This window comes from Spiroplasma endosymbiont of Halictus nicosiae (genome assembly GCF_978018445.1).
Genome location: NZ_OZ389573.1, coordinates 2,306,859 through 2,422,201, shown reverse-complemented (window position 1 = coordinate 2,422,201; position 115,343 = coordinate 2,306,859). Strand labels below are relative to the sequence as shown.

Annotated in this window: 159 protein-coding genes, 3 tRNA genes and 13 pseudogenes (1 of these 175 only partly in view); 86 read left to right on the top strand and 89 right to left on the bottom strand. The window is 24.5% G+C overall.

Annotated features, from left to right (window positions below; translation table 4 throughout):
• Positions 1-21: 21 nt before the first annotated feature.
• The 5 genes from ACZ91P_RS16410 (at position 22) to ACZ91P_RS16390 (ending at position 2,876) form a co-directional block, all read left to right on the top strand.
• Positions 22-234, top strand: coding sequence for a hypothetical protein (locus ACZ91P_RS16410; protein ID WP_465157360.1), 213 nt, complete (start codon positions 22-24; stop codon positions 232-234).
• Positions 234-371 (top strand): hypothetical protein, encoded by a 138-nt coding sequence (locus ACZ91P_RS16405; RefSeq protein ID WP_465157359.1) that lies wholly within the window; start codon positions 234-236, stop codon positions 369-371. The genes ACZ91P_RS16410 and ACZ91P_RS16405 overlap by 1 nt, the downstream gene beginning before the upstream one ends.
• Positions 372-897: 526 nt before the next feature.
• A complete protein-coding gene (locus tag ACZ91P_RS16400) occupies positions 898-1,065 on the top strand; it encodes a hypothetical protein (protein ID WP_465157358.1) in 168 nt (55 codons plus the stop codon).
• Between the two features lie 613 nt (positions 1,066-1,678).
• A complete protein-coding gene (locus ACZ91P_RS16395) occupies positions 1,679-2,341 on the top strand; it encodes a hypothetical protein (protein WP_465157357.1) in 663 nt (220 codons plus the stop codon).
• A 208-nt stretch (positions 2,342-2,549) separates the two neighbouring features.
• Entirely contained in the window at positions 2,550-2,876 is a 327-nt protein-coding gene (locus ACZ91P_RS16390; RefSeq protein ID WP_465157356.1) for a S1 RNA-binding domain-containing protein, read from the top strand.
• Between the two features lie 38 nt (positions 2,877-2,914).
• Here the strand turns inward: ACZ91P_RS16390 and ACZ91P_RS16385 are convergent, their stop codons facing one another.
• Positions 2,915-3,094, bottom strand: coding sequence for a hypothetical protein (locus ACZ91P_RS16385; protein WP_465157355.1), 180 nt, complete (start codon positions 3,092-3,094; stop codon positions 2,915-2,917).
• Between the two features lie 9 nt (positions 3,095-3,103).
• The gene (locus ACZ91P_RS16380) at positions 3,104-4,651 is read right to left on the bottom strand and encodes a hypothetical protein (RefSeq protein ID WP_465157354.1); all 1,548 of its coding nucleotides are present in this window, start codon (positions 4,649-4,651) and stop codon (positions 3,104-3,106) included.
• Between the two features lie 91 nt (positions 4,652-4,742).
• Between ACZ91P_RS16380 and ACZ91P_RS16375 the strand changes: the two genes are divergently transcribed.
• Both ACZ91P_RS16375 and ACZ91P_RS16370 read left to right on the top strand, forming a co-directional pair.
• Entirely contained in the window at positions 4,743-5,933 is a 1,191-nt protein-coding gene (locus tag ACZ91P_RS16375; RefSeq protein ID WP_465157353.1) for an Mbov_0401 family ICE element transposase-like protein, read from the top strand.
• Between the two features lie 8 nt (positions 5,934-5,941).
• Positions 5,942-6,067: a hypothetical protein gene (locus ACZ91P_RS16370; RefSeq protein WP_465157352.1), complete on the top strand. Its 126-nt coding sequence runs from the start codon at positions 5,942-5,944 to the stop codon at positions 6,065-6,067.
• A gap of 412 nt (positions 6,068-6,479) precedes the next feature.
• Here the strand turns inward: ACZ91P_RS16370 and ACZ91P_RS16365 are convergent, their stop codons facing one another.
• From ACZ91P_RS16365 to ACZ91P_RS16325, 9 genes are all read right to left on the bottom strand, one after another.
• Positions 6,480-7,088, bottom strand: coding sequence for an aldo/keto reductase family protein (locus tag ACZ91P_RS16365; protein WP_465159031.1), 609 nt, complete (start codon positions 7,086-7,088; stop codon positions 6,480-6,482).
• A 274-nt stretch (positions 7,089-7,362) separates the two neighbouring features.
• Positions 7,363-7,863, bottom strand: a complete 501-nt coding sequence (locus ACZ91P_RS16360; protein WP_465157351.1) for a fructose-bisphosphatase class II — start codon at positions 7,861-7,863, stop codon at positions 7,363-7,365.
• Complete coding sequence (locus tag ACZ91P_RS16355) at positions 7,848-8,069, bottom strand: fructose-bisphosphatase class II (protein WP_465157350.1); 222 nt, start codon at positions 8,067-8,069, stop codon at positions 7,848-7,850. The genes ACZ91P_RS16360 and ACZ91P_RS16355 overlap by 16 nt, the downstream gene beginning before the upstream one ends.
• A 71-nt stretch (positions 8,070-8,140) precedes the next feature.
• Positions 8,141-9,304, bottom strand: a complete 1,164-nt coding sequence (locus tag ACZ91P_RS16350; protein WP_465157349.1) for a hypothetical protein — start codon at positions 9,302-9,304, stop codon at positions 8,141-8,143.
• A gap of 266 nt (positions 9,305-9,570) precedes the next feature.
• Positions 9,571-9,738 (bottom strand): hypothetical protein, encoded by a 168-nt coding sequence (locus ACZ91P_RS16345; protein ID WP_465157348.1) that lies wholly within the window; start codon positions 9,736-9,738, stop codon positions 9,571-9,573.
• A 67-nt stretch (positions 9,739-9,805) separates the two neighbouring features.
• Entirely contained in the window at positions 9,806-10,051 is a 246-nt protein-coding gene (locus ACZ91P_RS16340) for a hypothetical protein (RefSeq protein WP_465157347.1), read from the bottom strand.
• 39 nt (positions 10,052-10,090) lie between these two features.
• On the bottom strand, positions 10,091-10,363 hold the full coding sequence (locus ACZ91P_RS16335) for a hypothetical protein (protein WP_465157346.1): 273 nt from the start codon (positions 10,361-10,363) through the stop codon (positions 10,091-10,093).
• The gene (locus tag ACZ91P_RS16330) at positions 10,342-11,130 is read right to left on the bottom strand and encodes a hypothetical protein (protein ID WP_465157345.1); all 789 of its coding nucleotides are present in this window, start codon (positions 11,128-11,130) and stop codon (positions 10,342-10,344) included. The genes ACZ91P_RS16335 and ACZ91P_RS16330 overlap by 22 nt, the downstream gene beginning before the upstream one ends.
• 49 nt (positions 11,131-11,179) lie before the next feature.
• Positions 11,180-11,518 (bottom strand): hypothetical protein, encoded by a 339-nt coding sequence (locus tag ACZ91P_RS16325; RefSeq protein ID WP_465157344.1) that lies wholly within the window; start codon positions 11,516-11,518, stop codon positions 11,180-11,182.
• A 207-nt stretch (positions 11,519-11,725) separates the two neighbouring features.
• Here ACZ91P_RS16325 and ACZ91P_RS16320 point away from each other — a divergent pair, with 207 nt between their 5' ends.
• Positions 11,726-11,986: a hypothetical protein gene (locus tag ACZ91P_RS16320; RefSeq protein ID WP_465157343.1), complete on the top strand. Its 261-nt coding sequence runs from the start codon at positions 11,726-11,728 to the stop codon at positions 11,984-11,986.
• Here ACZ91P_RS16320 and ACZ91P_RS16315 read toward each other — a convergent pair whose 3' ends face one another.
• The 11 genes and pseudogenes from ACZ91P_RS16315 to ACZ91P_RS16265 form a co-directional block, all read right to left on the bottom strand.
• On the bottom strand, positions 11,987-12,268 hold the full coding sequence (locus ACZ91P_RS16315) for a hypothetical protein (protein WP_465157342.1): 282 nt from the start codon (positions 12,266-12,268) through the stop codon (positions 11,987-11,989).
• Between the two features lie 101 nt (positions 12,269-12,369).
• Positions 12,370-14,007, bottom strand: coding sequence for a lipoprotein (locus ACZ91P_RS16310; RefSeq protein ID WP_465157341.1), 1,638 nt, complete (start codon positions 14,005-14,007; stop codon positions 12,370-12,372).
• A 657-nt stretch (positions 14,008-14,664) separates the two neighbouring features.
• Positions 14,665-14,865 carry a hypothetical protein gene (locus tag ACZ91P_RS16305; RefSeq protein ID WP_465157340.1) on the bottom strand — a complete coding sequence of 67 codons (201 nt, stop codon included), beginning with the start codon at positions 14,863-14,865 and terminating at the stop codon, positions 14,665-14,667.
• A gap of 73 nt (positions 14,866-14,938) precedes the next feature.
• Positions 14,939-15,337 (bottom strand): annotated as a pseudogene (locus ACZ91P_RS16300) (hypothetical protein).
• Positions 15,330-16,340, bottom strand: a pseudogene (locus ACZ91P_RS16295) (hypothetical protein). Before ACZ91P_RS16295 ends, ACZ91P_RS16300 begins: the two co-directional pseudogenes overlap by 8 nt.
• Complete coding sequence (locus tag ACZ91P_RS16290; protein ID WP_465157339.1) at positions 16,340-16,543, bottom strand: DUF2649 family protein; 204 nt, start codon at positions 16,541-16,543, stop codon at positions 16,340-16,342. The pseudogene ACZ91P_RS16295 and the gene ACZ91P_RS16290 overlap by 1 nt, the downstream one beginning before the upstream one ends.
• A 152-nt stretch (positions 16,544-16,695) precedes the next feature.
• Positions 16,696-17,131 (bottom strand): annotated as a pseudogene (locus ACZ91P_RS16285) (DUF3627 domain-containing protein).
• Between the two features lie 157 nt (positions 17,132-17,288).
• On the bottom strand, positions 17,289-18,074 hold the full coding sequence (locus ACZ91P_RS16280) for a DNA adenine methylase (RefSeq protein WP_465157338.1): 786 nt from the start codon (positions 18,072-18,074) through the stop codon (positions 17,289-17,291).
• A gap of 219 nt (positions 18,075-18,293) precedes the next feature.
• A complete protein-coding gene (locus ACZ91P_RS16275; protein WP_465157337.1) occupies positions 18,294-18,464 on the bottom strand; it encodes a hypothetical protein in 171 nt (56 codons plus the stop codon).
• 48 nt (positions 18,465-18,512) lie between these two features.
• Entirely contained in the window at positions 18,513-18,692 is a 180-nt protein-coding gene (locus tag ACZ91P_RS16270; RefSeq protein WP_465157336.1) for a hypothetical protein, read from the bottom strand.
• Between the two features lie 534 nt (positions 18,693-19,226).
• A complete protein-coding gene (locus tag ACZ91P_RS16265; RefSeq protein ID WP_465157335.1) occupies positions 19,227-20,867 on the bottom strand; it encodes a lipoprotein in 1,641 nt (546 codons plus the stop codon).
• A gap of 224 nt (positions 20,868-21,091) precedes the next feature.
• On the opposite strand from ACZ91P_RS16265, the pseudogene ACZ91P_RS16260 reads away from it, so the two are divergent.
• Positions 21,092-21,642, top strand: a pseudogene (locus tag ACZ91P_RS16260) (cob(I)yrinic acid a,c-diamide adenosyltransferase).
• A gap of 10 nt (positions 21,643-21,652) precedes the next feature.
• On the opposite strand, the gene ACZ91P_RS16255 reads toward ACZ91P_RS16260, so the two are convergent.
• From ACZ91P_RS16255 to ACZ91P_RS16245, 3 genes are all read right to left on the bottom strand, one after another.
• Positions 21,653-21,955: a hypothetical protein gene (locus ACZ91P_RS16255; protein ID WP_465157334.1), complete on the bottom strand. Its 303-nt coding sequence runs from the start codon at positions 21,953-21,955 to the stop codon at positions 21,653-21,655.
• A gap of 844 nt (positions 21,956-22,799) precedes the next feature.
• Complete coding sequence (locus ACZ91P_RS16250; protein WP_465157333.1) at positions 22,800-23,288, bottom strand: DUF2278 family protein; 489 nt, start codon at positions 23,286-23,288, stop codon at positions 22,800-22,802.
• Positions 23,289-23,305: 17 nt separating this feature from the next.
• On the bottom strand, positions 23,306-23,611 hold the full coding sequence (locus ACZ91P_RS16245) for a hypothetical protein (protein ID WP_465157332.1): 306 nt from the start codon (positions 23,609-23,611) through the stop codon (positions 23,306-23,308).
• Between the two features lie 319 nt (positions 23,612-23,930).
• Between ACZ91P_RS16245 and ACZ91P_RS16240 the strand changes: the two genes are divergently transcribed.
• Positions 23,931-24,071, top strand: coding sequence for a hypothetical protein (locus tag ACZ91P_RS16240; protein WP_465157331.1), 141 nt, complete (start codon positions 23,931-23,933; stop codon positions 24,069-24,071).
• Positions 24,072-24,269: 198 nt separating this feature from the next.
• Here the strand turns inward: ACZ91P_RS16240 and ACZ91P_RS16235 are convergent, their stop codons facing one another.
• From ACZ91P_RS16235 to pepF, 17 genes are all read right to left on the bottom strand, one after another.
• Complete coding sequence (locus ACZ91P_RS16235) at positions 24,270-24,476, bottom strand: hypothetical protein (protein ID WP_465157301.1); 207 nt, start codon at positions 24,474-24,476, stop codon at positions 24,270-24,272.
• Between the two features lie 461 nt (positions 24,477-24,937).
• Positions 24,938-26,122, bottom strand: a complete 1,185-nt coding sequence (locus tag ACZ91P_RS16230; protein WP_465157330.1) for a hypothetical protein — start codon at positions 26,120-26,122, stop codon at positions 24,938-24,940.
• 143 nt (positions 26,123-26,265) lie between these two features.
• On the bottom strand, positions 26,266-26,478 hold the full coding sequence (locus tag ACZ91P_RS16225; RefSeq protein ID WP_465157329.1) for a hypothetical protein: 213 nt from the start codon (positions 26,476-26,478) through the stop codon (positions 26,266-26,268).
• Positions 26,478-27,731: a hypothetical protein gene (locus ACZ91P_RS16220; RefSeq protein WP_465157328.1), complete on the bottom strand. Its 1,254-nt coding sequence runs from the start codon at positions 27,729-27,731 to the stop codon at positions 26,478-26,480. Before ACZ91P_RS16220 ends, ACZ91P_RS16225 begins: the two co-directional genes overlap by 1 nt.
• The gene (locus tag ACZ91P_RS16215; protein ID WP_465157327.1) at positions 27,732-28,013 is read right to left on the bottom strand and encodes a hypothetical protein; all 282 of its coding nucleotides are present in this window, start codon (positions 28,011-28,013) and stop codon (positions 27,732-27,734) included.
• A 437-nt stretch (positions 28,014-28,450) separates the two neighbouring features.
• A complete protein-coding gene (locus ACZ91P_RS16210; protein ID WP_465157326.1) occupies positions 28,451-29,113 on the bottom strand; it encodes a hypothetical protein in 663 nt (220 codons plus the stop codon).
• Positions 29,114-29,339: 226 nt separating this feature from the next.
• Positions 29,340-29,735, bottom strand: a complete 396-nt coding sequence (locus tag ACZ91P_RS16205; protein WP_465157325.1) for a hypothetical protein — start codon at positions 29,733-29,735, stop codon at positions 29,340-29,342.
• A gap of 26 nt (positions 29,736-29,761) precedes the next feature.
• A complete protein-coding gene (locus tag ACZ91P_RS16200; RefSeq protein ID WP_465157324.1) occupies positions 29,762-30,040 on the bottom strand; it encodes a hypothetical protein in 279 nt (92 codons plus the stop codon).
• Between the two features lie 17 nt (positions 30,041-30,057).
• Positions 30,058-30,570 (bottom strand): hypothetical protein, encoded by a 513-nt coding sequence (locus ACZ91P_RS16195; RefSeq protein ID WP_465157323.1) that lies wholly within the window; start codon positions 30,568-30,570, stop codon positions 30,058-30,060.
• 317 nt (positions 30,571-30,887) lie between these two features.
• Positions 30,888-31,271 (bottom strand): hypothetical protein, encoded by a 384-nt coding sequence (locus ACZ91P_RS16190; RefSeq protein ID WP_465157322.1) that lies wholly within the window; start codon positions 31,269-31,271, stop codon positions 30,888-30,890.
• A 17-nt stretch (positions 31,272-31,288) separates the two neighbouring features.
• Positions 31,289-32,104: a hypothetical protein gene (locus ACZ91P_RS16185; protein ID WP_465157321.1), complete on the bottom strand. Its 816-nt coding sequence runs from the start codon at positions 32,102-32,104 to the stop codon at positions 31,289-31,291.
• Positions 32,105-32,121: 17 nt separating this feature from the next.
• Complete coding sequence (locus ACZ91P_RS16180; protein WP_465157320.1) at positions 32,122-32,580, bottom strand: hypothetical protein; 459 nt, start codon at positions 32,578-32,580, stop codon at positions 32,122-32,124.
• A gap of 11 nt (positions 32,581-32,591) precedes the next feature.
• A complete protein-coding gene (locus tag ACZ91P_RS16175; protein ID WP_338989005.1) occupies positions 32,592-32,750 on the bottom strand; it encodes a hypothetical protein in 159 nt (52 codons plus the stop codon).
• A 3-nt stretch (positions 32,751-32,753) separates the two neighbouring features.
• On the bottom strand, positions 32,754-32,990 hold the full coding sequence (locus ACZ91P_RS16170; RefSeq protein ID WP_465157319.1) for a hypothetical protein: 237 nt from the start codon (positions 32,988-32,990) through the stop codon (positions 32,754-32,756).
• Between the two features lie 18 nt (positions 32,991-33,008).
• A complete protein-coding gene (locus tag ACZ91P_RS16165; protein ID WP_465157318.1) occupies positions 33,009-33,461 on the bottom strand; it encodes a hypothetical protein in 453 nt (150 codons plus the stop codon).
• Positions 33,416-33,700, bottom strand: coding sequence for a hypothetical protein (locus ACZ91P_RS16160; protein ID WP_465157317.1), 285 nt, complete (start codon positions 33,698-33,700; stop codon positions 33,416-33,418). The genes ACZ91P_RS16165 and ACZ91P_RS16160 overlap by 46 nt, the downstream gene beginning before the upstream one ends.
• A gap of 1,047 nt (positions 33,701-34,747) precedes the next feature.
• Positions 34,748-36,544: an oligoendopeptidase F gene (gene pepF / locus ACZ91P_RS16155; RefSeq protein WP_465157316.1), complete on the bottom strand. Its 1,797-nt coding sequence runs from the start codon at positions 36,542-36,544 to the stop codon at positions 34,748-34,750.
• A gap of 130 nt (positions 36,545-36,674) precedes the next feature.
• Here pepF and ACZ91P_RS16150 point away from each other — a divergent pair, with 130 nt between their 5' ends.
• Complete coding sequence (locus ACZ91P_RS16150; protein WP_465157315.1) at positions 36,675-38,027, top strand: M17 family metallopeptidase; 1,353 nt, start codon at positions 36,675-36,677, stop codon at positions 38,025-38,027.
• 91 nt (positions 38,028-38,118) lie between these two features.
• Here ACZ91P_RS16150 and ACZ91P_RS16145 read toward each other — a convergent pair whose 3' ends face one another.
• From ACZ91P_RS16145 to ACZ91P_RS16130, 4 genes are read right to left on the bottom strand one after another with little or no spacing between them, the layout of a single operon-like run.
• A complete protein-coding gene (locus ACZ91P_RS16145; protein ID WP_465157314.1) occupies positions 38,119-39,810 on the bottom strand; it encodes an HAD-IC family P-type ATPase in 1,692 nt (563 codons plus the stop codon).
• Positions 39,693-40,112 (bottom strand): P-type ATPase actuator domain-containing protein, encoded by a 420-nt coding sequence (locus tag ACZ91P_RS16140; RefSeq protein ID WP_465159030.1) that lies wholly within the window; start codon positions 40,110-40,112, stop codon positions 39,693-39,695. Before ACZ91P_RS16140 ends, ACZ91P_RS16145 begins: the two co-directional genes overlap by 118 nt.
• Positions 40,113-40,168: 56 nt before the next feature.
• Positions 40,169-40,444 carry a hypothetical protein gene (locus ACZ91P_RS16135; RefSeq protein ID WP_465157313.1) on the bottom strand — a complete coding sequence of 92 codons (276 nt, stop codon included), beginning with the start codon at positions 40,442-40,444 and terminating at the stop codon, positions 40,169-40,171.
• Positions 40,445-40,449: 5 nt separating this feature from the next.
• A complete protein-coding gene (locus ACZ91P_RS16130; protein WP_465157312.1) occupies positions 40,450-40,788 on the bottom strand; it encodes a hypothetical protein in 339 nt (112 codons plus the stop codon).
• Positions 40,789-41,561: 773 nt separating this feature from the next.
• Between ACZ91P_RS16130 and ACZ91P_RS16125 the strand changes: the two genes are divergently transcribed.
• The 15 genes from ACZ91P_RS16125 (at position 41,562) to ACZ91P_RS16055 (ending at position 51,123) form a co-directional block, all read left to right on the top strand.
• Positions 41,562-41,846: a hypothetical protein gene (locus tag ACZ91P_RS16125; RefSeq protein WP_338988664.1), complete on the top strand. Its 285-nt coding sequence runs from the start codon at positions 41,562-41,564 to the stop codon at positions 41,844-41,846.
• A gap of 61 nt (positions 41,847-41,907) precedes the next feature.
• A complete protein-coding gene (locus tag ACZ91P_RS16120; RefSeq protein WP_465156547.1) occupies positions 41,908-42,291 on the top strand; it encodes a hypothetical protein in 384 nt (127 codons plus the stop codon).
• A complete protein-coding gene (locus tag ACZ91P_RS16115) occupies positions 42,272-42,670 on the top strand; it encodes a hypothetical protein (protein ID WP_465156549.1) in 399 nt (132 codons plus the stop codon). The genes ACZ91P_RS16120 and ACZ91P_RS16115 overlap by 20 nt, the downstream gene beginning before the upstream one ends.
• A 487-nt stretch (positions 42,671-43,157) precedes the next feature.
• Positions 43,158-44,384 (top strand): hypothetical protein, encoded by a 1,227-nt coding sequence (locus ACZ91P_RS16110; RefSeq protein ID WP_465157311.1) that lies wholly within the window; start codon positions 43,158-43,160, stop codon positions 44,382-44,384.
• Between the two features lie 98 nt (positions 44,385-44,482).
• Positions 44,483-45,217 (top strand): hypothetical protein, encoded by a 735-nt coding sequence (locus ACZ91P_RS16105; RefSeq protein WP_465157310.1) that lies wholly within the window; start codon positions 44,483-44,485, stop codon positions 45,215-45,217.
• Between the two features lie 322 nt (positions 45,218-45,539).
• Positions 45,540-46,016: a hypothetical protein gene (locus tag ACZ91P_RS16100; protein WP_465157309.1), complete on the top strand. Its 477-nt coding sequence runs from the start codon at positions 45,540-45,542 to the stop codon at positions 46,014-46,016.
• Positions 46,017-46,028: 12 nt separating this feature from the next.
• Complete coding sequence (locus tag ACZ91P_RS16095) at positions 46,029-46,160, top strand: hypothetical protein (protein WP_465157308.1); 132 nt, start codon at positions 46,029-46,031, stop codon at positions 46,158-46,160.
• The gene (locus ACZ91P_RS16090; protein WP_465157307.1) at positions 46,138-47,352 is read left to right on the top strand and encodes a hypothetical protein; all 1,215 of its coding nucleotides are present in this window, start codon (positions 46,138-46,140) and stop codon (positions 47,350-47,352) included. The genes ACZ91P_RS16095 and ACZ91P_RS16090 overlap by 23 nt, the downstream gene beginning before the upstream one ends.
• A gap of 20 nt (positions 47,353-47,372) precedes the next feature.
• Entirely contained in the window at positions 47,373-47,642 is a 270-nt protein-coding gene (locus tag ACZ91P_RS16085) for a hypothetical protein (protein WP_338992729.1), read from the top strand.
• A 13-nt stretch (positions 47,643-47,655) separates the two neighbouring features.
• Positions 47,656-48,348, top strand: a complete 693-nt coding sequence (locus tag ACZ91P_RS16080; protein WP_465157306.1) for a hypothetical protein — start codon at positions 47,656-47,658, stop codon at positions 48,346-48,348.
• 20 nt (positions 48,349-48,368) lie between these two features.
• Positions 48,369-48,524: a hypothetical protein gene (locus ACZ91P_RS16075; RefSeq protein WP_465157305.1), complete on the top strand. Its 156-nt coding sequence runs from the start codon at positions 48,369-48,371 to the stop codon at positions 48,522-48,524.
• Between the two features lie 173 nt (positions 48,525-48,697).
• Positions 48,698-48,910, top strand: coding sequence for a hypothetical protein (locus ACZ91P_RS16070; protein WP_465157304.1), 213 nt, complete (start codon positions 48,698-48,700; stop codon positions 48,908-48,910).
• 360 nt (positions 48,911-49,270) lie between these two features.
• The gene (locus ACZ91P_RS16065) at positions 49,271-49,723 is read left to right on the top strand and encodes a hypothetical protein (protein WP_465157303.1); all 453 of its coding nucleotides are present in this window, start codon (positions 49,271-49,273) and stop codon (positions 49,721-49,723) included.
• A gap of 318 nt (positions 49,724-50,041) precedes the next feature.
• On the top strand, positions 50,042-50,455 hold the full coding sequence (locus tag ACZ91P_RS16060; RefSeq protein ID WP_465157302.1) for a hypothetical protein: 414 nt from the start codon (positions 50,042-50,044) through the stop codon (positions 50,453-50,455).
• 461 nt (positions 50,456-50,916) lie between these two features.
• The gene (locus ACZ91P_RS16055; protein ID WP_465157301.1) at positions 50,917-51,123 is read left to right on the top strand and encodes a hypothetical protein; all 207 of its coding nucleotides are present in this window, start codon (positions 50,917-50,919) and stop codon (positions 51,121-51,123) included.
• A 28-nt stretch (positions 51,124-51,151) separates the two neighbouring features.
• Here ACZ91P_RS16055 and ACZ91P_RS16050 read toward each other — a convergent pair whose 3' ends face one another.
• Both ACZ91P_RS16050 and ACZ91P_RS16045 read right to left on the bottom strand, forming a co-directional pair.
• Entirely contained in the window at positions 51,152-51,664 is a 513-nt protein-coding gene (locus tag ACZ91P_RS16050) for a lipoprotein (RefSeq protein WP_465157300.1), read from the bottom strand.
• Between the two features lie 660 nt (positions 51,665-52,324).
• A complete protein-coding gene (locus ACZ91P_RS16045; protein WP_465157299.1) occupies positions 52,325-52,456 on the bottom strand; it encodes a hypothetical protein in 132 nt (43 codons plus the stop codon).
• Between the two features lie 400 nt (positions 52,457-52,856).
• Between ACZ91P_RS16045 and ACZ91P_RS16040 the strand changes: the two genes are divergently transcribed.
• Entirely contained in the window at positions 52,857-53,834 is a 978-nt protein-coding gene (locus ACZ91P_RS16040; protein ID WP_465157298.1) for an IS30 family transposase, read from the top strand.
• An 805-nt stretch (positions 53,835-54,639) separates the two neighbouring features.
• On the opposite strand, the gene ACZ91P_RS16035 is transcribed toward ACZ91P_RS16040, so the two are convergent.
• From ACZ91P_RS16035 to ACZ91P_RS16010, 6 genes are all read right to left on the bottom strand, one after another.
• The gene (locus ACZ91P_RS16035) at positions 54,640-56,205 is read right to left on the bottom strand and encodes an APC family permease (RefSeq protein ID WP_465157297.1); all 1,566 of its coding nucleotides are present in this window, start codon (positions 56,203-56,205) and stop codon (positions 54,640-54,642) included.
• Positions 56,206-56,394: 189 nt separating this feature from the next.
• Positions 56,395-59,109, bottom strand: coding sequence for a magnesium-translocating P-type ATPase (mgtA, locus tag ACZ91P_RS16030; protein WP_465157296.1), 2,715 nt, complete (start codon positions 59,107-59,109; stop codon positions 56,395-56,397).
• A gap of 347 nt (positions 59,110-59,456) precedes the next feature.
• Positions 59,457-59,741 (bottom strand): PTS sugar transporter subunit IIB, encoded by a 285-nt coding sequence (locus ACZ91P_RS16025; RefSeq protein WP_465157295.1) that lies wholly within the window; start codon positions 59,739-59,741, stop codon positions 59,457-59,459.
• A gap of 487 nt (positions 59,742-60,228) precedes the next feature.
• Complete coding sequence (locus ACZ91P_RS16020; RefSeq protein WP_465157294.1) at positions 60,229-60,528, bottom strand: hypothetical protein; 300 nt, start codon at positions 60,526-60,528, stop codon at positions 60,229-60,231.
• Between the two features lie 28 nt (positions 60,529-60,556).
• The gene (locus ACZ91P_RS16015; protein WP_465157293.1) at positions 60,557-60,943 is read right to left on the bottom strand and encodes a hypothetical protein; all 387 of its coding nucleotides are present in this window, start codon (positions 60,941-60,943) and stop codon (positions 60,557-60,559) included.
• Between the two features lie 132 nt (positions 60,944-61,075).
• Complete coding sequence (locus ACZ91P_RS16010; protein ID WP_465157292.1) at positions 61,076-61,507, bottom strand: hypothetical protein; 432 nt, start codon at positions 61,505-61,507, stop codon at positions 61,076-61,078.
• A gap of 545 nt (positions 61,508-62,052) precedes the next feature.
• Here ACZ91P_RS16010 and ACZ91P_RS16005 point away from each other — a divergent pair.
• Positions 62,053-62,277, top strand: coding sequence for a hypothetical protein (locus ACZ91P_RS16005; protein WP_465157291.1), 225 nt, complete (start codon positions 62,053-62,055; stop codon positions 62,275-62,277).
• A 173-nt stretch (positions 62,278-62,450) separates the two neighbouring features.
• Here ACZ91P_RS16005 and ACZ91P_RS16000 read toward each other — a convergent pair whose 3' ends face one another.
• Entirely contained in the window at positions 62,451-62,792 is a 342-nt protein-coding gene (locus tag ACZ91P_RS16000) for a hypothetical protein (RefSeq protein ID WP_465157290.1), read from the bottom strand.
• Positions 62,793-63,155: 363 nt separating this feature from the next.
• Between ACZ91P_RS16000 and ACZ91P_RS15995 the strand changes: the two genes are divergently transcribed.
• The gene (locus ACZ91P_RS15995; RefSeq protein WP_465157289.1) at positions 63,156-63,296 is read left to right on the top strand and encodes a hypothetical protein; all 141 of its coding nucleotides are present in this window, start codon (positions 63,156-63,158) and stop codon (positions 63,294-63,296) included.
• A gap of 7 nt (positions 63,297-63,303) precedes the next feature.
• Here ACZ91P_RS15995 and ACZ91P_RS15990 read toward each other — a convergent pair whose 3' ends face one another.
• A complete protein-coding gene (locus ACZ91P_RS15990; protein WP_465157288.1) occupies positions 63,304-63,522 on the bottom strand; it encodes a hypothetical protein in 219 nt (72 codons plus the stop codon).
• Positions 63,523-63,885: 363 nt separating this feature from the next.
• On the opposite strand from ACZ91P_RS15990, the pseudogene ACZ91P_RS15985 reads away from it, so the two are divergent.
• The 3 genes and pseudogenes from ACZ91P_RS15985 to ACZ91P_RS15975 form a co-directional block, all read left to right on the top strand.
• Positions 63,886-64,140 (top strand): annotated as a pseudogene (locus ACZ91P_RS15985) (hypothetical protein); the annotation flags it as partial.
• Positions 64,141-64,250: 110 nt separating this feature from the next.
• The gene (locus ACZ91P_RS15980) at positions 64,251-64,577 is read left to right on the top strand and encodes a hypothetical protein (RefSeq protein ID WP_465157287.1); all 327 of its coding nucleotides are present in this window, start codon (positions 64,251-64,253) and stop codon (positions 64,575-64,577) included.
• A gap of 231 nt (positions 64,578-64,808) precedes the next feature.
• Positions 64,809-65,000, top strand: coding sequence for a hypothetical protein (locus ACZ91P_RS15975; protein WP_465157286.1), 192 nt, complete (start codon positions 64,809-64,811; stop codon positions 64,998-65,000).
• Positions 65,001-65,002: 2 nt separating this feature from the next.
• Here the strand turns inward: ACZ91P_RS15975 and tyrS are convergent, their stop codons facing one another.
• The 4 genes from tyrS to ACZ91P_RS15955 all read right to left on the bottom strand — a co-directional run bounded on the left by tyrS (position 65,003) and on the right by ACZ91P_RS15955 (position 67,201).
• Complete coding sequence (tyrS, locus tag ACZ91P_RS15970) at positions 65,003-66,295, bottom strand: tyrosine--tRNA ligase (RefSeq protein ID WP_465157285.1); 1,293 nt, start codon at positions 66,293-66,295, stop codon at positions 65,003-65,005.
• 43 nt (positions 66,296-66,338) lie between these two features.
• Positions 66,339-66,716 (bottom strand): hypothetical protein, encoded by a 378-nt coding sequence (locus ACZ91P_RS15965; protein WP_465157284.1) that lies wholly within the window; start codon positions 66,714-66,716, stop codon positions 66,339-66,341.
• 130 nt (positions 66,717-66,846) lie between these two features.
• On the bottom strand, positions 66,847-67,008 hold the full coding sequence (locus ACZ91P_RS15960; protein ID WP_465157283.1) for a hypothetical protein: 162 nt from the start codon (positions 67,006-67,008) through the stop codon (positions 66,847-66,849).
• The gene (locus ACZ91P_RS15955) at positions 66,992-67,201 is read right to left on the bottom strand and encodes a hypothetical protein (protein ID WP_465157282.1); all 210 of its coding nucleotides are present in this window, start codon (positions 67,199-67,201) and stop codon (positions 66,992-66,994) included. Before ACZ91P_RS15955 ends, ACZ91P_RS15960 begins: the two co-directional genes overlap by 17 nt.
• Positions 67,202-67,771: 570 nt before the next feature.
• Here ACZ91P_RS15955 and ACZ91P_RS15950 point away from each other — a divergent pair.
• Both ACZ91P_RS15950 and ACZ91P_RS15945 read left to right on the top strand, forming a co-directional pair.
• Positions 67,772-68,017 carry a C39 family peptidase gene (locus ACZ91P_RS15950; protein WP_465157281.1) on the top strand — a complete coding sequence of 82 codons (246 nt, stop codon included), beginning with the start codon at positions 67,772-67,774 and terminating at the stop codon, positions 68,015-68,017.
• Between the two features lie 63 nt (positions 68,018-68,080).
• Positions 68,081-68,278: a hypothetical protein gene (locus ACZ91P_RS15945; RefSeq protein WP_465157280.1), complete on the top strand. Its 198-nt coding sequence runs from the start codon at positions 68,081-68,083 to the stop codon at positions 68,276-68,278.
• Positions 68,279-68,581: 303 nt separating this feature from the next.
• On the opposite strand, the gene ACZ91P_RS15940 is transcribed toward ACZ91P_RS15945, so the two are convergent.
• Both ACZ91P_RS15940 and ACZ91P_RS15935 read right to left on the bottom strand, forming a co-directional pair.
• A complete protein-coding gene (locus tag ACZ91P_RS15940) occupies positions 68,582-68,806 on the bottom strand; it encodes a hypothetical protein (RefSeq protein WP_465157279.1) in 225 nt (74 codons plus the stop codon).
• Positions 68,776-69,054, bottom strand: a complete 279-nt coding sequence (locus ACZ91P_RS15935) for a hypothetical protein (RefSeq protein ID WP_465157278.1) — start codon at positions 69,052-69,054, stop codon at positions 68,776-68,778. Before ACZ91P_RS15935 ends, ACZ91P_RS15940 begins: the two co-directional genes overlap by 31 nt.
• 465 nt (positions 69,055-69,519) lie before the next feature.
• On the opposite strand from ACZ91P_RS15935, the pseudogene ACZ91P_RS15930 reads away from it, so the two are divergent.
• The 15 genes and pseudogenes from ACZ91P_RS15930 (at position 69,520) to ACZ91P_RS15860 (ending at position 79,209) form a co-directional block, all read left to right on the top strand.
• Positions 69,520-69,667 (top strand): annotated as a pseudogene (locus tag ACZ91P_RS15930) (hypothetical protein).
• Complete coding sequence (locus ACZ91P_RS15925; protein ID WP_465157277.1) at positions 69,667-69,876, top strand: hypothetical protein; 210 nt, start codon at positions 69,667-69,669, stop codon at positions 69,874-69,876. Before ACZ91P_RS15930 ends, ACZ91P_RS15925 begins: the two are co-directional and overlap by 1 nt.
• A 258-nt stretch (positions 69,877-70,134) precedes the next feature.
• Positions 70,135-70,761: a DNA adenine methylase gene (locus tag ACZ91P_RS15920; protein WP_465157276.1), complete on the top strand. Its 627-nt coding sequence runs from the start codon at positions 70,135-70,137 to the stop codon at positions 70,759-70,761.
• Positions 70,762-71,468: 707 nt separating this feature from the next.
• Positions 71,469-71,753 (top strand): hypothetical protein, encoded by a 285-nt coding sequence (locus ACZ91P_RS15915; RefSeq protein ID WP_465157161.1) that lies wholly within the window; start codon positions 71,469-71,471, stop codon positions 71,751-71,753.
• Complete coding sequence (locus ACZ91P_RS15910) at positions 71,708-72,205, top strand: hypothetical protein (RefSeq protein ID WP_465157160.1); 498 nt, start codon at positions 71,708-71,710, stop codon at positions 72,203-72,205. The genes ACZ91P_RS15915 and ACZ91P_RS15910 overlap by 46 nt, the downstream gene beginning before the upstream one ends.
• The gene (locus ACZ91P_RS15905; RefSeq protein WP_465157159.1) at positions 72,183-72,341 is read left to right on the top strand and encodes a hypothetical protein; all 159 of its coding nucleotides are present in this window, start codon (positions 72,183-72,185) and stop codon (positions 72,339-72,341) included. The genes ACZ91P_RS15910 and ACZ91P_RS15905 overlap by 23 nt, the downstream gene beginning before the upstream one ends.
• Positions 72,342-72,440: 99 nt before the next feature.
• On the top strand, positions 72,441-72,893 hold the full coding sequence (locus ACZ91P_RS15900; protein WP_465157158.1) for a hypothetical protein: 453 nt from the start codon (positions 72,441-72,443) through the stop codon (positions 72,891-72,893).
• A gap of 451 nt (positions 72,894-73,344) precedes the next feature.
• Entirely contained in the window at positions 73,345-73,806 is a 462-nt protein-coding gene (locus tag ACZ91P_RS15895) for a hypothetical protein (RefSeq protein WP_465157275.1), read from the top strand.
• 10 nt (positions 73,807-73,816) lie between these two features.
• Positions 73,817-74,128 carry a hypothetical protein gene (locus ACZ91P_RS15890; RefSeq protein WP_465157156.1) on the top strand — a complete coding sequence of 104 codons (312 nt, stop codon included), beginning with the start codon at positions 73,817-73,819 and terminating at the stop codon, positions 74,126-74,128.
• A gap of 12 nt (positions 74,129-74,140) precedes the next feature.
• Entirely contained in the window at positions 74,141-75,163 is a 1,023-nt protein-coding gene (locus ACZ91P_RS15885; protein ID WP_465157274.1) for a hypothetical protein, read from the top strand.
• 183 nt (positions 75,164-75,346) lie between these two features.
• Positions 75,347-75,616, top strand: coding sequence for a hypothetical protein (locus ACZ91P_RS15880; protein ID WP_465157154.1), 270 nt, complete (start codon positions 75,347-75,349; stop codon positions 75,614-75,616).
• Between the two features lie 13 nt (positions 75,617-75,629).
• The gene (locus ACZ91P_RS15875; protein ID WP_465157153.1) at positions 75,630-76,883 is read left to right on the top strand and encodes a hypothetical protein; all 1,254 of its coding nucleotides are present in this window, start codon (positions 75,630-75,632) and stop codon (positions 76,881-76,883) included.
• Positions 76,883-77,566: a hypothetical protein gene (locus tag ACZ91P_RS15870; RefSeq protein WP_465157273.1), complete on the top strand. Its 684-nt coding sequence runs from the start codon at positions 76,883-76,885 to the stop codon at positions 77,564-77,566. Before ACZ91P_RS15875 ends, ACZ91P_RS15870 begins: the two co-directional genes overlap by 1 nt.
• On the top strand, positions 77,548-78,771 hold the full coding sequence (locus ACZ91P_RS15865) for a hypothetical protein (protein WP_465157272.1): 1,224 nt from the start codon (positions 77,548-77,550) through the stop codon (positions 78,769-78,771). The genes ACZ91P_RS15870 and ACZ91P_RS15865 overlap by 19 nt, the downstream gene beginning before the upstream one ends.
• 81 nt (positions 78,772-78,852) lie before the next feature.
• Positions 78,853-79,209 carry a hypothetical protein gene (locus tag ACZ91P_RS15860; RefSeq protein WP_465157271.1) on the top strand — a complete coding sequence of 119 codons (357 nt, stop codon included), beginning with the start codon at positions 78,853-78,855 and terminating at the stop codon, positions 79,207-79,209.
• Between the two features lie 150 nt (positions 79,210-79,359).
• Here ACZ91P_RS15860 and ACZ91P_RS15855 read toward each other — a convergent pair whose 3' ends face one another.
• The 5 genes from ACZ91P_RS15855 to ACZ91P_RS15835 form a co-directional block, all read right to left on the bottom strand.
• Positions 79,360-79,656 carry a hypothetical protein gene (locus tag ACZ91P_RS15855; RefSeq protein ID WP_465157270.1) on the bottom strand — a complete coding sequence of 99 codons (297 nt, stop codon included), beginning with the start codon at positions 79,654-79,656 and terminating at the stop codon, positions 79,360-79,362.
• A 116-nt stretch (positions 79,657-79,772) separates the two neighbouring features.
• Positions 79,773-79,868: a lipoprotein gene (locus ACZ91P_RS15850; protein WP_465157269.1), complete on the bottom strand. Its 96-nt coding sequence runs from the start codon at positions 79,866-79,868 to the stop codon at positions 79,773-79,775.
• 9 nt (positions 79,869-79,877) lie between these two features.
• Positions 79,878-80,873, bottom strand: a complete 996-nt coding sequence (locus ACZ91P_RS15845; protein WP_465157268.1) for an ETX/MTX2 family pore-forming toxin — start codon at positions 80,871-80,873, stop codon at positions 79,878-79,880.
• Positions 80,867-81,343, bottom strand: a complete 477-nt coding sequence (locus ACZ91P_RS15840; protein ID WP_465157267.1) for a hypothetical protein — start codon at positions 81,341-81,343, stop codon at positions 80,867-80,869. Before ACZ91P_RS15840 ends, ACZ91P_RS15845 begins: the two co-directional genes overlap by 7 nt.
• 302 nt (positions 81,344-81,645) lie before the next feature.
• The gene (locus ACZ91P_RS15835) at positions 81,646-82,656 is read right to left on the bottom strand and encodes a hypothetical protein (RefSeq protein ID WP_465157266.1); all 1,011 of its coding nucleotides are present in this window, start codon (positions 82,654-82,656) and stop codon (positions 81,646-81,648) included.
• 45 nt (positions 82,657-82,701) lie between these two features.
• Here ACZ91P_RS15835 and ACZ91P_RS15830 point away from each other — a divergent pair.
• From ACZ91P_RS15830 to ACZ91P_RS15795, 8 genes and pseudogenes are all read left to right on the top strand, one after another.
• Positions 82,702-83,703, top strand: a pseudogene (locus ACZ91P_RS15830) (IS30 family transposase).
• Between the two features lie 191 nt (positions 83,704-83,894).
• Entirely contained in the window at positions 83,895-84,176 is a 282-nt protein-coding gene (locus tag ACZ91P_RS15825; RefSeq protein WP_465157265.1) for a DNA adenine methylase, read from the top strand.
• Positions 84,177-84,324: 148 nt separating this feature from the next.
• On the top strand, positions 84,325-84,759 hold the full coding sequence (locus ACZ91P_RS15820) for a DUF3627 domain-containing protein (protein ID WP_465157264.1): 435 nt from the start codon (positions 84,325-84,327) through the stop codon (positions 84,757-84,759).
• A gap of 152 nt (positions 84,760-84,911) precedes the next feature.
• A complete protein-coding gene (locus tag ACZ91P_RS15815) occupies positions 84,912-85,082 on the top strand; it encodes a DUF2649 family protein (RefSeq protein WP_465157263.1) in 171 nt (56 codons plus the stop codon).
• A gap of 32 nt (positions 85,083-85,114) precedes the next feature.
• Positions 85,115-86,125 (top strand): annotated as a pseudogene (locus tag ACZ91P_RS15810) (hypothetical protein).
• Positions 86,118-86,333, top strand: a pseudogene (locus tag ACZ91P_RS15805) (hypothetical protein); the annotation flags it as partial. The pseudogenes ACZ91P_RS15810 and ACZ91P_RS15805, both read left to right, overlap by 8 nt.
• Before the next feature lie 24 nt (positions 86,334-86,357).
• Positions 86,358-87,530, top strand: a pseudogene (locus ACZ91P_RS15800) (spiroplasma phage ORF1-like family protein); the annotation flags it as partial.
• A gap of 29 nt (positions 87,531-87,559) precedes the next feature.
• Complete coding sequence (locus tag ACZ91P_RS15795; RefSeq protein WP_465157262.1) at positions 87,560-87,859, top strand: hypothetical protein; 300 nt, start codon at positions 87,560-87,562, stop codon at positions 87,857-87,859.
• 803 nt (positions 87,860-88,662) lie between these two features.
• Here the strand turns inward: ACZ91P_RS15795 and ACZ91P_RS15790 are convergent.
• The 6 genes from ACZ91P_RS15790 to ACZ91P_RS15765 form a co-directional block, all read right to left on the bottom strand.
• Positions 88,663-88,848 carry a hypothetical protein gene (locus ACZ91P_RS15790; protein ID WP_465157261.1) on the bottom strand — a complete coding sequence of 62 codons (186 nt, stop codon included), beginning with the start codon at positions 88,846-88,848 and terminating at the stop codon, positions 88,663-88,665.
• 346 nt (positions 88,849-89,194) lie between these two features.
• Positions 89,195-90,259, bottom strand: a complete 1,065-nt coding sequence (locus tag ACZ91P_RS15785; RefSeq protein ID WP_465157260.1) for a hypothetical protein — start codon at positions 90,257-90,259, stop codon at positions 89,195-89,197.
• Between the two features lie 41 nt (positions 90,260-90,300).
• Positions 90,301-91,323 (bottom strand): nicotinate phosphoribosyltransferase, encoded by a 1,023-nt coding sequence (locus ACZ91P_RS15780; RefSeq protein WP_465157259.1) that lies wholly within the window; start codon positions 91,321-91,323, stop codon positions 90,301-90,303.
• The gene (gene ytpR / locus ACZ91P_RS15775) at positions 91,310-91,936 is read right to left on the bottom strand and encodes a YtpR family tRNA-binding protein (RefSeq protein ID WP_465157258.1); all 627 of its coding nucleotides are present in this window, start codon (positions 91,934-91,936) and stop codon (positions 91,310-91,312) included. The genes ACZ91P_RS15780 and ytpR overlap by 14 nt, the downstream gene beginning before the upstream one ends.
• Positions 91,937-91,938: 2 nt before the next feature.
• Positions 91,939-92,727: a M20/M25/M40 family metallo-hydrolase gene (locus ACZ91P_RS15770; RefSeq protein WP_465159028.1), complete on the bottom strand. Its 789-nt coding sequence runs from the start codon at positions 92,725-92,727 to the stop codon at positions 91,939-91,941.
• A gap of 60 nt (positions 92,728-92,787) precedes the next feature.
• On the bottom strand, positions 92,788-93,003 hold the full coding sequence (locus tag ACZ91P_RS15765; RefSeq protein ID WP_465157257.1) for a hypothetical protein: 216 nt from the start codon (positions 93,001-93,003) through the stop codon (positions 92,788-92,790).
• A gap of 153 nt (positions 93,004-93,156) precedes the next feature.
• Between ACZ91P_RS15765 and ACZ91P_RS15760 the strand changes: the two genes are divergently transcribed.
• Entirely contained in the window at positions 93,157-93,999 is an 843-nt protein-coding gene (locus ACZ91P_RS15760) for a DegV family protein (protein ID WP_465157256.1), read from the top strand.
• Between the two features lie 15 nt (positions 94,000-94,014).
• Entirely contained in the window at positions 94,015-94,872 is an 858-nt protein-coding gene (locus tag ACZ91P_RS15755) for a DegV family protein (protein ID WP_465157255.1), read from the top strand.
• A 55-nt stretch (positions 94,873-94,927) separates the two neighbouring features.
• Here ACZ91P_RS15755 and ACZ91P_RS15750 read toward each other — a convergent pair.
• The 5 genes from ACZ91P_RS15750 to ACZ91P_RS15730 form a co-directional block, all read right to left on the bottom strand.
• Positions 94,928-95,020 (bottom strand) — tRNA-Ser (locus tag ACZ91P_RS15750).
• Positions 95,021-95,031: 11 nt separating this feature from the next.
• Positions 95,032-95,106 (bottom strand) — tRNA-Trp (locus ACZ91P_RS15745).
• An 81-nt stretch (positions 95,107-95,187) separates the two neighbouring features.
• Positions 95,188-95,263, bottom strand: a tRNA-Trp gene (locus ACZ91P_RS15740).
• A 71-nt stretch (positions 95,264-95,334) separates the two neighbouring features.
• A complete protein-coding gene (locus tag ACZ91P_RS15735; protein ID WP_465157254.1) occupies positions 95,335-95,820 on the bottom strand; it encodes a Fur family transcriptional regulator in 486 nt (161 codons plus the stop codon).
• A gap of 14 nt (positions 95,821-95,834) precedes the next feature.
• The gene (locus tag ACZ91P_RS15730) at positions 95,835-96,059 is read right to left on the bottom strand and encodes an acyl carrier protein (protein WP_465157253.1); all 225 of its coding nucleotides are present in this window, start codon (positions 96,057-96,059) and stop codon (positions 95,835-95,837) included.
• A 602-nt stretch (positions 96,060-96,661) separates the two neighbouring features.
• Here ACZ91P_RS15730 and ACZ91P_RS15725 point away from each other — a divergent pair.
• From ACZ91P_RS15725 to ACZ91P_RS15655, 15 genes are all read left to right on the top strand, one after another.
• The gene (locus tag ACZ91P_RS15725) at positions 96,662-96,727 is read left to right on the top strand and encodes a hypothetical protein (RefSeq protein ID WP_465159026.1); all 66 of its coding nucleotides are present in this window, start codon (positions 96,662-96,664) and stop codon (positions 96,725-96,727) included.
• Positions 96,727-96,975: a hypothetical protein gene (locus ACZ91P_RS15720; protein WP_465157252.1), complete on the top strand. Its 249-nt coding sequence runs from the start codon at positions 96,727-96,729 to the stop codon at positions 96,973-96,975. The genes ACZ91P_RS15725 and ACZ91P_RS15720 overlap by 1 nt, the downstream gene beginning before the upstream one ends.
• Positions 96,976-97,194: 219 nt before the next feature.
• A complete protein-coding gene (locus ACZ91P_RS15715; RefSeq protein ID WP_465157251.1) occupies positions 97,195-97,434 on the top strand; it encodes a DNA adenine methylase in 240 nt (79 codons plus the stop codon).
• Between the two features lie 36 nt (positions 97,435-97,470).
• A complete protein-coding gene (locus ACZ91P_RS15710; protein WP_465157250.1) occupies positions 97,471-97,986 on the top strand; it encodes a DNA adenine methylase in 516 nt (171 codons plus the stop codon).
• Positions 97,892-98,167, top strand: a complete 276-nt coding sequence (locus ACZ91P_RS15705; protein ID WP_465157249.1) for a hypothetical protein — start codon at positions 97,892-97,894, stop codon at positions 98,165-98,167. The genes ACZ91P_RS15710 and ACZ91P_RS15705 overlap by 95 nt, the downstream gene beginning before the upstream one ends.
• A gap of 115 nt (positions 98,168-98,282) precedes the next feature.
• A complete protein-coding gene (locus ACZ91P_RS15700; RefSeq protein WP_465157248.1) occupies positions 98,283-98,930 on the top strand; it encodes a hypothetical protein in 648 nt (215 codons plus the stop codon).
• Positions 98,912-99,496 (top strand): hypothetical protein, encoded by a 585-nt coding sequence (locus ACZ91P_RS15695; protein ID WP_465157247.1) that lies wholly within the window; start codon positions 98,912-98,914, stop codon positions 99,494-99,496. The genes ACZ91P_RS15700 and ACZ91P_RS15695 overlap by 19 nt, the downstream gene beginning before the upstream one ends.
• Before the next feature lie 10 nt (positions 99,497-99,506).
• Positions 99,507-99,818: a hypothetical protein gene (locus tag ACZ91P_RS15690; RefSeq protein ID WP_465157246.1), complete on the top strand. Its 312-nt coding sequence runs from the start codon at positions 99,507-99,509 to the stop codon at positions 99,816-99,818.
• 12 nt (positions 99,819-99,830) lie between these two features.
• A complete protein-coding gene (locus tag ACZ91P_RS15685; protein WP_465157245.1) occupies positions 99,831-100,238 on the top strand; it encodes a hypothetical protein in 408 nt (135 codons plus the stop codon).
• Positions 100,184-100,591 (top strand): hypothetical protein, encoded by a 408-nt coding sequence (locus ACZ91P_RS15680; protein ID WP_465157244.1) that lies wholly within the window; start codon positions 100,184-100,186, stop codon positions 100,589-100,591. The genes ACZ91P_RS15685 and ACZ91P_RS15680 overlap by 55 nt, the downstream gene beginning before the upstream one ends.
• 49 nt (positions 100,592-100,640) lie before the next feature.
• A complete protein-coding gene (locus ACZ91P_RS15675) occupies positions 100,641-100,766 on the top strand; it encodes a hypothetical protein (protein ID WP_465157243.1) in 126 nt (41 codons plus the stop codon).
• Between the two features lie 15 nt (positions 100,767-100,781).
• On the top strand, positions 100,782-101,051 hold the full coding sequence (locus tag ACZ91P_RS15670) for a hypothetical protein (RefSeq protein WP_465157242.1): 270 nt from the start codon (positions 100,782-100,784) through the stop codon (positions 101,049-101,051).
• Positions 101,052-101,064: 13 nt separating this feature from the next.
• A complete protein-coding gene (locus ACZ91P_RS15665) occupies positions 101,065-102,318 on the top strand; it encodes a hypothetical protein (protein WP_465157241.1) in 1,254 nt (417 codons plus the stop codon).
• Between the two features lie 45 nt (positions 102,319-102,363).
• Positions 102,364-102,606: a hypothetical protein gene (locus ACZ91P_RS15660; protein WP_465157240.1), complete on the top strand. Its 243-nt coding sequence runs from the start codon at positions 102,364-102,366 to the stop codon at positions 102,604-102,606.
• Between the two features lie 6 nt (positions 102,607-102,612).
• Positions 102,613-103,020: a hypothetical protein gene (locus ACZ91P_RS15655; RefSeq protein WP_465157239.1), complete on the top strand. Its 408-nt coding sequence runs from the start codon at positions 102,613-102,615 to the stop codon at positions 103,018-103,020.
• Here ACZ91P_RS15655 and ACZ91P_RS15650 read toward each other — a convergent pair.
• A complete protein-coding gene (locus ACZ91P_RS15650) occupies positions 102,916-103,407 on the bottom strand; it encodes a hypothetical protein (RefSeq protein WP_465157238.1) in 492 nt (163 codons plus the stop codon). The genes ACZ91P_RS15655 and ACZ91P_RS15650 overlap by 105 nt on opposite strands.
• Before the next feature lie 219 nt (positions 103,408-103,626).
• A complete protein-coding gene (locus ACZ91P_RS15645; protein ID WP_465157237.1) occupies positions 103,627-104,340 on the bottom strand; it encodes a hypothetical protein in 714 nt (237 codons plus the stop codon).
• Between the two features lie 90 nt (positions 104,341-104,430).
• Between ACZ91P_RS15645 and ACZ91P_RS15640 the strand changes: the two genes are divergently transcribed.
• The 9 genes and pseudogenes from ACZ91P_RS15640 (at position 104,431) to rpsR (ACZ91P_RS15600) (ending at position 108,165) form a co-directional block, all read left to right on the top strand.
• Positions 104,431-104,583 carry a hypothetical protein gene (locus ACZ91P_RS15640; RefSeq protein WP_465157236.1) on the top strand — a complete coding sequence of 51 codons (153 nt, stop codon included), beginning with the start codon at positions 104,431-104,433 and terminating at the stop codon, positions 104,581-104,583.
• 201 nt (positions 104,584-104,784) lie between these two features.
• Positions 104,785-105,204 (top strand): annotated as a pseudogene (locus ACZ91P_RS15635) (amino acid--tRNA ligase-related protein); the annotation flags it as partial.
• A gap of 8 nt (positions 105,205-105,212) precedes the next feature.
• On the top strand, positions 105,213-105,362 hold the full coding sequence (locus ACZ91P_RS15630; protein ID WP_465157235.1) for a hypothetical protein: 150 nt from the start codon (positions 105,213-105,215) through the stop codon (positions 105,360-105,362).
• A gap of 15 nt (positions 105,363-105,377) precedes the next feature.
• Positions 105,378-106,217: pseudogene (locus ACZ91P_RS15625) on the top strand (class-II aminoacyl-tRNA synthetase family protein); the annotation flags it as partial.
• A complete protein-coding gene (locus tag ACZ91P_RS15620; protein ID WP_465157225.1) occupies positions 106,218-106,457 on the top strand; it encodes a 2-C-methyl-D-erythritol 4-phosphate cytidylyltransferase in 240 nt (79 codons plus the stop codon).
• Positions 106,445-106,894: pseudogene (locus ACZ91P_RS15615) on the top strand (2-C-methyl-D-erythritol 4-phosphate cytidylyltransferase). The gene ACZ91P_RS15620 and the pseudogene ACZ91P_RS15615 overlap by 13 nt, the downstream one beginning before the upstream one ends.
• Positions 106,895-107,007: 113 nt before the next feature.
• Complete coding sequence (gene rpsF, locus ACZ91P_RS15610) at positions 107,008-107,466, top strand: 30S ribosomal protein S6 (RefSeq protein ID WP_465157234.1); 459 nt, start codon at positions 107,008-107,010, stop codon at positions 107,464-107,466.
• Between the two features lie 15 nt (positions 107,467-107,481).
• A complete protein-coding gene (locus tag ACZ91P_RS15605; RefSeq protein WP_465157228.1) occupies positions 107,482-107,922 on the top strand; it encodes a single-stranded DNA-binding protein in 441 nt (146 codons plus the stop codon).
• An 18-nt stretch (positions 107,923-107,940) separates the two neighbouring features.
• Positions 107,941-108,165: a 30S ribosomal protein S18 gene (rpsR, locus tag ACZ91P_RS15600; protein WP_114564870.1), complete on the top strand. Its 225-nt coding sequence runs from the start codon at positions 107,941-107,943 to the stop codon at positions 108,163-108,165.
• Between the two features lie 1,180 nt (positions 108,166-109,345).
• Here the strand turns inward: rpsR (ACZ91P_RS15600) and ACZ91P_RS15595 are convergent.
• Positions 109,346-109,726: a hypothetical protein gene (locus ACZ91P_RS15595; RefSeq protein ID WP_465157233.1), complete on the bottom strand. Its 381-nt coding sequence runs from the start codon at positions 109,724-109,726 to the stop codon at positions 109,346-109,348.
• A gap of 204 nt (positions 109,727-109,930) precedes the next feature.
• Between ACZ91P_RS15595 and ACZ91P_RS15590 the strand changes: the two genes are divergently transcribed.
• The 3 genes from ACZ91P_RS15590 (at position 109,931) to ACZ91P_RS15580 (ending at position 110,860) form a co-directional block, all read left to right on the top strand.
• On the top strand, positions 109,931-110,173 hold the full coding sequence (locus ACZ91P_RS15590; protein WP_465157232.1) for a hypothetical protein: 243 nt from the start codon (positions 109,931-109,933) through the stop codon (positions 110,171-110,173).
• Between the two features lie 15 nt (positions 110,174-110,188).
• The gene (locus tag ACZ91P_RS15585) at positions 110,189-110,320 is read left to right on the top strand and encodes a hypothetical protein (protein ID WP_465157231.1); all 132 of its coding nucleotides are present in this window, start codon (positions 110,189-110,191) and stop codon (positions 110,318-110,320) included.
• 114 nt (positions 110,321-110,434) lie between these two features.
• Entirely contained in the window at positions 110,435-110,860 is a 426-nt protein-coding gene (locus ACZ91P_RS15580) for a hypothetical protein (RefSeq protein ID WP_465157230.1), read from the top strand.
• On the opposite strand, the gene rpsR (ACZ91P_RS15575) is transcribed toward ACZ91P_RS15580, so the two are convergent.
• The 8 genes from rpsR (ACZ91P_RS15575) to ACZ91P_RS15540 form a co-directional block, all read right to left on the bottom strand.
• Entirely contained in the window at positions 110,841-111,074 is a 234-nt protein-coding gene (rpsR, locus tag ACZ91P_RS15575) for a 30S ribosomal protein S18 (protein ID WP_465157229.1), read from the bottom strand. The two genes, ACZ91P_RS15580 and rpsR (ACZ91P_RS15575), sit on opposite strands and share 20 nt — an antisense overlap.
• Before the next feature lie 18 nt (positions 111,075-111,092).
• Positions 111,093-111,533, bottom strand: a complete 441-nt coding sequence (locus ACZ91P_RS15570; protein ID WP_465157228.1) for a single-stranded DNA-binding protein — start codon at positions 111,531-111,533, stop codon at positions 111,093-111,095.
• A 230-nt stretch (positions 111,534-111,763) separates the two neighbouring features.
• Entirely contained in the window at positions 111,764-112,006 is a 243-nt protein-coding gene (gene rpsF / locus ACZ91P_RS15565; protein ID WP_465157227.1) for a 30S ribosomal protein S6, read from the bottom strand.
• Positions 112,007-112,119: 113 nt separating this feature from the next.
• The gene (locus ACZ91P_RS15560) at positions 112,120-112,515 is read right to left on the bottom strand and encodes a 2-C-methyl-D-erythritol 4-phosphate cytidylyltransferase (protein WP_465157226.1); all 396 of its coding nucleotides are present in this window, start codon (positions 112,513-112,515) and stop codon (positions 112,120-112,122) included.
• Positions 112,503-112,742, bottom strand: coding sequence for a 2-C-methyl-D-erythritol 4-phosphate cytidylyltransferase (locus tag ACZ91P_RS15555; protein WP_465157225.1), 240 nt, complete (start codon positions 112,740-112,742; stop codon positions 112,503-112,505). The genes ACZ91P_RS15560 and ACZ91P_RS15555 overlap by 13 nt, the downstream gene beginning before the upstream one ends.
• Positions 112,743-113,747 (bottom strand): asparagine synthetase AsnA, encoded by a 1,005-nt coding sequence (locus tag ACZ91P_RS15550; RefSeq protein ID WP_465157224.1) that lies wholly within the window; start codon positions 113,745-113,747, stop codon positions 112,743-112,745. It lies immediately after the preceding gene.
• Between the two features lie 8 nt (positions 113,748-113,755).
• Complete coding sequence (lysS, locus tag ACZ91P_RS15545) at positions 113,756-115,273, bottom strand: lysine--tRNA ligase (protein ID WP_465157223.1); 1,518 nt, start codon at positions 115,271-115,273, stop codon at positions 113,756-113,758.
• A gap of 17 nt (positions 115,274-115,290) precedes the next feature.
• Positions 115,291-115,343, bottom strand: the final stretch of a protein-coding gene (locus tag ACZ91P_RS15540) for a hypothetical protein (protein WP_465157222.1). The gene runs 100 nt beyond the window's last position; only the last 53 of its 153 coding nucleotides appear in the window; its start codon lies off the right edge, out of view; its stop codon occupies positions 115,291-115,293.

Genomic DNA, 115,343 nt, shown 5'->3' with positions numbered 1-115,343 from the left:
ACAAATGCATCATACGAACAAATGATATACATTAGAGAGATTAAATTAACTGAATTTATTATTAAGTTAATTAAATATAATAATGCTGTTTTAAATAGTAGAAGATTCAATATTAAAAATATTGATGAGTTAATTGTTGATGTTCGCTTACCAGTTAATGCTACTTTAAACAGACAATTAAAAAACAACGAAACTATTATCAATATTCCTAATGAAGAAGGAGAACAAGAATAATGTTAAAACCATCTGAAAAAATGTTAGCAAAATTAGCAGAAAATGATGAACCAATTGATTATTCAATTGATAGTATTCCGTTAGATTTTGCTATTCAATCACAGTATAGCGACCCCCGATTTAGAACAATTATTTAGTGAAGACCGTGCTAGAACCCTTTTATTTATAAAATTAATAAAATCTTGTTAAGACAAAGCAAAAACCAATCTTAAACTACTCTCAAAATAGCGTTAAAATAGGTTTTATTGACAAAGATGAATATATTAAAATAACTGGTTATGAAATTAGTGATTTTAATTTTAAATTACAAATTCAACAAAATACCACATTCCAAGATAATAGCACAAGTTATGTAATGATTGATGAAAAAGATATTTTAATTAATGATATTTCAAAAAAGACAAAAAATTTTTAGAATCCTATGACTTAAAAATAGTATCTATTAATGAACCAATTACCGAAGACAACAAAAATGAATGTTATATCATTGAAGAATACAAACGCCCTTATTCACCTGATGGTGTTGATATTATTAAATCTACTCATTTAGTTAAAATAACTGACTTTAAATGAAAAAATCAAAATAGTATTCATTTAGTATTACATAAATCATTACCCGAAGATACTGTCTTTACTGGAATTGAAATTAAATATCCTAAATCAATGTTATTTGGAAATATTAAATGCTGAGGCAATGTGAATGGTGTTTATTCTTATCCACAATCAATTATTCAAAATGCTAACTTAGTACCCTTACTATCAATGCCAATTAAAACAAAACCTAATGTACGAATATTTCAATATTGATTAGGATATAGTTTTTTATCATAAGTAATTGCATTAAATTATATTAAGGAAAAGGATTGTTTAATTTTAACTAGTATAGATGATTTACCATCTAATAAACAAAAAAAGTATTTAATAATGTTAGAATTGCTAGTGGAAAAATAAATTTTGCTAAAATTAGTGCAACATTTCCTTCAGAAGCCCCAAAACCAAACTGACCAGAAGGTAATCAAATAACTATAAAAGATAATGATTATGTTCAAGTAGCAAATTATTCATTAGGTTTGGTATTGGTACTCGTGATGTTGCAAAATGCGTATCAACAATTGGAAATAATAATGATAATAATTATGGTAATGTTGTTTTAGAATTTAAACAAGCACCTGTAAAAGGTAATTTAGCAGATGTATTGAAAAAAATGCTAACTTATAGATATAATTATGATAGAAAATTTGAAGGTGCTAAATATGATGAAAAAGGAAATCCTATAAATAAAATTGCTGAATTACGCCAAAAATTTTAAGGACAAAAACCAGAAAATGTTATTGATGGTTTATTTGAAAATTGAAAATTTAGAAACCCATCTTATCTTAATGATAGGGCAGTAAAAAGATTTAAACAAATTGTATACATGTTGTCAAATTATGTATATAGTAATATGGCAGTAAATAAAGGTTATAATGATGATATTAAATTAATTGTTCCGTATTATTTTGAACTAGTTTCAATACCAAATGAATCAGAAAAAGATTACTGAATATTTGAAGATTGCAGAGTTAAATTAAAATCATCATATTTTAATTTTTCTGATTTAAAAAATATTAATATAGAAAATATAAAATTAAATAATTTAAAAAATATAAATAATAATATTTCAGAAAATAAAGTTTATCAATTAGAAACAAATTTTTTTAATTGATTATCAATAACAAACGAATTAGAAACAAATAATATACCTTCACTTATTCCGGCAGAAATTAAACTATCAGATGGAGAATATGGCAAATACTTAACTAATTTAATTATTTCTAATAATAAATTAGAAATATGTTTAGAAAAACTATTTGATTTTCATAAAGAAAGCATTATATATTCAAAATCAGAATGATTAAATTTAATTAATAATTTTGTTGAAAATAATATTAAAATACTTTTTTCACAAAATATTAATTTTTTAAGCAAAATTGAAATATCAGGAATATGAGGTTATGGAAATTATGATATTACAATTTTTACTGAAAAAGAACAAATTAATATTAATAATTTAGAATTATTTAATAAAAACAATGAAAAATTATCATTAGTTACAATAGAAATGTAAAAAAAGTCATTTATTAAAATGACTTTTTTAATTTATGAAATAATCATGAGGATATTTTCTTTCTCATTCTTTTGAATAAAGATCTGAATTTCATGTATCTATAACAAAAATTTAAGAAAATCAACCGCTCGCCCAATTCCTGCAAATGATTTTTATAGTCTTAATGATATAATTAAAGCATTTAAAGAAAGGAAGTATATTTAATTTTATGTATAAAAAAGGAAATAAAGTTAATGTTAAAATAACAAACATTACACCTTATGGTGCTTTTTGTAGAGCAGAAAAGGCTGATGGTTTAATTCATATTAGTGAGATTTCAGATTACTTTGTTAGAGATATTAGAGATTTTTTTGATGTTGGTGATGAAATTGAAGTTGAGATACTAAATTTTAATTCAGTTAGAAAACATCTTAAATTAAGTTATAAAAATTGTCATCCTGAACTATTGAAAAATGATGATGGTAATAAAATACAAGAAAAATGACCTAGTTTAGAAAAATCATTAAATACTAATTATTTAATAAATAAAAAGTAAATAAAATTTATAAATTTTAGAAGGTTTTTAAAACCTTTTTATATTCCCATTTTAAAACGATATGGATAAGAACCATAAAACAAAGCATCATATGGGTCATGGTACATTTTACTATCGGGTGTGTTTGTTTTGGTATCACTAAATCTTAGTTCACTAATGCACTTATCTAAAAATGGAAAATTATTTAAAATGCCATATATTTTGCCTTGGACAAACATTTTTCTTATTTATGTTACACGATTGATTATACCCGCTTCTTTATTCAACGAAGTTTGATGTTTTTTAGCTTTAAACATTTTAATTTTATAACCCAAATAAGGGTAAATATCTTCTTGCAATTTTTGCATAAAATCGTGGGCATTAATATCATAATGAAATCTAGCATATTCAAAATCATAAAATTTATCAAAAGTATTGATTATTCATTGTCCGTAATGTTCAACTATTTCATTTAAATTCATTGCGTTTTTTGGGGTAACAACATTTTCTTTAATTAAATATTTATCATATTCATTATTTTCATTAATTTTATAACCACTAAATAAAAACACCGTGTGGTCTTCACTACCATTAGCATAATCCACACCAATTGAATAACTATCAAATTGATACTGTTTTGTATTGGAATTATAAAAATCTTGTAAATTATACTCTTTAATATATTTACGATAATTTCGTAAAACATAAATACTGGGGTCATTATCGTTATATTCAAAACCGTAGTATTCAAGTTCAAATAAATCAGGTCGTTCTTGTTTGTTTGTTAAAACAAGTTTTTTAGTAATATTAGGTATTTTATTTCAAACAGCATCCATTGTTAATCGTAAATTAAAAATACACAAACCATTAAATGCTTTTTTGTTTTCTGAATATACTTGATTGTGTTCTTTTAAAATATTTTTAATTCTTTCATTTAAGGGTAAATATGGGGTTACAAATTTTTCATAAAAGACATGGTATTTATCAAAAGGATTAAAAGTAAATTGATTAGAATATATTTTATGAAAATATGTTGTTACTGTTATGTATTGTTTTGCTATGTTGTCTCATTCTTGAAATGTCCAATATAATTCTGTTACTGGAATAGGATTATCTAAATTATATTGTTCATTATCATTTTCGTCTATATATTTTTCATAAGATACTTTTAAACTTTTTGAACGAAACATTGAAACTCTTAAATTATTATATCTTTTATCTAGTTCTTTGTCCGTTAAAATTTCTTTTTCTTCAGCATGTATCATTTCATCTGTTCACGCCGATATAATACCACTACCTTTACCAACTTTTCCCATAATTTTATTACCATTAGCATAACCTGCAAAAGCAATGCGAACACCACTAGGAAAAACAATTTCTCCACCTTCTTTAACATTTTTAGGTCAAACAATGCCATTTTCATTGTCGGGTCCTATATCAATCCCATATTTATCATATAAATAGTTACAGACATTAATTGTATCGCCAAATGTAGTATCTTCATGGGTATTGGCATATCTTTGTAAAATGTTAGATGAAGCATCGGTAAAATTACAAGCAAAAAATAATTTTTCTGCTAAATGATTTGATGTTTTATTAGTACCACGCCCCGCTGAAACAAACTTAAAAAAAGTTGGCGAAGTAAAATATCAGGCATAACTATCACCAACAAAATCTTTAAATACTTTTCAATCAAAGCCAAAATTATAGTCGCTGAAATTTAAATCATATTTTTTATTTAAATGTTCATAACTAGTAATTCGTTTTTTGTTATTAATTTTAGTAAAATCTTGCATTTTTAATTAGCCTCCTTTTTTTGATAAAATTATTTGAAGTATTAAATATAATAATTTAAAAAATTGTTTAATTACGAAAGGAAATTATAAAATGGAATTAAAACAAAATTTATTAGAAAATTATAAAGAAAATAAAAGAATAGAAACAAAAAATGAAACTAAAAATTTCTTGATTGAAAGAGATAATGAGATATTTAAATTATATCAACAAGGACAAATATTACAAGGATATAAGGTTATATCAAAAATACCAAAAACAATTAGAACAGAAGATGGAGATATACCTTTAAAAAGAAGAAGATATGTTAAATATGATGAAGAAAAAAATGAATATATAAATCGCTATCCTTTGGATCAAGAATTAGGTTTAAAAAAATACCAAAGAAATGAACAAAATTTAATAAATAAAATTACTTCATTTATGGGTGATGGAAAAAGATATAAAGATATTTTAGATACTGTTGAAAACGCTAATCTTAGTGAAAGAACAATATCTAATATTTTTAAAAATGCAGATTTAGAAGAAACCGATTACATTAGTAATAAAAATAACAATAAAATTAAAATTCCAAATAATGTTTTATATATTCAAGTTGACGGGGCTTTTGAACCTATGTTAGAAAATAAAAAAAGAGTTGAAAATAAAATATTTCTTTCAACTATGCATGTTGGTGTTGATGAAGAAAAGTCAACAAAAACCAGAAAAAAAATGAAAAAGAAAAAAGGTGTTTTTCAAATGATGAATAAAAATCATAAGAATAAAAATGATAAATCTAATATTGATAATTTTATTGATAAAATTTTTAAATCAATGGATACTTATGATATTAATGAAAATACTAAAATATTAATATTAAGTGATTGTGAAAAACAAATTAAAAAAATTTATAGAGCAGTAAAAGCAAAATATAAAAATAACACTGTATCATATAGTTTAGATAAATTTCATTTATCAAATAGATTTAAACAATTATTCCCAAATCGAAATAGAATCAAAATTCATAGAATAAAATATAAATTATCAAAAATATATTTCTTTACTGGAAATTATAAATTATTATTAGATTTTTTAATATGTCATTTACCATATGTTATTGATAATAAAAAGAAATTTTTATTAGAGACTATTGAATTAATTAAAAATAATAAAGAAGGAATTGAAAATCAAGCGTTAGAATATAATATTGGTTGTCATGTTGAAGGTGATGTATCACATTATATTAAGGCTGTTAAAGGGCGTGGCGCAAAATATATTGTAAAGAAACATTTATCAATATTTTAATTGCTTCTATGTTAAAACTTAATAATCAAATTAATGATGAGAAAGTTGATAAAACTAATAAAAATAATAAAGAAAAAATTGAATTTAATATATTTAATTTAAATCAATCTCAAAATCAATTTTTATCTTTATAAAAAATAAAAAACCTGTTAAAATTACAATTAAACCAAGATAAAAAAGAAAAAAGTGGAGTAGGCTGTAAACCACTGAGCCTATTACTTTTAAAATAAATACCAACTCCACTTTGATTAATTATAATTATAATATTTTTATTTAATTGGTCAATAAATCATATTAATTGTTTTTTCTGTACTATTTTCAAAAGTATTTTTTAGTGTGTCAAAATTTATAATTTTATAAATTATTTCTTCAAATAAAAATTATGTTTTTAAAAAAAGTTGAATTTTTTATAAATTTTGTTATCATTTAGTCATAAGTGAAACTTAATTTGTTTCTAATTACTTAATTTTATTAAAAACCTCAAAATAATGTATACTACCAAAAATTCTTTCATTTTTTTTGAATAAAAATAATAATATTTTTTCATTAAAGCCTATCAAATGTTTCGGGATAAATATTATCATACTGCTTGTTTTCTTGGATATGACGTAATAGTTCTGCTTTAACAATTGGTTGAATACTAAAATATTGGATTCAAACTAAAACTAATTGAGCAACAGTACAATTATATTTTTTAGTTTCGGCAACTAGAATTTGATTTTCCATTGTATTAGCAATTGGTGAATATGCTTGTACCAAAATGTTTTTATTTTGACAATATTGTACACGATCTCATCTTTGGTTAAAAGGATTAAATTCAATTTGATTTAAATTTGGATAAATATTGGTTTCTTCAAACAAAATTTTAATCATATCCTTATCAAAATTACTTACACCAACAACATTAATTAACCCTTTCGCTTTGCATTGTAGCAATTCGGTATAGGCTTTGATAGTTTTGTAAAAATTTAAATTTGGGCGATGAATTAAAACAATATCTAAATAAGTAACATTTAATCGTTTTAACGACTCTAGCACAGCATTGCTATTATTCTCTGCCTCAATATCATCACATCAAATTTTTGTTTCAATAGTAATATCTTCTCGCCTTTGGTTATTAGAATTTAAATATTTTTTAATTGCTCGTCCAACAATTTCTTCATTTTAATAAACTTTAGCAGTATCAATAATTTTAAAACCATTTTGTAAAGCATTAATAATCGCCTCTTCTTTTTTTAAAAATAAAGTTCCAAATGCAATTTTTTCTAAGCGAAATGGCATTGTTCTAACCTCCTCTAAAATTATTTACTATATTGTTTTAATAACTCTTCAACATTATCTGTTATTGGATATTTTGATATAATTTGATGATAAATATTATTATAACCAATCTCAATAATTTGTAATGGTTTTAAAACTGTTCCGCCTGTTAAACTAGCGGCAAAAAAATTGCTTGTTTATCAGCAACTAAATCTTGTTCAGAAAAAATTGTGTTGTAACTAATTTTTTGTTCTAAACCTTGCTGTTCAATTTTCATTCGTAATGCTGTTTCTTTTTCATTTGATCAAATTTGCTCATACCGAATTAAACGTGCAAACATTTTATAATTAGTTGCAATTGCTAATGCACTCATTAGAACTCCTTCTGGTGCACCACCAATTTCATACAAAAAATCAGCCTTCTTTAAAACAACATCAATTGCTCCTAATACATCTCCTTCATTAATTAATTCAACCTTAATGCCTAATTGACGCATTGTTTTTATTATTTTTTGATGACGCCGTTTATTTAAAATAATACATGATAAATTTTGCTTAATTTTTAATAAAGTCAATAAAATTGCTTCAATTGGTTGATTAAAATCAACTATTACAGCTAAGTCCTGTGATAAAAACAATTTTTCCATATACATTTCTAGGATTTGTAACATTGTATTATTTTAGCAACAGCAATACATGAAATTGAACCCGGTTCATTTTTACTAGCCGGTATTGTCCCTTCAATGGGGTCAACTGCAATATCAATCGTAATTGCTTGTTGATGAGAAAAAGTTTGCCCTTGATATAACATTGGTGCTGCATCAAGTTCACCTTCGCAAATTGCAATTTTTGCTTTAACATCATTACTTGTTAACAATTTAAATATTTAATCATATAATTTCCAAAATAAAAATGTAAAATACCTTACATTTTTATTTTTTATTAACCTTAGTTTGTATTTTGTTTTGGAATCTTACCAAATAATTCATGAAAGACCCGCTTTCATCCAACTTTACTAGCATGAACTAAAAATTCATTGCTAGAAATAATAAAAGTACAAAAGACAATTGGAATAACATACACTCAATAATATCATGTTGGTTCTGAAATTTTATTTGGAACATTTACTGCAATAAAAATATATTGAAAAATTGGGGTTCAAAAAAACATTAATAATTGGGTTGAAGTTGTATAGGTGGGTCCAGACATTGCTAAACATGCATAATATAGCATTCGAGAACTACCCATAATAATTCCTCCAGCAAGAACAATTAATGCATAATCATAATATTGAAAATTAGCAAAAATTTTATAACCATCTAAGAAACTTTGATAAGAAAAAACTGCAGCAATTGGTGTCCCTAATAATAACATTAATATCGCTGAAGAACTAGTTTTAATTGATACTGTTTCATGATTTGTAAATTTAATTTTTGAAGAACTCATTAAATGGAACATTCCTAATGCTTCCATTGCATAAAATCCAGCGGTCACTAAAGCTAAACACATCCCTCCAATCGATGATCAAGCTAATCCTTCTTTAATTGCAAAATGAATTGACATTCCTAAAATTAAACATGTAGAAATTGCTAAAGCAGTTCAGGTATATTTGCTTTGACGAGCACGAAAGAAAATAACACTTCCAATTGACGCTAAAATAACATTTAAATTTAACAATAATCCTGGAACAGTTCCATCTATACCACCTTGATGATTAATTGTTAATAAAACTGATAACTGAAAAAATACCATTGCAACCGGACCACCTAAAAAACCATATAATACAATTAGTCAAGCTTCTTTGTGACGAAGTAATTTTAAAAAATTAATAAATTTTTTTGGCTTATAAAAAATAAACATCACAAAAGTTGCCATTATTTCTTGAATTGTCACATAAAAAGTGGCATTAATTGGCGCTGCTAAATTACCATATGGTCCTTGTTCTGGAATAATATATAGCATTAATAGGACAATAGAATACCCAACTGCAGAAATTAATCCATACATAATTCCCATAATAATGCGGCGTTTTGTACGAATAGTATCTAATTCATTTTTTACATTTTTTTCTTTTTGTAATAACTGTTGATCTGTGGTAACCTGATCTGCCATATTTATACTTCCCTAATCCATTCTTTTTTACTATAATATTATTTTTATTTAAAAACTATTAGTTATATCTTACACTAAACATAAAAAAAGTTAAACTTTTTTAACTTTTTTTATATAAATTTAATAAGTAACATTAATATAATCAAATTATTATTATAATTAATTTTCTCCAAATAAAAATGCATCTCTTTTAAAAAGTTCGTAAAATTTTTTAAGGATACTGGCTTCTTTAGATGCATATTCTATTAATTATTTTAAATTATTTTTTAAATCAAATTTAAATCTTTTAATACTCTGACACCTAATATATCACCAATGATAGCTAATATTATAAATTTTAAAATAAAATTATTTTTTACTGGTAACAATGGCGTTATGTCATCTATAATTTCAATCTCTTCATGTTGACGAAAATATTCTTGACTGCAACTCATTGATTCATATTCTTGATTTGTTCTTGAAATTAACTATTTTATAGTTTTAAATGGTTTTTTCATATTTTTATAAATTTTTTCAAATACTTTTACTTTGGATTTCCTTATCACTAAAATATTGATTAATTTTATCTAGTAGTGAAGCTAAAACACTCCCTCTATTGCGAAAGTAATTATCAATTTTATTTTTTAAGCCTGCCTCAATCCTTTCTCTTCTATCAAAATTTTTATTAATTTCATTTTTAAATAATACCAACTCACCTTCAGAACTTTCAAAATATTTATCAATTTCACTTATTATTAAAGGAAGCATAGAATCTTCTAATTCATTTGAGCCTTTATCCTCTTGTGTTTATGTCTCATCTAAATAATTATCAATTTTATTTAAAATTGAAGAAGTTCCACTTGTTGAAGGTCTTTGCTCTGCACCTAATGACTTATTTATTGTCATTGTTAACACTTTTGCTAATTTTTCATCTAAGTTTGACTGTGTCATCCCACTAGTTGAAGGAGTAGTCATATCAGGGTGCTCTGTTGTTTGTCTTTTTTTCCGAAATTCATCATGTATTTTCGCTATTATTTTAACTTGACTATTTTGGATTTTTATTCCATTATTTTTTTTCATTCAACAATATCATTATTGCTATCAACAATTTCATTATAATATTCAAAATAATCATGTTGTCAAAAATCACCTTTATATCCAATATATGAAGTTATTTGAATTGACTCATTATTTTTTAATTTTAAAGAACTATTATAATAATAACTAAAATTTTCTCATATTAAAACAGCAAAAGAATTTAACTCTTTTAAATTAAGTTTATATTTAGTATCATTATATGCAGAAGGAAAGACTGATAATAAAATTGTTAATTTACTAATAAAATCATATTTACCATTGGAAAAGAAAAGTGTATTTATTTTCTCTCAAATAATTTTGTTAATTTTAATTTTAATTTTTGTTCTTGTTGATCATTCAACAACATTATTTTTTCCAATACATTGGTCATTATCATATCTATATCTTTCTTGAACAGCTGTATTCAATTCCTGCTGGAAGGTAAGGTCGTCTTGATTATTTTTTAGTTCTGTTCTTTTACCAAGAATATCGTTATATTTTCAAGGATTTTGTTGATCTCAATAATAATATGTATATCCAGAATAAAAAGTAATTTTTACAGTTTGATAATCAAGGTCTAAATTAAGAAATAAATCATAATAGTAAGGAAAATTTTCTCAAATTAAATAAGCAAAAGAATTTATATCATTGTCTGTAATTGAATTTCATCATGCACTATGATCTTCTCTATGAAAATTAGCAATTCCATTTTTCAATTTAATTATAAAATCTTCTTTTAAATTTAACATAAATAAAACAACTATTTCCATTCAAGTCTTAGCTGTTATTGTTAATTTTAATAAGTCCGATGACAAAAATTTATAATATTTTTCAAGAGCATTTTTGAAAAGAATACTGGTTAGCAGTTAATAATTTTGGCATTACTTTTGGCACTAACCTTGCTAATTGTTTATCTAATTCTAATTCTACAATAGGACGTGCCGAAGATGAAACTATTTCAAATTTTTCTAGTGTTTTTCTTTCTGACCTGCTTAATTTTTGATCATCATATTTAGTTAAATTAATAATTTGGTTTGGTTTTAATTTTTCTAATTGTTTGTTAGTAGTTATATGTTCATATGAATTATTAGCAACTGTAAAAGACATCCCATTAATTCCAATTTCTGTTGCACTTATTAAACATAATATTTTTTTCATTTATGTTTTCCTTTCTTTTTTTTATTACAAATTTAATATTTTCATAGTTAATTCTTTTGCCATAATATCATATACTAAGAAAAAACTAAACTTTAAAATGCTTAGTTTTTATTTTGATTTATTAACACATTGTAATTAAGTTAATAATTTGCTTTTAAATAATGTAATTAAGAAATTATAATTTCAAAGTAAAATTTTGTCTGCGTCTTGGTTCAACCCAAGAAGGTCGGATTAGCAGCAGTTGCTTTAGCTGTTAATTTAACATTAATAGTATTATTAACATATTCAAAATCTAAAAATAATTCGCCATATGCGATAGCATATGTATCTTTATCAGCTGTATATCAAATATTACCAATATTTTTTCTTTTTAATTTTATTTCGTCAGAAGAGTCAAATGAAAATAAATTCACCAAACGATTGCTAGTTTGTGAGTCAAAACTAGTTCCTTCTGATCATCCTTCATAACTATTTGATTAATCCTTTTATTTGAAATAATGAGTATTTATTTTTAGGGAATAATTCTTTAGTTCAAAAAAATACATTTTCACTAGAATTTATTCTTGCAAAACCATCAACTTTAGTTACAGGTGTTTTTAATTCAATTTTTTCACAAATAATATTTTTTTTACTTATATTATTTTTTCTTTTTATTAAATTTATTTTTTTTCTATTTTTTCTTATTTTATAAAATGAATTAGTATTTAACAAAAAAAATCTAGGTAATAATAATTCTAAGTTCTTTTTCATAATTTATTGTCTTCTCTGAATTAAAAGATCAATTAAAAGATTAAGTTTTTAAATTTATCTATCTTTAACAATAAATTATTCTTAAAATATTTTTTAATTATTTATTTTACTATTGGATATATTAGAAATAAAACACAATTACTTGGTAATTTATTTTCCCCAATCCCAGCAAAAGAATAATATAAACCACTATTTAAATTTTTACCAAAAGTAAATAAAGTAGATCAACTTTCGTTTTCAGAATATTTTCATGCTAAAACTGATCCTTCTCGTTTATTAATATCAACTATTTTTTCTCCTTTTGCTCTCTCAAATAATGGATGTGATATTAAATTAAATAATTCAATGTCTTCTAAATCCGTTGCTGCCTCAGAACTTTTAAAATCATCCAATAAAATTTTTGTTACTCCTTTTAATCCATCTCTTTGATTTTTATCTAATAACTTTTTAAATAGTAAATTAGAAACTTTAAGTTCAACTGCCTGAGTTGTAATTTTTAAACTATTTATATATTTTCAAAAAGCAATAATAATTTTCCCTCAATTATTTAATTTTTTATCAATTGCTGCTTTTGATAATTGCAAAGTTATCATCAAATCTTCATTTTCACTACCTTTAACATTTCCTGACAAACCCATACCATAAAGATTAATATAAGTTAAATTAATTTTAAAAGTTCCTAAATCCAAATAATCTGCTTCATTAATATTTAAACCATGACCAATTTTATTCTTATAAAAATTAACAAAATCACCTTCTGTAACATTTTCAATAGTCTTTGATCCTTCATCGCCTTTAAATCAATTAGCTAAAGTTAAATTATTAATATTTCGATTATCTTTCAAACTATCAAAGCCTTTATTTTTAGCAGATAAATCTCCCTTCATAACTTGTTTTATTAATTCAACAGCATTATAAGTTATTTCAATATTTTTAAACTCTTTTTTACTATTAATATATTCTTTAAATGAAAACTTTAATCTTTCATCTAAAGCTGTAATTTTTTCCGAAAAATCTCATTGAACATTATCATATAAAGGCTTAAAAATATCATTTGTACTAAAATCAGCGTTTTCTAAGTTATTAAAATATTCTTGAATATTTTTAATTAAAAAAGTTGTTGCTTTGTCAGAAAGAACTTTTAATGCGGTTGTATTCTCACTAACATTATAGATTGTAGAAATCTCAAAACTTGAAAATAATGTTTTAAAATTAATACTTACCACAGCTTTAAAATCAATTCGAACAGCACTAAATGGTTCTGGATTAATATCAGCAGGAAATTTCTTTTTTATCGCTTCAACATTTACAAAATTAACATTAATAACACTACGCTCTTCATCAAAATTTAATGGCATACTATTAGGAAAATAATTTGAATATTCATTCTGTAAATTATAATTTACTGTTTCAAAAATCTTCGTAAAATCATTAACAAAATAATTTGCTAATTTCTTATCTTCAGCATTGTTTAAATTCAATTGATACATTGAATTATCATTATTAACTTTTGAATAAATTTTTGCTAAATTATTTTTGCCACTATCGACATACATCTTTTCTTTTATTTTCTCAGTAATTGCAGTAACTGCTTTATTCTGAATTTCAGATAATACTTGAAGATCACGCGCAGTTGTATCTTTTTTTTTCGTCTTAGTCTTTGTATGACATGCTGCAATATTTGACACACCAGTGCCGACTAAAGTTACAGCACCTAAAACACTTAATAATTTTTTCATTTTTTTCTCCTATTTCTTGCACTTTAATTTTTTTATTTTAGAATAAAATTAAAATAGTGCCGGAGGAGGATTATTTTGTTTAATAAATAGATAAATTCATTTTGTAGTAAAAAAATTAATAACTATATCATATAAGTATCTAAAAATATAAGCAGTAAACATTAGTAATTCCTTCTCTTTCTTTTGAATAACATTATTGATACTTATTTAAGTAAGACTATATTTATAATTTTTCAAAATTAATTTATCGCCTTATTCTCCAATAAAAAAGGGAGTGTTGCATATAAACGGATATTACTTAATTTATTTAAAAACAAGAAACTTTTTTCTTTTATAAAAACATAATAACACAAAAAAATAAAAATACAAAAAATAATTTCATATTTTAACATACTAAAAAATAGTTTAAAAAATAAAATTAAATTATTTTAAATTAACCAAAATTAAATCTCATAATTTTTAAATCCAAAATATTTTTAAATGTTGAAAATGAAAATGTTTTATTCCCATATCCCAAACAAGATTTTACAACTCTTGAAACATCACTTTCAGCAGATACGCCAATATTTCACTCTTTATTTTGATTTAAAATACCATTTTTTAAATTAATAAAATACCTTAATTTAATTCTTTCATTCTGTAATGATTTTAAAAAAGTTATAAATTCGTCGTATTTTCCTTGTAAAAATAATTCCTTTGCGTGTAAATAATTTTTAAAGGATTCTTTACTACTATATATAAACTTGATATCGTTAACATTAGTGGATTACTAAATAAAATTGCCATTTTCTCAAACAAAGAAAGTAAAAAAGTATCAGAATTATATAAATCCATAATAATATTTTTTGCTGATGTCAACTGATTAATAATAACCGTAATAAATTCGGTTCCAAATATAACGATTGCCGCTACTAAAAAACTAATCTAATCATTATTTATTCACCCTTTGATATCCTTGTTCTCTTGTTTTTGTTTGCCTAGCTAAACTTGATAATTGTTGTTTATTACAATTAATTTTAAATTGTTTATGTTCTTCAAAATGTTTTTGTATACCTTGTTTGGTCTCTAAAACTCCACGAGCTGTTGAAGAATATAATTTTGATGTACTATTTTAAACAGTTGAACCTAATTCATTATATTGTGTTGATGTACCATGAATAGCATAAATTGATAATTTAATAACCATAAAAAAGATCACAAAATAAGCAATCGTTGTTTTTGTCATTGGCAATTTAGTATTTCAAATCACATCAAAAATAAACAAAAATACATCAAAAATAAAACTAAAAATTTTGTTTCAATTACTACTTTCTGATAATAAATTAATCATCTTTACCACTTCCTTTTTCTTTTTTAGGTTTTAAATTCTTTTTCAAAATATCAATATCAAACAATTCTAAGCGTTGTTTATTATTTAATTTTGATATATCTTTTCAAAAGTATTCTTTTTAATTAACAACCTCATCATTTTTAAAATCACGAACAAAACTTAATCAATAACTATCGTATTTATTAGCAAATTCAAGCGGAATAATTATCTTAAAAAACCGAATTCCTAATTCGACATCAGATCTATGTTTTGCACGTTTACCTTCGGCTGTTCTTTTAACAGACTCAGTTTTTCAAATTTCATAATCAGTAATATCTTGAAAAATACCAATTCGCATAATAAAGAAACGATTAAAAAAATTAAATCCTTTTTTAACAATTGGTTTTTTAATGAAATAGGAATAATAATTCCACTAGCTAATTGACGAATATTATTTTAAAGCATACCTTCACGTTGAGCAGAAAAAAAGCACGGTGTCCAAAATGTCTTGCTAAAACAATTCACGGTATCTTGCCACTATGAACTTTTTTCTCATCGTGCGAACTAGTTCCATCAATATATAAATAACTTTCATCAAATAAAATAACACTATCATCTGGAGAAATTGGTTTTGTTTGATCAGTAAAATCCAAATTTTTAAATGTTAAAACTTTAACCTTGTCATCTTCTAATGGATAATTACTATAAATTTCATCTGTTAATAATTTCATAGACTGAGACAAATAAGTTAAAAGTAATGTTTTACCTGTTCCTAACTTACCAATGATAACTGACAAAGGGTTATCTCAAACAAAATCAACTAACCTAAATGCATTTAACTGATAAAAAATATTTTTTCATAATCACCAAAAAAATATACACATTATAGAACAAATAATAGTCAAAATACTAAACCATTATAATTTAATGAAATTATTCAAAGTAACAAATCAATTAAACTAAACAAAACCATTGAACCGCTAATATAACAATAATTTTTTAAAAAAAATACAAACTTTTTCATTATTTAAAATACCCAACTATTTTAAAAATAATTCACAACAAAAACCAAGTTAAAAACAAAATTACAATTCAAACAGCAACCATCAAAATTAAATATTCATTTTGTGTTAAATTTAAAGTTGTAATATTTTCAACATTTGTTTTATCTATAAACAAAAATACATGAATAAAAAACTCTTTTAATTTTTCTCAATCATTTTGCATTTTTAAAAACTCCACATTTTTTGAATAAGTTTAAAAAACATTCCAAAAAATAAAACGATAAATAATACAAACGATATAACATACACAAATTCGGGAGCATTTGAACCAATAATATAACTAATAAATTGAACTCAATAATCATATAAACTCATTTAATTTAAATCTTTCAAATCATTAATTAATTCTTGGTCTTTTTCAACAGTTCAATTTGTTAAATTATTATTGTTATTTGTTTTTACTTTTTTGAGGTTCATTAGGGAATAATGCTTTTTTCATTTGTACAAAATAATTTTGTTTATATTGATTATACAAATTAATTATTTGTGTTCCAGTTAAATATTTCCAAACATGTCGTTTTAAATTTTCATCATATTTCACAATAGGATAAGAATTATCATAAATCAAACCAATAGCTACTTGATCAGAATGTTTTTTACTAAAATAAATAAACTTATTATTTAATCAAAAACCAATATGTTTATTGTGGTTAGGTAAATTTATAAACGAAGCTTTGTCAGTTTGAAAAACTATAAATTCTGTTCGAATAAAATAATTTTGTACGTTAATATTCTTTTTATAAAAACTCATAAAAACATCTTACTTTCCATATTATATTTACACAATGCTGTATTAAAACCACTTTTATAACTTGGTTTATGATACATTACTCAAAACAAACTACCAACAAATTTTTTATTCAAAATAGAATGACAAATTTGACATTTACGTTTAATAATTAATCAAACTACTTAAAATTTGTAATAATTAATTCTTGGCCAAGTTTTGGCTTTTTATTATAGCAATTAGTAGAACTATAAACTCATTTAAATTCATTAATATTAAATTCTTTAAACAAGTCTTTAATAAATTCAGAATTATCAATACTTAAAATTCATTTACCTTTAATGTTTAAAATATTATCTTTTAGTTCATAAAAGTTCATTTTTGAATGTTTATAAACTCTTCCTTTATTATAAAAATATGGTCAATCTAAATATCAAACAATATTTTTATCCATATAATATTTATTAATAATATTTTTATAGTCCAAATTATAGAACTCAATATTATTTTTAGGATCAACTAATAGTCTTCTAACATTTTGAATTCTCAATAATTTATTAAAATTAAAATTTTGTTGTAATCTTTTATCTGTTCAAGTTTCTCACTGTCCACCATTAAACGTTAATGCGTTCTTAATTAAAAATTCTTCACCAAAATTTAAACAATAATCATCAAACATTTTTTGTTTTAATTCGTTAATAGTTTTTGAATTAGGATATGCTAATTTTTTCAAATAATCCAATTCAATTGAATGAATACCATATTGTCAAAATTCAATTAAACTAGTATTCAAATCATTAAAAACTACTTTATTGGATAATTGTTGATCTAAAATATTTAATCCTACGGAAGCACCGCCACAAAATAAATCTATAAATTTATCAAATTTAGACGGTAATAATGTTTTACTTTTATCAAAGTGTTTAGCTTTTCCGCCTGGCCAAGACAACGGACTAATAAATTTCATTCTAATCCTCCTTTACTATAAAATGTTTAAATAATGTATATGTATTGTAATAAACATTGTTAAATATATAAAATTAAAAATTAAGGCACACTGAAAATAACTACTTAGTTTTAACTAATAGCTATTAAAATATAAAATTATACATTTATAATTAGTCAACTCACATAAAAACTAGTGTTCCATAGCTAAAATATATGAATGGATCAGTTATAATAAATATTAAAAGCCTTTAACCATGAGACGGAAAAAGTTTAATATTTTAATAATTACTCAAATTCCAAATGGAATTAAAATAATTCAAGCATCACCTAAAAAGGTCATTAATTGTGGTAACACAGCATAAACAGCATCTTTAACTCTTTCATCATTGCTTGTCCCAAACCGCTTCAAATAGAATCCATTCTGCCTGAAATAGTAGGAGTATCTGTAGCTAGAAAATTAACAGCTGTTGTTAAATACATACCTAACATTATTCTTTTTCCTCCTTGTTTTCAATTTCTTTTTTATCTTTTTCTTACCTCGAATTTGACGAATTTTTTTATAAATCGATAAACCAATTCAAGCAAGAATTCCTAAAATAATAACAATACTAAATATTCATGTTAACCATACTGGCATAACTTAATTCCTCCTAGAAATTTAGCTTGTGCGACACGCTCCGCGTGTTCGCTACGCTAAAAAATAAACAATATTGAATAAATTACCGCTAATAAATTACGCGGATAATTTATTCATTTTCTTTTACATTATTAGTTACTATCTTATTAACAGTATTAATAACATTATCTTTTCCATACTTAATTACTAAGGAGCGCAAAATAAAATAATGTTTTGTTTGCATAATTTCAACTCCTTAAATTAAATTTTCTATACATAAAAGAAAAAACAAGATTATATCTTGTTTTTAACTAACAACCCGTATCTTTGCAACGGTCCCAAAAAAAGCAAGAAAATTACCTATCTAAATAAAAAAAGAGTTTTAATTTAAAACTCTTTAGTGCTTATTTAAGCTGATAACTTAAACTTATCACCTTTTTATTTAAAGTTATTATCATAATAAAGTATTTTTTGGTCATCATTTATTAAGTAAAAAATAGTGAATTTATTTTTAAAATAAGTTAATTAACAAATTTCAATTTAATAAATAATCTTTTAAATACCAATTTTAAAGTAAACACTATTCTTAGACACCTTATTATTTGAAGATGAAGCAAAACAATAATATAAACCATTATTAAAAGTTAACCCAAAGGTAAATAAAACTGCTCATGGATCAGAATTTGAAACATCTCATATTAAAAATGAACTATCACCCTTATTATCTATCTTTTGTCCCACTGTTTTAGCAAAACGTGGGTGTGCAATAAAATTAAATAATTTAAGATCTTTTAAATCTTTTGCTTCAGCTGATTGTTTAAAGTTAGTTACCAAAGTCTTAATTACTCCTTTTAAACCCTCTGTTTTATTTGTTTGGGAAAGAGTTTTAAATAAATTCTTTGGTACTGTAATTTCAAGCCCCTCTTTTCTAGCAAAAGGACCAGTATTAATATATTTTCAAAAAGCAATAATAATTTCTCCTCAATTGTTTAATTTTTGGTCAATTGCAGCACGTGATAAATTTAAAGTCATTATTACATCTTCACCTATATTATCATCTTCAATATTTTTTGCATAACCCGAAAGACCCATTCCATTAATATTTAAATATCCTAAATGAATTTTAAAATTTCCTAAGGTTAATGAATCATTATCATTAATATTTAAACCTTGGCCAACATTCGATTTATAGAAATTAACAAAGTCATTTGCTGTTACATTATTAATACTTTTGGGTTCATTAGGCTCTTTAAACCAATTTGACAATGTTATTTCTTGTGCATTTTTTACATCCGCCAAATTATCAAGTCCTTTATTTTTATGATTTAATTCTCCTATTGCTACTTTTTCAAGCAAAGAGACATTATTATAACTTATATCCATATCTTTAAACTTTTCATCCTTATTAGTAAATCCTTTTAATGATTTTTTAAAAGCATCATCTAAAACTTTAATGTTTTCTGAAAAATCTCATTGTACCTCTTCATATAATGTTTTAAAAATATCATTTGTACTAAAATCAACATTTTTTAAATTATGAAAATATGTATTAAGTTTTTTTAATAAAGACTTTGTGGCTTTACTTGAGAGTTCTTTTAAAACCGATGGATTCTCTGTTACATTATAAACTACTGGTATTTCAAATTCTGAAAAGATTTTTTTATATTGAGTCCTTACAAATGCTTTTAAATTAACTCGCACTCCTTTAAAAGATTCAGTATTAATCTCAATCGGGAATTTATTTTTTAATCCCTCAACATTAATAAAATTAACTTCAACTGTACTTAAATCTTTTTCAAATATTAAAGGACTTTTATTTTCAAAATAATTTCCATATGTAATACCTAAATTATAATTTACCTTTTCAAAAATAATATTAAAATCATTCATAAAGTAATCACCTAATGCTTTATCTTTTGAATTATTTAAATCTAATTTATAATAAATTTTCTCACTGTCTACTTTTTCATAGAGATCTGCTAAATTTTTCTTATTACTATCAACATAGATTCTTGATTTAAAATAATTACTAATTTCATCACTTGCGCTTGTTTTAATCTTATTTATCATTTCAAGATCTGTTGCTAAAGTATCTTCTTCAAGTTCCTCAGTATTTTGATTATTGCAACTTGTTAAATTTGAACTAGTTGCACCGATTAGTGTCATCACACTAAAAATACTAAATAATTTTTTCATTTTATTAATTAACTCCTCCTAAAATTTTAATAGCATAATTAAAAATTAAACTATTGCTAATATCTTATAAAAGAAATAAAAAAATAAAAAACAGATTTAATATTTATCAAATTAATTGCAAAACATTTTTAACATTTTGCAATTAATTTGATAAAATTATTTTTTAATTAATTCAAGAGACATAAACACAAACTAAAACATTTTTAGTATAATAACTCTATACATTAAGGAGGAAAATATGCAAAAAAGGTTATTGTCATATTTATTATGGGGACGGAAAAGGTAAAACATCAATTTTAAATGGAATGACAATTCGTGCTCTAGGATATCAATGAAATGTTAAATATCTCCGTTTTTTAAAAAACCGGATTTCTGGTGAAATGTTATTTTTTCAAAATTTAGCTAATCCAAATCTAGAAATAATCAATTATTATTCATCAAGTACAAAATTTTTTTGAGAAATAAATGATCAAGAAAAAGTAATTTTACAAAAAGAAATGCAAATTGGTTTTAATGAATTAAAAAAATTAAGTCAAGACCCAACAGTTGACTTAATTATTGTTGATGAATTATTAGGGTGTATTTATAATGAATTAATTTCTGAAGCAGAATTAATTGAAGTTATTCAAAAAAAGCTCCAAATATTGAAATGGATTTTTCTGGCCATCATATTACTAATAATTTAATTAATGCTGTTGACTTAGTTAGTCATGTTCAAGCAATAAAACATTATTTTTATCAAAAAGTTCCTGCTCGTAAAGGAATTGAATATTAAATTAACTTTTTTAAAAAGATAAATTAATTATTGCATTTCATTGCGTAATATTTGTTACGTTAATATCATCAATATTTAAATCGTGATATTTTGTTTTTAATTTATTTTTTATATGATTTTCTGTTGGAACAGGAAACCCATTTATATTAATTGTTCCTAAATCATTTTCAGTAATTATTGAGCTTAATAAAATAGGATGATTTACTAATCCAGCTATTAATTTTGAATTTCCATAAGTACAATATAATACATATAAAAAAAGCTTAAAAGTAAAACAACCAGAAAAATTAAATTGAAATTTAGTATTCATCACTTTTTTGATTTTTTTTTCATATTTTTTCCCTTCTATAAAATAAAATTTATATTTTAAAATGAAAAAATATTATTAAATTAAGTGAATAATTTGTACACATATTAATAAAGTAAAATTTAATTCTAAAACTAAAGTATTTTTTTAAATCCTATGTTCTCTTTAATCTTAAAATTACTAATAACTTATTTTTGTTATTATTTAATATACATTTTTTATTAAATATAATAATTTATTAATATCATAAATTGTTGTTTTAATTTTATTTATTAGTTCAATATTTGTAAATAAATATTTTCTTTATTTTTTTCAGTATTTTAATTATTACAAGATATGATATATTTTAACAAACAGGTTCGTTCTATCAATGTTATTACACTTAAAATACTAAATAATTTTTTTCATTTTATTATTTAACTTCTCCTAAAATTTTAATAGTATAATTAAAAATTAAACTATCGCTAATATCTTATAAAAAAATGAAAAAATTAAAACAAATTTAGTCTTTATCAAATTAGTTGTAAAATTATAAAAATCTTTTGCAATTAATTTGATAAGAATATAATCAGTAAATTAAAACTTGAAAAAACATAGTTAAATAAAATAAATACTATATATCAATCAGTAGAAATCATATAACTTTTCTAAAATATCGTTATTGACACTACATATTTAATCAACATAAGGATAAAAAATATGTTCATAACAATGCAAAAGCAAATATAATTATGAAAATTTTTGGACTAAAAAGCAATAAATTGATAAAAAATAAAAAAAGATAATAAGAAATAATATTATCTTTTTCCCAATGTTATTTATGCTTTACAATATTTAAATTAATATCAAATTATTTTATACAATTTCCTGAATTGTCAGTATTTGTACACTGAGATTGAAACATTATAAAAATCATATGTTCAACAATCTTATTTTCCTCATTATAAATTGAAAATGCACCATCTTGTCAAATTCCGTTTTCAGATTTAAATTTAGTATCATTACCTTGATTCATATGAATGTCATGCATGCCTTTTATTCCATTATTAACATAGGACATTCCTCAAACCCCAATTTTGTATTTTGAATTATTTAATGCTGGAGTTACTATTTTGTTAAAAATAATTTCAAGTTTTGATAATTCATCATCTTTAACAAATGGTAAAATAGTTTTATAATTGCAATCAAAAAAATTACCACGTAAATAATCAATACAATAACCATCAATACCTGTTTCTAAATCTACATGCATTTTATCTATAAGTTGAAAACAGTGTTCAACAGTTGGATGATTAATATTTTCCTTAATAAAATATTCAACATCATAAGGTGCTATCATTGACCGAACATTAATATTTACTTGATAATTTTCTTCATTTTGATCTGTAATTTTGGAAATAAAATTTCTAACTTAATACTATTCTTAGCATTATTATATCCTACAATATTAATAACATAATTATTAACCGTCTTTGCTAAATTAATTGTTCGCCGTTGATTCTGATTAAAGTAATCATTGAAATTAAAAGAAAAATCATTTTCTATTATTGTCGCATTTAATTGTTGTCTTATTGCTGTTAAAATTGCTGCTTGGAAATATGGTCTAATTTTTGATTCTTTTACTTTTTCAATATCACCAACTTTAATTTTTAAATCTAACAAATTAATTTCCTTGATATTTCTAAGGTCAGCTTGTTCCAATGTTTTTCAAGTTTTTTAATTTTTGCTTTTAGTTGCAAAATATTATTTTGTAATTTTTTGATTTTTTTATGTTTATTTTTTGATTCTCTATGTTTATTTTTTGATTTAAAATATTAATTTTATCATTTATTAGTTGCTTGTAATACACCACAATATATCGAAAAACAATTAAATGAACTAAAAGAAAAAAAACAATATAAATACAAAAGACGGTATTTTAGAATGAATAGCACCACAAGAAAAACCATTTTATACAGCAGATAATAAATATTATTTTGTTGTGTGGCGTGGAAATAAAAATGATAATTGAGAAATTAATAAGTTTAAAAATAATACTTATTTATCGGATGGACAAAATAAGAATATAGAATTAAAAAATAATTATCAATTATATTTATATAAGGCTCTTTTTTTCCAATAGATTTAGTAATTAATAAAATTAATAATCCAGTTGCTATTACTCAATGAAGAACAGATAAAAATAAAACTTATTTTAAATTTATTTATCGTTGAGATTTAGAAAAAAATATTCCTAATTTAGCTGTTAATTCTAAAACTGGTGAAATAAAAGTTGAAGATAAATAAATATAAAAACTCATTTAATTAATTAAATGAGTTTTTATATTTCTAATGTAATTAATGATAGTTTTTCATTATTTTTATTAAATAGTTGTAAATTATTAATATTAATTTCTTCTTTTTCTGTAAAGATTTTAATACCATAATCCCCATAACTTCAAATACCTGATATTTCAATTTGATTTAAAATAAATAGTTTTTCGTCATAAGTTATTTTAATGTTATCTTCAACTAAATTTTTAGTCATACTCATTCAAACTGCTTTTGAATAAAGTAATCTATATCATTGAGAAAAATAGTTTAAATAGTCTTCTATTTTGTCATTAGAAATAATTAAATTTGTTAAATATTTCCCATATTCTCCATCTGATAATTTAATTTCAGCAGGAATAAGTGAGGGGATATTGTTTGTTTCTAATTCATTTGTTATTGATAATCAGTTAAAATAATTTGTTTATAATTGATAAATGGGGTTTTCTGAAATATCATTGTTTTTAAGAATTACTTTAATTTCACTATTTTTGTTGATATTATTTTTATTTTGTAAATTTCAATCTATAATTTGTCCGGTTTTTGTGTCAATAATTGGCGTATTAGGTTCTAATATATTTCCATCCCAACGATAAATAAATTTAAAATAAGTTTTATTTTTATCTGTTCTTCATTGAGTAATAGCAACTGGATTATTAATTTTATTAATTACTAAATCTATTGGAAAAAAAGAGCCTTATATAAATATAATTGATAATTATTTTTTAATTCTATATTCTTATTTTGTCCATCCGATAAATAAGTATTATTTTTAAACTTATTAATTTCTCAATTATCATTTTTATTTCCACGCCACACAATAAAATAATATTTATTATCAACATTATTAAGCGGGTTGTCATTTGGATAAACTTCTTTTCAATAATTTTTTGGTGGTGGAGGAGTAGGACCACCAGTAAAATCAAAATATAATGATTTTAATTGCAATAAACAATCTTTAAATTCCCAATATTCAACTTTTTGTTCTGTTGGATTAGACATTAATTCAAAATAATACGGAGAAAATAATTTAATATCATCATTATAACCTTTATTAATTGCGTATTTGCTATATGTGTAATTTGAAAGCATATAGATAATTTGTTTAAATATTTTGACAACATTATCATTAATAAGGGTTGGATTATCTAATTTTCAATTTTCAAATAAACCATCAATTACATCTTCGGGTTTTTGTCCTTCAAATTTTTGGCGTAATTCAGCCGCTTTATTAGTAGGATTACCTTTTTCATCGTATTTTGCCCCTTGAAATTTTCGATCATAATTATAACGATAAGTTAAATAATTTAATAAAACTTTTTTTAAACCATTTTTATTTATTAAATCTAAAATATCTTTTCCTTGAATATAGTTTTTGGCTATACTTCATGGTAAAAAACTTTCAGTAAATCAATACTGAAATATTCTTAAATTAGGGTTTGTTTCAATTGGCATTGATAACAAAGGTACTAAATTAGCATTTTTAACTATTGATGATGGATAAGAATAAACACCATTTACATTGCCTCAGCATTTAATATTTCCAAATAACATAGATTTAGGGTATTTAATTTCAATCACAGTAAATACTGTATCTTCGGGCAATGATTTTTGTAAAACTAAATGAATACTATTTTGGTTTTTTCACTTAAAATCAGTTATTTTAACTAAATGCATAGATTTAATAATATTAACACCATCGGGTGTATAAGGTCGTTTATATTCTTCGATAATATAGCATTCATTTTTATTTTCTTCACTAATTGATTCATTAATAGATACTATTTTTAAGTCTAATGCTTCTAAAAATTCTTTGTCTTGTTTTGAAATATTATTAATTAAAATATCTTTTTCATCAATCATTACATAACTTGTGCTATTATCTTGGACTGTGGTATTTTGTTGAATTTGTAATTTAAAATTAAAATCACTAATTTCATAACCAGTTATTTTAATATATTCATCTTTGTCAATAAAACCTATTTTAACGCTATTTTGAGAGTAGTTTAAGATTGGTTTTTGCTTTGTCTTAACAAGAGATTATTAATTTTATAAATATATAAGGTTCTTGCGCGGTCTTCACTAAATAATTGTTCTAAATCAGGGTCGCTATATTGTGATTGATTAGCAAAATCTAACGGAATACTATCAATTGAATAGTCAATTGGTTCATGATTTTCTGCTAATTGTGCTAACATTTTTTCAGATGGTTTTAACATTATTCTTGTTCTCCTTCTTCATTAGGCATATTGATAATAGTTTCGTTGTTTTTTAATTGTCTGTTTAAAGTAGCATTAACTGGTAAGCGAACATCAACAATTAACTCATCAATATTTTTAATATTGAATGTTCTACTGTTTAAAATAGCATTATCATATTTAATTAACTTAATAATAAATTCAGTTAATTTAATTTCTCTAATATATATCATTTGTTCGTATGATGCGTTTGTTTGAATATTTACACCAGCAACTTCTGCCTGAGTTTGTTGTGCTCCCTTAGCAATGGCGGGAACATGATGTCGATTTATTTTATAGTAATTTGTTAATAATCAATCATATATTTTAGTTAATTGCTCACCTTTAAAATTACCAGCAATATAGTCTACTGGTTGAAAATTACTATCAGGGTCTCCTTCAACTAATAACAAGTCATTTTCAATAAATGATGCCAGCATTTTACTAATTTCTTGGTCAACCACACCAGTAACTCCGTTAGTATTAATAGTAAATTTACCACTATTTAACAATGGATCTAACATTATCTTTTCAGCAATAATATATAAAATACTAGTAAATTGTTTATCATAACGAGCAGAAGACTCAAAATTAGGGTTATTAGGAATAATTTCAATTGGAATAAAATTAAGTGGTAATATTTCTTCTCTTTGTAAAGTTGTATAGTTATTTCATTTAGCATCATCAATATATAAGTAGGTAATAGTACTATATAATCGTGTTTTTAACTTTCTAATAACTTTAACTTGTTTAGTTACAGCATCAATCTCTAATTTTTCAGTAATAAAAATACTCTGGTCATTTTTAATATAAGGGTCATAATCAAAAGTGCAAGATACTAAATTACCTAATTCATCATATTGGTCATTGTAAAAATCAATAGTAATAAAATTAAGTTTTGAATTATTAGCAAAAATAAAGTATGCACCCTTACCATTCTTATTAATTTTATATTCGTTATATCAATTTTTATTAGTAAAGTCTTGCATCTTTAAAAATTTATTAATTAATTTAGTATCTAATTGTTGATTAGTAAGTGGATTATAAATTCTAATTTCTAAATCTCGTGGATTTAAAAAATTAGCATTATCTTCACAAATTCTTTTTTCTAAAATCTCATTATGTTTTTGAACAGTAACATTTTTACGATTAGTAATCGTTGATGCTAAATTAAGATAATAACTATCAATATCATATTCTTTTTTTAATTTCTTTTTTGCTGGTAATAATCCCATTTATAACACCTCTTTATTTTGTATCTTTTTTTTAATAACATCTTCAATACTATCTTCTTTTTGTTTTTTGTTATGTGTTTTGATAAATCTAATTGTTTCAATAATTAAAACTATAATTCCAGCTCCTATAAGCATTGATGAAACAATAACATATGCTGGTCAAGAAATACCTAATGTTTTTTCTCCTATAAAACAAATAATAATTCCTGCAATAAAAAACAACGATGAAACTCCAAAGATTTTCAAAAACATAATTACATCTTTAATATTTACTTTTGGCATAATAACATCTCCTTTCTAATTTACTTTTTTCTTTCAATATATAATTTAGTCATTTTAGCAGCAGCATTTTTTGAATATATTATAATTTTTCCATTATTTCTTAATTGTGCAATTTGATTTTCATTACCAGTAGTTGTTATTCCACTTGATATATTTCCTGTAAATCCTTTATAAGTTGATAAATAAAAACTATTTAAAAATTGATTATTAACTCATACTTTATATTTATATTTATTTTTATTTCAATCTTTTATTTGATATTCATTAATATTAGGAGTTCAATCAGTAATATCTACAATTTCTCAATCACTACTTTTAATTTGATAATGTTCATTAATATATTTTGTAGTTCGTAATGTGTCATCAGTTATTTTTAATTCTGATGTTGTACTTTTTTTAATAATTTCAAAGTTAGCAGTTATATCATTATTTTTAAATTAAGGGTCTCAAATTTCTAATTCACCTGTTTTTTGATTAAATGAAGCATTCGCTTTACCACTTTGAGTAGGCATTAATTTAATTCCAATTTGTCGTGTTCTCATATAATTAACAAACTCACCGTCACTAGTTGGATCATCAATTGCTAATTCATCATTGTAACCGTTTGTTACAGATATTTTACCTTTATTATTACCACCCTCAGTAATAACAAAATCATTATGATTTAATGTTTTCATTATAGAATCTGGATTAATAATATTAGCAGTATTAGATTTTCAAACTTTATTAGTTTTATCATAAAAAATAGTATCATTATCAAAGGGAACATTTATTTCATTATTGTTATTTTTAACAATAGTTTTATTGTCAATCTTAGTTTTTTCTTTTTCTATTAAAGCATCAACTTCTAATTGAGTATAATATGCTTCTAAATCAATCATTGTTAAATCAATACCTTCTTCTTGAAAAGTACGAAACATTTTCTTTAAAGTTGTTAAATTAGCCAATGATTTTGCATAGGCAGGCAATAGACCTTGTCAAGTAATCATAGGGTCATTTTGCGATGAATAATTAATATCACCAACACTCATATTTGCCAAAGTAAAAAATTCAATTGGAATGCGGTCAAATGTTCAATGCTCAATCGTAATAAACACCATATTAATACAAATTTTCTTTAATAATTGATCTTTAAATGTTTCAAACTTTAGTTTTGAAAATGGATAGTTTAAATTGGAATAAAATTATTATAATTTTCCAAAGTAACATTTTGTCATAATTCATTTAACATTTAATCATCTCCTTATCATTTACTTTTTTTAAAATATATTTTCTTTAATATAAATTTTTTACTATTTAGTAATGTTTTTGTTTTAATTGTTTTGTTTAAATCTTGTTTTGTTTTGAGTTGTTTATATGCTTGAAATATACTAGTCCATTACCTAACAAACTAGTAACCGCACTATCTTCTAGCGTATTTAACAATTTATATTTATTAAAGTTATTTTTAAATTGTTCTTGCATTTTTAATATCTTAGCAATTGTCCGATATATTTTAAAACTATCTTTTACTACTCGCTGATAAACAAGTGGGGCAAAAGAAACTAAATTAAACAAACTTGTTTTTTTAAATCCCCAACCAATAAACCACTCACTCTTCATGTAGAATTTAAACGGTTCAGGAGCCAAAACAAACTGTTCTGCTTTGATTAAAGTTGTCATAACGACAATAGGGACATATTTAGGATTTTTATAATATATTGTTAAAGCAACTTCACACACAACTGATAAAGGAACAATTTTAACTGCTAAAAAACATCAGAACCATAAGCAAAAGGTAATAATTGACCTTTTTTAATAGCCTTAGTTTCAAATTTAGATAATATTTTTTTAGTTTTATCAGTAATTTTACTAATTACTTTTTGTTTAATAGTAATTATTTGTTTTTCAATTGGGGCTAATAATTTTTTAGTTACTTTTTGAATATAAAAATTTGAGTTTAAATGATTTAAAATTTTATTTAATTTAATTGGTGTTTGATGAAAAATATTTAATAATTTATTATTATATATTTTACTGCCCCGCATTAAATTAGCATTTAATATTAGGTTTTTGCCAACACCTTTTTATGAAGATTACTCATTATATTATATCACTCATTAGTATTAATTTTGCTTATTTTATCAATATTTAATCCATATTCAGACAATCATTTATTAGCATTTATTTCATTTATGCGTGGTATTTTTTGAACTAATGTAGGACTTATTTTTTGAATATTTTTTTCAATTTTTAATAAATTATTAATTGTTTCTAATTTAGAAACTTTAAAACCCTTATAAAAATCATTTCGGGCTAATTTTCCAATTGTATATAATAAAGTTTCATTATTAGCTTGTTTTGTAAAATCAAATATTAATTTATCAGATAAAATCTTTTTACCTCTAACTTGTCTTGCAACATCTTCTAAATTATTAGCAGTTATTACACTTAATTTTTCAAGTAGTTTAGTTTCTTTCGCTAATTTTAAAATTTTAGTTGTTCGAGCAGCACGCGTTAATTTTCCAATACCACCAATTGCTGGTAGCAAATTTAAGGCAGTACTTTTTACTGTCACTTCTGATGTTAATTTATCGTATATTTGATTTACGGCAAAATCGGTTGCTGTTTCTACTCCAAATGAGATAAATGCTGCGGCAAAATTAGATAATCCCGCACCAAGACCAACAGCCGAAGCAATACCACCAGTTAAAACTGATAAACCAAGAGCTAAAACTTGAATTCCTAAAAATTCTAATAACTGTAAACCAAAATTTTTTTCTTGTTGTTGGATTGAAAATCTAGTTGGATTTTTTTAACAGCATAAATAAGGGCTGTTTTTTTTGTTCCAATTGGCATATATATTAAACGAAAAAATACTATTTTTTAGTACTATTAAGAATTTTTAATTTTAACATCAACCGGATTTGTTTGACCAGTAGCGTTGTTTTTTCCTTCAATTTGAACTTCAACAGTTTTATCATTTGTAATATTAATTGGTCAGTCTTCACCTTTACTTTCAATAAAGTAATCAAAATCACTTTCAGTTAAAGAACTATTTACTGCTTTTACTGCTTTTAAAACAACATCTTTAAATTGTGGTTTTAACTGTTCGGCTGTTGCTTTTGTTGGGTCTGTAACATGAATATTTGGTTTATCTATTTTATTAATATTAATTTTTGCAACAATATGTTTAATAATTCCCTTAGGTTCAACTACTGCCCCACCTAAATATAAAACTCTTTCCATAATCAAAGTATTACCCATTCCAGTACCCAATGCAGCTGCACCAACTCTTAATGGAGTATGGTCTTTTTTGTGTAAGATAAGAGAATCATATTTTTTACTAAATTTAAAGGCAATTGCATTAACACCATCTGGTAATAGAGTAATTGTTCCTTCTGAACCATATTTATTAATAATTGGTAATTTTTAGGAACCATATAATATGTTGTTCCTTCAACAGTTTTCATTGCTCCGCTTGTTTCAATTACATTATTTATTTGGTCATTTGCTCCAAGTTGTAACTGTAATTTATTACGAATTCCACGAATAAAATCAGCCGAATCCAAGATAACTGTTTCTGAAGGGGTAAATCCATTTTCATATATTTTATCCATAATTTCATCGTGAATTTGTAAAACATTAGTATCATCTGCTTTTTGGCCTTGAATGGTTGTAACTACTCCTTTATTAATAATTTCTAAAATTTTATTACGTTTATAAGCAACCTCAGTATCCATTGCTTGTTCAATATCATCAGTCCAAAGATTAGGGTTAAAATCACTTTCTACAGGGTCTAATTTACGAGCAAAAGTTAAAATTGTATCTAATTCAACAATTCCATCATCAAATTCTACTTCTGAATAATTTAATAATTTATCATCAGTATTAAATACTTTCCCATCTTTACCAGAACCTTCATTATATTTAATATTTTTCTTTCTTTTATATGCTAAATTAAATTTACTTGCATCTTTTCATGCAAATAATGCTTCTCAACTAAATTTTTGTTGATAAGTTTGTAAATATCATTGTTCAAATGTTTCTCGATCTCGTTTTGTTGCTTGATTAGCAATATCTCCGAAAATTCTTTGTGGGTTTTGTGCCATAATTTACTTCCTTCTTTCTATTTATTAAATACATTGTCTGTATCTAAAATATTGTTTTCTTTGTTTTCTACTTTTGGTACGCCACCAGTATTAACTGTTTGTACCTTAATTAATTCATCATAAACACTTTGCAATTGTGTTTTAATGATTTCAATATCATCAGTAATATCATAAGATTTTAATAAAACATTTTTAAATTCTTTATTATCAGTTAAAGAATTAATAAAGTCAATTACTTCAATTTGCTTTAATTGAATTGTTTCTTGTTCAATTTGTGAAGTTAATTCAGTATTTTTTGTTTGTAGTTCGTTGATTTGCTGATTACTATTTTCTAAATTAATTGCATTAAATTCTTCAACTTCAGCAGTATTTTCTAAAATAATTTCAGCAGTTTTAATATCTAAACTACCATCTTCATTTTTGATAGGTTCACTATTTTCATTAATAAGAACATATTTTACATTTTTTAATGCCATTGTTTTTCCTCCTATTTTTTAATATTTGTATTTGTTCTTTTTCTAATCGCTTTTTGTATAATTTCAAAACTGTCTACTCTAAAAGACAAAAAATAGCGTTTAGTTTTTATATTTAACTGATTAAATACTGAGCCTTTAATTTTTATCTCATCATCTTTTTTTAATTTCAAAAACTAAGTTAAAATAGATGGGTTATATATTGATAATGTTGAGTAATTTAATCTTTCTCACTGACATTTAGCCGAACAAGCATCAACTTCAACACCACCAGCAACCAGTGCCTTAATCTTAGTTTTAATCGGATTTTCATGTAATCTAACAGTTAATTCTAACTTATTAACTTTTTTATTTTTTATTTTAGGTTTATTAGTTATTGATTTTTTAGGTAAATTACTTTTTGTTTGTGCCATTTTTATCAACTCCTTTTGCTAAAAATACTGTAAATGTTTTCAAGCATCGTGTTCGTGCTCTGACATTTTAATATTTCCTTTATAAATATAATTTTTCTTAATGACTGGTGATTGTAAAATATATTTTAAATTAAATAGATATTTGCATAAAAATTTTAAAGCACCAATAAATTTAGGAGTAGATAATGGATTTTTTATTTTTAAACCCTTATGAAGTTGATAATCTTCAATTATTACAATAACTTTATTTAAATAAGAACAAATTTTATTTTTAAACTCATTTAATATTAAATACATATTATTTATTGCTTCTTCTTCATTTTTGGAATTAAAAGTAATATTATTAATTATTTTCTTTTGCAAAACATTATAAATAATAATACCAGTTTGTCCAATTCCAGCAGGGTCAATTGCAATAATATATTTTAATTTATTTGTTTTATTTTTTTGTCAATTTGTAATATTTTTCATCCATAGTATGCTAAATCTAAAATATCGTTAATTTTATAATATTGCATATATGAAACAATAACATCTCACTTGTCTTTAAATAAATTTAAGTACATTTTGGCTCATTCTAAACATTGCAAATCATAATGCTTTTTATGATGTGAAATACGACAATTAATAGGTTGACAATTAACTCAATCAAATGATGTTGTTATTTCATTTCAAGTTTTATTAATATATTTACTTTTATATTCTGTCATTTATCTATACTCCTTAATTCTTTTTATTTGTTTCTCAAATTTCATCATTAATATCATTTACTGTTACCAAATAAGCTTGTATCATTAATTCTTGTAATTTATTTTTAATTTTTTTATTTCATTTTTTCATCAAATATTTTCCTTTCTGTAAAAACATAATATTCCTTTATTGGTTAATATTTTGATATTTAGTAAATAATTTATTTTAATATTTAATTACTTCGCCGCCCGCTCACCTTCAAAGTGGAGCGGGGGGGGATAGGATATTTTGATAGAGTTTACCCCCATACGGAAATAAACAAAAAACAGTTTACCCAGTTATTAATTACGCTTGATCCATCCCTACACAACTTTATATAAAGAAAATAACCTTTTGGAGTTCCAACCCTCTTGTTTTTTTAGTGTCCGATATTGTTTTTTTCAGTTTAACAACACTCTTTTTATGAAAACGAGCCAAAAAACACATGCTCTAACATTTCGCAAGTGATTAATCTTGCCGAGAATTAAAGAAATAAATAGGAGTAGTAAATCCAATCGCTTTCACACTTTCTTTAAGGCTTCGTGCCATAGATGAGTTATCCATCTTTAAGCATCAAAAAATATTAAGTTTTAAAGATTGAATTTTGGATTAATCGTTAGATAGTATCTTTATTTTTTTATCTCATTATCTTTTTTAATTCTTTGTTTACTAAATATATTTTTAGTAATTATATTTAATAATTAACTAACAACTAAATAAAACAATTATTCAAAATTTTTTAAGAAAAGAAAGAATGGATTTTTCTGAAAAAACATATTTTATTAAGTGTAAAAGATACTATCTAACGATTAATCCAATAAATATAAATATTTTTTACAAAATAAAAAGCACTTTATTTTTTTCAATAAAGTGTTATATTTGCATTTACAATTTACAAAAAAATAAAATTAATTTTTATCAAATTATTTGTAATTTAAACAAATATTTTAAAAAATAATTTGACAAAATATTTTTTATTTTTATTTTTAATATAATAAATTTTTTTATATAATATAATTAATATAACGTTATTTTAATAACTGAGTAAGATTATTAATCATTTCTGTTAATTTTGTAATTAAGCCATTATAAACATTAGCATCAGTATAATCAATTCCGATATCTTTTAAAATTGCTAATGGTTCTTTACGACCACCTTGTTTTAAAAAATTTAGTAAATATTCTGGATGGCCATTAATGACATCATTATAAAGTTTAAATGAAGCAACAATACAAGTTGCATATTTATAAACATAATATGGTGAATGAAAGAAATGTAAAATTCGTGGTCAACTATATGTCTTTTGTTGTAACTCATGTTTATCAAAAACAGTATAACCAAATTCATTAGCTTTTTGATCAAAAAGATTTGCTAATTTATCAGCATCTAATGGCTCATTATTTTCAACCATTTTATGCGCAGATCATTCAAAATCAGCAAAATGAATTTGACGAAAGAAAGTTGCGATAATTTCATCAATTCGATTTTGTAATAAATAAATTTTTTCTTCTTTACTTTCAGCATATTTATATAAACAATCAAATAATAAGTGCTCATTAACTGTTGAAGCAACTTCTGCTAAAATAATTGGATAACTATTTAATGGATATTTATTATTTAAATCTGCTAATAATGTGTGAACAGAATGACCGGCTTCATGTGCTAATGTATTAACTGAACCAATTGTATCATCTCAATTCATTAAAATAATTGGTTCAATTCCTGAACCACCAGATGAATAAGCACCACTACGTTTATTAGTATCTTCAAAGTAATCAATGCGATGATCACTTCAAACTAACTCTAATTGGGTTAAATATTCATTTCCTAATGGTTGTAGGGATTCACGTATCATTTTTTTTGCATCTTCAACAGTATATTTCTTATCTAATGATGCAATGTTTTTAACTAACTTCAAACTACGATCAGTTAGATAAAACTTTTTAAATTTAAAATGTTTTTTTAATAACTCATTATATTGAACAAATAAATGACTATTTTCACGACCATATTTAATTAAACTTGCATAAATTTCTTCAGATACATCATCATTATTTAATGATGCTTGTAAAGTATTTTTATAACCACGTAAGCGAACAGATTCAACACTATGTTGAATGATTCCCTCATAAATTCGTGCAAAAGAATGTTTTTTATCAACTAAATGTTCAGAAAACAATTGTGCTGTTTTAATTCGAAATTCTTGTTCACCTAATGGATCAGATTTCTCCATAATTTCACTATATACAGTATTTGTTAATTCTGTTTTTGTTCCTTGATAATCAATAAAAGTTGGCTTTTTATCAGCATATGCTAATAAATCATACAATTCATAAGCTACACTTCGTGACCGTGTTATTAAAGCTAAAATTTCTTCATCACGTTCTGATAAAATATATTTTGCATTTTTAAAAAACTTACGATAACTATATTGATATGCACTTAATGCAGAATCTTCTTTAATTCATGTCATAATTGTTTTTTCACCAATTGCTTTTAATTCGGGAGCAACAAAAGCTAATTGACTTGAAATTTGATTTAAAGTATTTGAATAAGTTCCTGCTAATTCTTGATATGATAAATCAGTTGTATTAATATCACCCATATGTAAATATTGTCCCATTTTATTTGCAATTAAATCAATTTCTTCATCTAAAAAAATATATTTTTTAAAAACAGCCATTTGATTTAATTTTCCTTTAAAGGTGATAATTTCTTCTAATTTTTTTACAATTTTTGCTAAATCTTTTTTCCATGCTTCATGATTGGAATATAAATGATTGAAATCTCATTTATATTGTGCTGGTGCTTCATTTCGTTTCATTCTTTTCTCCTCTTTCTTTTAAATTTACCTTTTTATATTATAACGTAAAACAAAATATTTTTATTGTTATTCTAGATAATGTTATAATATTGTGTATATAATTATCTATATAGAAAGAAGGAATTTTACAATGGTATTATTAAATGACAAAAAACAAGATTTAACACTAAAAGCAATTTTTAAGGGTGATGAAATTAACCCATTAGTTGTCCCAAAAAACGGTGCAACAACTTTAATTTCAGAAGAAAAAACAATTTATGCTTATTTCGAAAAAGCATTAACTTTTAAAAATGTTGAAGATTTTAGCCAAAATTTTATAAAAACAATTAAATATAGTTTAAATATTGATGTTAACACTTTCAAAAAAGGTGCTGAAGTAAATACTCATATTTTTAAAGCACTAGCAGAAGGAACATTATATGCTTTAAATGATAATTATAATTTAAAAACAGATAAAAAAGAAAAATCAGTTTATACAATTAATTTAATACATAACTGTGACAAGGCACCTACTATTTTTAAAGAAATTCAAATTAAAATGGAATTTGTTAATTTTGCTCGTATGTTACAAGATACACCACCAAATTTAATGTATCCAGAAGTTTTTGCTGAAAAAATTACAACAATGGCAAAAGGAATCCCAAATTTAAAAGTAACAGTTTTAGATAAAAAAGAAATTGAAAAAGAAAAAATGGGTTTACTTTTAGCTGTTAATGCGGGAAGCTATTTAGAACCCCGAGTTGTTATCTTAGAATATCTAGGTGATAGTAATAAAAAAGAAAAAGTTGGCTTAATAGGAAAGGGAATTACCTTTGATAGTGGTGGATATAACTTAAAGCCATCAACAGCATTAACTGGAATGAAATTTGATATGTCAGGAGCAGCTATTGTTTGCTCAACAGTATTAGCTTTAGCAAAAGCACAAGTTAAAACAAATATTGCTGCGGTGGCTTGTTTAACAGAAAATCGAATTGGAGGAAAAGCAACTTTAACTGAATCAGTTATTACATCAATGAACGGAAAAACTGTTCAAATTGATAATACTGATGCTGAAGGAAGATTAGTTCTAGCTGATGGTATTACTTATGCTATACGTAAATTAAATGTGGATAAATTAATTGAAGCCTCAACATTAACTGGTGCAATTCTAGTAGCTTTAGGAAAATGATTAACTGGTGTTTTTGCTAATAATGATGCATGATATGAACAATTTGCACAAGCAGCTTCTAAAGCTCATGAAGGAATTTGAAGAATGCCAATTTTAGAAGAACATACTGCTGTAATGCGTAAAACACCAATTGCTGATCTAACAAATGCTGAAAGTTCACGCTTTGCTGGTAGTTCAACTGCTGCTGCCTTTTTATGTGAATTTGTAGAAGAAAAACCATATATTCATTTAGACATTGCTGGGACAGCGGATACTAAAGATGGGCGTGGAACTGGAGTAATGATTAAAACATTATTTGAATTATTTAAAAAATAATTTTAAACATCTTGTAAAAGCAATATGTTTTTTTATTTTGCATTAAAAATAGATTTACTAAAAGTAAATCTATAATCATCGCTTAAAAATTTTAATATATAAATCTTTGACTCCTTCACTCATTATACATTGCGGGTAATGGTACTAAACTTAGTTTTGGCCCTAATGATGTAAATGGTAAGGTCATTCCAATCAAAATGACGGCAATGCTGGATAGCAATAATTGCCATAATGGCATTGATTGAAAGAATGGAATTTTTCTTGTTCGATACATTTGAACAATTAAGGTTTGGGTCACTAATCCTTCAATAAATCAACCTGTTTGAAATAAAGTAATTTGTTCAGCTGTGATGTGTTGTTGATTGGCAAGAACCCCAAAATAATAGTCCATAACAACAAAAGTTAAAATATCAAAAATTGAGGAGACAGGTCCATTAACAAAAACAAACGGTAAAATATCCTTTGTTGTTCAAGTTTGTGGTTTTGATAAAAAGTCTACATAAACCTTATCAAATGCTACTGCCAATTGGGATATATCATATAATAAATTTTGAAATAGAATTTGAATTGGCATCATTGGTTGAAATAATAATCATGCTGAAGCAATTAAAATACTCAGAACATTTCCAAAGTTAGAGGCTATTGTAATCTTAATACATTTTAAAATATTTCCAAAAATTTGTCGTCCCTGAATAATTCACTTTTCCATAACTAATAAGGGCTTTTCTAATAAAATAATATCTGATGCTTCTTTTGCAATATCTCTTGATAATGCAACATCGCTTTTGCGTAAAACAGGTGCATCATTAATTCCATCACCCATGAAACCGACAACATGTTGATTTTGTTTTAAAGCTGTAATAATTTTTGCTTTTTGTAATGGATTTAATTTAACAAAAATATTATTTTGTTCAACAACATCACGGAGTTCAAATTCACTTAATTTTTCAATATAATCGCGAGTTATAACACCACGAATTTTTAAATGAACTCGATCACAAATTGCTCTTGTGACTTGTTCATTATCACCCGTTAAAATTTTTAATTGTACTCCATTTTTTCGCAATAATTGAATCATTTTTGCTGCAGAAGGTTTTGGTTTATCAAGAAAAGAAACAAAACCATAAAAAATTAAATTTTTCTCATCTTTTGTTGAATAATAAGTATCGGCATCATGACCATGGTTATATGCTAATCCTTTATATTCAATTCTTGTACAATTTTTAATAATTTCTTCAATTGCCCCTTTACAGATTAAAGTGTGATGCTTGTCTTTGCCTGAAACAACAACCGTTAATTTACGCCGATTAAAATCAAAGAGGATTTCATCAATTTTTTGATAATCATCCTTAAAACTAGATAAATGATGATTATCAATATAATGAATAATTGCTTTATTTAAAGGATTTTTTAATCCCGTTTGAAAATAACTATTTAAATATAAATATGTTAATAAACGATCATCTTTTTTATTATCTAATAACTGATAATCAACCAATTCAATTTTATCATTTGTTAAAGTTCCTGTTTTATCTGTACACAAAACATTAATTGCCCCTAAATTTTGAATTGCTTCTAATTTTTTAACAACTACTTTGGCTTTATTCATTCGACTGGCACCACAAGCAAGATTAGAAGTCACAATCATTGGTAACATTTCTGGAGTTAAACCAACAGCAACTGAAATAGCAAATAATAAAGCAGATAACCAATTATTTTTTGTAATTCCATTGATAAAAAAACAATGGGAACCATTACAAACATAAATAATAATAGTAATCAAGTCGTTCTTTTAATTCCACGATTAAAACTATTCTTTGGTGGTTTAACTTGTAATGTTTTTGAAATTGTCGCATAATATATTTCTGTTCCCACACCAATAACAACTGCAATTGCACTACCTGAAACAACACTTGTTCCCGTATAACAAATATTTTCTAACTCTAGTAAACTTGCTTTATGACGGTTATAACTAGCATGTTTTTCAAGAGGGAACGACTCACCGGTTAAATTGGATTGATTAATAAAAAGTTCATTACTTCATAATATTCGAACATCAGCAGGAACCATATCCCCACTTGATAAATAAATTAAATCATCGGGTACTAATTCATGAATTTCTAATTCTTTTGCTTCTCGAATTAAACTAGTATTATTTTTAACTGATACTTCAGAAATTTTTTATCATCTTCTAATCGAATTACTGTAATTGTGTTACTAACTAAATCTGTTAGTTTTTTTGTCACGAAAAAACTGCGGATATCTTGAACATATGCAATTGTAGTACTAATAATAATCATAATAACAATAATAATCACTCCAATAACTTCAAAACTATCGCGACCTAAAGTAAAATAACTAATTATATTATAGGTCGCAATTAAAGCCAAAACAATATTATTAAAAGTATTTAACAATACTTTTAAAAAATGTTTAAATCAATGAAATTTCATTTTTTCTTGTGAATTATCACCATATTTTTACCCATTTCTTCTGCTTCATCATAAGTTAAACCAAAATTTTTAAGTTCAAAATGTTCTAAAATTTCGCTTTGAGAAAACTGGGAAATTTGTTTAATCTCATCAGTTTTTAAAAAACCAATTTCTTTTTTTCGCCCTGTAAATTGTAAATGCAAATGTAGCACTTTATTGAAAAAGAATAAAGTGCTTTTTATTTTGTAAAAAATACTTATATTTATTGGATTAATCGTTAGATAGTATCTTTTATACTTAATAAAATATGTTTTTTCAGAAAAATCCATCCTTTCTTTTCTTAAAAAATTTTGAATAATTGTTTTATTAAGTTGTTAGTTAATTGTTAAATATAATTACTAAAAAATATATTTAATAAATAAAGAATTAAAAAAGATAATGAGATAAAAAAATAAAAATACTATCTAACGATTAATCCAAAATTCAATCTTTAAAACTTAATATTTTTTGATGCTTAAAGATGGATAACTCATCTATGGCACAAAGCCTCAAAGAAAGTGTGAAAGCGATTGGATTTACTACTACTATTTATTTCTTTAATTCTCGGCAAGATTAATCACTTGCGAAATGTTAGAGCATGTGTTTTTTGGCTTGTTTTCATAAAAAGAGTGTTGTTAAACCCAAAAACTATATTGGACACTAAAAAACAAGAGGGTTGGAACTCCAAAAGGTTATTTTCTTTATATAAAGTTGTGTAGGGATGGATCAAGCGTAATTAATAACTGGGTAAACTGTTTTTTGTTTATTTCCGTATGGGGGTAAACTCTATCAAAATATCCTATCCGCCCCCGCCCACCTTCAAAGTGGAGCCGGCGGCGAAGTAATTAAATATTAAAATAAATTATTTACTAAATATCAAAATATTAACCAATAAAGGAATATTATATTTTTTTACAGAAAGAAAAATATTTGATGAAAAAATGAAATAAAAAAATTAAAAATAAATTACAAAAATTAATGATACAAGCTTATCTGGTAACAGTAAATGATATTAATGATGAAATTTGAACAACAAATAAAAAGAATTAAGGAGTATAGATAAATGACAGAATATAAAAGTAAATATATTAATAAAACTTGAAATGAAATAACAACATCATTTGATTGAGTTAATTGTCAACCTATTAATTGTCGTATTTCACATCATAAAAAGCATTATGATTTGCAATGTTTAGAATGAGCCAAAATGTACTTAAATTTATTTAAAGACAAGTGAGATGTTATTGTTTCATATATGCAATATTATAAAATTAACGATATTTTAGATTTAGCATCCGATGGATGAAAAATATTACAAATTGACAAAAAAATAAAACAAATAAATTAAAATATATTATTGCAATTGACCTGCTGGAATTGGACAAACTTGTATTATTATTTATAATGTTTTGCAAAAGAAAATAATTAATAATATTACTTTTAATTCCAAAAATGAAAAAGAAGTAATAAATAATATGTATTTAATATTAAATGAGTTTAAAAATAAAATTTGTTCTTATTTAAATAAAGTTATTGTAATAATTGAAGATTATCAACTTCATAAGGGTTTAAAAATAAAAAATCCATTATCTACTCCTAAATTTATTGGTGGTTTAAAAGTTTTATGCAAATATCTATTTAATTTAAAATATATTTTACAATCACCAGTCATTAAGAAAAATTATATTTATAAAGGAAATATTAAAATGTCAGAACACGAACACGATGCTTGAAAACATTTACAGTATTTTTTAGCAAAAGGAGTAGAAAAAAATGGCACAAACAAAAAGTAATTTACCTAAAAAATCAATAACTAATAAACCTAAAATAAAAAATAAAAAAGTTAATAAGTTAGAATTAACTGTTAGATTACATGAAAATCCGATTAAAACTAAGATTAAGGCACTGGTTTCTGGTGGTTTTGAAGTTGATGCTTGTTCAGCTAAATGTCAGTGAGAAAGATTAAATTACTCAACATTATCAATATATAACCCATCTATTTTAACTGAGTTTTTGAAATTAAAAAAAGATGATGAGATAAAAATTAAAGGCTCAGTATTTAATCAGTTAAATATAAAAACTAAACGCTATTTTTTGTCTTTTAGAGTAGACAGTTTTGAAATTATACAAAAAGCGATTAGAAAAAGAACAAATACAAATATTAAAAAATAGGAGGAAAAACAATGGCATTAAAAAATGTAAAATATGTTCTTATTAATGAAAATAGTGAACCTATTAAAAATTAAGATGGTAGTTTAGATATTAAAACTGCTGAAATTATTTTAGAAAATACTGCTGAAGTTGAAGAATTTAATGCAATTAATTTAGAAAATAGTAATCAGCAAACCAACGAACTACAAACAAAAAATACTGAATTAACTTCACAAATTGAACAAGAAACAATTCAATTAAAGCAAATTGAAGTAATTGACTTTATTAATTCTTTAACTGATAATTAAGAATTTAAAAATGTTTTATTAAAGTCTTATTATATTACTGATGATATTGAAATCATTAAAACACAATTGCAAAGTGTTTATGATGAATTAATTAAGGTACAAACAGTTAATACTGGGGGCGTACCAAAAGTAGAAAACAAAGAAAACAATATTTTAGATACAGACAATGTATTTAATAAATAGAAAGAAGGAAGTAAATTATGGCACAAAACCCACAAATAATTTTCGGAGATATTGCTAATCAAGCAACAAAACGAGATCAAGAAACATTTGAACAATGATATTTACAAACTTATCAACAAAAATTTAGTTGAGAAGCATTATTTGCATGAAAAGATGCAAGTAAATTTAGTTTATCATATAAAAGAAAGAAAAATATTAAATATAATGAAGGTTTTGGTAAAGATGAGAAAGTATTTAATACTGATGATAAATTATTAAATTATTCAGAAGTAGAATTTGATGATGGAATTGTTGAATTAGATACAATTTTAACTTTTGCTCGTAAATTAGACCCTGTAGAAAGTGATTTTGACCCTAATCTTTGGGCTGCTGATATTGAACAAGCAATGGATACTGAGGTTGCTTATAAACGTAATAAAATTTTAGAAATTATTAATAAAGGAGTAGTTACAACCATTCAAGGCCAAAAAGCAGATGATACTAATGTTTTACAAATTCACGATGAAATTATGAATAAAATATATGAAAATGGATTTACCCCTTCAGAAACAGTTGTTTTAGGTTCGGCTGATTTTATTCGTGGAATTCGTAATAAATTACAGTTACAACTTGGAGCAAATGACCAAATAAACAATGTAATTGAAACAAGCGGAGCAATGAAAACTGTTGAAGAAACAACATATTATATGGTTCCTAAAAAATTACCAATTATTAATAAAAATGGTACAGAAGGAACAATTACTCTTTTACCAGATGGTGTTAATGCAATTGCCTTTAAATTTAGTAAAAAATATGACCCTCTTATCTTACACAAAAAAGACCATACTCCATTAAGAGTTGGTGCAGCTGCATTGGGTGCTGGAATGGGTAATACTTTGATTATGGAAAGAGTTTTATATTTAGGTGGAGCACTGGTTGAACCAAAAGGAATTATTAAACATATTGTTTCAAAAATTGATATTAGTAAAATTAATAAAATAAATAAACCAAATATTCATGTTACAGACCCAACAAAAGCAACAGCAGAACAGTTAAAATCACAATTTAAAGATGTTGTTTTAAAAGCAGTAAAAGCAGTAAATAGTTCTTTAACTGAAAGTGATTTTGATTACTTTATTGAAAGTAAAGGTGAAGACTGACCAATTAATATTACAAATGATAAAACTGTTGAAGTTCAAATTGAAGGTAAAAACAACGCTACTGGTCAAACAAATCCGATTGATGTTAAAATTAAAAATTCTTAATAGTACTAAAAAATAGTACTTTTTCGTTTGATAAATGATATGCCAATTGGAAGATCTAAAACAGCCCTTATTTATGCTGTTAAAAAAATCCAACTAGATTGTCAATCCAACAACAAGAAAAAAGTTTTGGTTTACAGTTATTAGAATTTTTAGGAATTCAAGTTTTAGCACTTGGTTTATCAGTTTTAACTGGTGGTATTGCTTCGGCTGTTGGTCTTAGTGCGGGATTATCTAATTTTGCCGCAGCATTTATCTCATTTGAAGTAGAAACAGCAACCGATTTTGCCGTAAATCAAATATACGATAAATTAACATCAGAAGTGACAGTAAAAAGTACTGCCTTAAATTTGCTACCAGCAATTGGTGGTATTGGAAAATTAACGCATGCTGCTCGAAGAACTAAAATTTTAAAATTAGCGAAAGAAACTAAACTACTTGAAAAATTAGGTGTAATAACTGCTAATAATTTAAAAGATGTTGTAAGACAAGTTAGAGGTAAAAAGATTTTATCTGATAAATTAATATTTGATTTTACAAAACAAGCTAATAATGAAACTTTATTATATACAATTTGAAAATTAGCTTGAAATGATTTTTATAAGGGTTTTAAAGTTTCTAAATTAGAAACAATTAATAATTTATTAAAAATTGAAAAAAATATTCAAAAAATAAGTCCTACATTAGTTCAAAAAATACCACGCATAAATGAAATAAATGCTAATAAATGATTGTTTGAATATGGATTAAATATTGATAAAATAAGCAAAATTAATACTAATAAGTGATATAACATAATGACTAATCTTCATAAAAAGGTGTTGGTAAAAACCTAATATTAAATGCTAATTTAATACGGGGCAGTAAAATATATAATAATAAATTATTAAATATTTTTCATTAAACACCAATTAAATTAAATAAAATTTTAAATTATTTAAACCCAAATTTTTATATTCAAAAAGTAACTAAAAAATTATTAGCCCCAATTGAAAAACAAATAATTACTATTAAACAAAAAGTAATTAGTAAAATTACTGATAAAACTAAAAAAATATTATCTAAATTTGAAACTAAGGCTATTAAAAAAGGTCAATTATTACCTTTTGCTTATGGTTCTGATTTTTTTTAGCAGTTAAAATTGTTCCTTTATCAGTTGTGGATGAAGTTGCTTTAACAATATATTATAAAAATCCTAAATATGTCCCTATTGTCATTATGACAACTTTAATCAAAGCAGAAGAGTTTGTTTTGGCTCCTGAACCGTTTAAATTCTATATGAACAGTGAGTGGTTTATTGGTTGGGGATTTAAAAAAACAAGTTTGTTTAATTTAGTTTCTTTTGCCCCACTTGTTTATCAGCAAGTAGTAAAAGATAGTTTTAAAATATATCGGACAATTGCTAAGATATTAAAAATGCAAGAACAATTTAAAAATAACTTTAATAAAGATAAATTGTTAAATACGCTAGAAGATAGTGCGGTTACTAGTTTGTTAGGTAATGGACTAGTATTTCAAGCATATAAACAACTCAGAACAAAACAAGATTTAAACAAAACAATTAAAACAAAAACATTACTAAATAGTAAAAAATTTATATTAAAGAAAATATATTCTAAAAAAAGTAAATGATAAGGAGATGATTAAATGTTAAATGAATTATGACAAAATGTTACTTTGGAAAATTATAATAATTTTATTCCAATGACAGGTAAAATTGCACAAGTTCCAGTTCGTTATAATAAGTTTTTTAAAGGTGATGGTAGAATTATGATTTAAAATATTTGCTTTAAGAGCCCAAAATATGATTAATTCTTACTTAAACTATCCATTTTCAAAACTAAAGTTTGAAACATTTAAAGATCAATTATTAAAGAAAATTTGTATTAATATGGTGTTTATTACGATTGAGCATTGAACATTTAACCGCATTCCAATTGAATTTTTTACTTCGGCAAATATGAGTGTTGGTGATATTAATTATTCATCGCAAAATGACCCTATGATTACTTGACAAGGTCTATTGCCTGCATATGCAAAATCATTGGCTAATTTAACAACTTTAAAGAAAATGTTTCGTACTTTTCAAGAAGAAGGTATTGATTTAACAATGATTGATTTAAAAGCATATTATACTCAATTAGAAGTTGATGCTTTAATAGAAAAAGAAAAAACTAAGATTGACAATAAAACTATTGTTAAAAATAACAATAATGAAATAAATGTTCCCTTTGATAATGATACTATTTTTTATGATAAAACTAATAAAGTTTGGAAATCTAATACTGCTAATATTATTAATCCAGATTCTATAATGAAAACATTAAATCATAATGATTTTGTTATTACTAAGGATGGTAATAATAAAGGTAAAATATCTGTAACAAACGGTTACAATGATGAATTAGCAATTGATGATCCAACTAGTGGCGGTGAGTTTGTTAATTATATGAGAACACGACAAATTGGAATTAAATTAATGCCTACTCAAAGTGGTAAAGCGAATGCTTCATTTAATCAAAAAACAGGTGAATTAGAAATTTGAGACCCTTCATTTAAAAATAATGATATAACTGTTAACTTTGAAATTGTTAAAAAAAGTACAACATCAGAATTAAAAATAATTGATGACACATTACCAACTACAAAATATATTAATGAACATTATCAAATTAAAAGTAGTGATTGAGAAATTGTAGATATTACTGATTGAACTCCTAATGTTAGTGAATATCAAATAAAAGATTGAGATAAAAATAAATATAAATATAAAGTATGAGTTAATAATCAATTTTTAAATAGTTTTTATTTATCAACTTATAAAGTATTTACAGGAAATATATCAAGTGGAATAACAACTACTGGTAATGAAAATCAAATTTCACAATTAAGAAATAATGGAAAAATTATAATATATTCAAAAAATGCTGCTGCTAAAATGACTAAATTATATATTGAAAGAAAAAAGTAAGTTAGAAAGGAGATTATTTTATGCCAAAAGTAAATATTAAAGATGTAATTATGTTTTTAAAAATCTTTGGAGTTTCATCATTGTTTTTTATCGCAGGAATTATTATTTGTTTTATAGGAGAAAAAACATTAGGTATTTCTTGACCAGCATATGTTATTGTTTCAGCAATGCTTATCGGAGCTGGAATTATAGTTTTAATTATTGAAACAATTAGATTTATCAAAACACATAACAAAAAACAAAAAGAAGATAGTATTGAAGATGTTATTAAAAAAGAAGATACAAAATAAAGAGGTGATATAAATGGGATTATTACCAGCAAAAAAGAAATTAAAAAAAGAATATGATATTGATAGTTATTATCTTAATTTAGCATCAACGATTACTAATCGTAAAAATGTTACTGTTCAAAAACATAATGAGATTTTAGAAAAAATAATTTGTGAAGATAATGCTAATTTTTTAAATCCGCGAGATTTAGAAATTAGCATTTATAATCCACTTACTAATCAACAAACAAACTCTAAATTAATTAATATCTTTTTAAAAATGCAAGATTTCACTAATAAGAATTGATATAACGAATATAAAATCAATAAATATGGTAAGGGTGCTTATTTTATTTTTGCTAATAATTTAAAACTTAATTTTATTACTATTGATTTTTACAATGACCAATATGATGAATTAGGTAATTTAGTATCTTGTACTTTTGATTATGACCCTTATATTAAAAATGACCAGAGTATTTTTATTACTGAAAAATTAGAAATTGATGCTGTAACTAAACAAGTAAAAATTATTAGAAAGTTAAAAACACGATTATACAGTACTATTACCGACTTATATATTGATGATGCTAAATGAAATAACTATACAACATTACAAAAAAAAAAAAAATATTACCACTTAATTTTATTCCAATTGAAATTATTCCTAATAACCCTAATTTTGAGCCTTCTGCTCGTTATGATAAACAATTTGCTAGTATTTTAGATATTATTGCTGAAAAGATAATGTTAGATCCATTATTAAATAGTGGTAAATTTACTATTAATACTAACGGAGTTACTGGTGTGGTTGAGCAAGAAATTAGTAAAATGCTGGCATCATTTATTGAAAATGACTTGTTATTAGTTGAAGGAGACCTGATAGTAATTTTCAACCAGTAGACTATATTGCTGGTAATTTTAAAGGTGAACAATTAACTAAAATATATGATTGATTATTAACAAATTACTATAAAATAAATCGACATCATGTTCCCGCCATTGCTACGGGAGCACAACAAACTCAGGCAGAAGTTGCTGGTGTAAATATTCAAACAAAAGCATCATACGAACAAATGATATATATTAGAGAAATTAAATTAACTGAATTTATTATTAAGTTAATTAAATATGATAATGCTATTTTAAACAGTAGAACATTCAATATTAAAAATATTGATGAGTTAATTGTTGATGTTTGCTTACCAGTTAATGCTACTTTAAACAGACAATTAAAAAACAACGAAACTATTATTAATATACCTAATGAAAAAGGAGAACAAGAATAATGTTTAAACCATCAGAGAAAATGTTAGCACAATTAGCAGAAAATGATGAACCAATTGACTATTCAATTGATAGTATTCCTTTAGATTTTGCTAATCAATCACAATAAGCGACCCTGATTTAGAACAATTATTTAGTGAAGACCGCGCAAGAACCTTATATATTTATAAAATTAATAATCAATATCTTGTGTTAAGACAAAGCAAAAACCAATCTTAAACTACTCTTAAAATAGCGTTAAAATAGGTTTTATTGACAAAGATGAATATATTAAAATAACTGGTTATGAAATTAGTGATTTTAATTTTAAATTACAAATTCAACAAAATACCACAACCCAAGATAATAGCACAAGTTATGTAATGATTAATGAAAAAGATATTTTAATTAATAATATTTCAAAACAAGACAAAGAATTTTTAGAAGCATTAGACTTAAAAATAGTATCTATTAATGAACCAATTAGTGAAGAAAATAAAAATGAATGCTATATTATCGAAGAATATAAACGACCTTATACACCCGATGGTGTTAATATTATTAAATCTATGCATTTAGTTAAAATAACTAATTTTAAGTGAAAAAACAAAAATAGTATTCATTTAGTTTTACAAAAATCATTGCCCGAAGATACAGTATTTACTGGGATTGAAATTAAATACCCTAAATCTATGTTATTTGGAAATATTAAATGCTGAGGCAATGTAAATGGTGTTTATTCTTATCCATCATCAATAGTTGAAAATGCTAGTTTAGTACCTTTATTATCAATGCCAATTGAAACAAACCCTAATGTAAGAATATTTCAGTATTAATTTACTGAAAGTTTTTTACCATGAAGTATAGCCAAAAACTATATTCAAGGAAAAGATATTTTAGATTTAATAAATAAAAATGGTTTAGAAAAAGTTTTATTAAATTATTTAACTTATCGTTATAATTATGATCGAAAATTTCAAGGGGCAAAATACGATGAAAAAGGTAATCCTACTAATAAAGCGGCTGAATTACGCCAAAAATTTGAAGGACAAAAACCCGAAGATGTAATTGATGGTTTATTTAAAAATTGAAAATTAGATAATCCTACCCTTATTAAGGGTAATGTTGTCAAAATATTTAAACAAATTATCTATATGCTTTCAAATTACACATATAGCAAATACGCAATTAATAAAGGTTATAATGATGATATTAAATTATTTTCTCCGTATTATTTTGAATTAATGTCTAATCCAACAGAACAAGAAGTTGAATATTGGGAATTTAAAAATTGTTTATTGCAATTAAAATCATTATATTTTGATTTTACTGGTGGTCCTACTCCTCCACCACCAAAAAATTATTGAAAAGAAGTTTATCCAAATGTCAACCCGCTTAATAATGTTGATAATAAATATTATTTTGTTGTGTGGCGTGGAAATAAAAATGATAATTGAGAAATTAATAAGTTTAAAAATGATACTTATTTATCGGATGGACAAAATAAGAATATAGAATTAAAAAATAATTATCAATTATATTTATATAAGGCTCCTTTTTTCCAATAGATTTAGTAATTAATAAAATTAATAATCCAGTTGCTATTACTCAATGAAGAACAGATAAAAATAAAACTTATTTTAAATTTATTTATCGTTGGGATGGAAATATATTAGAACCTAATACACCAATTATTGACACAAAAACCGGACAAATTATAGATTAAAATTTACAAAATAAAAATAATATCAACAAAAATAGTGAAATTAAAGTAACTGTTAAAAACAATGATATTTCAGAAAACCCCATTTATCAATTAGAAACAAATTATTTTAACTGATTATCAATAACAAATGAATTAGAAACAAACAATATCCCATCACTTATTCCTGCTGAAATTAAATTATCAGATGGAGAATATGGGAAATATTAAACAAATTTAATTATTTCTAATGACAAAATAGAAGACTATTTAAACTATTTTTCTCAATGATATAGATTACTTTATTCAAAAGCAGTTTGAATGAGTATGACTAAAAATTTAGTTGAAGATAACATTAAAATAACTTATGACGAAAAACTATTTATTTTAAATCAAATTGAAATATCAGGTATTTGAAGTTATGGGGATTATGGTATTAAAATCTTTACAGAAAAAGAAGAAATTAATATTAATAATTTACAATTATTTAATAAAAATAATGAAAAATTATCATTAATTACATTAGAAATATAAAAAGTCATTTATTGAAAATGACTTTTTATTATGTATTAACTTTTATATTACAATTTTCATCAGTATCTAAATTAGGTAATTTTTGTTCTTCACCATTTCAACGATAAACTGATTTAAAATAAGTATTCTTCGTATCATCTTTTCAAGTTGCATATCTAATTCCTGATTCATTTTTAATATATAAATCATTACCTAATAAAGGCAAATTATATTTTTCTAACTCATAATGTTTAAAATTATCAATTATTATATTAACTTTATTATTATTAAATTTAATAATGCGTCAATCATTTTTATCATCACTACGCCACACAACAAAATAATATTTATTATCTACTTCATTAAATGGTTTTTCTTGCGCTGCCATTCATTCTAAATTGTTTTTAATTTCTTGGTTATCAGTATTTATTTGGTTTTCTTTTTTTAAATGTTCTAATTTTTCCTTTGTATATTCTTGTGGTGTATTATTACAAGCAACTAAACTTGTTGTACTTGTTCCTACTAATGAAATTGCTCCTAATAAACTTAATAATTTTTTCATTTTTTTAACTTCTTTTTATTTAAATTAAATGTGCAGCAGGCAATTTAAAATTATGTATTTCTTAATCAAAAACAGGATAGAAAAATCAATAATAAAATTATCCACTAATAGAAAAATTATTAATTATTTTTTCAAATGATAAATCAACAGGAAAGTTCATATTTTTTATTTTTACCATTTCGTATTTTAAAAGATATTTACTGTTATTATTAAAATTAGAATTTAATCTATCATATTCTTCATAAATTTTTGGTATGCTGTAATTAATTCTTCTTCTGTAACATTTTTAACATCTTTAGCAATTATTTTTTCTGGTGTATTAATTTTTTCTACTTTAAAATTTAATGAAACACCATCAGAACTGGCATTAGGACTAGGACTACTTACAAAAGGTTCATTATTGCTAGTATTTGTTTCAACTTTAAAATGAATTGTTTTTTGGCCACTAAAATTGGCTATAGTAATTACTGCACTATTTTCAGTAATATTTGTAACATTGATGTTTTTTGTATCTAACTATGGATTTAACTCTATTATTGCTTCTTTAATTTGTTCTTCTGTTGGCTTGTTTAATCCATTATTAGTTTTAAATATATGTTGAGTTTTATTATTTATTGTATTTCTTTTTACTCTATTTATTTTTTCTATGCCTAAATTTCCTTAATTTAATTTATTAATATCATTTTCATAATTATTTTTATTTTTTTTATTAGAACAAGAACAAGAACTTTCAATCAAGGGAGCAGTTCCATTAATTGTTAATACACTTAATAAACTAAGTAATTTTTTCATACTTGTTTTTCTCCTTTTCTTTATCTTGAAACTTTATTGAAACATTTTATCAAGATCTATTGACATTATATATATACAAGGACTATTAAAGAGTTTGAAACAAAATTATTTAATTTATTATATGGAAAGGGTCAATCTCGTCTCGCGGGATTTTCATAAGTTTGTGAAAAATGCCTTAAAGTTTAAAAAAATTTTTGCCGCGCTTTTCAAAATACTTGGGAAAAATTCTAAGCATTAAGCGAAGAATTTTATAAAGGTTCCCAAATTTGTTTGAAAGAATCTCAAAACTTTTTTAACTTATAAGTCATTTTATCACAAAAATTTAAGAAAATCAACCGCTCGCCCAAAACCTCAAAAAACTATAAATTAACTTTGTATATAAAAGAAAGGATTTTTTAAAATGGATAAAACAAAGCATCATTTTACTTTTAAAGAAAGAGTAATGTTAAAAGATTTATTAGAACTTGATTCTTTAAAAAGAAAAAATGGTAAATCCAATATATCTAAAATAGCAAAAATATTGCATAAAAATCGCAATACAATTAGACGAGAAATAAAAAGGTTAAAAGATAATGAATATGACGCTAAATTAGCACAGGAAGATTATTTACAAAAACGACAAAAATGTTTTAAAAAATCATCATTATTGCTAAATATTTTAGAATGACTAGATGAAAAATATAACAAATTTCATGATTCACCAGAACAAATCTGTAAAAAATATGAAAAAGAGTTTGGTGTTAAATTTCCCATATGTTTTAAAACTTTATATAAATATATTCATTTGGGATTTTTAAATTTCAAGAAAGATAATTTGTATTTTCACGGTAGAAAATATAAAACAAAAAATAGGATTGATAATCGCGGTAAAATAAGAAATTTTAGAACTATTGAAGAAGCAAAACATGATAAAAGTGAATTTGGTTGATTTCAAATGGACACTATGGTTGGTAAAAACAATAGTGTTTGTTTAGTTTTAATCGAAGAATTAACGCAATTTAAAATCATTGAACCATTAAAAGAAAAAACAACAAAAGAAGTTACAAAGGCATTAAAACGAATTTTTTCTAATAGATTTTTAAAAGATAGATGCAAAGGAATAATAACAGATCAAGGCAAAGAATTTGCTGATTGAGAAAAAATTGAAAAAATAACAAATGCTAAAGTATATTTTTGTGACGCTGGAACTCCAACTCAAAAACCCAAAGTTGAAAGAGCAATTCGTGATTTTAGACATTGATTTTCCAAAGGAATTGATTTAAGTATTTATTCAAGAAATTATTATCAAGAAGTTGCCAATATAATAAACTCTAAACTTAAAAAATCTTTACATTGACTATCTTCAAAAGAAGTTTTTATACAAGTGTTTAATTTTTAATATAATTACTTATAAAATTTTAATCATTTTATTTTTTGGTGTGTCAAAATTAATAAATTTAAGACAAAACTACTAAATTTTTTTAAAATAAATTATATTGAACATTTATTTTATTGATGTTATAATGATAACAAATAAACTGCTACACTTCATAGTACAATTTACACCGCTTAAACTCTTTATTATTTCCCTTAAATTTAGTTATTATTTTTGCCATTCCAAGACCCCTTTCTTAAAAAATATTTTTACCTAAATTATAAATTTAGGACTTTTAACACATACATTAACAATTTATAAATCAAATAAGGCTTAAAGTAATAAAATTCCTAAATCAATAATATTTTTTATCCTTTTTAAAAAATTTCACCTTAGCCTCTCATAATTTTATTCTTATGTTAATTATAACGAAAATAATTTAAATAAAACATAATTAATAATAAATAAAAAAATAAGAATACATTAAAATTTTTAGTACTCTTATTTTTAATAACCTAACAATAAAAACTGGTTAATTAGATTGTATTGTAGCAGAAATATTGTTGTTTCCGTAAAAAAATTATAAGAATATGTAATTTTATTTATGCTACTTTTACTACTAGTTTGTGCTAAACTTGTTGGTTTATCATACATACTTACAGCACCTATTACAGGTATTACATTAGGAATTATACTAATTGTTCCTAAAAAGCTAGTATTTTTTTCATGAAATAATATCCTTTCTCTTTTTAATATAACTTTAAATTAATACTATTTTATTATAACAAAGTTGAACATTAATAAAACATTATAGCATTTAATAAATTATTTATGTCTTATCCTTTTCTTTTGTATCTGACTTTTCTACTAAATTTCTTTTTAAATCCTTACTAGAATTTTTATCATTAAATGGCATTGTCATAGTTAACTTTTTATTAATTGTATCATTTTCTTTCATTCATATCCCAAATCATGGCAAAACTAAAATTAGCAATAATAATGCAATTGCTAAAATGGGACCAGTTTTTTCTGGCATTACAATAGCATTTAAAAAATATGAATAGATATTATATCCAATAATAGCAATAATACAAAGTACACTAATAACTGCAGCTGGAAGAAAATATAAATTTTTAATTGTTGCAATCCGTTGATGATAACGATTTCATATTCCCAAAGCAATAATTGTTCCATACATTAGAAATGCCATCACAACACCTGCATTACTAATAAAATCGTAAAAATTATAAGTTTCTTTTGCAAAAATAGTTGGAATACCCATAATTAGTCCTCATATTAATGTAATTATAACTGATGCTAAAAAAAATGCAAAATTAATACTATATTTTTTCATAATTTTATTCCATAGTTTTGCACCAATAATAAAATTATCTTCAATTGATGAATGACTTAGCTTAACTAAAGAAAAACTATATCCATTTAAAGTTCCCAAAGCACTAATTAAAATAAAGAAGAAAATAATTCGTTCAAAAATTTTATTAATAACCGGATCACTAAAAATTTTACCCGCAGCAACAGCAACACTTCCTTTAGCATCTAAATTTAAAGTTCCAATTGAAACAAGTAAATAAAGTATTGTTACTGATGTTAAACCTAATACTAAAGCTAATGGAATATTTCGCTCTGGTTTTTTAACATTCTTTTGAATATATGTTGTTGATAAAAAACCATCAAATGAAAATAGAATCCCTGGCAAAGCCATTAAAATCATTTCCAATCCAGTTTTATTTACAACTAATTTATATTTATCAGGATCACCTAAACCACTCTTACTTAATGCATTAGGGTCATTGTTAAAAAAGAACATTCCAATTAACCCAATTAAAATTAATGGAATTAATTTTAAAACAACGGTTGTCATTTGAATATATTTTCCTGTTTTTTCTAAATAAGTACAAATATAAATTAATAAAACAGTATAAATAATTGAAAAACTCGTTAAAATTAATTGATAATTAGCATAACCTCCAACTTTTTCACTAAATACGATTTCTGCGGTCAAACTACCACCAAAAGCTCAAATTGAAGCTTTTGTTGTATAATAAGCAACAGTAAAAGTTGTTAACGGAATATAAATATGGTTCATAGCGTTTCTCACTACACGACCAAACCATTTTCCCCCGAACATCTTTGCATACAAAGCAATACCTGAATTTGAATCTTGTTTTGCTGATGAAATTTCCATAAATGATAATCCAAATGAGAGAGCCATTAGACCACCAATTATCCATGCAATTAAACCTAGAACTCCATTCCCATTAGTTAATCCATATACACCTTCATTTTTAAAAAAGATTCCTGTTCCAACAACTGTTCCAACAACCATACAAAAGCACATAAAAAATCCATATTTTTGTGCTGTTTTTTTCTGCATAACTTCACCTCATCATTTTTACTCATTTTTATTGTTTTTTAAAACTATGAAAATTTAAATAATACTTAGTATATTATTCCATAATTAAAATTATAACATAAATCTAATAATTATTTTAACATTAAAATAATAATTAAAAGGAATGGTTATCATAAATAAACATTCCTTTTAACTATCTTTAAAATTATTTTATAATCAATTTTTTGTCACTTTAATATAACCAACTTTTAATAATTGAGCAGTGATACAATACGCTCCAATAACTCCTATGACTATTGGAATATATACTAATGGTGGTGCTGTCATTGGAAAGACATTGTTCAATGCATATGGAATTAAGAATCCTAATAATAGAACAATTCCTGTGGCAACATTAACTAATCAAGTTGGTTTTGATTGAATAAATGGAATTTTTTTTGTTCTAAACATTAACATAACAACGGTTTGAGTAATTAATCCTTCAATAAATCAACCCGATTGAAAAATTGCAACATGATAAGCGGCATTTGCCGAAGTAGGATCAGCATGATATGCACTAAAGACACCAAACCCATACCCCAAAATAATAAAGGTTATTACATCAAAAACACTACTAATTGGGCCGTTAACAAAGGTAAATGATAACATACCTTTTGTACGTCAGCGCTGTGGTTGTAATAAGAAATCTTCATCAACACGGTCAAATACGACTGCAAATTGTGAAAAATCATAAATTAAATTTTGAAATAACATTTGAACTGGCAACATTGGCGTAAATGGAATTCATCAAGCCACAATAATTAAAGTAAAAACATTCCCAAATTGTGAAGCCATTGTTATTTTAATATATTTTAAAATATTTCCAAATGTTAAACGTCCTTTTTCAATTCCTTGTTCAATTACATCTAATGATTTTTCTAATAAAATAATATCTGATGCTTCCTTAGCAACATCAGTTGCATTATTAACTGAAATTGCAATATCACTTTGTCGTAATACAGGCACATCATTAATGCCATCACCCATAAAACCAACAACATGATTATTCGCTTTTAGCAAACTAATAATTCGTGATTTCTCCGTTGGATTTAATTTAACAAAAACATTATTAATTTCAACCGCACGTTTTAATTCATAGTCAGTCAATTTATCTAATTCTTCCCCAGAAATAATTCCTTTAATTTTCATTCCTACACAATCACAAATTGAACGCGTTACAGCAGCATTATCTCCTGTTAAAATTTTTAATTCAACACCACGAGTAGCTAATACTTTAACCATTTTTGATGCTGATGGTTTAGGAATATCTAAAAATGTTGCATAACCATAAAAAATTAAATCTTTTTCATCATTAATGTTATAAACCTTTTGATTTTCATTAACAACTTTATAACCAATTCCTAACACACGGTATCCCTGATCATTCAAACGAGTTACCGTCTTAATGATTTGTTTTCTCATTTCATCATCTAAGTCAACAATTTTATTTTGATAATAAATTTTATTTGAAACATTAATAATTTCTTCAATTGCTCCTTTTGAAATTAATTTTTTATCTGCTGCATTTTTAACAATAATTGTTAAACGACGACGTTCAAAATCAAATGGAATTTCATCAACTTTTTGATATTTATCAGGAGCAAAATAGTGTGTACTTTCTTTAACATAATCAATAATTGCTGAATCTAGTGAATTTTTAATTCCAGTTTGAAAATAGCTATTTAAGTATAATAATTTCAATAAATCTAGTTCTTTTTTATTGTCGAAACTAGCATAATTAATTAACTCAATTTTATCATTTGTTAAAGTTCCTGTTTTATCTGTACATAAAACATCAATTGCCCCTAAATTTTGAATTGCCCCTAAATTTTTAAATACTAATTTACTGCGGCTCATTTTACGAGCTCCTCGTGCTAAATTACTTGTCACAATCATTGGCAGCATTTCAGGAATAATTCCAACAATAGCTGCCGCTGTTCATGTTATTCCTCCTAATCAATCACTTTTTGTTCCTGAGTAAATTAAGTAAATAATTGGTGCCATAATCAACACAAACATAATTAATAGGAATGTTACTCGTTGCACTCCTGTTTGAAAATTAGTTAAAGGGCGTTTTTCTTGCAATACACTCGAAATTGACGAAAAATATGTTTTAACTCCCGTTTGAATAACTATTGCAATTGCACTACCTGAAACAACACTTGTACCCATTAAACAAATGTTTTCTAATTCTAATAAATTAACCTTATCTGTTGTTGCATGTTTATCAACTGGCATTGATTCTCCGGTTAACGAAGCATGATTAATAAATAAATCACGACTAACTAAAATACGAACATCAGCAGGAACCATATCCCCACTTGATAAGTAAATCAAATCTCCTGGTACTAAATCACGAACATCAATATCTTCTGATTTTTTGATTAATTCAAACATATTTTCGTAATTAATGTCAGTATATCCCTTACCATCTCGAATCACTGTTGCTTTATTACTAACAATATTAATTAATTTTTTCGTTACAAAATGTGCTTTTATTGTTTGAATATAAACAACTGTTCCACTTGCAAAAATCATAACTGCTACAATAATTGCTGGTAAAATATCAGCAATTCCCCGTTCTGCAATAGGAGTTGAAAAATACTCATAAAAATTATAAATACTAATCGCAATTAGGACTAAATTAAAAGGTCCAAAAAATGATTTAAAAAAGTTTAGAACTCAATTAAATTTAGTAGTATCTACTTTATTGTGTCCATATTCTTTTTGTAAATCTTCTACATCAGCTGTCTTTATCCCAAACTTATTACTTTTAAATTCGTTTAATAATTCAGGTTGGTTAAGTTTTGAACATGCTTTTAATTTTTTATCATTAAAACTTAGCTTTTTTAATAAAGTTTCTTTTGTTCTATCTTTTCCAAACATGATTTATTTCCTCTCTTACTTTGTTTCATAACACAACAAAATAAGATAAATTAGCACAACTAAAAATAGTAGCAATTATAAATAACTGCGGTGATTATCTTCTTAATGGTCAGAAACAATATTAAATAATGTATTACTTTTGTAAAAATTGATACCCTTAATAATCTGGCTTAATTGTAAAAACAGTCCGGACTGTTCCTGCTGTTCAAGCATAGAAATCACCACTCTTTCTTTCTTTAAAAGAATACCTATATATTTTAGCATAAAAAATAAGGCAAATATACCTTATTTAAAAAAAATTATCGTAAAATTGAATAAAACAAAAATTTTTAACAAAAAATTTGAACTTATAACGTATTAACAAAATCAATAATCCCTTTAGAATCATTATTAATATATAATTCTGATGGTAACACAGCAACTTTGCTATTCTTCACAATAGCAACTACTTTTGTTGATAAATATTCTACTTGAGGAGCTAATAAAATAATATTGTAATTATTATCTAATTGCTCTGGTGTTATCACAAAAAATTGCATATCATAATTATTTTTAACAATAACATCATTAATCTTATCTAAAATTCGATTAGCACTAATTCCTGCTGAACAAATTAAAGCAATTTTTATCATTTAGACCTCCATTTATTACTTATAATCTTTTTAAATTATACTGATTATAATTTAAAATGCAATCATAACAATAAAATGTTATTACATTAAATTAATTCAATAATTTCTTAAAATAAAAAGAATACTTCTGTTAATTAATAATTAAAGTATTCTTTTCCTATTTTATTTTTTTAAAAAATAGCTATTTCCCAAAAATTTTAGAATCAATATCTAGAATAAAGATTAGATGTAAATCCGGATTAGTTGTTTCAAGTAAAATCATCGGATCATTAATTGATTTAACTTTAAACTTAATATTATTAATATTAATTCGCATTTCTAGTGCTGATGCTAAATCAGTAATTTCAGTAGCTGTTTTTCATGCCCCTCCTTTTTCATCCTGATATTCAATTTGAACTAATCCACTAACTAATTCTACAGCAGTATTATCAATTGCATCACTACTATGTCCACTAATTTTTAATATTGATGGTATAAGTTTTTTAATTTATCCATTAAGTGGAATTGAAAAATTAAAATCTCACTTAATAAGTTTTACTTTTATTGATAAATCAGTTGTTAAATCGTAATTAAATAATTGGTTAATAAATACTTTAATTTTATCAATAGAAAGAATATCAATAAGTCCCTCTATCCCAGATGTTAATTGTCATCAACTTGCCGGAATTTTTTTATATTTAATATTAATCGTTGTAGTTGATATTCATCAATCAACTTTTACTACAATTGAAATTGGAGTTCTATTAGCTGACCATTCACCACTTTTGCTTTTTCATCCTTCTAACAAATTATGTAAAATATGTTCTAAATTAGTACTAAATTGAAGGTTCTCTTTTTTTATCTTTTGTTTTTGGATTAGTTAATTCTTTATCTTTATAATCAGCAACAACTGTTAATTCTCCATAATGAGCAGTTCCATCTTCTGCAATTTTAATAGGCGTAAATTTTGTTTGTGTTAGCATTAAATCATCACTAAATTCTTTAAATTTACTTTCTAAAATGCTGAAAGTAGCATCATTGTTAACATTTTGGTATTCATTACTATCAACAACAAGAGGTGACAATTCACTAAAACTAGTTAATCGTTTAATAATTCGATTTTTTTTATAATCAACACTAGTTCCCCCATTGTTATCATTATCTCCCCCACTTGTTGTATCAATATCACGGTGTCCAGCAGGGGTAGGTGCACATCCACTCAAGCCAAAAACAGGTGAACTTGTTAAAATAACACTACTTAAGATAATAAAATTTTTTTCATTATTTATATCTCCTTTTTTATTTTTTAACTTGTTAAATTTTATTTAATTAAAAATAACATTTAGAAGACTATACTAATTTAAACACTCTCGTTGATAACCATTTATAATAATTTTTAATTCTTTTTCACTACGTTTATTTACTAGCATATGCATTTGCAAAGACTTAATAGCATCATTTAATTCACATAAATTAATAAAACTAAAATTTTCCCTAATATTTTGTTGTTTTAAAATTAATGAAAGTTTTTTAAACATAATTGTACTATTAATAGAAAAAGCAAGGGAAATTAAAACAAAAACATTTTGTGAAAATAATACAAGAGAAATATTAGTTTCATTTAAAGCACAATGAAATGGCTTAAATGTATTGATATAAGCTAAAATTTTATTAATTAAGACAATTTTTAAATATTTTGTTCAATATTGTTTAAAAAAATATATTGTTGCAATAAATGAAATAAAAACTAGAAAAATAAGAATAATCATATTGTCTGAGCCTTTCATGCTAGCTTTATGAATTGTAAATATTGTTATTAAACTAACTTTAAATATAATTGAAAAAAGACAAATAATTGAATCATTATAATAATTATGAAGCAATTGTTTACCAATTAAGATTCATAAACTAATTAAGCAAACTGTTAAGGAAAGGAGATTACTAAGAACCAATAAATTCTTTGTATCCATTAGTAAAAAATAAAAACTAGTTTGAATTCCAACTAAAAAGATAATTGTTAAACTTTGTTTTTTAAAACAGTAAGATTTGTAATATATGAAGCAAAATAAACAACAGCAAAAAAGTAATACCTTAGCAATAAATAATATTAATGGTCAATCAATATAATTAATTTCAAATAGCCTGTTAATTTTATTACACCTTACCTTTAAAGAATTATTTTACCTTATTTGCAAATATTATATAGATTTATTGTCAAAAATGCAAAAATGTTTTTTAAAAATAAATGTTATAATTAAAGTGAACTTAATAATGTCAATAATTAAAAATTATTAATATTATTAAAAAAATATAGTAGGAGCTAAAAACAGCGATGTTGCCAGAAAAAATTGATCTTTTTATCGATGAACATGTTGATAAATCCTTATCAGAATATATTAAAGAGAATCCAAGATTTATTTTAGAATTTGTTAATAACTTATCATGAGAAGAAAAATTTGAATTAATTAATGATTTTGTTACAGAAAATGATGAAATTAATCACGCAGTTAATACTTTAAATAAATATCTTTCTTTATTTATTGAAGAGGAAATTTAAGAACGCCTTATTCAGAATATTTCAGAAGAAGAATATTTACGTCATAAAGCAATTGTTGAGATTTATGAAAAAGCTAAAAATGAAGAAGAATTAAATGAAAAAGATTCTTCTAATTAAAAAAAAAATAATACATTTAACCAAATGTATTATTTTTTTTAATTAATTACTTTTATCTAAAGAGAATTTAAAATCGTATTTTTAAAATATTTTTTACCAATAATCTGCGCGTTTTTATCTAAATAAATAGTAATTGTCACTTCAGTATTATTAATTTTTTCTAATTGACTAGTTGTTAAACCATTATATGGTTTTCCTGTCATACTAATTTCTTTAAAACCACTTTCTTTTAATTGTTCAATAATATTACCATCTGGAAATTTGTGGCTTGCTGCTCCCATAAAATTACGTCATGATGTATTTTCCTCATCATATGTAGCTGGAATATAACAATTTTCTGGACTTAATTTTTTAAAAAACGATTTATCAAGAGAATTTTTACTTCCATGATGTGGCACTTGATAAATATCAATATTTTTAAAAATATCAGGTTTTTGACTAGCAATAGCCTCTCCAAGTTCTTTTTCAGCATCACCAGTAAATAAAAAATCTGTTGGTCCAATTTTAAAATATAATACATTTGATAAATTATTTCGATTTACTTGTTTTTTATGACTTTCTTTTTCAAGAAAATCTTTTGCATAATAACTTTAATTATGAAATTTAATACCCTTAAAAATATAAAATTCTTCCAACTTATCATAAATTTTTGTATTAGGGCTAATTGAATCACTAAATTTTTTCATAAATTCATTTACTTCATCAATAAAAATGATATTATCAACTTGAAAATTATTTGAGATACTTCTGAAATTTGAATAATGATCAGTATGAAAGTGACTAAAAAAATAGCCAAAATCTTATTAATTCCCTTTTCTTTTAAAACCTTAGTTGGTCAAATATTACCATTATATAATTTAGTATTTCATGCACGTGGTGACCCACCAATTCCAGTATCATAAACAATCGCTATATCACCTTTTTTATAAATTGAAATAAACCATTATTAGTTGCTAACATTGTATATTCATAATATGGTTTTGTTTTATTATCTATTGTTTTATCATATTTTGTTTCATCATCTATTGATACTTTCACATCTTGAGAATCCTCATTAGGTTTAGCATCAATATTTTCATTTGGTAAATTTACTTCTTCTGAATTATTTGAACAAAATGTACAACTCACAATAGAAGTAACAAATATATTATTTACTGATAAACTAGTTAATAAGGCTAATATCTTTTATATTTAATATTTACCTCGCTTTCTTTATTAATAAATAATAATTTGTTAATTTAAAATACAAGCAAAAACAAACAAAACTTTTCTCATAGTCTGCCCTGATTGTAGCATTGCATAAATGAAAATGGTTTGCTATTTTTTATATATTGATGTCCGCATTAAATTTTAAAAACTAAAATTTTATTTTTATCAATTTTGGGACCGTTGCAAAGATACGGGTTGTTAGTTAAAAACAAGATATAATCTTGTTTTTTCTTTTATGTATAAAGAATTTAAAACCTAAAAAAGAAAAAGGAAGTGGTAAAGATGATTAATTTATTATCAGAAAGTAGTAATTGAGACAAAATTTTTAGTTTTATTTTTTATGTATTTTTGTTTATTTTTGATGTGATTTGAAATACTAAATTGCCAATGACAAAAACAACGATTGCTTATTTTGTGATCTTTTTTATGGTTATTAAATTATCAATTTATGCTATTCATGGTACATCAACACAATATAATAAATTAGGTTCAACTGTTCAAAATAGTACATCAAAATTATATTCTTCAACAGCAAAATATTAAATAGTAAAGGTAGTAATAGTAATGAAAAAACAAAAAAATTAATTTATACAACCAACATAGTATTAATTTTTATCGTAGGATTTTTATTAAGCATTATTTTATATTTGCTATATAATACTTATTTAAACCAAAAAATAATACTACTAAATACAATTATTAGTGACCCAAATTTACAAGCAATTAAAACTAATGGTTCCCATCTTCCAACAGAAGAGCAAATTAAAACTATATTAAAACAAAAGTTCCCAGCATTAAAAATTAATAAAATTCAAATTAAAAATAATATTACGGCTACAACGGCTACAATTACTTCTAATGATTTTAAGATTTACCGAGGTTCAGTTACCCTTAATTTTCTTCTTAATAAATCAGTGTTAAATCAAATTAATTTAAATCAACAATATGTTCCAAATCAAACTTGAATGCAATAACGTGGCTATAATGGCTTATGAATTAGAAAGAACCCAGAAACAGATCTTGAAAAAAATTTAACAAATGCCTTTTTAAGTCATGCTGAATATCCTAACTTACCATTTTATGAAAAACCAGAATTTAATTCATATGAAGAATTATTAATTTTTTTAAATCCAAAAACTAAATCATCTTTAACGAATTTTATTAATAATTATTGTCCGACATATATTAATAAATTAAAACAATTAATGGTAAGATTTTATAATTATATTGTTAGTAGTTGAGGAAAAAATAATGTTCATAATGTATTAAAATGAATTAATATTGCTCAAGTTCTTGATACAGATTGATATGGTCATTTTGACCATCATATTCAAATTCATGCCCGAACATTAGAATGTTATTATAATGCTATGGGAAATCATTCATTTTATAAATAGTATTATTTAAATGGTAAAATGTTCTTTTTTTTTTTTTTTTTGTTAGTTACAAGATAAATTAAATGATATTTTCGTTTTCCACGACGAATAATTAAATATTTATCAAATAAAAACTTATCTTTTGCTACAAGTCAAGTTTCTTCTTTAACAATTTGCCCATTAATAGTAATTGCACCTTGTTCTAAAAACTCACGACCTTCACGTTTAGAAGAAACAATTTGTGCTTGTACTAATAAATCAAGCAGTGGTAAATTAAGCTTTGTTAAATAAAAATTAGGTAAATTGTTATCAAGTTGGCCTAACTGTTGCTCTGATAATTCATGTAAATTGCCTTTAAATAAAGCTTTGCTAACAATTTGTGCTGTTTTTAATCCTACTGCTTGATGAACAAATAAAGTTACTTCTTCTGCTAGTTTTTTTTGTGCAATGCGTTGTGCTGGTTCATTTTGGTGAGCTGCTTCAAGAGCAATAATTTCTTTTTCAGATAACATTGTTAAATAACGTAATAATTTCCCTGCTTCTTGGTCATCTTGGTTATAAAAGAATTGATAAAATTCATAAGGTGATATTTTTTTTGAATCTAATCAAACTGCCCCTGATTCTGTTTTTCCAAATTTGGAACCATCAGCTTTTGTTAATAAATTCATTGTCAAACCACAAGCTAAATTATCTTCTCCAATTTGTTTATAAATATAATCTGTACCCGAAGTAATATTTCCTCATTGATCACTACCACCAGTTTGAACAGCACAATCATAATTAATATATAATTGATAAAAGTCATAAGCCTGCAATAATGTGTAAGCAAATTCAGTATATGATAAACCAACTTCAATTCTAGTTGCAATATTTTCTTTTGCTAATAAATAACTAATATTAAAATTTTTACCAACATTTCGCAAAAAATCAATTAAGGTCATTTTTTGCAATCATTCAGAATTATTAACCATTTTAACTTTTGTTCCAATTAATTGTTGTATTTGATTACTAATGGTTTCCACATTATGTTTAATTGTTTTATCATCTAGCAATACCCGTTCTTCTTTTTTGCCACTAGAATCACCAATCATTCCTGTCCCACCACCAATAATAGCAATTGGTTGAAATCCAAACATTTCAAAACGTTTTAATAACATAATTTGAATTAAATGCCCAACATGTAATGAATCACCGGTTGGATCAAAACCACAATAAACTCCTTTTTTTAATTCTTGCGCTTTTAATAATTTTGCTTCATTAGTTACTTGTTTTAATAGTCCTCTTCATCTTAATTCTTCTAAAATATTTTTTACCATCATTTATCTCCTTTGCTATTTAAAAAACTCTAAATTATTAGAGTTATTTCTTATCTACTTTTGAATCTTTTTTAATTGGAGCAGACTTTCCTTCTTCAATAATTTTTTCAGAAATTGATGCTGATGTTTTTTTCAAATCTTCAGTCACCTTAATTCCAGCGTTAATTTCTGAAACTGTTATTTTTGCTAAATCTTTTGCTACTGCGCACACATTAGGTGTTTTTGCTGCTGCTTTAATTAATTTAACTGCACCATTATCAATTTTCTTTAATGTCTTATAAGCCATTTCTTTTGTTGAAGTAGAATCTAAAATTTCAACTGCACCTTTGACATTTTTAATGTGCAATTCAATATCAGCTGCAACTTCATCTGATTTTATTCCTTGCGATTTTTCTCATACAATCTCAATTTTATTAACCATTTTTTAAGTTGTGGATTATATTTTTAAACTAAATTAATGAAATCTTGTCGTAATTATGAACCTTTTTTCGGAGCAATTAACATTCCTACTACCATCACTGCCAATGTTTTAACAAATTTAAATGCCATAATTATTCCTTCTCATCAGAATTAGCAAAATCTTTTAATTTATCAACAATTCGATAGGCAATGTCTTTATTACGAGCAATAATTTTCATTCATGCTTTAACGTTTCGTTTTGCAAAAGCTTCAAAAACATGAATATAATTTGAAACTTTAACAACGGGTATCAACAGTAGAATTTAACATTTCTGATTTATAAGTTAAGTCTTCAACAAAATAATCAAATTTCTTAGCAGCAATTGCAACTTTTCGCACAGCAATAATGCCATAACAGCAAAAAACAATTGCTAAATATAATAAAACAATGATTAAAATTGTTTGTGAAATTAATAAATTATCATTTGTTGCTGACATATATATCATTCTTTTCCACCCTTTTTTAATCGTATTAAATATTACTTTTATATTATAACTTATTTTATAATTTATTTTAAATAATATTAGAATAATTAGTTAACTTAATGATAAAAATTAATATATACTAATTTACAACAATATATAATTTATCTTTACAAAATAGTATAAACCAGTTTTTACATTAATTTGTTTTATGTTATATCAAAGAATAAAATCAGTAACTAATGCAAAATACTCAAAAATTTACGATATTGTAGTATTTTTTTTACTTTTATTAATTATTATGTAAATTAAGTTGTTAAAAAATATTAAAAATTTGCAATTAATTTGTTAAAAATTTAAAAATATACTTATCTTTTTCTTTTTTTATAAAATATTATTAAGGAGAAAAAATGAAAAAAATATGAATAATAAATGCATTTTTAATTTTAATTAATATTATATTAATATATTTTATAACTTTTTTGTCGGCATATATATTATAAAAATAAATGAAAACAAGAACCTTTAATTAAAAATTATGAACCATTATATAAAGAAAAAAATGAAAATGTTATAAAACATAAATCAATTTCATTGCCCGTTGAATTATTTTATCAAGAAACAAATTATTGATGTGGTCCTGCTAGTGTACAAATGATAATAAATTATGTTGCTAATAAAAAAATATCACAAGAAAAATTAGCAAATTATTTACAAACTATAAAAACAGGAACTTATCCAGGAAATATTCCTGCAATTTTAAAAAAATTCACAAACCAAAATAATCATAAATATACACGAAAAATATTAGGACTCAATTATGGTTTAACCGAAAAATAACAAAAAATATTTTATAATGATGTAAATAATAGTTTAAAGCATAATTTTCCAGTTATATTAAGTATGCATGGTAAATATCCTTGAAACAACCATATGATAAGACATCTTATTGTTATACATGGAATTCAAGTATCAGAAAAATTTAAAGAATATACATATTTAATTGCTGATCCTTGATCCGGAGAAGTAGAAGTTAAACAATCACAAATAAGTAGTCTATTTACTTATGATGCAAATAGTAGCATTATTAAATCTAATTAAAATATTTTAAAATTATTTGTGAATTTTTAGCTACTATCACCATCGATTCTTTAACTAATTGAATATACAATATTTAAAACATTGCATAATTTATTTTATTAACACTTGATTGCAATCCTTCTTTTACTATTTTTAATTTTTCTTTTATTCTATATCTTTTTTTAAAAATAAAAAATCCAATTACTTTTGTTTTAATTTTATATTACAAATTAATTGTCAAATCATTTATTTGCTTAGTTTTAGGATATATTCAATACAATACATTAATAACTTAAAAAGATTTAACAACCTAATGTTAAATCTCTAATTTGCACAAAAATTTTTAATTCGCTGACTTGGAGGTGTTTTAAAGGCACCAACTACATTACAAATAATGTCATTTTTTCAATCTCGTTCTGATAATGCCATTTCAAATAAAATTTCACGAAAAGGACGATCTTTTTTAGGGTCAAGGCCAAGACCATTTGTACTAAAATTAGCACTACCGGATCAAAAAGCTAATATTTCATTATTTGCATTGTATCACAAATATTTAATCGATTAATATTTTTTTCATCTTTTAATAACTCTGCTTCAAGAATCGGATTATATCCAGCACTAGTATTACCAACAAAAAGATCTAAATTAATATTATCCTTTGCCGCTTCATCTAAATATCGTTTAATAACATTCATATCACCATCACCAGTAAATACTAATAGTCCTGTTGCTGTCTTTATTTTTTCATTTGTTTTATGTGCTTTTACAATCTCATTAAATTGGCTTTTTTCTTTCAAAACATTTGCTTCTGACTGATAGGTTGTCTTATCATTAACATCAAAGCCAACACAATTTTATTGATATAAATCACTAATTTGTGTTGCACTAACATGCTCTGTTGCATTAATTCCTCCGCAAAAAATATCACGACCAAGACCTTTATAATTTGTAATATTGGGGACCGTTGTAAAGATACGGGTTGTTAGTTAAAAACAAGATATAATCTTGTTTTTTCTTTTATGTATAGAAAATTTAATTTAAGGAGTTGAAATTATGCAAACAAAACATTATTTTCTTTTGCGGTCCTTAGTAATTAAGTATGGAAAAGATAATGTTATTAATACTGTTAATAAGATAGTAACTAATAATGTAAAAGAAAATGAATAAATTATCCGCGTAATTTATTCAATATTGTTTATTTTTGAGCGTAGTGAACACGCGGAGCGTGCCGCGCAAGCTAAATTTTTAGGAGGAATTAAATTATGCCAGTATGGTTAACATGAATATTTAGTATTGTTATTATTTTAGGAATTCTTGCTTGAATTGGTTTATCGATTTATCAAAAAATTCGTCAAATTCGAGGTAAGAAAAAAGAAAAAAGAAATTGAAAACAAGGAGGATAAAGAATAATGTTAAGTATGTATTTAACAACAGCTGTTAATTTTCTAGCTACAGATACTCCTACTATTTCAGGTGGAATGGATTCTATTTGAAGCGGTTTGGGAGAAGCAATGATGAAAGTTAAAGATGCTGTTTATGCTGTGTTACCACAATTAATGACCTTTTTAAGTAATGCTTGAATTATTTTAATTCCATTTGGAATTTGAGTAATTATTTAAATATTAAACTTTTTGCGTGTCATGGTTAAAGGCTTTTAATATTTATTATAACTGATCCATAGCTATTCATATATTTTGGCACACTAGCTTTTATGTGAGTTGATTAATTATAAACGTATAATTTTATATTTTAATAGCTATTAGTTAAAACTAAGTAGTTATTTTTAGTGTGCCTTAATTTTTAATTTTATATATTTAACAATGTTTATTACAATACATATACATTATTTAAATATTTTATAGTAAAGGAGGATTAGAATGAAATTTATTAGTCCGTTGTCTTGGCCAGGTGGAAAAGCTAAACACTTTGATAAAATTAAAGCATTATTACTGGCTAAATTTGATAAATTTATAGATTTATTTTGTGGCGGTGCTTCAGTTGGCTTAAATGTGTTAGACCAGCAGTTATGTAACAAAGTAGTCTTTAATGATTTACATAGTGACTTGATTAACTTTTGGCGGGAAGGGATTCACTTAATCGAATTAGATTATTTACAAAAATTGGTATATCCTAATTCAAAAACTATTAATGAAATGAAAGAAAAGATAGCAAATGATTATTGTTTGAATACAGGCGAAAAATTTTTAATTAAAAATGCTTTAACTTTTAACGGAAAAGAATGAGGAACTTGAACAGATAAAAGATTACAACAAAATTTTAATTTTAATAAATTATTGAGAATTCAAAATGTTAGAAGACTATTAGTTGATCCTAAAAATAATATTGAGTTCTATAATTTGGATTATAAAAATAGGCGTCCTGTACGATGAACCGGCAAAAAACAACTCTTGTGAGATTGTTTTTTTTATTTTTATATTAAAAAACATAAATTTATTTGCATTATTCATCGGATAGTATCTTTAAATTTAGAACTTTTATCATAAAAAAACAGATTAAATTCTGTTTTCCCTACACAAAATAAACGATATTTTTATAAATCCTTTCAATAAAGGTATTATCCGATGAATAATGCGGCACTTAAAATTTAATATTTTGATGCTTAAAGATGAATAACTCATCTATGGCACGAAGCCTTAAAGAAAGTGTGAAAGCGATTGGATTTACTACTCCTATTTATTTCTTTAATTCTCGGAAAGATTAATCACTTGCGAAATGTCAGAGCGCGTGTTTTTTGGCTTGTTTTCATAAAAAGAGTGCTGTTAAACCGAAAAAAACAATATCGGACACTAAAAAAACAAGAGGGTTGGAACTCCAAAAGGTTATTTTCTTTATATAAAGTTGTCTAGGGATGGATGAAGCGTAATTAATAACTGGGTAAACTGTTTCTTTGTTTATTTCCGTATGGGGGTAAACTCTATCAAAATATCTTATCCCCCCCGCTCACCTTCAAAGTGAAGTGGGCGGCGAAGTAATTAAATACTAAAATAAATTATTTACTAAATATCAAAATATTAACCAATAAAGGAATATTATGTTTTTTTACAGAAAGGAAAATATTTGATGAAAAAATGAAATAAAAAAATTAAAAATAAATTACAAGAATTAATGATACGAGCTTATCTAGTAACTGTAAATGATATTAATGATGAAATTTGAGCAACAAATAAAAATAATTAAGGAGTATAGATAAATGACAGAATATAAAAGTTTGTATATTAATAAAACTTGAAATGAAATAACAACGTCATTTGATTGAGTTAATTATCAGCCTGTTAATTGTCGTATTTCACATCATAAAAAGCATTATGATTTGCAATGTTTAGAATGAGCCAAAATGTACTTAATTTTATTTGAAAACAATTGAGATGTAATTGCTTCTTATATGCAACATTACAAAATTAACGATATTTTAGATTTAGCATCAGATGGATGAAAAATATTACAAATTGACAAAAAAATAAAACAAATAAATTAAAATATATTATTGCAATTGACCCTGCTGGAATTGGACAAACTGGTATGATTATTTATAATGTTTTGCAAAAGAAAATAATTAATAATATTACTTTTAATTCTAAAAATGAAGATGAAGAAGCAATAAATAATATGTATTTAATATTAAATGAGTTTAAAAATAAAATTTGTTCTTATTTAAATAAAGTTATTGTAATAATTGAAGATTATCAACTTCAAAAGGGTTTAAAAATAAAAAATCCATTATCTACTCCTAAATTTATTGGTGGTTTAAAAGTTTTATGTAAATATCTATTTAATTTAAATTATGTTTTACAATCGCCAGTTGTTAAGAAAAATTATATTTATAAAGGAAATATTAAAATGACAGAGCACGAATTATATGCTTGAAAACATTTACAATATTTTTTAAAAAAAGAAGTGATAAATAATGACAATAACAGAATCAATTAAATTTAACAAAATTAAAGAAGAAAATGAAACACTTAAAAAAGAACTTGCTGAAAAAAATAAAGAAATATCTAAATTAAAACAAGATGTGGCAGATTTAGAATGTAAAATATACTTTAGAAGCAAAACAATTATATAAAGAAGATTTTTACAAAAATCCATATTCAACAGGTTCTATCGATTGAATATTAGTTGACAGTTCAAAATATGACAAATTATCTAATAAGGATCTTAAATAATGTCTCAAACAAAAAGTAATTTACCTAAAAAATCAATAACTAATAAACCTAAAATAAAAAATAAAAAAGTTAATAAGTTAGAATTAACTGTTAGATTACATGAAAATCCGATTAAAACTAAGATTAAGGCACTGGTTGCTGGTGGTGTTGAAGTTGATGCTTGTTCGGCTAAATGTCAGTGAGAAAGATTAAATTACTCAACATTATCAATATATAACCCATCTATTTTAACTGAGTTTTTGAAATTAAAAAAAGATGATGAGATAAAAATTAAAGGCTCAGTATTTAATCAGTTAAATATAAAAACTAAACGCTATTTTTTGTCTTTTAGAGTAGATAGTTTTGAAATTATACAAAAAGCGATTAGAAAAAGAATAAATACAAATATTAAAAAAAGGAGGAAAAACAATGGCATTAAAAAATGTAAAATATGTTCTTATTGATGAAAGTAATTAACCTATTAAAAATGAAGATGGTAGTTTAGATATTAAAACTGCTGAAATTATTTTAGAAAATACTGCTGAAGTTGAAGAATTTAATGCAAGTAATTTAGAAAATAATAATCAGCAAATCAACGAACTACAAACAAAAAATACTGAATTAACTTCACAAATTGAACAAGAAACAATTCAATTAAAGCAAATTGAAGTAATTGACTTTATTAATTCTTTAACTGATAATGAAAAATTTAAAAATGTTTTATTAAAGTCTTATGATATTACTGATGATATTGAAATCATTAAAACACAATTGCAAAGTGTTTATGATGAATTAATTAAGGTACAAACAGTTAATACTGGGGGCGTACCAAAAGTAGAAAACAAAGAAAAATGAGTGATATAACATTATGACTAATCTTCATAAAAAGGTGTTGGTAAAAATCTACTATTAAATGCTAATTTAATGAGGGGCAGTAAAGTATATAATAATAAATTATTAAATATTTTTCATCAAACACCAATTAAATTAAATAAAATTTTAAATCATTTAAACCTAAATTTTTATATTCAAAAAGTAACTAAAAAATTATTAGCCCCAATTGAAAAACAAATAATTACTATTAAACAAAAAGTAATTAGTAAAATTACTGATAAAACTAAAAAAATATTATCTAAATTTGAAACTAAGGCTATTAAAAAAGGTCAATTATTACCTTTTGCTTATGGTTCTGATGTTTTTTTAGCAGTTAAAATTGTTCCTTTATCAGTTGCGGGTGAAGTTGCTTTAACAATATATTATAAAAATCCTAAATATGTCCCTATTGTCGTTATGACAACTTTAATCAAAGCAGAAGAGTTTGTTTTGGCTCCTGAACCGTTTAAATTTTATATGAACAGTGAGTGGTTTATTGGTTGGGGATTTTAAAAAAACAAGTTTGTTTAATTTAGTTTCTTTTGCCCCACTTGCTTATCAGCAAGTAGTAAAAGATAGTTTTAAAATATATCGGACAATTGCTAAGATATTAAAAATGCAAGAACAATTTAAAAATAACTTTAATAAAGATAAATTGTTAAATACGCTAGAAGATAGTGCGGTTACTAGTTTGTTAGGTAATGGACTAGTATTTCAAGCATATAAACAACTCAGAACAAAACAAGATTTAAACAAAATAATTAAAACAAAAACATTACTAAATAGTAAAAAATTTATATTAAAGAAAATATATTCTAAAAAAAGTAAATGATAAGGAGATGATTAAATGTTAAATGAATTATGACAAAATGTTACTTTGGAAAATTATAATAATTTTATTCCAATGACAGGTAAAATTACACAAGTTCCAGTTCGTTATAATAAGTTTTTTAAAGGTGATGTAGAATTATGATTTAAAACATTTGCTTTAAGAGCCCAAAATATGATTAATTCTTACTTAAACTATCTATTTTCAAAACTAAAGTTTGAAACATTTAAAGATCCATTATTAAAGAAAATTTGTATTAATATGGTGTTTATTACGATTGAACATTGAAAATTTAACCGCATTCCAATTGAGTTTTTTGCTTCGGCAAATATGAGTGTTGGTGATATTAATTATTCTTCACAAAATGACCCAATGACAACATGACAAGGTTTATTACCTAATTATGCAAAATCATTTGCTAATTTAACAACTTTAAAGAAAATGTTTCGTACTTTTCAAGAAGAAGGTATTGATTTAACTATGATAGATTTAGAAGCATATTATACTCAATTAGAAGTTAATGCTTTATTAGAAAAAGAAAAAACTGAAAGAATAGAAAATGATTATAAATTAGATAAAAAAATTGATAATTTATCAAGTGAAACAAAAGAAAATTTAGATAAAAAACAAGATAAATTAACAAAAAATTCTAATCTAGAAATTGATTATATAGCTTGTCAAAGATATGTTAGTTCTAAAGATATATACATATATGGTGATTTAAGTTTTCATAATGATCCAAAACCCGAAGATATACCAAGATTTACAAAAATAGTCAGAGAAGTACAAAATAATATTCAAGTACCAATTACAAAAATTATTAATGATAAGTCAACAGATGAAGAAGTACCAATAGGAAAATCAGTATATAATGTCACTAAATATGATAACAATTTCTTATGGAAAAAAATTGATAATAATACTTCGTTAAGTATATTAAAGTTTTATTCTATTTATCCTACTGTTAAAATTACTGATTGACAAATTTATACTGGACCTAAGTCTTTGTTTAAAATATCTAGTAGTCAAATTACTTTTTAAATTAATAATTTTCAATTTTACAATCCAAAATCTTGAAGATGATTTAATTACTGAGTTTATTTTAGTAATAGTGATAATAAAATATATTTTTGAGATGAAAATAATAATATGAGAATTGATTTTGAAGGTAGTATTTATGAATATCAGGGTGAAGTAACGCCCATATAGGAAGGAGATGTTTTTATGCCAAAAGTAGAAGTTAAAGATGTCGTTATGTTTTTAAAAATCTTTGGAGTTTTATCATTGTTTTTTATTGCAGGAATTATTATTTGTTTTATAGGACCTACTAAATTAGGAATTGGTTGACCTGCATATGTAATTATTGGTGCAATGCTTAATGGTTTTGGGGTAATTGTTTTAATTATTGAAACAATTAGATTTATCAAAACACATAAAAAAGAACAAAATAAAGATAGTATTGAAAATGTTATTAAAAAAGAAGATACAAAATAAAGAGGCGTTATAAATGGGATTGTTACCGGCAAAAAAGAAATTAAAAAAAGAATATGATATTGATAGTTATTATCTTAATTTAGCATCAACGATTACTAATCGTAAAAATGTTACTGTTCAAAAACATAATGAAATTTTAGAAAAAAGAATTTGTGAAGATAATGCTAATTTTTTAAATCCACGTGATTTAGAAATTAGCATTTATAATCCAATTAATAAACAGTATTTAGACACTAAATTAATTAATAAATTTTTAAAAATGCAAGACTTTACTAATAAGAATTGATATAACAAATATAAAATTAATAAAAATGGTAAGGGTGCATATTTTATTTTTGCTAATAATTCAAAACTTAATTTTATTACTATTGATTTTTACAATGACCAGTATGATGAATTAGGTAATTTAGTATCTTGCACTTTTGATTATGACCCTTATATTAAAAATGACCAGAGTATTTTTATTACTGAAAAAATAGAGATTGATGCTGTAACTAAACAAGTTAAAGTTATTAGAAAGTTAAAAATACAATTATATAGTACTATTACCGACTTATATATTGATGATGCTAAATGAAATAACTATACAACATTGCAAAGAGAAGAAATATTACCAATTGATTTTATTCCCATTGAAATTATTCCTAATAACCCTAATTTCGAACCTTCTGCTCGTTATGGTAAACAATTTGCTAGTATTTTAGATATTATTGCTGAAAAGATAATGTTAGACCCATTATTAAATAGTGGTAAATTTACCATTAATACTAATGGGGTTACTGGTGTTGTTGACCAAGAAATTAGTAAAATGTTGGCTTCATTTTTTGAAAATGACTTGTTATTAGTTGAAGGTGACCCCGATAGTAATTTTCAACCAGTATACTATATTGCTGGTAATTTTAAAGGTGAACAATTAACCAAAATATACGATTGATTATTAACTAATTACTATAAAATAAATCGCCATCATGTCCCCGCAATTGCTAAGGGGGCCCAACAAACTCAGGCGGAAGTTGCTGGTGTAAATATTCAAACAAACGCATCATACGAACAAATGATATATATTAGAGAAATTAAATTAACTGAATTTATTATTAAGTTAATTAAATATGATAATGCAATTTTAAATAGTAGAACATTTAATATTAAAAATATTGACGAGTTAATTGTTGATGTTCACTTACCAGTAAATGCCACTTTAAACAGACAATTAAAAAACAACGAAACTATTATCAATACGCTTATTGAAGAAGGAGAACAAGAATAATGTTAAAACCATCTGAAAAAATGTTAGCACAATTAGCAGAAAAAGATGAACCAATTGACTATTCAATTGATAGTATTCCGTTGGATTTTGCTAATCAATCGCAATACAGCGACCCTGATTTAGAACAATTATTTACTATAGACCCTGCCAGAACCTTATACATTTATAAAATTAATAATCTTGTTAATACAAAGCAAAAACCAATCTTAAACTACTCTCAAAATAGCGTTAAGATCGGTTTTATTGACAAAGATAAATATATTAAAATAACTGGTTATGAAATTAGCTATTTTAACTTTAAATTAGAAATACAACAAAATACCACAGTACAAGATAATAGCACAAGTTATGTAATGATTGATGAAAAAGATATTTTAATTAATGATATTTCAAAACAAGATAAAGAATTTTTAGAAGCATTAGATTTAAAAATAGTATATATTAATGAACCAATTAGTGAAGACAATAAAAATGAATGTTATATCATTGAAGAATATAAACGCCCTTATACACCCGATGGTGTTGACATTATTAAATCTACTCACTTAATTAAAATAACTGACTTTAAATGAAAAAATCAAAATAGTATTCATTTAGTATTACAAAAATCATTGCCCGAAGATACAGTATTTACTGGTATTGAGATTAAATACCCTCTAAATCAATGTTATTTGGAAATATAAAATGTTGAGGCAATGTCAATGGTGTTTATTCTTATCCCCAGTCAATTATTCAGAATGCCAACCTAGTACTTTTGTTATCAATGCCAATTGAAACTAATTCTAATTTAAGAGTATTTCAATATTGATTTACCAAAAGTTTTTTACCATGAAGTATTGTCAAAGATTATATAAAAGGAAAAGATATTTTAGGTTTATTAGGTGTTAAAAAATTAAATATTGTTTTATTAAATTATCTAACATATCGTTATAATTATGATAGAAAATTTCAAGGTGCAAAATACGATGAAAAAGGTAATCCTACTAATAAAGCGGCGGAATTACGCCAAAAATTCGAAGGACAAAAACCCGAAGATGTTATTGATGGTCTATTTGAAGAATGAAAGTTCAAAAACCCATCTCTTATTAATGAGAAAGTTATCAAAATATTTAAACAAATTATTTATATGCTTTCAAATTATACATATAGCAAATATGCAATCAACAAAGGCTATAATGATGATATTAAGTTAATTGCCCCCTATTATTTTGAATTATTATCAATACCTGAACCTGATAAAAAAGATGAAAATTATTGAAAATTTAAAAAATGTATAATTGAGTTAAATTCATTGTATTTTAATTTTTCTGGTGGTCCCATTCCACCATCGCCATTAAATTATTGAAAAGAAGTTTATGCAGATAGTAAACCGTTTAATGAAGTTGATAATAAATATTATTTTGTTGTGTGAAAGGGCAAAACACAATGATATACAACAAAGTTTCTTAATAATGAAAAAATAAATCAACATGGCAGAAAAGTATTAAAAGAAAAAGACGGATATGAGATTGGTTTATATTGTTATAGTAATTTTAAATATGAAGTTGATTTATTTAATTATGAACCATCTAAAATGACAAACTGACCTTGAAGAATTGACAAAGGAAATTATTTTAAATCTGTTTATCGTTGTGAAATAAAGGGTGTACCAAATACACCAAGTATTGACCCAACAACAGTGCAAATTATAAAATGAAATTTAAAACATCAGAATAATAACAACAAAAATGATGAAATTAAAGCAATTATAAAAAATAAAGATATTTCAGAAAACTCCATTTATCAATTAGAAACAAATTATTTTAATTGACTATCAATAACAAGTGAATTAGAAACAAATAACATTCCGTCTTTAATTCCTGCTGAAATTAAACTATCAGATGGATAATATGGTAAGTATTTAACTAATTTAATTGTTTCTAATGACAAAATAGAAGATTATTTAAATTATTTTTCACAATGATATAAATTGCTTTATTCTAAGGCAGATTGAGGGGGAATAACTAAAAATTTAGTTGTAGATAATATTAAAATAATTTTTGATAAGCATCAAAAACTATTTAATTTAAATCAAATTGAAATATCGGGTATATGGGGTTATGGAAATTATGATATAAATATTTCTGTTGATAAATCAAATGAAAAAACTATTGCAGGAAAATATATAAATTTAGAATTAATTAAAAGTTGTCCTATTGAAACCAAAGTTAGTGGTAAAGATAAAAATACATATCTTCAATTAATAGAAGAAGACACCTGATATCTTTGAAAAAATGGTGTTGAAGATGAAAAATCTTATTCAAATAAAGCGGTTGCTGATTTTTAAAAACAATCAAATAATATAATATTTTCTTATCACCCTATTAAAAGAAGAAATTAATATTAATAATTTAGAATTATTTAATAAAAACAATGAAAAACTATCATTAATTACATTAGATATTTAAAAAAGTCATTTATTAAAATGACTTTTTTATTAGTTATTAACTTTTACATTACAGTTTTTATCAATAATTAAATTAGGTAATTTTTGTTTATCACCATTTCAACGATAAACAGATTTAAAATAAGTTCCTTTGTCAATTCTTCAAGGTCAGTTTGTCATTTTAGATGGTTCATAATTAAATAAATCAACTTCATATTTAAAATTACTATAACAATATAAACCAATCTCATATCCGTCTTTTTCTTTTAATACTTTTCTGCCATGTTGATTTATTTTTTCATTATTAAGAAACTTTGTTGTATATCATTGTGTTTTGCCCTTTCACACAACAAAATAATATTTATTATCAACTTCATTAAACGGTTTTTCTTGTGATGCTATTCATTCTAAAATACCATCTTTTGTAGTTATATTATTTTTTTCCTTTTCTTTTTTTAATTTTTCTAGTGTATATTCATTTTTTTATCACAAGCAACTAAACTTAGTCTACTTGTTTTTATTAAAGTTATTGTACCCAAAATAGTTAATATTTTTTTCATATTAATTTTTTATAACCCTACGCCCATTGTGTTATTTTTAAATGTTTCATTTTGTTCATATAAATTTAATGGAATAGCTTCTCCAATTTGAGTCTGATGCATAATTATTTCTTTTTGACTTTTAATATCATAAGAAAATTTTATGCTATTATCATTATTTATTATAATTTTTGAAGGTAAAATATTATTTTCTAGTAAGCTAGACATAGCATCTTTTATTGAAATAGAAACTGTTGTTCTATTATTGTTTTTATCAAGGAAATCGGCACTAACCATACCTTGAACTTTTTGATAATAACTTAAAATAAGTACTATATTATTCTTTCAGGCATTAACAGAAATTGAAATTTTACTATGTGGTGGTATTTTTACTGGTTGAGAAGGGAGATTTATTGTCATAGTTTCAGTAGTTGTTTTAATTTCTGTATTAGAAGAATTTGTAACTTCTCCTATAATATAATTTTTTGATCCCCCTCATGTTTTACCCTCTCCAACTTCAACCGCAATTTCAAGTTTTGCACCAAAAACAAGTGGAACACCACCATTACTACTAGTTTTTACTGTAACTTTACCATTTCAATTTCAATTTCAATTTTCAGTATTTGATGTTAATTCTGATTTAGAAAATCCATTCATTTTTTGAAATGTATTTGTTTCTGTTAATTGTTTAGAACAAGAAACTGTATTTTGTGTTTGTTCGATACTACTATTATTTATAAATGTTGAGTCAGAATCTTTACAAAAATCATTAATATCTTGTTCTAAGTTAGATGATTTATTTTTTTGTATTTGTTCTAAAGTAACATCAGATAATGTTAAATTTTCTAAATTAATATTGTAAATTTTTTTAATTTCATAACTAGGATTTTGTTTTTTATAGTATAAATATAATCCTCTTTTTATTTGTTCTTGAATATTAATGATTTCAGATTCAATTAATTCTAAAGGATCATATCCATAAACATTATTATCATCTGAAGCAATATATAATTTATTATTTAACACAACTCCCGAAGATCAAATGTTTTTATCTGTAGTAATAACAACTTTTTGTTGATTTGTTGTTTAAAGCGATACGGATAAGAACCATAAAACAAAGCATCATATGGATCGTGGTACATTTTACTGTCGGGTGTGTTTGTTTTGGTATCGCTAAATCTTAATTCACTAATACACTTATCTAAAAATGGGAAGTTATATAATATACCATATATTTTGCCTTGAACAAACATTTTTCTTATTCATGTTACACGATTAATTATTCCCGCTTCTTTATTAAGAGATGTCTGATGTTTTTTGGCTTTAAACATCTTAATTTTATAACCTAAAAAAGGGTAAATATCTTCTTGTAATTTTTGCATAAAGTCATGAGCATTAATATCATAATGAAATGTAGCATATTCAAAACCATCAAATTTATCAAAACAGTTAATTATTCATTGTCCGTAATGTTCAACTATTTCATTTAAATTCATTGCGTTTTTTGGGGTAACAACATTTTCTTTAATTAAATATTTATCATATTCATTATTTTCATTAATTTTATAACCACTAAATAAAAATACTGTATGGTCTTCACTACCATTAGCATAATTAACACCAATTGAATAACTATCAAATTGATATTGTTTTGTATTTGTATTATAAAAATCTTGTAAATTATACTCTTTAATATATTTACGATAATTTCGTAAAACATAAATACTGGGGTCATTATCGTTATATTCAAAATCGTAATATTTAAGTTCAAATAAATCGGGTCATTCTTCTTTATTTGCTAAAACAATTTTTTGGTAATATCAGGTATTTTATTTCAAACAGCCCCCATAGTTAAACGCAAATTAAAAATACCCAAACCATTAAATGCTTGTTTGTTTTCTGAATATACCTGATTGTGTTCTTTTAAAATATTTTTAATTCTTTCATTTAAAGGTAAATATGGCGTTACAAATTTTTCATAAAAGATATGGTATTTATCAAAAAGATTAAAGGTAAATTGATTAGAATATGTTTTATAAAAATATGTTGTAACTGTTATATATTGTTTTGCTATGTTGTCTCATTCTTGAAATGTCCAAGATAATTCTTTTACTGGAATAGGATTATCTAAATTATATTGTTCATTATCATTTTCATCCGTGTATTTTTCGTAAGACACTTTTAAACTTTTAGAACGAAACATTGAAACTCTTAAATTATTATATCTTTTATCTAGTTCTTTATCAGTTAATATTTCTTTTTCTTCAGCATGTATCATTTCGTCAGTTCATGCTGATATAATACCACTACCTTTACCAACTTTCCCCATAATTTTATTACCATTAGAATAACCCGCAAAAGCAATTCGAACACCACTAGGAAAAACAATTTCGCCACCTTCTTTAACATTTTTAGGTCAAACAATGCCATTTTCATTGTTGGGTCCTATATCAATCCCATATTTATCATATAGATAGTTACATACATTAATTGTATCGCCAAATGTAGTATCTTCGTGGGTGTTGGCATATCTTCGTAAAATGACCGACGAAGCATCAGTAAAATTACAAGCAAAAAATAATTTTTCTACTAAATGATTTCATGTTTTATTAGTACCACGCCCCGCTGAAACAAACTTAAAAAAACTTGGCGAAGTAAAATATCTGGCATAACTATCTCCAACAAAGTCTTTAAATACTTCTCAATCAAAACCAAAATTATAGTCACTAAAATTTAAATCATATTTTTTATTTAAATGTTTATAACTAGTAATTCGTTTTTTGTTATTAATTTTACTAAATTCTTGCATATTTATTGACCTCTTTATTTTATATATAATATATTATAAGAAAAAATGAAAGGAATTTGTATAAAAATAAGAAAATTTAAACATTTAATATTTGATGAACGATATTTATTTAAAGATTTATTATTATCTGATACTTGTAAAAAGAAAAATGGCACAATTAATTTATCTGAAATATCACGACAAACGGGTCGTGGAGTTAATACTGTTAAAAGAGAAATAAATCGATTTAAAAATATACAAGATTATAATCCATATCAAGCACAAAAAGATTATAAACAAAAACGTAAAAAATGCATTAAAAAACTACCTAAATTTACAAAAGAGCAGCTTAGATTTTATTAAAATAAGATTTAATAAATACCACGATACACCCGAACAATTAATTTATCGTTATTTCTTGGAGTTTGGTGTTAAATTTTCTGCTTGTGTTAAAACATTGTATAAATGAATTCGCTTAGGTGAATTTGGATTAAAAAAAGAAAATTTACCCCATCGTGGTAAAAAATATAAAACAAAAGGAAAAACTGATAATCGTGGTAAATTAACTAACTTTAAATCAATTTGAGATATTGAAAATAAAGTTTCTAATGTTGGATGATTTGAAATGGATACTGTTGTAGGAAAAGACCATCAATCTAGTAATTTAGTTTTAATAGAACAATCAAGTAAAAATTATTTTGTAATGAAATTAAAAAATAATACTGCTAATGAAGTTTTAGAAAAATTTAAAGATATTGCTAAAATAATAATTTAATTGGAAAAATTAAAGGAATAATAACAGATTGTGGAAAAGAATTTAGTAAATGAAAAGAAATCGAAATATTTGCTGAAACACAAGTTTATTTTTGTGACCCCGGTAAACCACAAGAAAAACCATTAATTGAGCATATGAACGGTGAATTTAGATATTGACTTTCTAAGGGAATTGATTTTACTAATATTAGTCAAAAAATGATAGATTGAGTAGTTAATGTTATAAATGATAAACTCCGACCATGTTTAAATTGACTAAGTGCAAAGACAATGTTTTTACAAAATTTTAAATAAATTTATTAGTTAAAATTTAATAAATTATTTTTTAGTGTGCTTAAATATGAATAAAATAAGATAAAATTACAAAAATTTAATTTTTTCTGAAAAAGTTGTAGCAATTTATTAAAAATATTTTATTATTAACTTAATAAGATATAAATTTGCCGTTTATATATACACAGCGCCATATTATTAATAAATATTATATGGATAAAAATATTGTTTGATATTTAGATCCACCATATTTTTATAATAAAGAAAGAGTTTATAAACATTCAAAAATGAACTTTTATGAACTAAAAGATAATATTTTAAACATTAAAGGTAAATGAATTTTAAGTATTGATAATACTGAATTTATTAAAGACTTGTTTAAAGAATTTAATATTAATGAATTTGAATGAGTTTATAGTTCTACTAATTGTCATAATAAAAATCCAAAACTTGGCCAAGAATTAATTATTACAAATTTTAAGGAGTATGATTAATTATTAAACGTAAATGTCAAATTTGTCATTCTATCTTGAATAAAAAATTTGTTGGTAGTTTGTTTTGAGTAATGTATCATAAACCAAGTTATAAAAGTGGTCCTAATACGGCATTGTGTAAATATAATATGGAAAGTAAGGTGTTTTTATGAGTTTTTATAAAAAGAATATTAACCTACAAAATTATTTTATTCGAACAGAATTTGTAGTTTTTAGAACAGATAAAGCTTCGTTTATAAATTTACCTAATCATAATCGTCATATCGGTTTTTGATTGAGTAATAAGTTTATTTATCCTAATCAAAAACATTTTGATCAAGTAGCTATTGGTTTGATTTATGATAATTCTTACCCTATTGTAAAATATGATGAAAATTTAAAACGAAATATTTGAAAATATTTAACTGGAACAGAAATAATTAATTTATATAATCAATATAAACAAAATTATTTTACACAAATGAAAAAAGCATTATTCCCTGCTGAACCTCAAAAAGTAAAAACAAATAACAATAATAATTTAACAAATTGAACTGTTGAAAAAGACCAAGAATTAATTAATGATTTGAAAGATTTAAATTAAATGAGTTTATATAATTATTGAGTTCAATTTGTAAGTTATATTATTGGTTCAAATGCTCCCGATTTTATATATGTTATATCGTTTGTATTATTTATCGTTTTATTTTTTGGAATGTTTTTTAAACTTATTCAAAAAATGTGGAGTTTTTAAAAATGCAAAATGATTGAGAAAAATTAAAAGAGTTTTTTATTCATGTCTTTTTGTTTATAGATAAAACAAATGTTGAAAATATTACAACTTTAAATTTAACACAAAATGAATATTTAACTTTGATGGTTGGTGTTTGAATTGTAATTTTGTTTTTAACTTGGTTTTTATTGTAAATGATTTTTAAAATAGTTGGGTATTTTAAATAATGAAAAAGTTTGTATTTTTTTTAAAAAATTATTGTTATATTAGCGGTTCAATGGTTTTGTTTAGTTTAATTGATTTATTATTTTAAATTATTTCTTTAAATTACACCGGCTTAGTTTTTTGAGTATTATTTGTTTTACAATGTGTATATTTTTGGATGATTATGAAAAAATATTTTTTATCAGTTAAATTCATTTAGGTTAGTTGATTTTGTTTAAGATAACCCTTTGTCAGTTATCATTGGCAAGTTAGGAACAGGTAAAACATTACTTTTAACTTATTTGTCTCAGTCTATGAAATTATTAACAAATGAAATTTATAGTAATTATCCATTAGAAGATGACAAGGTTAAAGTTTTAACATTTAAAAATTTGGATTTTACTGATCGAACAAAATCAGTTCCTACAGATGATAGTGTTATTTTATTTGATGAAAGTTATTTATATATTGTTGGAACTAGTCTGCACGATGAGAAAAAAGTTCATAGTGGTAAGATACCGTGAATTGTTTTAGCAAGACATTTTGGACATCGTGCTTTGTTTACTGCTCAGCGTGAGGGTATGATTTGAAAGAATATTAGGCAATTAGCAAGTGGTATTATTATTCCAATTTCACTTAAAAAACCAATTGTTAAAAAGGATTTAATATTTTTAATCGTTTTTTTATTATGCGAATTGGTATTTTTCAAGATATTACTGATTATGAAATTTGAAAAACAAAATCAGTTGAACGATTGTCAGAAGGTAAACGAGCAAAACATAAGTCGGATGTTGGATTAGGAATTCGGTTTTTTAAGATAATTATTCCGCTTGAATTTGCTAATAAATACGATAGTTATTGATTAAGTTTTGTTCGTGATTTGAAAAACGATGAGGTTATTAATAAAAAAGAATATTTTTGAAAAGATATATCAAAATTAAATAATAAACAACGCTTAGAATTGTTTAATATTGATATTTTGAAAAAGAATTTAAAACCTAAAAAAGAAAAAGGAAGTGGTAAAGATGATTAATTTATTATCAGAAAGTAGTAATTGAGACAAAATTTTTAGTTTTATTTTTGATGTATTTTTGTTTATTTTTGATGTGATTTGAAATACTAAATTGCCAATGACAAAAACAACAATTGCTTATTTTGTGATCTTTTTTATGGCTATTAAATTATCAATTTATGCTATTCATGGTACATCAACACAATATAATGAATTAGGTTCAACTGTTTAAAATAGTACATCAAAATTATATTCTTTAACAATTATAAATAAATTAGAAAAAAGTGTTGATAATTTGCAACAAGTTAATTTAAAGTTTCAAAATTGAAAGTTAATTCCTAGGGTTAATGATGTTTTAGTACCATCTAAAATAATTACTTCTACTGATAAAAATAAATATGTAAAAGAAGATGATAGGAAATATATTGTAATTTATCCATATCTAATCCAACAATGAAATATAATTAAAACAGATGCAAAAAATATTAATAATACCTGAGCATGAAGTTCAAAAGCAATAATTTATTATTGAGATGGAACTAATGAACCACAAACACCAGATGTTGATACAGATACTGGCAGTGTTATTTTTTGGACTGATACTAATTATCAAAATACTCATTCTTTTTTATTAAAATATATTAATGCTATTGTGCAAGAAAATATTCGAGTTCAACAAGGTGGTAATCTAGATTATGATGATCCAAATTTAGGTAGTCAAAGAATTATTTTTGATTTTGAAATTATTAATAATTTGAATAAGTCTAGTATTGGTATTATTTTAACTAAAAAATCAATTTATCGAATGATTTTAACGATTGATGAACGAAAAAATATTATTGCTGGGAGTTTAGAGTTAACACATCTTAAGCAATATTGAAATGGATATGATTATAATAATTATCGGTATACTGATGATTTAGGTTTTTTATTTTCTTTTATGAAAGATAAGGAAAATACATTTAATTTTAGTGCTGAAACATATAATTATTATCAGGGTAATACTCCTAATACTGGTAAAGAGATTTTTGAACAGATGAAAGCTCAAATTGATATTAATAAATTTTTAAAAGCATTTTTTGCTCATTCTTTAGTTCCAGTATTTCAAAATCGTAGTAATTTTATTGAAAGTGGATATATTGATAATTTAAAATATGATACGGTTTTAATTAACTTTTTTGGTTTAAAATTAGTTAATTTTACAGATATTTTAATTGAGGAAAGCAATATTAATAAAACTCAATTTAAAAAATTATTAAATAGTATGTTTATGGTTTTTCAAAATTTTTATAAAGATTATTTACGAACAATTTTTGATTTAGAAAATAATACTTATACACAAGGATATAATAAAAAATATGGTTTATTAGCGAATAATGGTTTTAAAATTTATCCACATTACTTTTATTTTTCTGATAAATACAAATAATTAGATATTAAATTGTATATTGTAAATTGCATTTTTCATCTGTTTCACGTATTTTACAAAAAGCATTAATAAAAAGAAAAGATAAAAAAATAGATTTAAAAAATTGAGAAAATTTATATATCAATTTGGATGATGCGCATGTAACTTTAAAAAATAAAAATAATAAATCTTATTTGCAAACTGTTAGAATAATTTCATTTAATACTGGAAAAGAAAATAATAAATCTTTAAATAAAAAATATTGTTATTTTTTTCTTAATAAGAAAACTCTAGGAGCAGAATTTAATGCTTTATTTATTAAAAAACAAATTCAAAAATTTTTTTAAAATTATGAAAATATTAAATTAATTATTGGTGGGGATAGTGCTAAATGAATTAAAAAAAACTGCTAAAATTTTAGATGGTATATTTATATTTGTATAGATTTCATGCAATAAGAGAATTAAAGAATAATATATATTGTAGTAATCGTAGTAAAGAATCCTTTAAAAATTATTTACACGCAAAGGAATTATTTTTACAAGGAAAATACGACGAATTTATAACTTTTTTAAAATCATTGCAAAATGAAAGAATTAAATTAAGATATTTTATTAATTTAAAAAATGGTATTTTAAATCAAAATAAAGAGTGAAATATTGGCGGTATCTGCTGAAAGTGATGTTTCAAGAGTTGTAAAATCTTGTTTGAGATATGGGAATAAAACATTTTTATTTTCAACATTTAAAAATATTTTGGATTTAAAAATTATGCGATTTAATTTTAGTTAATTTAAAATAATTTAATTTTAGTTTTTAAACTATTTTTTAGTATGTTAAAATATGAAGTTATTTTTTGTATTTTTTTTTTTTTTTTTTTGTGTTATTATTTTTTTATAAAAGAAAAAAGTTTCTTGTTCTTAAATAAATTAAGTAATACTCGTTTATATGCAACACTCCCTAATATTGTATAAAACTTCTTTATAAGATGGGACCTTTAATAAGGCAGATTTTGAAAAATTACCATTACCTGTAAAAGAATGAATAATTTCTTTTTTATCATTAAACCAAAAATACGATTTCATATGCGACAATCTATTAGGCTTATCAATAACATTAACTTGGTTATTTAAATTATTGTGTGAAAACTATTAATTATATTTAGCAACACGTTCTTGCTCATTTTTTGCACGACCTGAAACCATATAACTACGAATAATATCAATCGAAAATTTACCTTTAACACTTTCAAATAAATACTTTTCAACAAGAGATGTACCAGCAAATCCGTTAATAAAAACAACATGGGCAGTATCCTTGGATGTTTCTTTAACCATTTCTCATATTTGGCTTTTTTCAGTTTCAAAATCACCATATTTATATGTCTAATACCAAAAACAATACCTGCAATAGCTCCTGCTGTTGTTAAGACACCAAAAGTTGTTCCTCCGATTATTATTGTTTGTTTTTTTACTTTTCTATTCATTTAATTAATTCCTATCTTTTTGTTAAATTATTTAAATATATGTGTTTTGATAATTTCATTCATACTAATATTTTATAATATTTTTTAAATTATTTTTTTATAATAAAGATTTTAAAAAAAAATTAACAACAGTAAAATTGCTTAATTCCCCTGTTCATTCTTTTAACCACCCTATCAGTTTTTAAAATTTTCCTTACCTATTCATTATTATTTTCATTATCTCTTTGAACATTATTAATTTGTGTTTTAATTCGTTCACGACGTTTTGCTTCTGCTTCCTTTGCTGTTTGCTCTTCAATTTCTAACATGCGTGATAAATAAGGATTACGATTAGTATGATATTCTTTAACGTGATTCATATCTGGTTCAGAATCACTGTTTCGTAAATCATGCAATTTCTTATGATATCCTGATGCATTTTGTGATAATGGTTTCGGGCGACGAAGAAACTGATTATTTAAATTATTTTCTTGTAAATTAAGTAGCGTTTTAAATCTAACTGCTCCCGCTTTTGTTGAATTATGTTGGATTAATCGACAACGTTGCTCTAATGGCATATCTTCAGAAAAATTATCATCAATATGATAAGCTTCAGCAACTGCATTGCGAATCTGTTCATTAATTTCTCTTTGCTCTTCAATTCCTTCAAACATTGCTGTTTGCTCATAATCATCAACATTATGTTGTGGCATTGGATTACGAATTTTTTCTTTAATTTGTTCTAATTCTGCTTTTAACTCAGCTGTTCTATCGCCAAAAATATTTGCTCCACTTTTTCGTGGCTTTAATAAAAATGATACCGTTTGTGCTGTTGGTTCAGATAATTTATTTTTAGTTTTTAAAGTTGATGGAATAATTTCTTTATTTGTAACTGGATCATATTTTCGAAAATATGGTTCAATGTTAGTTTTACCAAAAGACGAAATTTTTTCTTCAATAATATGAATTTTTACTAACTCCGCCTTCTTTTCACTCACCCGCTGAGCAATAACATCCTCAATCAAAGTTATGGGACTATTTTCTTTTTGTTGTTTATATGAATGCGACATATTAACTTTAAATTCATCAGCACCATCTAATTTTTTTCCATATAAAGGTGAAATAACTTCACATAACGATGTTAAAGGAGATTTATTCTTATTATTTTCAATTGTAATTTTTTTGTTTTCATTTTGATATTGTTTTCGTTCTTGTTTTAAATGAGGATAAGCATCATCATGATTATAATAAGACTCTATTTTATGGTTTTTATTTTCGCTCATCATGAAAACCCCCTTTATTTACATATATTATAAAACATTTCTTATTTTTTAACTAGTCGATTCGAAGTAATATTACTCCGCCCAACCTTTGCTTGATCAACACCATTTAATTGAACAGCATCACCAGTAAAACCAATATTAATTTTTGCCAACGATTCCCCAACGCCATAAATATCAACAGGAACACCTTCTTTTTCAAAATCCTGGATTTTTTGAACATTAAATCCTGATGAAACAATAATTTTAATATGTTGATATCCTGCCTTATCTAGAGTTTGACGTAAAGCACGAATTAAGTGTTTATTAACACCATTAATTTCACTACTTGGATACTTATCTTCTTTTCCAAGAAAATATTTATCGATTAATGATTGAGAAGTATCAACACGAACTGCATATAAATTTGAAAATGCACGTGCTACTTGCAAAGTATCAGTAATAACATCATTATTATAATCAACTAAAGCCACTAATTTATCAGTTGGATAAAACTTTTGATAAGCTTTCAAAGCTGCAATTAAATCACCATTAAAAGCTTGGATTAAAGCATGCGGAACAGTGCCCATAGGCTTATAATTACCAACTAATTTTGTTACTTGTGCTGTTGTAACAAAATTAGTTATTCCACCAATTTTTGCAGCATAACCATCATTTTCTTGATTATAATAATAATCACTACGATCATTCATATATATCACTGGCTTATTATTAGCTGCTTGTAATACACGATAACAATTTGTTGCAATACTTGTTTGTCGTGCTAAAATACCATCAATAATACCTTCTAAATGGCCAAACTGATAATAATGACCAGTTACTTTTAAAACTGGTTTATTAGCTTGAATTAAATCGCCATCCATTAAGGCAGTGATTTCTAAACTTTCCGCATTAAAAACTTCTGTTTTTAATAATTCAACACATTCATTAACGCCTGCTAAAATAACATTTTCTTCACGTTGAAAAAACTGCATTGTTATTAAATCATTTGGTTTTTCATTTTTTAAAATATTTGCTGTTTTTAAAAAATAAATTGCACTATAATACCCTGCCTTAATTTTGCCCATTATAATATTCCTTTCAAAAACTATTTCCCAGATTATATTGTTGCTTTGATAATAACATAATTTTTTTGCCAATAATAGTAATTGGTAATCCCAATTCGCGTTCAGAACAAAGCATTCCATTTGAAATAATTCCTCGTAATTCACTAGGAACAATTTTTAAACCTGAAGGCATAATTGCCCCAACACGTGCAACAACAACCAATTGGCCAATATCACAATTATCAGCTCCACAAATAATTTGTTCAGTTGATAAACCAATGTCTACTTGACAAATATTTAATTTATCTGAATTAGAATGTTTTTTACGCTCAAGAATTTTGCCAACAATAAATTGTGGTTGTTGATTAATATTAAAAGAATAATCTTTTTGTTTAAAAATACCTCCTAACTCTGCTAATAAATTAGAATTATCACTATTAATTCCTAACTTCAAAGATGTTGTTAAATGTTTACTAGCATTTAACAAATTAAACCCACAACATTGGTGGTTTTGATTATAAAATAATACATAATCATTATTAATAACATAATTAACTGTATCAGGTGTTGATTCATATCCCATTAAAATATCAAAGCCTTGATTATAAAATAAACCAATTGTTTTTGTTCCCATTTTTACTCCTTATTACTTCAATTAAATCCTTTAATTTTTGTTTCATCTAAATCTTCAATAATTGTTGTTACTAACTTAATTGTTTCATTAAAGTCATCTAAATCAATAATACCACTAATTGTATGCAAATTACGGGCAATTAAACACGCTTGAATAGTTGGAATACCAGCTGTTGTTAAATGAACAGCTCCAGCATCAGTTCCTCCCGGCGAAATATAAAATTGATATTTTATTGCATGTTCTTTCATCAATTTAAGTTGATATTGAATTAAATCATAACGCGTAATATAGCCATTTTCCATTCCACGTAACATTACACCTTGCCCTAATTGTCCAAAAGTTGTTGTTGATTCATAATCTTGTCCTGGTGAAACATCAATTACAATTGCAAAATCAGGATTAATTAATGCTGTCGCTGTTTTAGCACCGCGAGTTCCAACTTCTTCTTGCACACTAAAACCAACATATAAATCATAGTCTAATTGTTTATTTTTAACTTGTTCTAAAACTTCTATTCCTAAAATAACACCCATTCGGTTATTAATCGCTTTTGATAATAATCGTTTATCATTTAAGAAAACTGTTGGACCTTCACAAATTACAAAATTTCCTTCTCGAATTCCAGCTTTATAGACTTTTGCTTGTGAAGAAAAACCAAAATCAACTAACATATTAGCAATTGGCGTTGATTTTAATCGAGCTTCTGGTAATAACAAATACGGTGCAATTGCTGAAATCGCACCAATCAAAAACGTTCCATCATCTTTTAATAACTTTACTCGTTTAGCTAATAATGTTTGTTCCCAAATATCTCCTAATGGATTAATACGAACTAAACCTTTACTATTAATTTAGCTTACCATAAAGCCAACTTCATCACCATGTGCCATTAATATTACTTTTTTGGGATTTGTAATTCCTTTTTGATTTCGAATTACAGCAAAGCAACTCCCTAAATTATCCTGAATTATTTCTGAAGTATATTTTTGATAATATTGTTTTAATAGTTTAACAACTTCTTGCTCACATCCAGATGGTCCAAATGCTTGTAAAATAGTCTCATACATTTTTTCTGTTCAGTAGTAATTTTCATTGTTATCTTCCTTTCATCCTTGAAATTATTATATCAAAGTTTATAATTAATATATTGTTAAGATGTTAACAATATATTAACTTAGATTCAATGATACTTAAGAGATAGAAATAAATGGAGGAAAAATATGCGCAAAGCTGCATTAATAATCGACTCATCGTCTGGAATTAAGAAAGACGATTTAAAAAAATATGAAGATACTTATTTATTACCATTATTACTAAATTTTCCAGATGGAAGTGAAGTGGAAGATGACGAAGATGTTATTTCATTTAATGAATTTTATGATATTTTAGAACATCAAGTTATCAAAACTAGTCAAATTCCAATGGGAAAAATGTTAAGTACTTGAAACGAATTGTTAAAAAAATATGATGGCATTGTTTTTATGGGATTATCAAAGGGGCTATCTGGTCAGCATGAAAATATTTCAATGTTAGCTCAAGGCGATGAATATAAAAACAAAGTCTTTGTTATTGATACTGACGGGGTAAGTCAACTGCTAGTATATATGATTGATATAGTATATCAATGAATTGGAGAAGGAATTGAATTAACAAAAATTCAATCAAAACTTGATTTAATTAAAACAAAAGTTAGCGCCTTTATTATCCCAAAAAGTTTGGAAACTTTAAAACGCGGGGGTCGAATTACAGCGGCAGCGGCAGCTTTAGCATCGCTTTTAAAGATAACCCCTATTTTGAGATATGATGGTCGCATTGATAAATTTGATAAAACTAGAACATTTAAAAAAGCTGTTGAAACAGCTTTAGGACAAATAAAAAAAGAACGGCAAAATTGAAAAAACATTATTTTATTGCATTCAAAAACAGACGATGAAACATTAAAAGAAGTTTTCAATATTATTGAAGACGCGGGTGCTAAAATTATTTCAACATACATTTTTCCAAATGTTATAGCAGCTCATACAGGAGCAAATACGGTTGTGCTAGTATGTTGAGATGAATAAAAGGAGGTACAACCAATGAGTAAAAAAATTGCAATCTTAACTGATTCATCAGCAGGTTTCACAACAGCAGAAATTAAACAATTAGGTATTCATGTTATTCCCTTACACATTATTTTAAATAATGAAGTTGATATCTTAGATACGGAAGAAGAAGCAACAAAACATAATTTTTATGAAGTTGTTCAAACAGGAACAACAAAAACAAGTCAAGCATCAACTGGTGAATTAATGATTAAATATGACGAGATTTTAAAAACATATGATGAAATTATTCATTATCCAATTGCTGAGAAACTTTCAAGCCAATATGCAACTGCTTATCTTTTAAGTCAAGATGAAAAATATCGTGGAAAAATTCATGTTGTTCGTAATCATACAGCAGCTTTTGCTTTAAAAACATTAATAATTTATGCTAATGAATTAACAAAACAAAAGCTTAGTGTCAAAGAAATTATTGAAAAAACAAATGAACTTGAGCAAAAAACATATATGGCAATGATTCCTGGTAGTTTAGATCGTTTATCAAAAGGTGGACGTGTTGGAAAAGTTTTATTATCATTAATTAACTTATTTAAAATTAAAATTTTAATTCAATGAGGAGAACACCCTAAGAAAATTGCCTCATCACGAACTTTAAATAATTTAATTGAAACTTTAGTTGAAACATGAGAAAAATTTAAAAAAACAGTTAAAATAAACTTTCAATTATTTGTTTTAAAAACAAGTGAATGTGCTAGCAAAGTTTGAGATAATGTTACACAAAAATTAAATGAATTAAAAGTTAATTACCACACCGAAAATTTAGCTAATATCTTTGTTGCACATGCAGGGTTAAACACAATTGCTTTTGTTGGTGTTCCACAAATTAAATAGAAATGAAAAATCATTTCTAATATTAGAAATGATTTTTCATTTTTTCTTCATTAAATGGCGGAAGTAAAGAGATTCGAACTCTTGCATGGATCACTCCATCTAACGGTTTTCGAGACCGCCCCCTTTAACCAGACTTGGGTATACTTCCACTGTTTAAACTGGCAGGGGTGACAGGACTTGAACCCACAACGTACGGTGTTGGAGACCGCTGTTCTACCATTAAACTACACCCCTAAATCCTTTTTAAATCATAACATAATAAGATAAATATGGCAAAATAAAAAAGTATTTCCATACTTTCATCTTTTTATGTTATGGCAGGGGTAGCAGGACTTGAACCCACAACACCCGGATTTGAAGTCCGGTGTTCTACCGATTGAACTATACCCCTAACAAGATAAATTAAGCGCCTAAATTAGCACTTAACAATTTTAACAAAATAATAGAAAATAGCAAATAATTTTACTTATTTTCTTCATTGAAGTACTCTTCAAATTGAAGTGATTCATATTTTTTATTATGGCACTGGTCACAGATTCCATGCCCTTCAATTTTAAAATGGACTGGTTCTCAATTAATATTTGTCATTACATCTTTTAAATTATCTAACTTAATTTCATGTAAAATATTCGTATCTTTAATATGAACAACATTTTTACAAATATCACAAACCATATGAAAGGATGGGTTTTCTGCTAAATCATATCAAATTTGTTTACCATCAAAAGAATTTGTAAAAACAATATGCTCACTAATTAATAAATCAATTGTGTTGTAAACTGACATTAAATTAACATTTTTAAGTTCTTGTTCTAATAATGTTACAATTTCAGTTAACGTTAAATGTTGCTTTTCTGATAAAATTTTAATAATTGCTAACCTAATTTCAGTAATTCGGTAATTTTTACTTTTTAATAACTGTACAATCCCGCCATATGATAATGCCATTGCCACCAGCTCCTTTATTTTTTAATTTCTTTAATAACTTCAACTAAATCTGCAACTGTTTTAATACCCATTAATTTATCATCTGGTATTTGAATCCCACATTTTTTCTCAGCCTCAATAACTAAAACCATCAAATCTAATGAATCTAATCCTAATGTTTTAAACTCCGTATTTAAATTAATTGGTTTAGAAATTCCACGTTCTTTTAAAACTTTTTTAATTTCATCTAGCACATTCATTTAAAATCCCTCACATTCTCTTAATAATTAATATAATTATAACAAGTTTAGCAATAAAATAATAGCATTCACTAGTGTAAGCTTTCTAATGTAAGCTTCCAAGCTTGATATAATTGTTGTTCATTATGATAATGATAGACAATTATTGTTTTTGAATAACTAATTTTTTCATTACTATAATAGAAACTAAGATAACTTGTTGGATGATAAAAAAACATCATTTGCGGAATTCAACATTTTAAAAAATAATAATGAAAACGAATATTATCAAATTATGTATAGAAAATTTAATTTAAGGAGTTGAAATTATGCAAACAAAACATTATTTTCTTTTGCGGTCCTTAGTAATTAAGTATCGAAAAGATAATGTTATTAATACTGTTAATAAGATAGTAACTAATAATGTAAAAGAAAATGAATAAATTATCCGCCTAATTTATTCAATATTGTTTATTTTTGAGCGTAGCGAACACGCGGAGAGTGCCGCGCAAGCTAAATTTTTAGCAGGAATTAAATTATGCCAGTATGGTTAACATGAATATTTATTATTGTTATTATTTTAGGAATTCTTGCTTGAATTGGTTTATTCGATTTATTAAAAAATTCGTCAAATTCGAGGTAAGAAAAAAGATAAAAAAGAAATTGAAAACAAGGGTGATAAAGAATAATGTTAGGTATGTATTTAACAACAGCTGTTAATTTTCTAGCTACAGATACTCCTACTATTTCAGGCGGAATGGATTCTATTTGAAGCGGTTTGGGACAAGCAATGATGAAAGTTAAAGATGCTGTTTATGCTGTGTTATCACAATTAATGACCTTTTTAAGTGATGCTTGAATTATTTTAATTCCATTTGGAATTTGAGTAATTATTAAAATATTAAACTTTTTCCGTGTCATGGTTAAAGGCTTTTAATATTTATTATAACTGATCCATAGCTATTCATATATTTTGATACACTAGTTTTTATGTGAGTTGATTAATTATAAACGTATAATTTTATATTTTGATAGCTATTAGTTAAAACTAAGTAGTTATTTTCAGTGTGCCTTAATTTTTAATTTTATATATTTAACAATGTTTATTACAATACATATACATTATTTAAACATTTTATAGTAAAGGTGGATTAGAATGAAATTTATTAATCCGTTGTCTTGGCCAGGCGGAAAAGCTAAACACTTTGATAAAATTAAAGCATTATTACCGGCTAAATTTGATAAATTTATAGATTTATTTTGTGGCGGTGCTTCAGTTGGCTTAAATGTGTTAGACCAGCAGTTATGTAACAAAGTAGTCTTTAATGATTTACATAGTGACTTGATTAACTTTTGGCGGGAAGGGATTCACTTAATCGAATTAGATTATTTATAAAAATTGGTATATCCTAATTCAAAAACTATTGATGAAATGAAAGAAAAGATAGCAAATGATTATTGTTTGAATACAGGCGAAAAATTTTTAATTAAAAATGCTTTAACTTTTAACGGAAAAGAATGAGGAACTTGAACAGATAAAAGATTACAACAAAATTTTAATTTTAATAAATTATTAAGAATTCAAAATGTTAGAAGACTATTAGTTGATTCTAAAAATAATATTGAGTTCTATAATTTGGACTATAAAAATATTATTAATAAATATTATATGGATAAAAATATTGTTTGATATTTAGATCCACCATATTTTTATAATAAAGGAAGAGTTTATAAACATTCAAAAATGAACTTTTATGAACTAAAAGATAATATTTTAAACATTAAAGGTAAATGAATTTTAAGTATTGATAATTCTGAATTTATTAAAGACTTGTTTAAAGAATTTAATATTAATGAATTTAAATGAGTTTATAGTTCTACTAATTGTCATAATTCATGTTGCAGACCCAACAAAAGCAACAGCCGAACAGTTAAAACCACAATTTAAAGATGTTGTTTTAAAAGCAGTAAAAGCAGTAAATAGTTCTTTAACTGAAAGTGATTTTAATTACTTTATTGAAAGTAATGGTGTTGATTGACCAATAAATATTACAAATGATACCAAGGTTTTTGCCCAAATTAAAGGTAAAAACAAGGCTACTGGTAAAACACAAATCCAATTGATGTAAAAATTAAAAATTCTTAATAGTACTAAAAAATAGTACTTTTTCGTTTGATAAATGATATGCCAATTGGAACATCTAAAACAGCCCTTATTTATGCTGTTAAAAAAATCCAACTAGATTGTCAATCCAACAACAAGAAAAAAGTTTTGGTTTACAGTTATTAGAATTTTTAGGAATTCAAGTTTTAGCACTTGGTTTATCAGTTTTAACTGGTCGTATTGCTTCGGCTGTTGGTCTTGGTGCGGGATTATCTAATTTTGCCGCAGCATTTATCTCATTTGGAGTAGAAACAGCAACCGATTTTGCCGTAAATCAAATATATGATAAATTAACATCAGAAGTAACAGAAAAAAGTACCGCCTTAAATTTGTTACCAGCAATTGGTGGAATTGGTAAATTAACGCGTGCTGTCCGAACAACTAGAATTTTAAAATTAGCAAAAGAAACTAAACTACTTAAAAAATTAGGTGTAATAACTGCTAATAATTTAAAAGATGTTGTAAGGCAAGTTATAGATAAAAAGATTTTATCTTCTAAATTAATATTTGATTTTACAAAGCAGGCTAATAATGAAACTTTATTATATACAATTGGAAAATTAGTCCGAAATGATTTTTATAAAGGTTTTAAAGTTTCTAAATTAGAAACAATTAATAATTTATTAAAAATTGAGAAAAATATTCAAAAAATAAGTCCTAAATTAGTTCAAAAAATACCACGCGTGAATAAAAAAATGCTAATAAATGATTGTCTGAATATAGATTAAATATTGATAAAATAAGTAAAATTAATACTAATGAGTGATATAATATTATGACTAATCTTTATAAAAAAGGTGTTGGTAAAAATCTACTATTAAATGTTAATTTAATGAGGGGCAGTAAAATATATAGTAATAAATTATTAAATATTTTTCATCAAACACCAATTAAATTAAATAAAATTTTAAATCATTTAAACCCAAATTTTTATATTCAAAATGTAACTAAAAAATTATTAGCCCTAATTGAAAAACAAATAATTACTATTAAACAAAAAGTAATTAGTAAAATTACTGATAAAACTAAAAAAATATTATCTAAATTTGAAACTAAGGCTATTAAAAAAGGTCAATTATTACCTTTTGCTTATGGTTCTGATGTTTTTTCAGCAGCTAAAATTGTTCCTTTATCAGTTGCGGATGAAGTTGCTTTAACAATATATTATAAAAATCCTAAATATGTCCCTATTGTCGTTATGACAACTTTAATCAAAGCAGAACAGTTTGTTTTGGCTCCTGAACTGTTTAAATTCTATATGAACAGTGAGTGGTTTATTGGTTGGGAATTTTAAAAAAACAAGTTTGTTTAATTTAGTTTCTTTTGCCCCACTTGCTTATCAGCAAGTAGTAAAAGATAGTTTTAAAATATATCGGACAATTGCTAAGATATTAAAAATGCAAGAACAATTTAAAAATAACTTTAATAAAGATAAATTGTTAAATACGCTAGAAGATAGTGCGGTTACTAGTTTGTTAGGTAATGGACTAGTATTTCAAGCATATAAACAACTCAGAACAAAACAAGATTTAAACAAAAAAATTAAAACAAAAACATTACTAAATAGTAAAAAATTTATATTAAAGAAAATATATTCTAAAAAAAGTAAATGATAAGGAGATGATTAAATGTTAAATGAATTATGACAAAATGTTACTTTGGAAAATTATAATAATTTTATTCCAATGACAGGTAAAATTACAAAAGTTCCAGTTCGTTATAATAAGTTCTTTAAAGGTGATGTAGAATTATGATTTAAAACATTTGCTTTAAGAGCCCAAAATATAATTAATTCTTACTTAAACTATCCATTTTCAAAACTAAAATTTGAAACATTTAAAGACCCATTATTAAAGAAAATTTGTATTAATATTGTGTTTATTACGATTGAACATTGAACATTTAACCGTATTCCAATTGAGTTTTTTACTTCAGCAAATATGAGTGTGGTGATATTAATTATTCTTCACAAAATGACCCTATGGCAACATGACAAAGTCTATTGCCTACCTATGCAAAATCATTGGCTAATTTAACAACTTTAAAGAAAATGTTTCGTACTTTTCAAGAAGAAGGTATTGATTTAACAATGATTGATTTAGAAGCATATTATACACAATTAGAAGTTGATGCTTTATTAGATAAACTTGTTATAGAAAAAATTAAAGATAAAAAACTTGCAAAAATAAAAGAAGAAATTTTAGATGAATTAAAAAAATCAATTGTTATACCAAAAGTTCCAGATTGAGAAATTGGTGATACTAGTGATTTTATAGTTGGTCAAACTGGATATAATATTCCTAATTTTGATAAAGAAAATTATATTTATAGAATTTGAGCATTAGGAAAAAATATCAAAGGAGATTTAAAAAGTCAAGGGATGTTGTAAACAAGGCATAGTTTTAGACAAACAATAGGTGTTATATATAATCAAATAGGTGTTTAATAGTGCATGTTTAGCATTATCTATTAATCCTGATGGATTGATTAATATTGGAGTTAATGGTCCAGCAACATTTAAACCTTTGGGATTTGTGTTTATTGAAAGAAAAAAGGTAAATTAGAAAGGAAATGTTATTATGCCAAAAGTAGAAGTTAAAGATGTAATTATGTTTTTGAAAATATTTGGAGTTTCGTCATTGTTTTTTATCGCAGGAATTATTATTTGTTTTATAGTAAAAAAAACATTAGGTATTTCTTGACCAGCATATGTTATTGTTTCAGCAATGCTTATCGGAGCTGGAATTATAGTTTTGATTATTAAAACAATTAGATTTATCAAAACACATAACAAACAACAAAAACAAGATAGTATTGAAGATATTATTAAAAAAGAAGATACAAAATAAAGAGGTGTTATAAATGGGATTATTACCAGCAAAAAAGAAATTAAAAAAAAAATATGATATTTATAGTTATTATCTTTATTTAGCAAGAACGATTACTAATCGTAAAAATGTTACTGTTCAAAAACATAATGAGATTTTAGAAAAAAGAATTTGTGAAGATAATGCTAATTTTTTAAATCCGCGAGATTTAGAAATTAGCATTTATAATCCACTTACTAATCAAAAAATAGATACTAAATTAATTAATAGCTTTTTAAAAATGCAGGACTTTACCAATAAGAATTGATATAACGAATATAAAATTAATAAGAATGGTAAAGGTGCATATTTTATTTTTGCTAATAATTTAAAACTTAATTTTATTACTATTGATTTTTACAATGACCAGTATGATGAATTAGGTAATTTAGTATCTTGCACTTTTGATTATGACCCTTATATTAAAAATGACCAGAGTATTTTTATTACTGAAAAATTAGAGATTGATGCTGTAACTAAACAAGTTAAAGTTATTAGAAAGTTAAAAACACGATTATATAGTACTATTACCGACTTATATATTGATGATGCTAAATGAAATAACTATATAACTTTACAAAGAGAAGAAATATTACCACTTAATTTTATTCCAATTCAAATTATTCCTAATAACCCTAATTTTGAGCCTTCTGCTCGTTATGGTAAACAATTTGCTAGTATTTTAGATATTATTGCTGAAAAGATAATGTTAAATCCATTATTAAATAGTGGTAAATTTACTATTAATACTAATCGAGTTACTGGTGTGGTTGACCAAGAAATTAGTAAAATGATGGCATCATTTATTGAAAATGACTTGTTATTAGTTGAAGGAGACCCTGATAGTAATTTTCAACCAGTAAACTATATTACTGGTAATTTTAAAGGTGAGCAATTAACTAAAATATATGATTGATTATTAACAAATTACTATAAAATAAATCGACATCATGTTCCCGCCATTGCTAAGGGAGCACAACAAACTCAGGCAGAAGTTGCTGGTGTAAATATTCAAACAAATGCATTATACGAACAAATGATATATATTAGAGAAATTAAATCAACTGAATTTATTATTAAGTTAATTAAATATGATAATGCTATTTGGAACAGTAGAACATTCAATATTAAAAATATTGACGAGTTAATTGTTGATGTTCACTTACCAGTAAATGCTGCTTTAAACAGACAATTAAAAAACAACGAAACTATTATCAATATGCATAATGAAAAAGGAGAACAAGAATAATGTTAAAACCATCTGAAAAAATGTTAGCACAATTAGCAGAAAAAGATGAACCAATTAGACTATTCAATTGATAGTATTTTGTTAGATTTTGCTAGTCAATCGCAGTACAGCGACCCTGATTTAGAACAATTATTTATTACCGAAAACAATAAAAATGAATGTTATATTATTGAAGAATATAAGCGTCCTTATTCACCTGATGGCATTGATATTATTAAATCTACCCACTTAGTTAAAATAACTGATTTTAAGTGAAAAAATCAGAATAGTATTCATTTAGTTTTATAAAAATCATTGCCAGAAGATACAGTATTTACTGGCATTGAAATTAAATACCCTAAATCAATGTTATTTGGAAATATTAAGTGTTGAGGCAATATCAATGGTGTTTATTCTTATCCATCATCAAATATTGAAAATGTTAGTTTAGTACCATTATTATCAATGTCAATTGAAACAAACCCTAATTTAAGAGTATTTCAATATTGATTTACCGAAAGTTTTTTACCCTGAAGTATTGCAAAAAACTATATTCAAGGTAAAGATATTTCAGATTTAATAAATAAAAATGGTTTAGATAAAGTTTTATTGAATTATTTAACATATCGTTATAATTATGACCGTAAATTTCAAGGAGCAAAATACTACAAAATCAAATGTATTAATTATTCATTGCCCGTAATGTTCAACTATTTCATTTAAATTCATTGCGTTTTTTGGTGTAACAACATTTTCTTCAATTAAATATTTATCATATTCATTATTTTCATTAATTTTATAACCACTAAATAAAAACACCGTGTGGTCTTCACTACCATTAGTATAATCCACACCAATTGAATAACTATCAAATTGATACTGTTTTGTATTGGAATTATAAAAATATTGTAAATTATACTCTTTAATATATTTACGATAATTTCGTAAAACATAAATACTGGGGTCATTATCGTTATATTCAAATCCGTAGTATTCAAGTTGAAATAAATCAGGTCGCTTTTGTTTGTTTGTTAAAACAAGTTTTTTAGTAATATCAGGTATTTTATTTCAAACAGCACCCATTGTTAATCATAAATTAAAAATACCCAAACCATTAAATGCTTGTTTGTTTTCTGAATATACTTGATTGTGTTTTTTTAAAATATTTTTAATTCTTTCATTTAAGGGTAAATATGGGGTTACAAATTTTTCATAAAAAACATGGTATTTATCAAAAGGATTAAAAGTAAATTGATTAGAATATGTTTTATGAAAATATGTTATTACTGTTATGTATTGTTTTGTTATGTTGTCTCATTCTTGAAATGTTTAAAATAATTCTTTTACTGGAATAGGATTATCTAAATTATATTGTTCATTATCATTTTCATCAGTATATTTTTCATAATATACTTTTAAGCTTTTTGATCTAAACATGGAAATTCGCAAATTATTATAACGTTTTTCTAATTCTTTATCAGTTAAAATTTCTTTTTCTTCAGCATCTATCATTTCATCTGTTCACGCTGATATAATACCACTACCTTTACCAACTTTCCCCATAATTTTATTACCATTAGCATAATCCGCAAAAGCAATTCTCACACCACTAGGAAAAACAATTTCGCCACCTTCTTTAACATTTTTAGGTCAAACAATGCCATTTTCATTGTGGGGTCCTATATCAATCCCATATTTATCGTATAAATAATTACTTACATTAATTGTATCGCCAAATGTAGTATCTTCATGGGTATTGGCATATCTTCGCAAAATGTTAGATGAAGCATCAGTAAAATTACAAGCAAAAAATAATTTTTCTGCTATGTGATTTCATGTCTTATTAGTACCACGCCCCGCTGAAACAAACTTTAAAAAAGTTGGTGAAATAGAATATCGGGCATAACTATCACCAACAAAGTCTTTAAATACTTCTCAATCAAAACCAAAATTATAATCACTAAAATTCAAATCATATTTTTTATTTAAATATTTATAACTAGTAATCCGTTTTTTGTTATTAATTTTGGTAAAATCCTGCATTTTTAAATAGCCTCTTTTTTTGATAAGATTATGTGAAGTATTGAGTATCATATTTTAAAATAATTTGTTTATATGAAAGGAAATTATAAAATGGAATTAAAACAAAATTTATTAGAAGATTATAAAAAAGATAAAATAATAGAAACAAACAATGAAACTAAAAATTTCTTGATTGAAAGAGATAATGAGATATTTAAATTATATCAACAAGGACAAATATTACAAGGATATAAGGTGATATAAAAATTGCCAAAAACAATTAAAACAGAATATGGAGATATTCTTATTAAAATAAGATTATATGTTAAATATGATGAAGAAAAAAAGAAAATATAAATTGTTATCCTTTAGATGAAGAATTAGGTTTAAAAAAATACGAAAGAATTGAAATAAATTTAAAAAATAAATATATGTCTTTTATCTGTTACAAAATTTCATACTTCTGTTGGACATATTATTAATTTGTTTTTTGAAGAATTTGTGGAAGATAAATTAATTCAACCAACATTTATTTTTGGTCATCCCGTTGAAGTTTCTCCATTGGCAAAAACAAATGCAGAAGATCCAAGATTTACTGATCGATTTGAATTATTTATTAAAGGGCGTGAATATGCAAATGCTTATTCAGAATTAAACAATCCAGTTGAACAATATGAGCGTTTTGTTAGTCAATTAGCAGAACGTGATAATGGTAATGATGAAGTACAAGAATTAGATATTGATTTTATTGAAGCATTGGAATATGGAATGCCACCAACAGGTGGTTTAGAAATTGGAATTGATCGCCTAGTTATGTTATTAACAGGACAAGATTGAATTAAAGATGTATTATTATTTCCCCACATGCGACCAAGAGGAAAATAGGTGATTGTATGGCATTTGGTATTGAAATTGGTTATAGTTCAATTTTAACATTACGTGAAACAGTAGAAGCAATTAGTTTAATTAAACGTGAATTAGTTCGTCCTTTTATTATTCAATTTAATTTATTAAAAGTTTATGCACCTTTAATTACTACATAAGAAAAAGGGTTTAATGATGATTTTCGAATGACAGAACGGCCAATTAATTTTGATATTTTACCAACTAATTTGGTTGGTGAAATATTACAGTCACACAATAAATGGCGACGAAATGCAATTAAACAATATGAATTGTTAGAAAACGAAGTAATTTTAACAACGGCAATGGTTTTGCGTCGTAATATTAAGCAATCAAATAGCCAAACAGTAAGTTTTAGCGAAATTGGATTTGATTTATTATTAGAAGAAAAAGACATTACATTATTAAAAATTAAGCAAACAATTGATAAAGCAACTAATATTGTTAGTAATGTAGAAGACATTTTATTATTAAAATTTCCGCAATTAAATAAGAAATTTAAGAAAAAATTAAATTGAACAAGTCAAATTGAATTACAAAAAGCAATGCGATTATTAAGTTATCAAGAACGCTTGAATCGTTATACAAGAGAAAATGGTGCTACAATCCTCTATGGTTTAAAAAATAGTATTACTAATAATACGATCGAAATTAGTGAATCGCAAGATGTTTTTAATTGGGAACTCTATGCGAAAATTTTTGTTTATGATTTTGTGTTAGAAAAAGCTATTTGTATTGGTTATTGTGCTGCTACTGTTAATTGTGATGTTTTAAAAAGTCAATTAACAGTAACAAAAGAAACAAGTAAATTAAGAACAGAATATGATGCAAAAGTAGCAACAAATGACTTATCAGTGACACTTTCGTTCGGACTTTTTAAGTCACAATTAGATTTATTTTTATTAGAAAAACAACATATTTGTGAAGTTATTGCTTCGGTTTGAAGTGATCATTTTTTAGAATATGTTAAGAAAAATGGAATTGAAATTTTATAAATGAAAAATTATACGGTAATTATTGTGGCAGCTGGGAAGTCATCACGTTTTAATCAAAAGGACAATAAGTTGCTATATCAACTTGATAATAAACAAACTATTATTGAACAAACATTAATGTTATTTTTAAGTGATTCACTTTGTACAGAAATTATTGTTGGTGTTAATGAAGAAATTTTAACTTTTTTATTGAAAAAAATTACCAAGCAAAAAATATCCAATTTATTATGGGTGGCATAGAACGAGTTGATACGATTTATCAATGTTTAATTAATCATAAAATTAGTAATGAAATTATAATGATTCATGATGGTGTGCGTTGTTTTACTAGTTTAACTTTTATTAATAAATTAAATCAAGTTTTTCAACAAAAAAATTATGAAGTGCTAATTCCAATTTTACCAATTACTGAAATCCTTTAAAAGGTTAAAAATAATTTTATTGAAAAAACATTACCTCGAGAAGAATATTTTACAATTCAGACGCCACAAGTTTTTAAAGCAAGATTATTATATCAAGTTTATGACAGATATTTTCAAACTAAAAATAGAACAATAATTTATGATGATAGTTATTTAGTAGAGTTATTTTCACCAGAAACAAAAATTCATACAATTTATGGTGAAAAACAAAACATTAAATTAACTTATGTTGATGATTTAAAATTATTAAAATAACGATTACAATTAAAGGAAATATAAGGTATAATAATTAGCGAGTTAATAATGCTTAAATTATAATTATTAGCTCCTTGTCCGAATAGGACCTAGACCAAAAGGAGGAAAATAAAATGCGTAAATATGAAATTATGTATATATTAAATCCCGAAGCAACTAATTTGGATGAATTAGAAAGTAAATTACATCAAATTTTAGAAGCTAATGGGGGAAAAACAGAAGAACACGGAAAATGAGGAATTAAAGATTTAGTATATCCAATTAATAAGAAAACAAAAGGATATTATGGAGTATTAATTGTTAATACAACATCAGAAAACATTGATGAATTTGTTCGAATTAGTCATATTGAACAAGATGTATTACGAATTTTAGTAATTAATACAGAAAAAGAAAAAGAATATATTCAATCAACTGTTTATGCAAAAACAGAAGTTAAGAATGATAAACCAGACCCTGATCGTAGACCAGGGAATAAAAAAACTGATTATAAACGTCATGAACAACGTTCAGAAGGTGAAGAAGCAAAATCAGAAAATGCACCCAACTGAAACAAAAGAATAAAAAATTAGGAGTGTGCAAGAGTTATGTTAAATCGAGTTTCATTAGTAGGAAGACTAACCCGTGATTTAGAATTAAAAAATTCTGTTAATGGTAAACCATTTGTTGCTTTTACATTAGCAGTAAATAATAACTTTAATAACCAAGCTTCGTTTATTCCTTGCTTTGCTTGGAATAAAACGGCAGAAAATATGGCCCGTTATTTAAAAAAAGGATCATTAATTGCATTAGATGGACGTTTACAAACGAGAAGTGATAATGTTAATGGTCAAGTTACAACAATTGTTCAAGTAATTGCTGATATGGTTTCTTTTTTAGATTCAAAAGGTGCTAGTGCTGCTACTAACATTGGTGGTCCATCAATGTCAATTGCTAATGATTTTTCTAACGCAACTTTTGAACAACCAGAACCACAAGATGGTAATAATATTACTTTTGATGACGATGATGCAATTTTATGAGATTAAAAAGAAAGGAAAAAGAAAATGAATCCAAAATTTAAACGTTTTAAAAAACAATGTTATTTTACAAAAAATAAAATAACATACATTGATTATAAAGATATTGAATTATTAAAAAAATTTATTTCTGGTAATGGGCAAATTTTGCCAAAACGAGTAACAGGAACAACTGCTAAAAATCAAAGAATGTTAGCAACAGCAATTAAAAGAGCTCGTCAAATGGCTTTATTACCATTTGTTATTGATTAAAAAATACTTACTTTTGTGAGTATTTTTTCTTTTTCGTGTAGAATTAATATGATATATATCATAGGCAGTAAAAAAGTTAAGGGATGACATTATGAAACAAAATCCAAGATTTATTAATGTTTTCAGAACAGAGGCAAAAGAAAAAAAGCAAAAAATTGACTACAAATAATTAAGTATATGCTAATTTGCTTTGTGCCTTTTTTGTATGGTTTTATTTGTTGCTGAGCTTTTTGAAACCCATTAACAAAAATTGGTAATATTCCTATGGCATCTGTTACAAATAATAAATTTTATATTAATGGGACTGTTGCATATAAACGGGTATTATTTAATTTATTTAAAAACAAGAAACTTTTTTCTTTTATAAAAACATAATAATACAAAAAAAAAAAAAATAATTTCATATTTTAACATACTAAAAAATAGTTTAAAAACTAAAATTAAATTATTTTAAATTAACTAAAATTAAATCTCATAATTTTTAAATCCAAAATATTTTTAAATGTTGAAAATGAAAATGTTTTATTCCCATATCCCAAACAAGATTTTACAACTCTAGAAACATCACTTTCAGCAGATACGCCAATATTTCACTCTTTATTTTGATTTAAAATACCATTTTTTAAATTAATAAAATACCTTAATTTAATTCTTTCATAATGCTATAATTAAATAGTAAGTAATGTAGCGAGTTATTCTAGGTTCTACTTGCAAGTTTAAATAAAGAAAAGAAACCTTGCCAGTCAATAGTCTGTGAAATACTATAAAATAAAAAAAGAGATAATTAAATCTCTTTTTTTAGATGAGGAAGCGACTACGCTCTTTCCAATAGCGGACAAGTCCATATGGGGCTCATCTTTGACGGACAGCTTACCTGCTCTCTAAGAACACACCAGCAACTTTGTTTCTAAGAAGTATTTACCGACTAGACTCTGATCGACAATTTATTTGGATATCCATATATAGAGTAGGCTGTAAACCACTGAGCCTATTACTTTTAAAATAGGGACTTACTCTATTTTTGTACTGCTTGATAACTATTATATCCAGTTTTCATTTAATAGTTAATTTAAAGGTTTAAATAAGTAAATTTCCTTTTGGTTTAAAAACAGTAAAACCATGGCTTCTTTTGCAACTGAAAACATAACTTATTTACAATATTAATTATATAAAAATATAATTAAATGTAAATACCTTTATTACTTGTTTTAAGGGGTATATTAGCAATAAAATATATTAAGTTTAGTATTTTTTTTTTTTTTTTTTTGTATATATAAAACTTGCTATATTTAGTAGTTCCTTTTGGGTATTTTTCTTTTAATGCTTGCTGTAATTGTTTTTTAATATAATTTCTTAAATGACTAGGTAATCATTTTCTTAATCAATAACGTCAAAATAAAGATCCTGCATTAGATACAGCATTACTTAATAATTTTCAAATTTCAACTGGAACACTAGGATAAACATATGGACCATAAAATTTCGGATGTTTTGCTGTTTTTGTATATATTAAAATAGTTAAATTACCTGTTAAAGTTAACTTATTTGTAATATTAAACATACCACTATCAAGTCAACTACTATTTAAAGGTTGTCAATTAGTATTTAAATAATTTTCATTTTTAAATTGTTCTTTATTTTTAATATTATTATCTTTTTCTAATTGACTTAATATTTGTTGTATTTCTTTTTTATGACCTTTTTTAATTAAATCTAAATAAGTAAATGGATTTAATCACTGATAAATATCTTCAACTTTAATAAAATGTTTATGGTTTTAGGTCGAAGATCATATTTAGGATTAACACCTGCTTATTTAAAAGTAATTGGTTCACAAGCTCAATTAAAATCGATGGTTAATCGTGAATTATATGAAAATACAGCAATGGGTATTCCAGTATCAAAAAGCTTTCATTTAGAAAAAACATATATAAAAGGACAAGTTAATCGTGATAAAGGTTATAATTTTACTAATGTAAATGGTTTAATTATTAATAAACAAGTATAAGCATATCCAATTAATATGGATACTATTCAACAAGTTTTAGATAATGATACTGCTTACCCTAAATGAATTGGTAAAGTTCAATATGCAACACCAACTATTTTATATCCAAAAACATGTAAAATTATTTTGGAAAAACAACCAAGCTAAGATGAAATTACTGCCGCTAAAAGTAATCTAAATAAAACTTTTAGAGTTCCAGTTGATTATCTAATTTCAGCATCAAAACCAGAATCAAAACCAAATAATCAAGGTTAATATAAAATGAATTTACTAATATTACGCGTTTTAACTTTATTAGTATCTAATTTAGAAAATAAACCTTTAATAAGTAAATTTGTAAATTTAATTAATAGAGTTAATCAAGTTAAAAATAAAATATTAAAGCCAATTAATTATATTAGTGATAAATATAATAAAATTACAAATAAAGTTGAAGATATTTATCAGTGATTAAATCCATTTACTTATTTAGATTTAATTAAAAAAGGTCATAAAAAAGAAATACAACAAATATTAAGTCAATTAGAAAAAGATAATAATATTAAAAATAAAGAACAATTTAAAAATGAAAATTATTTAAATACTAATTGACAACCTTTAAATAGTAGTTGACTTGATAGTGGTATGTTTAATATTACAAATAAGTTAACTTTAACAGGTAATTTAACTATTTTAATATATACATAACAAATGGTAATAAAGCCATTTGACGAGCTCTTTTAATTGCTGTTGCTAACATTCTTTGATTTTTAGCAGTTGTTCCTGTTACTCGTTTTGGCAAAATTTGCCCATTACCAGAAATAAATTTTTTTAATAATTCAATATCTTTATAATCAATGTATGTTATTTTATTTTTTGTAAAATAACATTGTTTTTTAAAACGTTTAAATTTTGGATTCATTTTCTTTTTCCTTTCTTTTTAATCTCATAAAATTGCATCATCGTCATCAAAAGTAATATTATTACCATCTTGTGGTTCTGGTTGTTCAAAAGTTGCGTTAGAAAAATCATTAGCAATTGACATTGATGGACCACCAATGTTAGTAGCAGCACTAGCACCTTTTGAATCTAAAAAAGAAACCATATCAGCAATTACTTGAACAATTGTTGTAACTTGACCATTAACATTATCACTTCTCGTTTGTAAACGTCCATCTAATGCAATTAATGATCCTTTTTTTAAATAACGGGCCATATTTTCTGCCGTTTTATTCCAAGCAAAGCAAGGAATAAACGAAGCTTGATTATTAAAGTTATTATTTACTGCTAATGTAAAAGCAACAAATGGTTTACCATTAACAGAATTTTTTAATTCTAAATCACGGGTTAGTCTTCCTACTAATGAAACTCGATTTAACATAACTCTTGCACACTCCTAATTTTTTATTCTTTTGTTTCAGTTGGTGCATTTTCTGATTTTGCTTCTTCACCTTCTGAACGTTGTTCATGACGTTTATAATCAGTTTTTTTATTCCCTGGTCTACGATCAGGGTCTGGTTTATCATTCTTAACTTCTGTTTTTGTATAAACAGTTGATTGAATATATCCTTTTTCTTTTTCTGTATTAATTACTAAAATTCGTAATACATCTTATTCAATATGACTAATTTGAACAAATTCATCAATGTTTTCTGATGTTGTATTAACAATTAATACTCCATAATATCCTTTTGTTTTCTTATTAATTGGATATACTAAATCTTTAATTCCTCATTTTCCGTGTTCTTCTGTTTTTCCCCCATTAGCTTCTAAAATTTGATGTAATTTACTTTCTAATTCATCCAAATTAGTTGCTTCGGGATTTAATATATACATAATTTCATATTTACGCATTTTATTTTCCTCCTTTTGGTCTAGGTCCTATTCGGACAAGGAGCTAATAATTATAATTTAAGCATTATTAACTCGCCAATTATTATACCTTATATTTCCTTTAATTGTAATCGTTATTTTAATAATTTTAAATCATCAACATAAGTTAATTTAATGTTTTGTTTTTCACCATAAATTGTATGAATTTTTGTTTTTGGTGAAAATAACTCTACTAAATAACTATCATCATAAATTATTGTTCTATTTTTAGTTTGAAAATATCTGTCATAAACTTGATATAATAATCTTGCTTTAAAAACTTGTGGCGTCTGAATTGTAAAATATTCTTCTCGAGGTAATGTTTTTTCAATAAAATTATTTTTAACCTTTTTAAGGATTTCAGTAATTGGTAAAATTGGAATTAGCACTTCATAATTTTTTTGTTGAAAAACTTGATTTAATTTATTAATACTAATTTTATGATTAATTAAACATTGATAAATCGTATCAACTCGTTCTATGCGACCCATAATAAATTGGATATTTTTTGCTTGGTAATTTTTTTCAATAAAAAAGTTAAAATTTCTTCATTAACACCAACAATAATTTCTGTACAAAGTGAATCACTTAAAAATAACATTAATGTTTGTTCAATAATAGTTTGTTTATTATCAAGTTGATATAGCAACTTATTGTCCTTTTGATTAAAACGTGATGACTTCCCAGCTGCCACAATAATTACCGTATAATTTTTCATTTATAAAATTTCAATTCCATTTTTCTTAACATATTCTAAAAAATCATCACTTCAAACCGAAGCAATAACTTCACCAATATGTTGTTTTTCTAATAAAAATAAATCTAATTGTGACTTAAAAAGTCCGAACGAAAGTGTCACTGGTAAGTCATTTGTTGCTACTTTTGTATCATATTCTGTTCTTAATTTACTTGTTTCTTTTGTTACTGCTAATTGACTTTTTAAAACATCACAATTAACAGTAGCAGCACAATAACCAATACAAATAGCTTTTTCTAACACAAAATCATAAACAAAAATTTTCGCATAGAGTTCCCAATTAAAAACATCTTGCGATTCACTAATTTCGATCGTATTATTAGTAATACTATTTTTAAAACCATAGAGGATTGTAGCACCATTTTCTCTTGTATAGCAATTCAAGCGTTCTTGATAACTTAATAATCGCATTGCTTTTTGTAATTCAATTTGACTTGTTCAATTTAATTTTTTCTTAAATTTCTTATTTAATTGCGAAAATTTTAATAATAAAATGTCTTCTACATCACTAACAATATTAGTTGCTTTATCAATTGTTTGCTTAATTTTTAATAATGTAATGTCTTTTTCTTTTAATAATAAATCAAATCCAATTTCGCTAAAACTTACTGTTTGGCTATTTGATTGCTTAATATTACGACGCAAAACCATTGCCGTTGTTAAAATTCCTTCGTTTTTTAACAATTCATATTGTTTAATTGCATTTCGTCGCCATTTATTGTGTGACTGTAATATTTCACCAACCAAATTAGTTGGTAAAATATCAAAATCAATTGGCCGTTCTGTCATTCGAAAATCATCATTAAACCCTTTTTCTTCTGTAGTAATTAAAGATGCATAAACTTTTAATAAATTAAATTGAATAATAAAACGACGAACTAATTCACGTTTAATTAAACTAATTGCTTCTATTGTTTCACGTAATGTTAAAATTGAACTATAACCAATTTCAATACCAAATGCCATACAATCACCTATTTTCCTCTTGGTCGCATGTGGGGAAATAATAATACATCTTTAATTGAATCTTGTCCTGTTAATAACATAACTAGGCGATCAATTCCAATTCCTAAACCACCTGTTGGTGGCATTCCATATTCCAATGCTTCAATAAAATCAATATCTAATTCTTGTGCTTCATCATTACCATTATCACGTTCTGCTAATTGACTAATAAAACGCTCATATTGTTCAACTGGATTGTTTAATTCTGAATAAGCATTTGCATATTCACGCCCTTTAATAAATAATTCAAATCGATCAGTAAATCTTGGATCTTCTGCATTTGTTTTTGCCAATGGAGAAACTTCAACGGGATGACCAAAAATAAATGTTGGTTGAATTAATTTATCTTCCACAAATTCTTCAAAAAACAAATTAATAATATGTCCAACAGAAGTATGAAATTTTTCAATTGGTAGTTTTTTTTCTTTTGCAATTTTCTTTGCTTCAGCAAAAGTCATTGGTTTTCTAAAATCAATTCCCACTAAATCTTTGATTGCATCAACCATATGTCAACGTTTTCATGGCTGTTTGAATGAAATCATTACTCCATCGTATTTTGTTTCATCTTCATTTAAAGTGATCCACTTTGTAATGTTTTTTGCAATGTAACAGATAGTATCCTCTGTTAATTGCATCATAAAATTCATATCTTGATATGCAACATAAATTTCAACTGTTGTAAACTCTGGATTATGGCGTGTATCCATTCCTTCATTTCTAAATAATCGTCCTATTTCATAAACTCCCTCAAAGCCACCAACAATTAACCGTTTTAGAGGTAATTCTGTTGCTACTCGTAGATAAAAATTCATATCTAATGTATTATGATGAGTTATAAATGGTTTTGCCGCTGCGCCACCATGAATAGGCTGTAAAATAGGTGTTTCAACTTCTAAATATCCCTTACTATTAAAAAAATCTCGTATTAAAGCAATAATCTTACTACGCTTAATAAAAATATATTTTGTTTCCGCTGATGTAATTAAATCAACATAACGACGACGATATTTTTCTTCAATATCAGTCATTCCATGATATTTGTCAGGTAATATACGCAATGCTTTTGCTAATAAAACAAATTCTTTAACTCGCACTGTTAATTCCCCAGTGTTTGTTTTCATCATTATTCCAGTAATTCCGATAATATCTCCTAAATCAAAATTAATAAATTCTTGATATTTTTCATCACCAACTTCATCATTTCGAACATAAATTTGAAAAATTCCATTTTGATCTTGTAACGTTACAAAACTAGCTTTTCCTGCTTCGCGAAATGTTTTAATTCGACCCGCAATTTTAACTATTATATTATCACTATTTGTGGCTAATTCCTCTTTTAATAAATGATTAAATTGTTCATTAAGTTCTTTACTTGTATGTGTTCGGTCAAACTTGGCAATTGCAAAAGGATTATGCCCATCGTTAACCATTTTTTTTAATTTATCACGTCTAATTTGCTCTTGTTCTGTAAAATTACGTTTCTCCATTTTAATTCTCCTTTTTACTATTTAGCAACACTAATATTACTATTATAATAGGCAATATATTCATTAACAA